Origin of the sequence: Acidisarcina sp. (assembly GCA_035539175.1) — a bacterium.
Taxonomy (GTDB): domain Bacteria; phylum Acidobacteriota; class Terriglobia; order Terriglobales; family Acidobacteriaceae; genus JANXZS01.
In genome coordinates this window covers 57,672-173,014 of record DATLIY010000006.1, presented here as the reverse complement: position 1 = coordinate 173,014, position 115,343 = coordinate 57,672, and the positions used below count along the sequence as shown (strand labels likewise).

Sequence of the window (115,343 nt, the reverse complement as noted above, 5' to 3'; positions counted from 1 at the left end):
CATGCGATTGCGATGGTCGGTCCTGATAATTCCGGTGACTGGAACTGGTTGGACGAGACAGCACGGGACGCCGCTTCCTATGTAGGTGGATGGGAGATGCATTGGTATGCCACGGATGACGAAGTTACGCGTGGCAGCGTTTTCAATCTGCTCCTCAACAAACGGCAGACGCTCCTCAAGATCGACCCCAATGCGGGATCCAAGCCGCTCTTCCTCGGTGAGTCTGGTCTGATCACGGGTCGAATCAACGGCGATCAGCAGCCACGCGTGCGGACATATCTATATGGAGTTCTGATGGCGGACTATGCCGCCCAGGTAGCACAGGCTGGATGGATGGGAGCATCCGCATGGGATCTGGATGATGCTATGCATACGGTCAAAGATCATCCCGCCGTCCCGGACAGCCTGACGCTGAAGACCTGGGGATTCTGGAATACCAAAGCCAGTGCGATGGGTACACCGGAAGACGACCGCGTGCGGCCATGGTTTCGGTCGTGGGCTTTGCTTGCACATTTGTTCCCGCCAGAAGCTCAGATTCTGCAGGTCAGCGATCCAACGGATACCGCCGGAATAAGAGCCGTGGCAGCCAGGAGCGTGAGCGACGCAAAAACGACATGGAGCATCATGCTGGTAAATGATCACGCTCTCGAGGCCAGCACCATTCTTGAGCTTCCCACAATGCCGCGCTCTCCCCGCTGGAGACTCTACAAATATGTTCCCGACAATCAGAAGACAAACTACGAAAACCTGGAAGACTCCGAAGCGCTGAATGCCCGCTCCGGCCAGATCGCGTTGCGTCTTCCTCCGCACAGCGTTGAATTTCTCACGACCGAGGATCACGTCCACTAGGTACGGATGCGCTTATTCCGTCGTGTTCGTAAATGGCAAACGATTTCATCAGAAAGGTAGATTGCATGTACGGAAACAATGAAGGCCGTAACTCCGCAGGATACTCGTGCGTCAAGTTTCTCTTCGTAACAGCGTGTGTACTTATGTCGATGCTGTTTCTTTGCTCGCGCAGCTATGCTGCGTTGCAACTTCCCAAAAGTCTATCGGACCATATCCTCTTCCAGCAGGAAGAGCCGATTGTGGTCTGGGGCAAAGCATCTCCCGGCTCTACCATAACCGCCGAAATTTCTTATGAAGACTCCGGAGCGACGGTAAACAAAGGCAGTGCCGTCGCAGACGCAGATGGAAAATGGGCAATTTCTCTTAGACCTCTCAAGGCGTCTTTTAAGAAATATTCCATCAAAATCAGCGGCGATGGAACGCCCTTGCTCATTCATGACGTGTTAGTGGGAGAGCTCTGGTTTTCTAGCGGGCAGTCCAATATGGAACTGCGCTTGCGCTATATTGTGGGCGGCCAAGATTTGATGGCTTCTGCTACGCGGGATAGCATCCGCATTTTCTATCAGGACACTGTGGATGAGGCATGGCGAAATGGCGTTCCTCAATCTCCGGTGGACGACACTGTGAATGGCAGGTGGGTTCCGGCCAACAGTGGCGCAAACGTCGCCAACTGTTCCGGGATTGCTTACACCTTTGCGTTGGCTCTTTACGAAGCGCTGAATAAAAACGGCAAGGAAGTTCCCGTAGGTGTGATGAACAGTGCCCTTGGCTCGACGGGAGTGGAGAGTTGGATGAGCCGGGCCGCGGCTGAAAGTGATCCGTTAATCAAAGCCAAACTCCCAGTGGACTGGAATGTGGGCCACTGGGGGCCCTATCACCAGCCGTGGGACCAGGCTACTGCATTGTTCAATGTAAAAGTTGCTCCACTTACGCGCCATGCAGTGCGCGGTTTCCTCTGGGGGCAGGGCGAGAACAATGCCGCGTGGGGCGAGGTTGGGGCGGAGTTCTACAAGAAGGCTTTGACAGCTTTGATTGCTGACTGGCGTCATCAGTGGGGAGGGCAACCGCGTGCGTTTATTCTGACCCAACTGGGCGCTTATGATGATGGCGGAAAGATCCCGCTGAACAACCTGGAATCGTGGGCTTATATGCGTGAGGCCCAGTTCGAGGTTGCGCAAACCGTTCCGCAGACCGCGGCGATTCCTGTTCACGATCTGCCATTGACCTGGAATGTCGGCGATTTCGGTTACAAATCACCAATCCATCCGCTCGACAAGAAGCCGGTCGGCGAGCGCATGGCTTTGGCAGCGCGCGGCATTGCCTATAAAGAGCCCATTGAATACAAGGGACCAATTTTTGACCGAATGGAGATCCACGGTGGAAAGGCAGTTCTCCATTTCCAGCATGCACAAGGGTTGAAGGTCGAAGGCGATGGCCGATTGTCAGGGTTCGCCATCTGCGGCACAGACCGGCGCTTTGTGGAAGCAGAGGCACGCATTGTCAATAACAGTGTTGAGGTGAGCAATCCGCAGGTGAAATCTCCTGTGGCCGTCACTTATGCCTTCACTGACATGAATCATTGCGCCAATCTATCCAATGATGCCAATCTGGCCGCCTATCCCTTCCGTACGGACAAAGTGCAATCGGCTTTCCTTAAAGGCTGTACAGCCGCGGAAGCGGAGGCAGCAATAGAACGCCAATCCCAAAGTGAGAATGCCAAAGGGATGGGCAGCAAATAGTAAGACTTTGACATGTAACTTCGAATAAATAGGAGAGCAGCCTCGAACGGGCTGACGCTGGATGTTTATGAAAATGCTGTGGCCGAAAAGGCCACAGCATTCACAAGGAAAATGGGAGAAGAGATGCCTGTAAAGGAAAGACTGACGCGGCGGGAATTTGTCCAAATGGGCGGTGCTGCCGCTCTTGTTCTCGCGGCTCCTTCGGGGGCAGACGCGCTAATGAGCAAAGAGACTAGCAACGCAGAAGGACGCCAGTCGCCCAATGCACGGAGCGTTTGGGACCTGGGTACGTTGAAATGGCAAGTATGCGGCTTTGCCCCTTTTCTGTGGGGTGTAGACAAGTGCACGGATATCCATCAGGCCCCGGATGCTGAAGTTGGTCCGATCGACGCCCCGGTACCCGGATCCGTACAGAAGGCGCTGCTCAATGCCGGAATCATTCCGGACTGGAACGTCGGTCTGAACGCTCGCGAGGTGGAGTGGGTTGAGAATCGCGATTGGATCTATCAGACACAGCTTCCAGATGAGTGGCTTCGGGAAGGAACCAGGTTGCGGCTACGCTGCGGCGGGCTCGACTATGCAGGCAGTATCTTACTAAACGGGGCATCGGTTCTCGATTTCGAAGGCAGCTTCACGCCGTACGAGGTTGATCTAAAGCCTCATCTAAAGCCATCGGGCAATCTGCTGCAAATCTGGTTTCAGCAATCGCCCCGCTGGCTCGGTCAGTTCGGACACACATCGCGGATGAAAGAAGAAAAGCCGCGCTTCAACTACTCCTGGGACTGGACAAGTCGCCTCGTGCAGATCGGAATCTGGGATTCAGTCACTCTTGAAGTCGTGCGGGAAGCGGAAATTGGCAAGATTCGATGCATCCCGCGACTTTCACTCGATTCAATAACTGGCAACCTTCAATTCTCTGCTACCACGACGGGTGGCAAGCTTCTTGAAGTGGCCCTCAAGGATGGCAACCGGGTACTCCGCAAGCAAACAGTTGCTGTTGGCGAGGGAGCTGCCGAGCTCTCATGGGATCACTTGCCTGTGGAACTCTGGTGGCCCAATGGACTCGGCAAGCAGACTCTCTACGATCTCCACATCCGTCTTCTCGACGAGCAGAATCAGTTGATAGATTCCAGAATGCTGCGAGTTGGCTTCCGGCATATCGAGTGGAAACGCACCCGGGGTGCAGCGGAAAACGCCCATCCCTATCTTTGCGTCGTGAATGGCAAGGAGTTGTTCCTCTTCGGAGTGAACTGGACGCCGATTCTTCCCAACTTTGCCGACGTGCAACGCGAGGACTACACCAAAAGAATCGCAGTGTATCGAGATATCGGCGTGAATGTGCTGCGCGTATGGGGGGGCGGATTTCCTGAACGCCAATGGCTCTTTGATCTGTGCGACGAAAATGGCTTTCTTGTCTGGCAGGAATTTCCTCTCTCCAGCTCCGGCCTGGACAACTACCCGCCTGCGGATGAAACCTCCATCCGGAGACTCTCAGAGGTGGCGGAGTCGTATATTCAGCGCCTGCAGCACCACACATCGCTGGCTCTGTGGTGCGGCGGCAACGAGCTGCAGGATGACCTTGCGGGTCACGTCAGCAGCGATCCAACGCTTACCATCGAGCACCATCCTCTGATCGAACGGCTCAGAGAAATCGTCCAGCAGCACGATCCTGGCCGCTACTTCGTCCCCACCAGTCCCTTTGGCCCCATCGGCAGCTTCACTCGACAGACGTGCGGCGAGAATAAGCACGAAGATGTCCATGGTCCCTGGACCTTTGATGGCCCTGTCGACGGAGCCTGGCGCGATCTGTGGCAGCACGATGACGCCATGTTCCATTCCGAAATGGGTGCACCTTCGGCCAGCCCTGCGGCCATGATTCGCCGCTTCCGGGGGAACCTGCCGGCGGTGCCCGGAACGCACAGCAATCCGCTCTGGAACCGCCAGCCATGGTGGATCGAGTGGCCGAAATTCGCGTTGGAGAAAGGGAGAGAGCCAGCGTCTCTTGAAGAATTCGTGACTTGGAGCCAGAAGCGGCAGGCCGATGCGCTCACGCTCGCCGTCTCCGCCATGAAGTCGCGTTTCCCTGCATGCGGCGGAGTGATTCTCTGGATGGGGCACGACTGTTTCCCCTGCACTGCCAACACGTCCATTGTTGACTTTGACGGGGAGCCAAAACCTGCTGCTATGGCCCTCAAAAATGTGATTCGAAAAGCATGAAACGGATTGTAGAATCCCGCTTTCTGGGTGCAGCACGGCCGCTGGTTCGTGCTGCCCTGGATCGCTGACGGTTTACGCTCAGCACTGGGGCCCGCCACGGGACTCAGTGCATTGATATAGGTCCGCAAACTGTTCAGGCAGCTTGCGGACCTTGCTGACAAAAACGGCAGGAGCTACCGAATAACCAGCCTCTCCTCGCTGTCCTCGATTCCCTCCCCTGCATCGTTTTTGCCCTTGAAGGCAGTGACCCTAATTCCTGCTGGCCTTCACGCGTGCAGCGTTACAGAGAATGACCGCCGCGTCTTCGATCGTCAACTGCTGACGTCCGCGGTCAGGCGTGGAATTCACGAGCATCGGCTTTTCCGTCCCCGAATCCCACTTCTTCTTTCTCATTAACCGCGTTACCGATTGCAGAAATTCACCTGGCGTCAGCGGATCGTCGGGGCAAAAATTCTTGTTCTTCTGCACGCACGGCACAATGGCCCCTTCATTATGTAAGGCGGTCACGGCATTGAAATCGGCTGAATAAAGAGGAACGTCAGGATAGATCTGCTTCACCGTGTTCGGCGCCATATCGAACTTGTGCGTAATGTCAGCCACCGATAGGCTATGAGAATTGTTGCTCAGGAATGCTTTCGCCAGGATCCGTGCCCCGATTGATCGCGTGACAGTTTTGTGCGGGTCGAAGTCGATGTTCTCCTCGTCCCCTATCCATCCATTGACGAGGGCAAACTCGACAGCCTGCCACACCTTGGAGCCGATCGTGAGGCTCAGATGCTGACGCGAGAGAATCACTCCAGACGCAAGCAAAGTAAGCTGCACTTGCTGCGGATCCACATACCTGGGCTGCTTGTGTTCGGATATCGCCAGCGCCGCCAGCGCACCCGCCGCCTGACCTGTCAGCATCGTAATCGGCTGGAGCCGGGTGGCTCCGTTGGCCAGGCGCGATTGCGATATGTTCTTTTCCGCAGCGAGAAGTCCGTCGACTTTCTCTGGAATGAGGGAACGCAGAGGCACCTGAAATGGTCCGAAGCGAAACCCCGGTGGCAAATCTGTAATGTGTTCGAGGTCCTGTTCGAAGAATTCCGGCTTGGAGTTACAGCTATGGAGATCGTCGGCGTAATCACCAACAGCAATTGCATCCGTGAAACCCTTCACCGACATCGACCAATTGCGCTCGCGGCGAATATCGCCACCGGTGAGCGTGTATTCCCCTACAATCCGAATGCTCTCGCGCACATAGGGAATCTGGGGAAGATTTTCTTCGACGGCTTTGTATTCTGCCGGAATGTCAGGGCACGAATTCATCTTGTTATAAGACGTGTCAAAGCCTTCGTCATTGGCCACTGACCATTGCGTTTCGCCCATTTCATGCTGGAAGTAGTAAATATTGGCCAGTGTCTTCCGCTTCGCCTCGCAGAGAATCCGCTGTCGCTTGGTGCGGTCGAAGAGGTCGGTGGTCACGTCGAGATCGTTGAACCAGTTCATCGCGCTGCGCGTGATTTTGCCAATCTCGGCACCGTTATAATTCGCGGGATTGGCAGTATCGGGTAATCCCCGGTAGCCAACGTACTCAGCAAAGCTAACCGGAAGCTTCCGATCTGCCGGGTTCCCGTCGATGCGCATGGAGGTTTCAAAGTTCGGTTTCCACTTTTCATACCCTGACGGCGGATCCTGCAACACAAACCCCTTGGGCATGCCCTGCGGGTACTTTTTGATCTCAGCGACCCAGGTGATTGCCTGGATGCAACTGGGCTCACCGTCTGCATTCACGGAATGGCCCATACGGTAGCGCGCCGGCGTCAGGGGGATTACGTCGCCATACTCCGTCGCGTCGATGAGAATCGAAGACGACCATTGCTGATTCTGCGACGTAACAACACCGGTGACAACGTCGTCCTTCGCCAGAACGCGGGTAACGCGATCCTGAAGGTAAAGATCGATATGCCCGCGCGATCCCTGAGCGCCCTTCGCATTCACCTCGTCGATCATGTCCATCAGAATTTCACGTGCGGCGATTGGCGTGACGCAATGCTGCAGATTGGCACTCCAGTAGCATGTGCTGATCGATTTTCCCCGGCTCGAGTAGTAGGCAGAGGCGCGCTTCAGGAACTCCGCGTAGATACCGGATGGCGGCGTACCGTTCGGCCCGACGCCTTCATCCATCGTCCCCACACCTGCAGCCAGTTGGCCTCCAATCCAGTCGCTCTCTTCCAGCAGGGCAACCCGGGCTCCCATTCTGGCAGCCTGAATGGCAGCCGACACACCCCCCGTGCCCGCACCTGCAACAACCACGTCGTAATGCTTATCGAGGGCGGGCTGTGCAAAGAAAGCAGTTGGGAAGGAGACAAGAAACACTATTCCGAAGCTGAGCGTAAGAAGAATTCGTTTCACTTGATTCCCTTGTCTTTTGCTGCGCTCGTCGAGAGAAATCTAACGTTTCGTTATCCTGAATTTCCTTGCCGGGATCGCAGATTAAAAAGACCTCCACATTAGAAAAGGCTTTCTGGAAGCTGGGAAGTATTTTTCCGTTGATCCGGAAGTACTTAACGTTAATGCTCCCCGCTATTTTCCGCGCGTTCGGCAGAGAGCTGACGCGCCGGGAGCTGAAGCAGAGTTCGATAGCCTGAGATGAGGACCGGCCTCCTGGGTACTTCTTCATAACCCAGGACGATTCTCAGGACCACTGAGGTTAGAACTTATTGGGGAAATTGCGTAAAACATGAAAATAAGGCGCTCCTGATCTTTTCGATAGGCGCCATTTACGGACTGATCGCTAGAAGTTATTTGATGGAGAATGCTCCCCGAATCGCCCTGGGTGCTGAGGTCCGCGGCAAACATCAGTACGGATCCAACAGCCCGACTCCATTTGTGAATTTCACGGAAATGCCCTTTTCCGGAGCATCGATTTTTTAGGCTGGCAGTAAAGATTTTACGGTTAAGAGAAAGATATCAACGGATCCAATGGTGCGTCGCATAGTGTACGGACACGATCTGGTTGTCCAGGATATCGACACGCAGAAGCACCTGCACGCTGGAGGCACCTGCAGGACGGTCCTTTCTTAATCGACCATCCAACTCCGACAGGCTGGCAGCCTCAGTGAGATACTGGGCCGCACCTGCTGTGCCCAGCGTAGCGGTCCCGCCCACTTCCATGATCCTGTGGTCGCTCTCCGTTCCGGGCAAGATCGAGATCAATGCATAATCCGTTGATGGACCGGATGAGCCCTCAATCGAATAATAGAATGACTGCTCTCCGGCACGAGGCGCATGGTTCACAATCCGAATGCGGTCATCACCGATATCCTCGGCCTCGAAATCTCGCTTGCGGTCGAGCGAGCTGTGCAGATCGCGGAAACGCAGGGAGGATATAAAGACAACGTTTTGCGAGTGCAGATCGCTGAAACGGACCTCCTTCGAGGGAAGGATCGGCAAATCGAGCGAGGATGCGGCAAAGGCATGCTCCAGCCGCGCTGCCGCAATGGCGTCTCCAATGCCCGTGTAAACGCTATACGGGAGAGGCGATTGCCCAAAAAGCGCAGCAATCTTCTGCATCTCCTTATTAGTAGAGATTGCCCCTGCATCGTTTACGCTGGGCATACGCACCACCACCGGACCAATCGAGGCCGTGGTGGCTACTCCGATGACCGCGACGGCATGAGGATCTCCCTCTAAGAACATTGACCAGAAAAGGCTCTTGCGAATGTCTCCGCCAGAAAGTGCCGACTGGCTGGAGCCGCGGTGCAATCCCAGCCAGAAGGAAGGAAGTGCCACGACTAGTGCCACTGCAAGAAGCCACGGCCACGAAAAGGTCTGCTTCGACCGCTGTGTTGGGTTCTTGGCAGGGAGCTCAAGGATTGGTTGCACTTCCACTGGAACATCGGAGAGCGGTACCGTCACGCTGGCGGAACTGTAGTCCTCCTTGCGGGACGCCTGATTGAACTCCGCCCAATAGTGGCCCTTCGGAATATTGATGACAATGTCATCCTGAGTGCCTGCGGTCGTGTAATAGGCTGCCAGGCGGCGGCGCAACTGCCCAACGCTGACGCGAACCACAGCGTCGGTTCGAGGATCGAAGTCGGCGCCTCGATTGAAAACCTCAACTCCGACCGAATACTCCTTCAGTTCCAGCCCCCGCCCTTCGAGCGTCTCTGAAACTAAATGCAAAAGCAGCCTTTGCTGCAAGGGAGCTGTTCGAAACTCTTCGCTTTCCGTAATTCTGGCGCATTGGTCGAGAACTTCCCCCGCACTCAGGCCGACTTCCGGGACAATGACTTTACCCGATAATCGTTTTTCGACACCTGGGGGTGTTTTCGGATTTTCGACATCATGCATGGGAGATGTTGATTTTAGCAGATCAACCTGACTCCCGGCCTCGATATCGCGAATCCCTGCGCGCCGAAGGTTGCTGCTCCCACCGTGGACCACGTATTCGAGGGTCGGCCGCCGTTGCGTTCGCCCCATGAGTTGTTTTTCTTGCCGGCGATGGCGACTTTACTTTCAATCATCGGACTTTTCCCAAGCGTCAACAGCCCCCATTTGTATTTCCAGTCACGGCGCGATACGGATGGAGTCGGCTACAAGATCAAAACCGGTTGCCGAAGCATTTTTGCCGCTTACGACGAGGTCTATAGTTGTGTTGCCAGCAGGTATATTTCCAGTGTAGACCGTGTAAGTCTGATAGCCCTTAGTGGCGCTATAGGTATCGTAGGTTGAACCTGCCTGGACGGAATTGAGCTTAACGTTGAAAGTACCGTGCGCCGGACCAGTCTGCATGTCGACCGTAAGCTTATAGCTGCCGCTCGAAGGAACGTAGACGTCGAAGGTAAGAGCGGAACCCGCATTCGCACCGGAAAGCCATAGGCCTCGCCCTCCGGAGAGAGAGGGGTCTGTTGTTTCCGCGGCGGCTCCACCGATGACGGCGGTGAAATGGTTCTCCGCTTCGTAAACGTAGCGGTAGTTGCCGATATCCTTCCCCATGATGTTCTGCAAATAATCCCAGGTCTGGGTCATGTCGGGCTGCTGGCCGTCGGAGCCGCCTCCGGGCGGGCGTATCAGCCAGAAGCCGGCGTTACTCGATGCACTGCCTACGTTGTTGTAGAGCTCCCAATAAATGGCCCAGCGGGCACCCCAGCGCAGAGCATTTTCCACCTGCCGGGCATTTGCAACGCGCGCCTGCTGCGAAGAGGTCTCCGTCCAGTTATTGCCGGAGTAGAACATTTGCTCGTGCGTAGCGAACTCACCTACGTAGATATTCTGCGACCCGTACTGCGCAGAGTCGTGGCGCTTGCTCTTGAGATAGTCCAGCATGCCGAAGAGTGCATATTCATTACCGGGAACGGACGGCGGGTAGCAGGAGCAGGAGTACAGATCCATCGACAGAGACGGGATGACCAGATCGACGGTGCTGGGGTAAGTCCAGCTGGAGTTGTAGCCGGGAACCTGGTTTATCTCCGCTGCAGCGGCAACCGTGACATTCGTATAAGACGTGGCTTTGCGGGCGTCAGAAACACCTTGTTGCCGGAGTTGAAGCCAGAGGATCATGTTGCGCACGGCGACGCAGAAGGCCGAGGTATCGGTGGCCGGGCATGTTTGCGACGCGGACGGGGTGGGGCTGAAGTCGCGGGTGTTTTGAGGAGCGAGCGCGTTATCGCTCTCCCAGTTCTGCAGCACGAATGTCTTGCCGGAATTGTTGTAATGGGTCAGCAGGGCTTGCGTCAGAGCGTAGAACTGATCGTGAACACACTTCTGCAACGTCGTATCCGTGGCAAACGAGGCCGACTTCCAGAGCGTTTCTCCCCATGTGCCAATGTTGGTTTTCTGGCAGAACTCGAAGGACTCGAGAATATAGGTATTGAAGTTTGGATCGTTGAAGGCGCGCGTATAGGGAGGCGAGTTGGCCAGGTCGGAGAGCGAGTTGATCGTGCCCCAATCCGTTGTATTCGGATAGGAGGTAGCATAGCTGCTTGATAACCAGAGCTTCATCACGTGAGTGCCGAGGCCGGCGCCGAACTCGCTGGAATTGGAGGCCATGCGATTCCGCCCTTCATCGAGGAGCGACTCGCTTTTGTTGTACTGGTAAAGCGCGGACACATTGGTCACGCCGATCTGGTCGGCGATGGTCGTTTGCGTTGTCGGGGACGTGGGCGACAATGGCGCCGGTGCCTGAATCGCTGCATAGCCTCCGCAACCTGCAAGTAGCACGTTGGCCGTCAGGACCGCCAACGCCAGAAAAGTTCGAGGGTCCATGCTCTGCCGCTTCCTCTGCATTTTGATTAATTTCCTCTGTGTTTGATTTCCGCGTACAGCAGCAAAGTGCAGGCGAACCGCACGACGCACCATCCTCATTTCCTATGGCGGGAGCGTCAAGTAATTGCGGTAATTAGCCGTAAATCATCCGGGTTCGTATGGGAGCATCGATAGGCCAGCATGTCTTACCCTCGCTCGCGCCGCGATTTACTTCGCGTCTGATCGGGAATGCCAGCAGGCCGCTCCGCATCGCATCCATACTCTGCTTTGTGCGCGCGGCTGCGCGCACAAAGCAGTATTCTCCATGCAACAGACATCATCGCCAGTTAGATTCCGGCACTGCGACGGACCTCTGTGGGCAGCCGACCGCCTGGATTGGTAAGCAACGCGTGCAGATACGTTGCGCCGATGCCGAGCGAGCCATCGGGCTTGATAAGCCAGAAGCCCTCGAGCTGCGAAATATCGGTGATGGGCTTCGTCTTATTCTGCTTATCCAACGTCTCATTATCGAAGAGTTCCCACTGAAAGATGTAGGGAATCTCGCGTGCAAAAAACACCGACATCGCCGTATCCCACCACTGCGTGATCAAGGGCGGCGTCAGGCCTGGCCTGTGCTCTGGAAGGCCAACTTCGCCGATCATCAGGAATGGCTTCTTCTTGCGGCCGAGGCTCGACCAGTGCTCGATAATATCGAGTCCTTGCCAGGTTTTTACCGCGGAGCCGGGGCCACTGCCCATGCCGTCATAGCTCGACCAGGAGACGCCGTCGACCTCGACATGCGGAATAACATCGGTGATCACCCCCGGCAAGCCCCACAGCGTGTCGTATACGCGATTGACCTCCGAGACATGGAAAACACGGCACGTAGCATTCGGATACGCGGCGCGTGCGCGGTTCACGCCATTCTGCCGCGCGGTTAGCCAACGCACCATCGCGTCGGCCCGTTCCGAGACATCGACCTTGTTACCGATGCGGAAGGCGTCGCGTTGATTTCCGCGCAGCAACCAGTCGCCTTCCCAGTGCTGCAGAATGAAAACGACATTGCGCTTGTGGAAACGCTCATAGAGATATCCAGCCAGGGCTTCGAACTCGGACTCTTCCTGTTCGAAAGTGGCGCGGCGGTCGAACTCCTCCTCGCGGGCTGCGCCCACTTCAAAGCTATAGACCTCGAAAGGCATATCGAGAACATGCTGGAAGGCAGGAAGCTTCAGCACATCGAGCAGCGTGGCCTGCGGTCCAAGCGGGTATTGCCAGTGAAACTCATAACCCTTGAGGCGCTTATCGAGCCAGAGCTTGATGGAGCGCGAACCGAAGTTGAGTAGCGCCTCGGCGCCTTCGACTAGATACGGCTTGTCGGTGAAAAAGTACCTGCCACCATAATGCGTGGCACCGAGGCGGCGCTTGATATCAGATGGGATCAGCGCCCCATGAAGCGGGCTGGCTTTGGCGACAGCACGCTGGATCTCCGCCTCGGATGTAAGGAAGTCGGGATGCGGCATGGAAAGAGCGCCGCTATTCTGCGCAAACGCGCGGTATGCAGTCCAGCCAGCCATCGAGGCCATTCCGGCCTGCAGGAACTTTCTGCGATTCAACGTATTGCCTCCGTTCGTTGTGTCCTAAGGGATTGCGGTAATTCGCGGGAATCCCGCATAGGTTTCTACCAGATCAGCTTCATGGCCGCCTGAACCTGACGGGGACGATTCGCTTGATTGGAGATCGCGCCAAAGGTGGACAGGCCGAATGTCGACGCAGGCCTGTCAAACTGCACGCGGTTGAAGACATTGAAGGCCTCGCCGCGAAGTTGCAGATGCCAGGCTCTCTCGAAGTTGATGTCCTTTATGGCCGAGATATCGGAATTCAATACACCCTGAGCGCGAATATTGGGAGACAAGCGCGGCACATTGCCGAGCTGAAAGGCCAATGTGTAATTGAAGGCTCCAGGGTACAAGTAGCCAACGCCGTTGGGACTATCCGGCCCCAGACGATTGCGGATCGAACCAACGGTGAGCGGGTTTACGCCAGGTACGCGATTCGGACGCGGTCCGGAAAGCAGTGGACCACCCGCAGCGGTAACGTTGAGAGGCAGACCGCTTTGCAAGGTGGTGATCGTCGTCAGCGTCCAATCCCCGACGAGCGCATTGCCCCATCTTGCAATGTGTTTCCCCCACAGTTGTCCACGGCCGACCGGCAGGCGCGCGATAACCCCGGCTGTGAAGCGTTGAGGAGTATCGGTGGGATCGACAGCGCGCTCAATGGCCAGGTTGTAGGAGTTCTGATAGTTGGGTGAGCCTGTGTCGAGAAAACTGGTCGTGTTGTTGTTCACGTTGCCGATGCTCTTCGACCATGTGTAAGTAAGCGTTGCGGTGAAGTAATTCGTCTGGCTCCGAAGGATGGCCTGCAGGCTGTTGTAGGAGGACGATCCGCGCGAAAGATACTGCTCGGTGACGGAACTGTACTGCGGGAAAGCATTGAGCAACTGCCTTTGCGAGATCGTAGACTGCGACAGCGGACCACTGGTGATGTATGGCTGAAAGGGATTGGGGTAGAGGGAGTACAAGAGCTTGTTCACGGCGTTGGTATCGCCAGGCGCGCCGAAGTACTTGGGGTTTAGATCATTGGCGTTGAGGTGGATCGGCAGGTGCACGCCATGAGCGCCGGCATACGCAAGACCAACCACGGTGGTTCGCGTACGCTGCGACATGATGCCGAAATTCCACTGCTGGACATAGCCGGGAATCGAGTTATAAAGCACGCTCCCGATATCTGTGCCGATAGCGGCCATCGGGCCGGCTTTCGCCCCCTGAACCTGAGCGATACCCGTCGGGTAGGGGTTGCTAAGTGAGCCCGCCGCAGTCTGTCCGCCATTCAACGAGGCCAGGTATTGGGTCGTGACGGCGAAGGCAGGATTACCGCTGTCGTAGAGGCGTTGCGTGGTAGGCAGATAGAAGATGCCATAACCACCGCGAAGAACATTTTGATTGGAGAGATTGAACGCAAAACCGATTCGGGGTGCAAATTCGTTGAGCGGCATGGTCCACATACGGCGGCTGCGACCAGCGCCGCCATACTCTATCGTCCCTGTGAATGGCAGGCCCACTTCGCCCGAGAGTGGATTAGCAGCGGTGGGGTTCAGTTGCGAAAGCTTATTGTTCCGCTCGAGCGGCCCGCCCTCAAGATCGTAGCGGACGCCGAGGTTGAGCGTCAGCCTCGGGACCACGCGCCAGTCGTCCTGAATATAGAATGCGCTGTAAGGCTGCCGGTAGGCGAAGGCAGACATGACGGAGATACTGCCACCGGAAGGCAGACCGAGTAGATACGAGGCGAAGGAGTCGTATTGCGCCTGTCCAATAACCGGTTGATCCGTACCGAGCGGGCCTACAGTGAACAACGTGCCGTATCCGAAAGAGCCCGCACCGTTGGTGACGGGGAAAACGTTGTTCAGAAACAGCCGTCCATCCCATCCTGCCTGGAAGGTGTGTGGACCGCGCTGCAGAGTAATGCCCAAACCGGCAATGTGCGTGTAGTGATAGAACTGCTGCGCAGCAATCTGGCTGATTGCCCAGTAGCCGTTGACCGATTCGGTTGGAATGCCGGGCGTTTGCTGTTGCACGACGAAATTCCCGGGAAATCCGAAATCAACCGCTGATTGATTAAGCCCCCCGCCATGCATCTGGTTGGCTTGCCAGGAAAAGCCGTAGTGGGCGTTGAGAAACATCGTAGGCGTAAGCACGATGGTGTTGTCCCACTCGATGACGGAGGCACGCAGGGACTGCTGCTGGGAGTTGACATCGGTGTAGCTCCCGAAAGGGCCGCCGCGCTTGTCGACGTTCGTGCTGTAGGTGCCCCGCAACAGCAAGGAGTAGCGCTGATTGATGGTGCGGTCGACACGGCCGCTATATTGCCGGTCGGAATCGAACTGGCGCGCGAAGAAGCCGTAGTTCGAGGTGGCTCGTGGCGCTTGCGGGGTCGGCAGATTGGGCTCCGGCCACAACGACATCATCGCCAGGGCAATCTTATTTTGCCTGTTGGCCGGCACGATGCAGCATTTTCCGGCGGCGTTATTCGGCAATGGCAGACGCTTGAATTGCCCCCCGACGGTGAAAGTATTGTCGGGGTCGTAAACGATGCCTGGCCCTTCGGAGAGATCGCCGGATCGCATCAGCGGCGTGGGTACGGTGATCTCGCTGTAGGTACTACGGCTGGACTGCACTCCTTCAAAGCCAAAGAAGAAAAAGGTCTTTTTGCGATCCAGCACATGCGGAATCCAGAGGGGGCCGCCAAGCGTTCCGCCAAACTGGTTGTAGACGAGCGCCTGTACGCCGGCGTTGTTGTGGTTGGCGAACCATCCATTTGCGTCGAGCACAGCGTTGCGCATGTATTCGTAGATGGAACCTCTGACAGCCGCGCCTCCTGACTTGGTGATGATGTTCAGAATGCCGCCACTCGAGCGGCCGAAGTTCGCGGGAGGAACGTTAGTCTGTACCTTGAACTGCGAAACGATGTCGACATTGGGGACCAGAGCAGGCTGCCCCTGACAGCAGACAGTAACCGGAATTCCGTCGAGCAGAATCTCGTTCATGCCGGAAACGCCGCCATTTGCGCGGAAATTGTTTGATGCGGCGGCAATCGCCGCACCGCGCGTTGTCGACAGGCCGGCGCCGAACCCTCCGCCCGGAAGAACGCCGGGGACCAGGGAAGCCAGCGCGAACACGTTACGGCCATCCATCGGAAGGTTTGTAACCTCTTTACTCGAGATAACCGTGCCGAGGCCGGAAGTGCTTGTGTCTATAGCAACGTTGTCGGATTTTACTTCGACAACGAGGTTTACGGAGCCGACATTCATTTGAAAATCGAAGCGCTGTTGCTGGGCGATTTCAAGATTGAAAGTGGTCTCAATCTTGTCGAAGCCGTCCTTCTCCGCGACCAGATGGTACTGGCCAGCGGGGACGCTGGCAAAAGCGTAAATACCATGCCCATCCGTCGTGGTCGTGCGGCTCAAACCAGTATTTATATCCGTCAGCGTTAACGAAGCATTCTGGATCAGAGCGTTGGAAGTGTCGCGCAATTCCCCACTCACCGATCCGGATGCTGTCTGAGCCTTAGCCATCGGCACAAATGCCGTGAGCAGCAACACGATGCAGCAGAAGATTTCGATGCGGCGCATGATTGTTTCTTTCATTTCCGGGTTCCTTTATTGCACCGTCAGCGCAATCGTGGCGTTGTGGGTAACGCTGCCGCTCGCGGCAGAGATCGTGATGTTGTATGTTCCGGAAGCTACGTTGTGATTCTGCGGCGGTATGCTGGCGCAGCCGATCGCGCCGGTAAGCGCCGACAGCAGCAGAATCGTGCACAACCCAGCAAGACATTTTCGGCGTCTACGCGCAAACAGCACGCCAAAGAAGCCGAGTATGCCGAGCGAAACCTTGGTGCCTCCGATGCTCGCATTGATGGTGGGCGGAGCAGACGTCGTGCCGATGGTCACGAATGCTGTGACCTTCTGGCCGGCGCTAAGCGTCACACTGGTTGGATAGAAGACGCAGCTTGCGTTCTGCGGCAAGCCACTGCAACTCAACGATAGAGCGCCGGAAAACCCAGAGAGCGACGTGAGCACTATGTTGCTCTGTACCGAATGACCAGCAAGCGCGGTTGCAGATGTCGTGCTGGCTACGAGGGAAAAGTCCGGTGGGCCGCTGTAGGCGGTGACGGTGGTTGTAGGGCTGGTTGAGGGCTTGAAGGTAGCGTCGCCGCTGTACTGCGCGGTCAGGCTGTCCGTTCCCGAAGGCAGCGCTGTGGTGTTCAGCGTTGCTGTGCCGGAGCTGAGCGTTACAGTGCCCAGAAGCGTGCTGCCTGCATAGAAGCCAACCGTGCCCGTCGGCGTTCCGCCGGCTCCGCTCACCGTTGCCGTCAGCGTCACGCTCTGCCCAGGGTACGTGCTGGCGGGCGTAGCCGTCAGTGTCGTCTGCGTCGCGACTGTGGCGTTGTAGATCCCGGTTCCGCTGACCGCGATGTTCACCGCTCCGCCGTTCAGGTTCGTGGCGTTGGTGGCGACTGTCACCGTGGCGTTCTGCGTGCTGTTGTCGGAGGGCGTAAACTCCAGACTGAGCTGGCAGACCGCGCCCGGGTTGAGCGTCGCGCCGTTCGCGCAGTCCGTCCCGCCCGAGGCAACCTGCTTGAACGACGGCGGGATCGTGATGCCGGTGATGTTAAGCGGCATCATCCCGGTCGAGGTCAGCGTAACGCTCTGCGCCGTGCTCGACTGCTGGCTGATAACGCTGCCGAAGCTCATCGCCGCGGTCACCAGGTTCACCTTGCGAACCCGTTGATTTCCATAGTCCAGGATATAAAGGTTGCCGGAAGGATCGAGCACCACTCCGTGCGGCTGGTTGATCCGGGCCAGCTGGGGCGAACCGCCATCACCGCTGTAGCCCGCCGTCCCCGTTCCCGCAAACGTCGTGATCGTTCCCGCCACGTTCACATAGCGAATCCGGTTGTTGGCATAGTCGGCGATGTACAGGTCCCCGGCCGCGTCGCTCACCACGTCCTGCGGCGTGTGAAGCTCGGCCGAAGTAGCCGATCCCCCGTCCCCGCTGTAGCCCCCCGTCCCGTTCCCCGCCACCGTATACATCACGCCGCCGGGGTCGATCATCCGCACCCGCTGGTTGTTGATATCGGCGATATAAAGCTTCCCCGACCCGTCCTCCCACAGCGCCGCCGGCAGCGACAGCGTGGCGCTCAGCGCCGGGCAGCCATCGCCGATCGCGTCGGTCGCTCCCGCGCACACGCTCGACGCCCCGCCGGCGAACTTCGAGATCACCCCCGAGCTGTTCACCGTGCGGATCGTGTTGTTGCCCGAGTCCGAGATGTAGAGGGTCCCGGAGCCATCCAGATACACCCCGCGTGGCGCGTTCAGCTGTGCCGAGGTCGCCGCTCCCCCGTCCCCGGCCGCTCCCGCCGTACCCGTCCCCGCCACCGTATGCATCACGCCGCTCGCGTCGATCATCCGGATCCGGTTCAGTCCCGTATCCGCGATATATACAACCCCGCTCTGCGTTACGAAAAGACCCCGCGTCGTCGAACTGATCTGCGCCTGCACCGCAGGGCCGCCATCGCCGCAGGGCGCCGTCGACGACGAACAGGCCGTGCCCGTCCCGGCAATCGTGTGGATCGTACCGTCGGAGGCCAGAACCTCCCGCACTGCCGCGTTCCCCGTATCCAGTATGTAAAGGTTCCCCGAGCCATCCGAACGCACCTCACTCGGATAATTCAGCGTCGCTGAAGTCGCCGCTCCACCATCTCCTGTGTAGCCCGCCGATCCGTTCCCCGCATACGTCGTAATCGTCCCAGGACCAAGTACGACAGAGGCAGTCTGCCCCGTGGCTGCCCTGGTAACTGCCAGCAAAACGATGCAGCCCAACCGAAGCTTTTGCTTCGCAGTCAAAACGTTCATGGCGAGACTACTCCTTCGTTTAAAAACCGGTTAAATCTAGGGTTCCACATACACAAAGGGGAAGTCTTTTTCCGTTCCATGAGAGGTTATTAACGTTAACTCGCCAAGCCTATGCACCTGAGGTGCGGCCTCCCCCGCGTAATTCCTATGCTTCCCAGGCGCCGCCCCAAACGAGACGGGATGGAATCATTGTGGATAAATGCATCTTTAATATAGGGATGGTTATTTACCAATATCATGCAAGCGGTCCAAGCCAAGCCTGCTAACGGTGCCGGACCTGAAATCCGCGACCTGGCTCAGTTTGATTGCCGTAGAATCATTTGGCGAACAAATGATTGACCATTGCTTCAAGCCTGCGGGTATTAAGGAAATCGCCCAGGCACTCGGTATTTCGATCGGAACCGTCGATCGCGCCCTTCACAACCGCAGCGGTGTGAGTGCGAAGACGCGGGCAAACGTACTGAAGATGGCAGAGCGCCTGCAGTACCGGCCCAATCTGGCTGCCCGCAACTTGAAGCTCAACCGCAGAATTCGTCTTGCCGTTCACCTGCCCAAAGAGATTGCGTCGTTTTTCGATCCTCTGCGAGAGGGTGTGCGCACCGCGGCGGCAGCCGTCTCGGGAGTCAAGATGGATCTCGATTTCCGCGCTTATCCGTGGCTTGGCGAAGGCGATGTCGAACTGTTGGAGCAGGACCTCGAACGTGACTATGACGGCATACTGATCACCCCGGGAAGTCCTGCCATCCTGGAATCGACAATCCGACGCTTTACGGACAGAGGCACAGCCGTGGTCTGCGTTGCCAGCGACGCTCCGCGCTCCAGCCGGTTATCGGCGGTGTGCGTCGATGCCGCGGTGAGCGGGGCAATCGCCGCTGAACTTCTTGGCCGGGTGCTCCAATCGGAAAGCATGGTTGCCACCATTACCGGAGACCTGGGCACCTACGATCACGGCGAAAAATTGCGCGGTTTTGCAGGGACACTGGCGGTCGTCGCGCCGCACCTGACGCTGTTACCAGCGATCGAGACCTACGATCAACCGAAAGATGCCTATCAGGCGACAGTCGCTCTCTTAAAGCGAAAACCCAGAGCCGCAGGACTCTACATCAGTACCGCGAACAGCCTGCCTGTACTCAAAGCACTCGAAGAACACGGCCTTCTTGGACGCGTGCAGGTCGTGGCCACAGACTTGTTCCCGGAACTCGCCGCGCTTCTGGAGTCGGGTAAGATTCTGGCGACGATCTACCAGCGCCCGTTTACGCAGGGAAGAGTCGCATTCGAAACGCTTATCCGTCACCTTGTTGAAGGCGTTCGTCCCGAACCTGTGACCCAGCTTGCACCTTATATCATTCTGCGCAGCAACCTACACCTCTTTCTCCCGCGCCTTGTCGAAGGTCGAACTCATCCCGACGATAATGCGGCAATTTCAGGAGAAGGCGAAGCGGCCGCCGGGATATCTCGTCAGGAAAGCTAATCCCGCTTGGCGCCAGCTTGGAATATGGAAGTATTCTCAGCCTTCTGCACCGGATGGCGTCAACAGCCACGTTTACGTTAACGGCAATTGCCTGATCCCACAACAAAGTTCCTTCACTTACAACCGCGGGCATGCTCGTTCCGGCAAATGAACCTCAACCGCAGAACGCGCTTTTGAGCGTTTGGAAGCTATCCAATATCAAAGAAACTTGGATGACCGCGGACCGCAACTTTCGTTGAGGCCGCGACCACCCAGGCGAAGCATAACGTCTATTTGCCATATATTCACTGCCTTGTAATCGGTCATTCGCAGCGTTGGAATGAAAATTCACATGTCTTCACGACAAAAGATCATGCACCATGAGGCCGGTCTTTTTGGTGTCTCACCAAAAGAAGAGCTTTAGGTGCGATTTTTTTTGAGCAAGTTACGTGTACGAACACGGGAGGATACTGGTGAGACTATTTTCGTTTTCCCTCGGGTTGCGGGCAATCGTCATAGCGACGATGTTGTGCGCCGCGGCTTCTTTGTTTGCCCAGGTTGATGCTGGGGCGGTCAGAGGGACTGTCACGGACCCTAACGGCGCTGTCATTTCGCATGCTGAGATCACTCTCACAAATGACGGGACTGGTTTTGCAGTTTCAACCCTTTCGGGGTCCGATGGAACATATACGTTCAACCCGGTCAGAATTGGCTCATATGTGGTTAGAGCGGTGTCGCCGGGTTTCCTGCAGATGAGCGCTCACGTTGCAGTCGACGTCCAGGCGCAAGTCCGCGCGGACTTTAGGATGGTGCCAGGCGGGAAGACCGAGCACGTGGAAGTGACCGCCGTCGCTCCGCAATTACAAACACAGGATGCCTCGCTGGGAGCCGTGGCGACGCAACAGCAAATCAATGATCTTCCCTTGAACGGGCGTAATTACACATTCCTCGCACAGTTGAATGCAGGTGTCACGAGCCTAAAGCCAACCCGCGGCCTTGACGGCTCGGGTAGTTTCACAGCGAACGGGCTACCTAGTATTCACAACAACTACATCCTGGACGGAATTGACAACAATAACGATACCGTGGATTTTATGAACGGCGCGGCGTACGTGAATCTGCCTCCTCCCGATGCAATTCAAGAATTCAAGCTGCAGACGAGCAACTTCAGTGCTGAATTCGGCCGCGCAGGCGGAGCCGTAGTAAACGCGACAGTGAAGTCCGGTACAAATCAGTTCCATGGCTCCGTGTGGGAGTTCATGCGGAATGACCTGTTCGATGCCATGGGTTTAGGTCAATACTTCACCAGTCCAGCGAACAAAAAGACGACCGAACTGCGAAGGAATCAGTTCGGCGTTGCGGTGGGTGGCCCTATCCGGAAGAACAAAACATTTTTCTTCGTCGATTACGAGGGCACACGCATCGTCACCGGCGGGTCGTCCAAATCAACCGTCCCCACCAACTCTGAATCGGGTAGCGGGTACACCGACTTCAGCGATCTGTTTGCATATACTGGCGCGACATCAAAGGATTCACTCGGACGAACCTTCAATAAGGAAACGGCTCTCGATCCTGCAACCACGCGTGTAGTCACGAAGGGAAAGGCCGACCCGGTTACAGGTTTGACAGCCACCGCGAATGGCTATGTGCGTGATCCATTCGTTGGAGCGGGCGCACCCGGAATTCGCGGCGTTACAAACTTCGCCACTGCGGCGTGGTATCAGTACTTGAATCGAATCCCCGCGAACCGTCTTGATCCTGTCGCCATCAGGTTGTTGCAACTGTATCCGGCGGCGAATGCGCCAGGGTTTACCAATAATTACCAGGCCACCAAGAAGACGCCGGATAATAGCGACCATTTCGATACGCGAATAGATCACAACTTTAGTGATCGCGATCAACTGTTCGGACGTGCCAGCTACACTAACAGGCGCACGTACAATCCAACGGCTCTGCCTGCGTCCTCGCATACCTTCGGTTCGGGGAATGGAAATCGAAATGATCATTCACTCAATCTGGCTATCAGTGAGACGCATGTGCTCTCTCCTACCCTGATCAATGAAGCGCGATTTGGTTATAGCCATCTCTATACGCTCAATGACTTCGTTGATCAAAATGTCATGGGTATTCCGGCGACGTATGGAATCCAGGGCATTCCTCAGGTCAATGGGAACGGCGGGCTCCCGGCGATTGGCATTAGCGGATTGACCTCACTGGGCGCCGCCAGCTACGCAAGCCCCAACTGGCGTAAGAGTGATACATATCAGGCTACCGACAACCTCACCAAAATCTTAGGCGGCCATAGTTTCAAGGTTGGCGCTGAGTATCAGCGCTTGAGATTCCCTTGGAGCGATCCTGCCACCTCCCACGGATCATTCTCCTTTGGAGGGTACACGGGCATTCCCGGAGTCACCAACGGGATCGGCATGGCCGATTTGCTCTTAACGCCTATCAAATCCGTGGTATCTAATGGCGTGGATCTTGTGGGAGGCGCGAACGCTGTGAGCGCCTCTGGCATTCCGACTCCAGATGATCTCCGCAACGTACTGGGCGTCTATTTCCAGGATGACTGGAAAGCGACCCGGAATCTCACGCTGAATCTGGGCATACGTTGGGAGTACTTTGGCGATCTCGGGGATGCGAATGGGAACCAGGCCGGCTTGATATCGGATGCAAACGGCGCGAATGCGCAATTCGTTGTGCTAAACAGCGCCAAAAATCTGCAGCTCGCAACCTCTTTCACAGATTTGCTTGCCAAGGATGGCATCGCTCTGAAATACGTCTCGAGCATCCGTGACACTCCAAAAACAAACTTTGCTCCCCGACTCGGAGTGGCGTACCAGGTAACTCCGAAATTGGTCATTCGTGCTGGTTACGGCATCTTCTATTCAGGGTTCGAAAACGTAGGTGGACAGTTCGATCCCGCCGGCAACTATCCGTTCTCCCCGACCTTCTATTTCAATCGTCCCGATGCATCTCACCCGATCACGTTTTCTAACGGCACAATTGCCACCATCGAGAACGGCCTGAACGCAGTGAACCTCAGCCCGTCAAGCCCACAATTCGTGGCACAAGGTTTGGCCCCGACCGCATTCTCGAGTCATGGAACGTCGGGCTACACTCAGGAATGGAACGGGTCCGTTCAATTCCAGTTGACAGGTAGCCAGACTGTGACAGTCAGCTATGTAGGCAACAACAGTCATCACCTGCTGGACACTGGATACATGAACCAGCCATCCGTAATCCTGCCGCCAGGCACGCCGAATACGCTGAGCTACGATCCCTATCCGGACCTGGGTCGCAACATCGCTTATCTATTACCGAATGGGTCAGCCATCTATGAATCCGGCCAGATAAGCTTTGAACGTCGCTTTAGCAATGGCCTGAGCCTGCTTACCAACTTCACGCAGTCAGTATGCAAGACGGACGCTCACAGTGCCATCGGAATGGGCGACCAAGGGGATCGGGCTCTCGCTTACAACCTTCCGGGTTATGGCCTGCATAAGGCCTATGAATACTGCGGAAGTGATGCACCGCACATCTTCCATGCGAGTGGCATTTGGGAGCTTCCAGTAGGACGCGGCAAGCTTCTTGCAACCGGTGCATCCCGCGTGGTGGATGGGATGATCGGCGGGTGGAGTGCACAGGCGATCTTTACCGTGCAGGACGGTTTTCCGCTCACCATCGGTTGTCCCACCCCAACCACCGCGGTATATGGCTGCAACGCCAATGTTGCTCCCGGCGAGAAGATGTACTCTCACCATGGGCCGCATGGCATTACCCAATTCCTGAATCCGGCGGCTTTCTCGAATCCTCCCGTTGCCACGGCCATCGGCCAGAGCGACTACTCTCCGCTGGGTGGACCTGCAACGCAAGCGCACGGACCGGGATATACCAACCTCGACTTCTCCACGTTTAAGAGATTCCGCGCAGAACGTGCGGACCTCGAGTTCCGTGCTGAGTTTTACAACCTCCTGAACCATCCTAACTTCTCGAACAGCTTCGCAACCCTGGATTTCACGAATCCACAATTCGCACAAATCAATGGCACTCGGGGAAATGCAAGGCAAGTGCAGTTTGCTCTGAAGGCCTACTTCTAACGTAACTGTTACGGTTACATTATGGTCCGGGGACGGGAACTGCCTTTCTCCGGGCCTTTGCACAAGTGAATGAAGTGGTCATGGTCTCCCCGGCTGTCTAAAACGCCAACCCATAAAATTTTACCCATAACCAATCTGATGAGCTTTGGCGATGATGCTTTCCATCCACGCCGAGATATGAGGGAATGCAATGCAGGTTTACGGTCTCTGGCCGATAGTGATTTCTCTTTTCTTGAATGTACAAATCTTCGCGCAACAAAATATTGCGAGTAACGCAAGCCCTGCCTCATCCCGGCTGCAAGCTGATGCGCGGAAGGCCTCGGAATCTGCGAAAGATCTCGTTCTTCGTGGAACTCTGACGCATGCCGATAACCAGACATATCGCAAGGTGCCATTCACTGTGCCCTCAGGAACGGGCCGGATTACGGTGGAGTTGTCCTATACAGGCAAGGAAGATGGAGTTGTCTTGAATCTTGGAATCTGGGATACCGAGCGGTTCCGAGGCTGGGGCGGAGGGAAGAGAGGCCCGATTACTATCTCGGAGACGGATGCCACGCCATCCTATCTGTCCGGTGCAATTCCGGCTGGCACGTGGACGCTCCTGTTGGGAATTCCCTACCTTCCTGAAAATGTCACGGCGCAATATACGGCTAGAGTCCAATTCGACGAGCCACCCGCATTCAGCCCTGCTGTGCGGACCGGGGCCGGTTGGTACCGGGGCGATTTGCACATGCACGACGCCCACAGCGATGGCACATGCGAGAGCCGAAATGGCAAGAACGTTTCTTGTCCGCTCTTCAAGACGCTGGAGAGCGCCGCAGCGAGAGGACTCGACTTCGTGGCCATTACTGACCACAATACGATCTCGCAGTATAACGATCTGCGAGAGCTTGCGCCTTATTTCGACAACATGCTTCTAATGCATGGCCGCGAGATCACGACGTACCAGGGACACGCGAACGTTTACGGAACTGATCGCTTCATCGACTTTCGCATAGGCTCGCCCGAGGTGGCGAATATGAACGCTCTGCTGCGCCAGGTACGAGATGCGAAGGCAATCATTTCGATCAATCATCCCGCGCACCAGTCAGGCCACCACTGCCTGGGTTGCGGGTGGACACCGCCGGACTTTGATCCGGGCCTTATCCAGGCCGTGGAAGTGGTGAATGGCGGTAACCCAGCAGGCATCCCCTTCTGGCAACAACTGTTGAATCGCGGCTTCCACATTGCCGGAATCGGAGGAAGTGATAACCACAATCCAATTGCTTTTCCTCCGCCGGGGCCTGGCTCCATCGGTTATCCGACAACAGTAATCTATGCGCGTGAGCTCTCGGAAGATGCCATCATCGACGGAATTCGCGCTGGACACGTCTTCGTTGATCTGGAAGGAAGCCGTGACCGCCGGCTGGAAATGACCGGACACTCGGGCAGCGCGACTGCCATGATGGGCGATGCGCTCAAGGTACGCGCAGGAGAAGAGATTCCGTTTAACGTTCATATCGCTCATGCTGTTGGCGCGCGGTTGGAGATCATCCAGGACGGAGCAGTGCGCGACGACCTCGCTACAAGCATTGGTTCAGAGGATGAATCGCATACGTTCATTGTTCGTGCCGATGCGAATCATCATTGGATACGCGCAAATGTGCGTGCGGCCGACGGCAAACTGCTGCTGATCGGGAACCCCATCTACTTCGAGTTTTAGGAGCCGCGCTTTGAAGCTGATTCGTCTCATGCTCATCTCTGCATGCCTGCTGCCCCTGGCATCGCAGCAACTCTTGTCGCAAGCCGGTTCACAATTCGGACCTGGTGCTCGCGTTCTCGCGGATGCCCATAACTGCTATCCCTATAACGGCCGTTGGAACGACCGGATCGAACGCGCTCTCTCAACCGGATTCCCTATTGCGATTGAGCAGGATCTGGCGCTCTATACAGATCCGCGGACAGGTATGACGCGCGTCGTCGTGGCGCACGATCTCAAGAGCATCACAGGCGCGGAACCTACGCTTCGTGAGCATTTCTTTGAACGCATCAAGCCCGTTATGGAAGAGGCGCTTCGCCGCCCCTCCCACTCCCAGTGGCCGTTGATTACTTTGAATCTTGATTTCAAGTCGAATGATCCGGCCTTGATCGTTGCTGTACGGGAATTACTGAAAGAGTATCGGCCCTGGCTAACCACTGCGGTTCGCGGGGAAAAGATCTCCGATCAAAAGCCAGTGAATGTGGGACCACTGCTGGTGGTTACGGGAACATCCGACGTCCAGCAGCGAATCTTCTACGATGAATTACCGGTCGGGTCTGACCTACTCGTATTCGGCGCCGTGCATGTCAACGGAGCGAATCCAATGGCAGCTCCGGAAGTGTTGGTATCAGTTCCGGCCAATAACTATCGGCGTTGGTGGAACAACCCGTGGTCTGTCGTGGAGGATGGCGGACAACGCAAGGCCGGCGAATGGACTGAAACCTCCAACACTCGCCTGCGCGCACTCGTCCAGCACTCGCACCAGTTGGGATATTGGATTCGCTTCTACACCCTTGATGGGGGAAGCAAGGAGCAATTCCAACAGAACGGCTGGTTTGAAAACTATAACTTCGGATCATTACAAGCGGCGGAGATTAGATGGAAAGCGGCCAAAGAAGCGGGCGTCGATTTCATCGCTTCCGACCAGTACGAGACCTTAGCCACGCTCGTGCGAGGCCACGTGAACTCTCCAGTTCTAAAGCCAGGCAAATAACTGGCGAAGTGACTCTCGTGCCTTATTGTGGCAACTTCGCCACGTGTCGGCTGTCTGTACAGCGATCAAACGATCTTGAATTAAGGATGATCTTCTAATGAGTGAAACAAGCCGGCGGGAATTCTTGAAGGGTTCAGTTGTTTCTGGATTGGCAATGGGGGCTGCATCGATGGGAACCTCAGCCGCTGAGGAGGCTCATGCCGGCAGCGCAAAATCGAATCCGAAACAGCAACAGCCGAATATCGTGCTCATCTGCTCCGATCAGTTTCGCGCGGATTTTATCGGGGCTTATCGTGAAAATACAAGAACAAGAACGCCGAATCTGGACCGTATCGTCGAACGCGGCACGGCCTTCAAGTACGCGATTACCCCTCAGCCCCTCTGTTCACCGGCGCGGAGTTGTATGATCACTGGCCGCTACGCTACTGAAACAGGAGAGTGGCGAAATGTGGTCGGCATGGATCGCACGCTGCCGACTCTGGCCTCTGTCCTGCGCAGCCACGGCTATACGGCAAATTTTATAGGTAAGTGGCATCTGATGAAGCCGCATGGGACGGGCGACAAGAGTGTAGGGTATGTTCCACCAGAAGACCGGGGCGGTTTTCTCGATCTGTGGGAAGGATCGAATTCGTACGAAGGTACGACTCATCCCTACGAAGGCAGTGTATGGGATGGGAGCGGCGACGAAATTTCGTACAAGGATCAATACCGTATTGACTTCATCACGGAGCGCGCCGTCAGGTTCCTGCGTCAGCCTCAGCAACGGCCTTTTTTGCTCTACGTGTCGCAACTAGAGCCACACCAGCAGAACAATCTGCACCGCATGGTGGCCCCGAACGGCTATGCCGAGAACTTCAAAGATCCTTTTGTTCCTGCCGACCTGCGGCCGTTCCCTGGCGACTGGCAGACCCAATTACCGGACTATTATGGATGCGTTCAGAAGATCGACGAATCTGTGGGAACAATCATCGATACTCTGCGAGAACAGAATCTTCTGGATAGCACGATTGTTGCTTTCATAAGCGATCACGGCTGCCAATTTAAGACAAGGAACACGGAGTACAAGCGCAGCCCGCACGACAGCTCAATCAGGATTCCGTTCATATTCCAGGGCCCGGGCTTCGATTCCAGCATGGAGCTTTCCGAGGTGGTGAGCCTGCTCGATCTGACTCCGACTTTACTTTCTGCTGCCGGTGTTCCCGTGCCAGAGTCCATGAAGGGCCGAAACTTGTTGCCGCTGATTACTGACTCGTCGGCTCGTCGCGCCTGGGATAACGTCGCATACGTGCAGATTAGTGAGTCGATGCTTGCCCGGGCCATCCGAACAAAGGAGTGGTGTTACTGCGTAGTTGACCCGACCAAGACAGGATGGGATCAGTCAACCAGCACTCATTACTATGAATACCAGATGTATAACTTGTATCAGGATCCGGCGGAGTTGGTGAACCTCGCCGGACGGCAGGAATTCAAGCAGCAGGCAGCTATGTTGCGAGAGGAGCTGAAAAAGCGCCTGCTCGCAGCGGGCGAGCAGGAATGCGAGATTACGCCTGCAACGCTCTATCCATGATGGGTTCTGATTTTGATGTGAGGATTGGGTCCGCACGACGACTGCTGACCCGATCCCTTGAATCGTAACCAACCGGGAGCCCGCGCAGAGAGCGACGGCTTCCGCTCACCGCCACTCATCTCAGTTCCTCTTGCTTAAAGTCCCAGATATCTACTTTTTTCGCAGCTGCCGGTCGGCGAGAGATCGTTCGCGCCCCGCAGATGGCTCCCTCTAGATCAAGGTCGCTTGGCATACTTCGGACAAGCTATCCTTCATATCCTTCGCGCGCAACGCAGGCTAAAACCTAAATGTACTCTGTTTGTTCTTTTTCTGGACTGGGGAAGCTTCTTAAGCTCTTTAGAATGTTGGCGTCCCCGACGGGATTTGAACCCGTGTTATCGCCGTGAAAGGGCGGTGTCCTAGGCCGGGCTAGACGACGGGGACGCTGGTACAGCGCTGTTGGAGGCAGCGGCAGGCATGTAGAACCACTATCGACTGTAACAACTTGGACTTGCCATGTCAAAGCTGCTATTGAACATTCTTCTGATGCCACTGTCGTGCCTAGCCTAGTATTATACGGTGCACAAGGAAGACACTTTTTTGTTGCCGATCTATGTCATGCGGTCATCTTTTGGAATGCGGCAGCACGCGGCCGGGTAAGACCACCGGGCCACCCCAACCCGATGTCTTGTTGAGGATATGTTGAGAACGTTCGCGATTACCGCTGGAACACTTTTATTTTTCGCAGGGATCAACCTTAGCGGCTGTGCGAAGCCTGCTGCGCAGCAAGAGCCCCCCACGATGCGCGCGATGCCGGTCAAGACGCTGTCTGTCGAGATGGCTCCGGTGCCCCTGAGCGACGAATATGTCGCAACCATCAAATCGCGCCGCTCTGCCACGATCAATCCCCAGGTAGATGGCACGCTGACGCGAATCCTGGTGCACTCCGGCGACAAGGTGAAGGCCGGACAGATATTAATGGTGATCGATCCGGTGAAACAACTTTCGACGGTTGAGTCCCAACGTGCCACGGAGGCGCAGAAGCGGGCACTCTACCAATACAACCAGACCGAGGTGGAGCGGCAGAAGAAGCTGCGAGACGCGGGCATCATCAGCCAATCGGCCATGGATCAGGCCGAGCAAGCATACAAAAACTCGAAGGCGGATTATGAATCCGCTGTAGCTTCCCGCATCACGCAGGAGCGCGAGCTGAGCTATTACCGCGTTGCGGCTCCCTTTGCCGGAGTGGTCGGCGATGTTCCTGTGCATGTTGGCGATTACGTTTCACCCTCGTCCCTGCTCACCACGGTGGACGAGAATCGCGATCTTGAGGCTTATATCTACATTCCGACAGAGCGCGTGTCGCAGGTTCGCAGAGGTCTAAGCGTCGACCTTATGGACACGAGCGGCAAGCTGCTGGAGCATACGGCGATCTCTTTCCTCTCGCCGCAAGTGGATAACCAGCTGCAGGGCATCCTGGCAAAGGCGCCGGTTCACTCCAGCCTGGAGACGTTGCGCAATGCGCAGCTTGTGAAGGCACGCGTGATCTGGAGTACGAATCCAGCCCCTGTGGTCCCAGTCCTGGCGGTTACGCGGCTTGGCGGTCAGACCTTTGTCTTTGTTGCTTCAGCGCAGGACGGAAAATTCTTTGCACGCCAGCGCCCTGTCAAACTTGGCGACACGATCGGCAACACCTATGCAGTTCAGGATGGGCTAAAGAGCGGGGACAAAGTTATTGTCTCCGGCACGCAATTCCTGGTGGATGGGGCTCCCGTGCAACCGCTCGGCTGACCTTCTTCACAGGCCTCCTGAAATCGAATCCGGGCGGGATACATACCAGGGCCCCGCTTACACGAGAGGAATTGCCCCTTGTTCGTTGATTTCTTCATTCATCGGCCGATCTTTGCCACCGTCTGCGCGCTGCTGATTATCCTTGCGGGCGCGGTATGTATCCCCACGTTGCCAATCTCTCTCTATCCCCAGCTGGCTCCCCCGGAAGTTTCCGTGACCAGCAACTACATTGGCGCGAATGCACAAGTGGTGGAATCGGCAGTGACCATTCCACTGGAAGAATCGATTAACGGCGTCGAGGGAATGCGCTACATCAGTTCGACGAGCGGCAACGACGGCACCAGCTCCGTCACCGCCACTTTCCAGACTGGCTACGACCTCAACATTGCAGCGGTCGACGTACAGAATCGTGTTGCCTCAGCCCAGGGACGCCTGCCCGCCGCAGTGAACAGCACCGGCATCACGATCACCAAGTCCAACAACAATTTTGTGTTTGGCGCTGGCTTCTTCACTCGCGATCAGCGCTATTCCAACGAATTTATTTCGAATTACCTGGACGTCTACGTACGGGACACGTTGAAGCGCGTCCCCGGTGTTGGCGATGTCATGATCTTTGGAGAGCGCAAGTATGCGATGCGCATCTGGCTTGACCCCAACCGCCTGGCTGCGCGTGGGCTTACCGCCGGAGACGTGACCGCGGCATTGCAGGAGCAGAATGTTGAAGTAGCTGCCGGTCAGCTTGGCCAGCCTCCCAACAATGGCAAGCAGGATTTTCAAGTCTCAGTGCGTGTGGTGGGACGGCTTACGGACCCCTCGCAATTCGACAAGATCATTATTCGCAATACGCCCAATGGACTGATCCTGCTGAAGGATGTAGGCCACTCCGAGATTGGCGCAGAGACGTACTCCTCGGACCTCAAGTACTCCGGTCACGATGCCATGGGTATTGGCGTCCAGCAACTCTCCAATGCCAATGCGCTGGAAGTAGACCGCAAGGCAAAGGCAGTTCTTGAAGAACTGTCAAAGTCGTTCCCCCCAGGGCTTGAGTACAGGATCGCGTTCGATTCGACAACGGTTGTCGGTGACTCCATCCACGAAGTTCTGACGACGCTGGTCGAAGCCATCGTTATCGTCATCATCGTCATCTTTCTCTTCCTGCTGGATTGGCGCGCAACCATCATTCCGGCGGTCACCATCCCGGTTTCGCTTATCGGGACCTTCGCCTTCATCAAGCTTTTTGGCTTCTCCATCAACTCTCTTACGCTCTTTGGAATCACGCTGGCGACAGGGCTGGTGGTGGATGACGCCATCGTGGTGATCGAGAATGTGCAGCGCCACATCTCGGTCGACCATACGAACCCTCATGCTGCGACATCGGTTGCCATGGCCGAGGTGACTAGCGCTGTCATTGCAACCTCACTCGTCCTCATCTCCGTGTTTATCCCCGTGTCCTTCTTCCCCGGAACAACGGGCATCCTTTACCGCCAATTTTCCCTGACCATTGCTTTTGCGATCGCCATCTCCGCCTTTAATGCACTGACGCTTTCCCCTGCTCTCTCTGCCATGCTGCTCCGCGGCGAGGAGGCCAAGTTCACCCAACTGGACTTTCTCCACATCGGTTTTCTCTCACGCGCCTATCGCCGTTTTGCGGAGTTCATCGATACCGCCATCCGCGATATTTCCGCCGGCTATGGCCGTGCCATTCATGTTGTGCTCCGGCTTCGTTTCCTGATGCTGATCCTGTTCTTTGCGGGGCTCGGCGGCACCGCTTATCTATATCAGCACGTGCCAACATCCTTCGTTCCGCAGGAAGACCAGGGCTACCTAATCCTTGTGATTCAGGCTCCGCAGGGCGCTTCGCTCTCTTACACCACTCGAATTGCGGACCAGGCCACTGCCGTCCTCATGCAGAACCATGATGTCCAGGGTGCGTTTGCTGTAGGTGGATTTAGCTTCTCCGGCAGCGCGCCGAATTCAGGATTGATCTTTGCGAATCTGATGCCAAGCCAGAGCCGCCGCGGGAAGGGCCACTCCGCAGCAGACATCGTGAAGGATATCTCGCCGAAGCTGCTGCAGATTCCCGGAGCAATCGTCGTTGCCCTCGAACCACCTGCCATCCAGGGTATTGGAAGTTTTGGCGGTTTCCAGTTTGAGCTCCAGGACCTGGGGCAGAACACGCTCGGCGACCTCGACCGGGTGGTGCACCAGATTGTCGCTGCCAGCCGCCAGCGCAAGGATCTGGCAAACCTCTTCACCAGCTATACAGCGAACGATCCGCAGCTTCTGGTGACCATTGACCGCGAGAAGGCCAAAGCCATGGGTGTACCGCTTTCGCAGGTAACCACGGCTCTCAACGTGTACATGGGCTCCCAGTACGTCAACGATTTCGACTTCAATAACCGCGCCTATCGCGTCTATGTGCAGGCGGATCAGCCCTTCCGGATGACCGCCCGCAACCTGCGCGAATTTTATGTCCGCTCTGATGCGAACCAGATGATTCCCCTCGATAACCTCGTTTCCGTCACGGATACGTCGGGACCGCAGGTGATCAATCACTACAATCTCTTCCGGTCGGCGGAGATCGATGGATCAGCGGCTCCGGGTTACAGCTCCAACCAGGGATTGATCGCCATGGCCGAGCTTGCCAAGGCAAATATGATGCAGGGCATGAGCTACTCCTGGACAGCTCTGGCACTGGAAGAAATAGAATCCAGCGGTAAGACGATCATCATCTTCAGTCTGGGCCTGCTCGTCGTCTATCTGACGCTGTCAGCGCAATATGAGAGTTTTGCGCTTCCTTTCATCATTCTGCTCGCCGTCCCCATGGCTATTCTGGGCGCGCTGGGCGCGGTCGCACTTCGCGGTCTGTCCAATGATGTCTATTGCCAGATCGGATTGGTGATGCTGATCGGGTTATCGGCGAAGAACTCGATTCTCATCGTTGAATTTGCAGAGCAGTTGCTGGCAAAGGGTCGATCGATCCCCGATGCGGCGGTGGAAGCTGCCGAACTGCGACTGCGGCCAATTCTCATGACCTCGTTCGCGTTTATCCTCGGTATTCTCCCACTGGTCTTTGCAACGGGTGCGGGCGCGCTGGGACGTCATTCGGTGGGCACCACCATCGTCGGCGGCATGCTCGTATCCACAGTTCTGAATCTCTTCTTCATCCCGGTACTTTATGTCCTGCTGAAGACGCTGCTCAGCAAATTGAGCCGTCATACTTCGGCACCACAGTCTCTGGAGATGAGCACCAGTTCCGATTAGACACAGTACTTGTTTCAAACAGGCAAGGGGCCACTACGGCCCCTTGCCCGTTTTTTGTCTGTCTTCACACACGCTGTCGATCGTCTTTCGTGCTACCCACGGTTCCAAGAATGGCTTCAAGAAACCACTTCACTCTTCCTAACCGCAAAATTCCCTCGAGTTGCCTGACGTGAAGATATTGCGATCCAACTAACCTATTCGTAACCTGGGCGCATCGCACAAGAGTGACCAAAACGAATCGCTCCCCCCATTCCGCCGCGGAGTATCTTCCGCGGGATCGCAGCCTGGGCTCGCTCCAAGAAGCGGTTCAGAGTTGCCATGGCTGCGCTTTGTATTTGCGTGCCACCCAAGCTGTTTTTGGTGAAGGACTTTCGGGTGCATCCCTCTTCTTCATCGGCGAACAACCCGGCGATCACGAGGATCTGGGAGGGAGGCCATTCGTCGGCCCCGCCGGACGCCTGCTGGACCATTGCCTCCGCGAGGCTGGAATCGATCGCGACCGAGTCTACCTTACCAACGCCGTGAAGCATTTCAAGTGGACGCCACGAGGTTCGCGGCGCATCCACGAGAAGCCCCGCGGATTGGAGATGCAGGCTTGCAAACCCTGGCTGGAAGCGGAGATTGCAGCGATACGTCCCCGCTTACTCATCTGCCTGGGGGCTACCGCCGCTCAGATCTTCTTCGGGCGCGACTATCGCATCACCGAGCATCGAGGTGACGTGATGCAACTAGCGGGGCTGCCGCCGATCTTCATCACCATTCACCCTTCCGCAGTTCTTCGCATCACCGGGGACCAGGACAGGCGACGCGAGCTGGAGAGCTTCATACGAGACTTGACCAAGGTGGCGGCGCTGGTGCGGGAGAAAGCCGCCTGATAGCGGCATCCATTCTCAAACCGTGCTGACGACAGTGTGAACCTTTTCAAACTCAACCGTACCTAAGCCTTTATCACTCGCCAACTTGAGATAGGGAAGTTGATCGCTGTCCAGATTCCAGTAGGCCTTGGCAACGTAGGCATCCAGGGCCACCGGGTCGGTCCCGGCGATCAAGGTCTTCTTTACAGAGACATCTTCGAGATTGCCGCCGGTCGGTCCATTCCGCAGCAGAACACGGTATGCATCCATCATCGTCAGAGTAGGCCGCATGAATGCAGCAAGATCCGCCAGACTTTGATGGATCTGCTGATGCAGCCGGTTGCGCTGGCCACCAAGAATGCCATACCAGTTCTTCATCCCCAGCGTCGCGCCGGTCAATCCATGATGCTTGGCGATAGGCAGGTTGATGACCTTGTCGGCATTCAGAAACGGTTCGAAGACCAGCCAGTTCTGCAGCACATCGCCACCCAGGTTAACCTCACGGAAGCGAGCCGGATCGGGCAGAATGACTTCGGCGCCTTCCCGCTTTGCCGCCTCCTCGATTCCCGAGCGTTGGAAGCAGCGGCGAGGATCATTGCAACTGACGTCGGTGACAATCACTTTTTTCGCCCCGGCCTGCCAGCATTGCCGCACGACCTCGGCCACGAGCTCAGGATTGGTATTCGCTGCCTGCTCAGGGGTGCGGTCCCAGGCCACGTTGGGCTTTAGGACCACGTTCTCTCCGCGGCGAATAAACCGCGAAATTCCACCAAGATTCGCCAGCGCACGCTGAACCAGTACCGGTGGCTCACCGCCCTGCACCACTGTCAGTACAGGCCAGCGCACATCGCTCGCGACGCTATGATCGCGCATGCGGTTGGCGGCAATAGCAGAGACGGGCTTTTCGCTGTGCTCGCTCAGCCACACGGCAAGCGCGGCAGTCCCTGCTCCCGCTCCAGCTAATCTCAGGATCTGGAGCAGGGCTTCGCGACGGCTGAGAGAAGACTCCACGCCTGCCGATTCGGGCTTCGGCTTGCTCACCGGATTGTTCTGCTCAGACTCCGACATGGCCGTGCTCCTACGCTTCCATCAGCGAAATCTGCCTGGGATCATTGGTGCCAAGCTTATGCTGCGCATCCGCGGCGGTAGAAATATAAGCGGGAGGACGGCCCACATCCGCCAGCGTCTTCAACCCCTTCTCCGCACGCTTCTTCTCAATGATCTGCCAGCCGGTGTAGTCGAGAGCCACGCGGTCCTGCGCAATCAGCAGCGAGTTGTGGGGCCATGTGTATTCCGGCCGGAAGCCGGGACCACCGTTGTAGAGCCCTGTCATGGCATCCAGCACAGTCAGCCGCATCTTCTGCCGAATCGTGGAGACCATGTTCAGGTCCGCTACCGCGGGATTACATCCCCCGCCGTGCAAGGCGTTGGGCTTCTCGACAACGCCATACATATTCTTCATCGCGAGGGTAACGCCCGCACCCTCGTGATCCTTGAGCAGAGGTACGTTGATCATCACGTCGCAGTTGCGTGTCAGAATCTTGGAGAGCTTGACGGAGACGCTGCCGAAGTTCTCCGGTACCTCTTCATAACCGATGCCAGCCATATCCGTGCCAAAGCAGCGAACACGATTGGGATCGGTGGAGATGGTATAGCCGGCTCTCTCCAATTCGTGATTCGTGCGGTCCCAGATGATAATGTCGCCGGCCTTGACGCCGGCCTGCTGCAGACGCTCACAGATGGCCAGCACGAGCGGCACATGCGTGGACATGCCCTTGCCCGCGATGGTGTTGACCTTGATGCTGACCTTCTCGCCACTGTGCACAAAGCGCCTCCAGGAATCGGCGGAGTGGCCTCCGTAGGCGAGCATCGCACGATCCAGCAGCTTCAACACCCGCTGCTCGTCAGGAAGCGCGCCTTGTCCCCGAAGGTCCTGGTCCGTGGCGAGGACCACCTTGGATTTGCCGGTGTCCGGTGCGGCTTTGGCGAGCGCGATCTTGCCTTCCGCACCTAGAACTGCTGCGCCGACGGCTGCTGTCCTGAGAAAATCTCTGCGGTTTGTCATGTTGTCGCTACCCATCTCCCCACTCTCCTTTTGTGGATGGCGGCTGCCCTGCTTCCCTGTCGGCAACCGGCGTCCTCTGCCAGCATTTACAGCTTTGCCTCGATAGCATGTGCCAAAGCCATCTGCGCATCTCCGAGCTCCGGCGTGGTGGTGAACGAGACGATGCGCACCAGGTACCGTCCCTTACGGAAAATCAGGCTCTGCGCATACTGGCGCGCGCTGTCTCCTACAGAAACGCTCTTGGAATCAGCTGCTGGATCGGCATTGAAGATCTTTTCCGCACCGGCCGCCTTCGACATCGTGTAGACGTCGACAGAAGCCTCGATCGTACCCTTGAACTTGTAATCGGCATTGGAAGCATCGACTACACCCGCCTGGATATACCGCTCGGAGTCGCCGTCGATGTACTGCCACAGATCGTCCGCAGTGAAGGTTCGTGTATCCCCAACCTTCTCCCACCCGGAGACGGTATTGGTCGGGGGGAACGGGTTCACCGGCTTCCGCTTGCATCCCACACCCGCCAGGGCCACCAACGCCATCATTATGATTGCAAATTTCTGATACATCCCTCGCTGCTTCACGATTTCGCCTTTCCATTCTTTCTTGTTAACAAAATCTGGTTTGCGCTGGAGCGGCTCTCTCCTATACTGGTCACATGCACGGCGGGGTGCTCCTGCAGCGGACATGCGTATTCACACGCGCCGCAGCCCACGCAGCGCTTCGGATCCACATGCGGCTGCTTGAGCTTCTTCACGCTGCCCTGCGAGTCGATAACCTCGGCCTCCTGAACGTAAATGGCCTTGGGAGAAACCGGGCACCACTCCTCGCACACAATGCAGTCCGTAGCCATCGCCCATGGAAGGCAGCGCCCGCGGTCATAGAAAGCCGTGCCGAGTCGAATAGGATTCGACCCTCCTTCGACGCCGACAACCCAGCCCTTCTCCCTGGGAGTGATCTTCCAGATCGCACCGGTCGGACACACCTCTGAGCACAACACGCAACTCGGCTCGCAATAGCCGATCCTGGGCTGCAGCATCGGCGACCAGAGACCTTCGATACCTGCCTCGGTGAACGTGGGGTGCAGCGAGTTGTTCGGACACACCTTCATGCACTCGCCACAGCGAATGCAGCGCGAGAGAAAGTCTGTCTCATCAAGGGCGCCAGGTGGACGAATCAGGTGCTCGTCGCGCCCCTTGGCCAATCCCGGAGTAGATCGCAGCAGCGGCACGGCCAGTGCGCCTGCCGCCAGCCCCGTGATTGCCTTGCGGCGATCCAGGCTGGTTCCGGCGACTTCGTTTCCCTTGCGGAAGAACTTGAACTGCAGGCTTCCATGCGGGCACGCATCGACACAGTTCATGCACATGTGGCACTCGGCCTTGCGCCATGGCACCCCGCCAATTGGATCGTCGCCGCCTTGGCAATGCATCTCGCAGCGATTGCATTGATTGCACGTCGAAGGATCCTTATGAAGACCAAAGATCGACCAGCGTGAGGTCACTCCCAGCAAAGCGCCCAGCGGGCAGAGAGCCCGGCACCAGAAGCGGGTGATCCGCAGGTTCAACGCAAGCAGTAGTAAAAGCAGGAAACCCAGGAGCGCACCCTGCAAAAACATGGGCTGCTTGAAACTGAGCAGTGAGGTGCGCAATGTGCCATGAATCGTGCCCGCCGTGGATGCAAGCCAGTCGATGTGCGCGTGCTCCAGGGGCAGGAAGACCCCATTTGCCGCGTAATTCAACGCCGGAAGAATGGAGAGGCCCAGGGAGCGCACCAGAAGGCTGAAGGGGTCGAACCAGCCTACCAAAGCTGTACCAAAAAACGCTGCAACCAGCACCACGGCCAGGACAAAATACTTCGTCGTCTGCCATGGCTTATAGCGGTTCGACTGGACGAGATTCTTTCCCCGCTTGGTGTACCACTTGAGATTCCCTACAAAATGATTCAAGGATCCCATCGGGCAGATCCAGCCGCAGAAGAAGCGACCCAGAAACATCGTCGGAATCAGGATCACGAGGCTGACAACCAGCCCTCTATAGAGCGCATGGGTGGCAAGCGCGTTGGAGATGGCCACGAGAGGATCGAGAAGAAAAAACAGCCGCACCGGCGAGCGCAAGTGGATGTCGCTACCCGCGCCCAACGCTCCCTTCAGCTCAGTTCGAAACAGAAGGAAGAGGAAGAGCAGGAAGAACAGCGCTTGCGAGGTACGACGCAACTTGACGGTCAGCCCCCGACTCACAACAGGCCTCCGAGCAACGATTTATTTCTCCGCAACACAGGATGGCTACCGGACAGGCAGCACTCCGAAGCTTCAAACGAGGAGTGTCGATGATGATCGGCCCGGAAAGCAGCACTCGACAGTGACGGTCATCACTGAGTTCTGGTTGGAACAATTTCCATAGACGAATCCCGAGGGGAAACCGCCTTTGCGGCTCGCAGGACCGAACGAAAATCCGCCGCGAAAATCCGCCTAACGTTTGACTTAGCGATGATGGATTCGCCATAATTTAACGCTCTGAGCCTGCCCTTATCGCTCTCTCACCGCGGGGCAGACACTATGATTCGCGGCTTTCTACTCCGGGGAAGCACGTTATAGAAGCCGCCTGTCCGCATAATTGGTTCCGTATCGGGGGCGCAAGTATGAGGGCACTGCCGAGCATCAGCAAGGGGTTCCGGGGCTCATATTCTTTAGGGATCTATCCACTTTTTTTTCTGATTTGCGCTACCGGTTGCCACACCAGGAATGCGCAACCCAGTGCACTGCCTTCGCCAGCGGTCATCGTCGCCACGGTCGAGGTAAAGACTGTTCCTATCTATCGTGAGTTTCCTGGACAGACCGCGGCCAAGGACACGGTAAACGTGGAAGCGCGCGTCGCCGGTTTTTTGGAAAAAGTGTATTTCAAGGAAGGCAGCCGCGTAAGGACCGGCCAGGTTCTTTGCCAGATTGAGCAAGCCTCATACATCGCCGCGCTGGATGCCGCTCAGGCCAAACTTGCACAGGATCAGGCCAACCTCCTGAAAGCCCAGCAGGACGTAGCGCGCCTTCAGCCCCTTGTAGAGCAGCAGGCAGCGCCGGCCCAGGATTTGGACAGCTCGGTTGCGGCCCGGGCGCAATATCAGGCGGCGATCCAGGCAGACCAGGCGAATATCTATAACGCAAAGCTCAGCCTGAGTTACACCACCATTCGTTCACCCATCGATGGAATTATCGGGAAGCTTATCGTCACACCGGGAAATCTCGTGGGTCAGGGCCAGAACACCCTGCTTGCGACGATCTCTTCTTACGATCCAATTTATGTGTACTTCTCCATCCCAGAAGCGAATTACCTGGATTACCGGAGACGGCATCCGGAGCTGGAAACTGCATCGGTAGGAAAAATTCCATTGGAATTGATCCTGGCCGATAACCATCCGTTCCTGCATCCGGGCTTCATCAACTTTGCGGATAGCACGGTAGATCCCACGACGGGAACGCTTGCCTTGCGCGGACAGTTCCCGAACCGAGAGGGCGTGCTACGTGCCGGCCAATTTGCGAGAGTCAGGTTTATTGGCGAAGAGAGAGCGAATGCGGTTCTAGTTCCGAAAGAGGCGATATCGGAAACGCTAAACACAAAGGGCGTGATGGTAGTTGGCAAGGACAATAAGGTCTCCCTGAAGACAGTAACCACGGATGGCGAGTACGAACAATACGCAATCATTCATTCGGGTCTGCAGGGCGGCGAAAACATAATTGTGCAGGGTCTCCAAAAGGTGAGACCCGGAATGACGGTCAAGCCTCAAAGGTCAGCCAGCGACAACAAGGGGTAAGTCATGGCCCGATTCTTTATCCATCATCCCGTTTTCGCAATTGTTATCTCGCTGGTCATCCTCATTGCAGGCGGGGTCAGTATTATCAGCCTGCCCATCGCTCAATATCCTGAGATCACGCCACCGACCATCCAGGTCTCCGCTGTGTACACCGGAGCGAATGCGGAAACTGTAGAACAGACAGTCGCGGCTCCCATTGAGCAGCAGGTGAACGGCGTGGAGAACATGCTCTACATGCAGTCGCGAAGCTCCAGCGATGGCAGCTACAACCTCACCTGCACTTTCAAGGTCGGCACGAACAAAGACATCGCCTCCGTCGATGTGCAGAATCGTGTCAACCAGGCAAATCCTTCCCTGCCCAGCGAAGTTCTTCAATCTGGCGTCACTGTTCTGAAGAGATCCACGAGCATCGTCTTAATCATCACGCTCACCTCACCGGATGGAACCTTCGACTCAACCTTTTTAAGCAACTATGCCACCGTCTTTATTACGGATGAGCTTGGCCGGCTTCCCGGGGTCGGACAGGCCACTATGGCCATCGGCAAGCGTGATTACGCCATGAGATTCTGGGTGAAACCTGATGAGCTGGCACAGCTCGGAGTTACCTCCAGCGACATCATTCAATCCATAAACGACCAGAATGTTCAGGCAGCAGCAGGAGGTTTCGGCTTGCCCCCGGCGCCGCATGGCCAATTGTTTCAATACTCGGCCAATACAGAAGGCCGCCTCACAGATGTAAGTGAATTTGGCAACATCATCATTCGTACCCGGCCTGATGGGTCCGTACTGCGGCTAAAAGATGTTTCCCGCATTGACCTCGGGGCGCAGGATTACCAGTCATCCGCAAAATACAATGGCACGCCTTCCGCCTCGATATTGGTTTATCAACTGCCCGATGCGAATGCTCTGGATGTGGCCAAAGCTGTTGAAGCAAAAATGGCTACACTGTCGAAGGCATTCCCACCTGGGCTTCGCTACGATATCGCACTGGATACAACGCAGTTTGTCATTGCATCCATCAAGGATGTACTTCTGACTCTCTTCGAAGCGATGGGGTTAGTCGCGATTGTGGTCTTTGTTTTTATCGGCAACCTTCGCGCCACGCTGATTCCAATGCTGGCGATTCCGGTCTCCCTCGTGGGAACCTTCGCAGCTTTCGTCGCGCTGGGGTTCTCTATCAATCTGCTGACTCTCTTCGCAATGATTCTGGCGATTGGTCTTGTGGTCGACGACGCCATTGTGGTCGTCGAGGCCGTAGAGAAGCACATCGAAGAAGGACTTAGTCCGCTGGACGCAACTATAAAAGCTATGGACGAAGTCTCGGGCGCAGTCATCGGCATCGCAATCGTGTTGTGTTCTGTATTTGTTCCAGTTGCTTTTCTCGGTGGGATTACCGGGCAGCTCTACAAGCAGTTCGCACTTACGCTGGCATGTTCTGTCTCGCTCTCCGCACTGGTCGCCCTCAGCCTCACTCCTGCTTTGTGCGCGATGTTGTTGCGTCCGCGGAAAGAAGTGCACGGCCCACTCGGGGCATTTTTCCGTGTCTTCAATAATCTGTTCGCGCGTGCAACCAACGGATATGTGGACGCGAACCGCCACATCATCCGCTTCGCTCCCGTCGCCGTGCTTGTCCTCCTTGGTTTGTACGTCTTAACCGGAATGCTTGGCATGAAAGTGCCTACCGGTTTCCTGCCCTCCGAAGACCTGGGCTATTTCCTAATCAACGTCCAGCTCCCAGACGCGGCCTCGCTGGAGCGCACCCAGATGGTGATGAATCGAGCCGAGGATATTCTCCTGCACACCGCTGGCGTACGAGGTGTCACCGCGCTCACGGGCTTCGGCCTACTAAGCGGCGCCAACGGCTCCAATATGGGAACGATCTTTGTGAACCTGAAAGATTGGTCGGAACGAGATGCTGCAGGACTAACTTCGCCAGTAATCATAAGCCAGTTGAGTAAGAAGTTTGCAGCCTTTCCGGAAGCTTCCATCCTGGTCTTCAATCCACCAGCAATCAGCGGCCTGGGAGCATCAGGTGGATTCTCGTTTGAGTTACAGGACCAGAGCGGTCGCGATATTTCGTTCCTCGCGAATACTGCCGATCAATTTATTTCCGCTGCCAGTAATAGAAAGGATCTGACGAACGTATTCACCACCTTCCGACCCAATGTCCCGCAGGTGCAACTCAACGTCGATCGGGACAAGGTAAAGTCTCTTGGCATCCCTCTGAACAACGTCTTTCAAACGCTGCAAACGTATCTCGGTAGCTACTATGTCAATCAGTTCAACCTCTATGGACGAATCTGGCGCGTCTACGTGCAAGCCGAATTTCCATATCGCTCCTCACCCGATGACCTGGGCCGACTCTACGTGAGGAGTGCCGCCGGAAAGATGGTTCCTCTCAGTACGCTTGTCACATCTACATCCGTTACCGCGCCGGATACAATCATGCGCTACAACATCTATCGCGCGGCGGAGATCACTGGCGCGGGTGCATCGGGATATAGCTCCGGCCAGGCAATTGCAGCTATGGAAGAGCTCGCGAAGAGCCTGCCTGCAGGAACCGGATTTAGTTGGACCGGAACGGCATACCAGGAAAAGGAGTCTGCAGGCCAGCAGGGTCCCATCCTTCTCCTGGCTGTAGCCTTTATGTTTCTTTCTCTAGCCGCTCTTTACGAAAGCTGGGCCGTTCCGTTCTCTGTATTGCTGGGTGTTCCCATTGGCGTGCTCGGTGCGCTGCTCGCTATCTGGATACGCCACTTGGCAATGGACGTCTATGTACAAGTTGGCCTGATCATGATCATTGGCCTCGCGGCGAAGAATGCGATCCTGATTGTGGAGTTTGCGAAAGCCCAATATGAGCAAAAAGGTTTGACGCTCGTTGAGGCTGCTATCGCTGGCGCGAAGCTACGTTTTCGTCCCATCCTGATGACTTCGTTTGCCTTCATCCTAGGAGTTTTTCCCCTCGTCACCGCAAAGGGAGCAAGCGCAGGCAGCCGTCATTCGCTGGGGACCGCAGTCTGTTTTGGAATGTTCGTCGCGACCGCCGTCGGAACACTGTTCATTCCGCTGCTCTACGTGTTGGCGGAGGGATTGAAGGAGAAGATCTTCAGCACATCGAAGCGGAAGAGTGCGGCCCCGGCCAAAGCGCATTCGGGGACAGAGGCATAATCGATGAAGAAGTGCCACTATACCGTTCTACCCATCGTGACGCTGCTGACTTTTCTGCAGGGATGCACCGTTGGACCGAACTATCACCGGCGATCCATACCCATCCCGCCTGCTTACAGAGATTCGCAAGATACCCCGAGCGCACCCCAGGCGCAGTCCGTCGCAGATCTTCCCTGGTGGCAAATCTTTAAGGACCCCATATTGCAAAACCTCATCCGAACCGCACTCCAGCACAACTATGATCTCCTAACCGCAGCGGAGAGGATCAATCAGGCAAGAGCTCAGTTAGGCATAACACGTTCCAATCAGTTCCCTCAGATTCAGGGGACAGGTGATTTCAGCGGCGGCAGAATCTCGTCCCAGCAAACATCCAACATCCTTACCTTGGCGACAGATGCGAGTTATCAGTTAGACCTGTTCGGTGGCCTGCGGCGTGCAACTGAGGCCTCGCGAGCGCAGTTATTAGCCAGCCAGGAGGCACAACGCGTTGTCGTCCTTACACTGGTCAGCGATATCGCCAGCGATTACTTTCAGTTGCTCGGACTCGACCTGCAACTTCAAATTGATCGCGACACGATTACAGTTCAACGCAACTCGGTCAGGCTGACGCAACTGCGAGTAGACCGCGGCGTAGCAACCAAGGTCGACGTGTTGCAGGCGCAACAGGTACTCGATACGGCAAATGCACAGATCCCGGATATTGAAAGACAGATTGGCCAGGTTGAAGATGCCATCAGCATCCTGCTTGGAAATTATCCTGATAAGGTTCCACGAGGCCAAAAGCTCACAGAGCAGTATGTTCCTCCTGAGGTACCCGCAGGTCTGACATCGGCGCTGCTGGAACGCAGGCCCGACATTCGCGAAGCAGAACAGACGCTGATTGCAGCAAACGCCGAGATTGGAGTTGCGAAGGCCGCTTTCTTCCCGAAGATCAGCTTGACTGGTTCCGGCGGCGGGGCCCTTGGGCATTTCGCGGTTTCAGGGGTTGGGCAGAGCGCGAACAGCGGAATCTGGTCCTACGGCGGCTCCCTGGCTCAGCCGATCTTTACTGGCGGCGCGCTTATTTCAAATTTGCATCTCGCTCAATCCGCCGAGCGTCAGGCCCTCATTGGCTATGAGCAAACAATTCAAAAGGCCTTCGGCGAAGTTTCGGATGCTCTCATCGGCTATCAAAAAATCCATGAACAGCGGATTCGACAAGAAGCGTCCGTGAAGACCCTGCAGGAGGCAGTACGCATATCCGAAATGCGCTACCGCGGAGGCATTACAACTTTCCTTGAAGTTCTCGACAATCAGCGTTCGCTCTTTTCCGCTCAACTCACCCTGGCTCAAATACGAACCGGTGAATATCAGAGCCTGGTAACGCTCTATCGAGTGCTAGGAGGCGGCTGGAAACAATAAGCACGACGCCGAAGAGGGAGCTTTCGCCATTGTTATCAAGCCAGAGTGGCAATTGCAAAAGGATGTTCAATTCTGAGTGGCCTTGGCAGCGTAAGAACGAAATGCTGCAAGCCGGCTGTGCAGGACAGTGTGGCCATCTGTCACTTCGCGCCCGAAGAAATACCCCACTGCAGAAAGTGAGGCTGCGCTTTGTGGACTACACAGTCGCCATCTATCTGACAGGATGTCATCCCGTGGGTAACTCGAAGCGGAGTTGCCAACCATCAGCAGGCGTACATTGGTCAGATTTGCCTGTGCAATCTCTTTCTCTGAGTTTTGGATTGGATCACTCGGGAATCCCTTCAACGGCATCTCCATGTTGGATTGCCCTGAAGCTAACCAGACGTTCCCGAGGTATATATCAACCGTTTGCCTTGCCCCTATGCACAGGCTGGCTGCTGTCCAGAGAGTTGTGCGATACTGAGAATGCTCAAGAAACAGGTGCAAACGTGACTGCAACTCGTATTTTTGAGTCCACCGCAACAGCGAAGTAGACGTCAATTAAGTTATTGATTCTACTATAATTGCAGTGCAGAGCCGGGATGGCGGAACTGGCAGACGCAGCGGACTCAAAATCCGCCGGCCCTTGCGGCCATGGGGGTTCGACCCCCCCTCCCGGCACCAGAGAATCATTAGCATGCAAGATGGGCATCCTCGGATGCCTTTTCTATGCGCAAACCGCCAACTGTGAATAGTTGCGACTAATTGCAAATTTTGTCTAGTTGCCGGGAATACCTCTGGGATAGTTAGGGATGTCGGCTGGCCCCGGGGATTCCGCACGCGCGAAGATACTCGAATGTGCCGTCATAGAAGGATGGAGGACGCGTTCCATCTGATGAGGCGCCCGCCCGTCGGAACGAACAGATCGTCCCCTGTCGTGCGAATATCACTTGATATGCGTTCTTTAGTTATAGCTGTTGGGAGGCGTCGTTGACCGACTGCCACTTTGCGCCTTTGAAGGCCTTTGAAGGACTGTCCAAGTTCCGTTTTTTTGATGGAAGTCCATCCCAACACACGCCGACTCAATCCAATTGCACGCTTTGAAGCTGGGCGCTTACTGCAAGTATTCGATCTTTCGGGGCTCGATGTCATCGGAATCAGCCGACCCATTGGGGCCTAAAAGGGACTGGCTACTCGGCGTGGTAATGGCATCTGAGGCAGGCCGGCCAGATCTGTTTCTTTGACTGCGCCAACCTTGCCGGCTCATGAACCACTCCGCGGACGCGAGTAGTCCGATAATGGCGCAGGCTAATGTGATCATGCCCGTGATTGCGCCGAAGGCGAATTTCAATCCTGCCAAGAACAATGGTCAGCTCCTACGTAGAAGTCCACTTCGACGAGAGTTTGTTTGGGAGAAACCAACCCACAATCGCGAAAGCTCGAACGCCCTGAGCCTTCGCGACTGCGGTTGGAGATAGCAGTACAGCCGCTCTAGCGAACGGTAAGACCGATTGTGATGCTCTGAAGCACATTTCCCGCGGAATCTTTCGCGGTTACAGTGAAGGTGCTGCTGCCGGTTTGGGCAAGCGACGAGTTGTTCTTCGTCGAAGTGCCGCATGCCGTCAAGCCGATCGCTCCCGAGAGCAGAGCAACGACCACCAGGAGTTGCCAGGCTCCTATGTTCCGCCGTTTACGCGCGAGAGCAAGCCACAGTCCCAGCATGGCTCCCGGCATGTAAAAGCTTGCCGCAAGCATTGAAGAGCCATCTTGAGGATGTAGCTGTCCCACAACAGGCGAAGCACTGTTGGTGTTAATGGTGAGTGTTGTGCTGACCGGCTCGTTGTTCCCGTTGGCAGTGAGCGTCGCGGGTGAAAAGGTGCAGGTCACGTTTGCCGGCAGGTTGTTGCAGCTCATATTTACCAGCCCCTGATAGAAGTTGACTGGTGACAGCGTGATCCGGGTTTGCACAATCTGACCTTGTGTAACAGCGACGGATTGTGGCGACGCCGTGAGCGTATAACCGGATACCGGACCGCCACTAGTGATGGTCAGAACTCCAGGGACATAGTTGAAGGTGTAGTTGATCGCGGCGAGACCACTGCTGCCCTTGGCATCAAGGCTGAACGTGATGGGATACTGGCCCACCGGCGATGTGGTTGTTGCAGTCGTGACGGGCTGCGTGGTACCGGAGACCGCGGTGCCTTGCATATCGCCATTGACGAAACCCGAGAAAGTGTAGCTGAAGCTTGGGTTGGGCGTGTTGTTGAGACGCGTTGCATTATTCGCGGTGACCGTCAGTACAGCAGGCGCCACGATAAAGGTCTGCTGCACGGGCTGTGCGGGAGCGTAGTTGTTGTTGCCCACCTGCGTTGCGGTTAGGGTTACGCTGCCTGCTCCGGTGATTGTAAGAACGTTGCCGGAGAGCATGGCAAGGTTCGACGGAGAGACCGAATAGCTAACCGCGAGTCCGGAGCTGGCGGTTGCTCCCAGCGTGATGGGCGCCGCACCATACACCACGTTTGGAATCGGCGGGAAATTGATGGTCTGCGCGGTACCGTTACCCACAGTAAGGGTGCCGGGCACGAAGTTGAAGTTGTAGTTGGTAGCGGCAAGGAAACCCGCGCTGATGTTGATGGTGTAGACGCCAGCCGGAGGCATCGCTCCCGCTGCCAGAATTGCGCCGGGCGTGCCGGTGATCCCCTTGGTGTCCACGATAGAAAGCGCGGGTTGACCGGTGATGGCGGTGAGATTGTCCCCAGGGGCTAGACCGGTAATCGTGTAGTTCGAGGACGATGTAAGCGCAGGCAGCGCAACTCCCTGCGCGTAGGTGAGGCTGACTGCGGTTACCGTGAGCGTGGCCTTTGCCACTTGAATGGTTTGGCTGGCCGAGGCGGAAGAGTAGTTACCGCTGCCCGCCTGCGTCGCGGTTACGGTCACCGTGCCCGCGCCATTGACGGTTAGCACGTCGCCGCTCACCGTGGCTGGGCCGGTCACCGAATAGGTGATGGGAAGACCATCAGCCTGTCCGGTTGTGGCGTCCAGAGCGGTGGCAATCAGCGAGTAAGTGGTTGCGGCATTATAGGTGGCGGTGGCGGGCAGACCGGTGAAGCTGACAGTCTGGCGGTTTGTGCCTGTCACCGTCAACGTGCCGTTGACAAAACTGGGCTTGTAGTAGGACGGGAAGCTCAGCGTACCCTGCGCGATGACCACGGTGTAGGTACCGGCTTCGAGCGTCGCTCCCACTGGGACGGTTGCGCCGGAGGCGTTTTGCACGGTGAAGGCCGGTTGGCCGATGACCACCGATGCGGCATCGCCGGGGATCAGTCCGCTGACCGTGAAGTATGCCGAGCCGGTGAAAACCGGCAGAGCCGATCCCACCACCAGGGACGGACTCGTCGCGGTGATGGTCAGTACGGGTTGCGTGGCTAATAGGCTGACTGCAACCGGCGTCGCCTGGGCATATTGGCTGTCGCCGAACTGATAGGCAGTAACGGTGACATTGCCGGCTCCGGTGATCTTTAATGCAGCGCTTGCGGTTCCATTGTTGAGGATGATTCCCGAGCCGCTGGTCACCAGGTAATCGACATTCAATCCGGAGGTGGCGGTTGCGGTCAACGGAATCTGTTCGCCTTCATAGAAGGGTCCCGCGGGCGGGTTGAAGGTAATGGTCTGGGCAGTGGTTCCGCCAGGGCTCACGCCCGTGCCGGACAGCGCAATAACGTTCTGGCCGTTGGTGGCATTCGCCGCGTTGCTGGTGATGGTCAATGTCGCCAGTAGTGAGCCGGTTGCCGTGGGGAAGAAGGCGATGTCCAGGGCGCATGCACCGCCCGGGGTGAGCGTCATGGAGCCAGTGCAGTCGCTGCTGCCGCTGGCCTGCTGCACGTAATTCATGGGGACATTGATGTCGCTGAGGGTCAGCGGTTGAGAGCCGGAATTCGTCAGCGTGACCGTCAGCGGAGTGAACGTGCCCAGCGTCTGGCTGCCGAAGGCCATGGCAGAACTGGCGCCGCTGACTTCGCGGACAACATCGGTTCCCTTGTCAGCGATGTAGAGATTGCCTTGGGGATCGATTGCGATGGAACTGGGATTATTGAGGAAAGCCGCGGTGGCCGCGAGACCATCGCCGCAGGGCGGATTTTGAGAGGTCACATTGGACGTGGCGCATGCATTGCTCAGCGGGTCATAGGAGTTGCCCGCCAGCGCCATGTTGCCTGCAACGGTATCGATGATGCCGGTCCTGGCATCGATCCGGCGAACTGTGACCGTATTATTGTCGGCAACGTAGACATTTCCGGCTACGTCGCCAGTGATCGCGCTGACGTTGTTGAGACTGGCGCTGGTGGCCAGACCGCCGTCCCCGCAAGGCATCTGCTCCTGTGGATCGCATTGGTTGAAATAGGTCTGGTTCGGACTATTGTACATACCCGCATAGAGAGAGATGATGCCGCTCTGACCATCAATCTTGCGGATCACATGTTTGGTGTCGTGAAGATTACTATCGTTGCCATCTTCCCCGAAGTACACGTTGTTGGCCTGGTCCACGAAGATGCCCACTGGGTTGATTAAGCCTGCGGCGGTGGCCAAGCCGCCGTCCCCACAAGGCACCGCAGCGCACTGCGTAGGAGTGTTTAGATCGATGGGAGGCTGTCCGGCGATGGTGCTGATGATGCCGGTCTGTCCGTCAATCCTGCGCACCAGGGCATCCGAGCCATCCGCAATATAGATGTTGCCGCCCAGATCTGCAAACATGCCCGCAACTCTCACTGTTGCGGCGGTCGCAGGACCGTTGTCTCCACCATAACCATACGTGCCATAGGTGCCGCCGATATCGGTCACCGTACCGCTCAACGCTGAAATCTTGCGGATTTCGTAGCGGTCGACAACGTAGATGTTGTTGAGCGCGTCGACGGCCAGCGTAGAGGGACTAAGGAAAAACGCCTGAGTGACTGGTCCGCCGTCGCCGCATGGCGCCGTTGAGTAGTTAGCGCAAGGTGTTGCATTGCCGAGGAGATAGATGTTTCCCTTTTGAGGGCTGTTGATTCCAGGAATGGGACCATTGCCGGAAGCAGTGACCCACACCGAGGATCCACCGTAGACACCGCCCGCATTCGGACCAATGACGTAGGTATTGCCATAGCTATCCACAGCCAGGTTGCCCGGTCGGAATTGGGCGATGTTGGCCGCGGTTCCGTTGGCCGGTGCGCCGTTATTGGTGAAGTAGCTTCCTGTGACTAGAGAGATGACGCCTGGTGTGAATTGCAGAAGTCCCGGCGCGTTCACCTGAACCGATACTGGCTCCGAACTGTTGGCTCCAAACTGGCTGTCTCCGCTATAAACGGCACGAATCTGGTTGTTGCCCGCAGGAAGTATGGACGTTGTGTAGGTTGCCGTGCCGCCGCTCAGGGTCACCGTGCTGTTAGGCAGCGGATTGGCTCCATCCTGGAAGCTGACCGTCCCGGTGGGCACGCCCGCGCTGGAGAAGGCGGCTACATTTGCGGTAAAGGTGACGCTATGCCCGCTGTTGATCGAAGAAGCCGAACCGCTGACCGTCACCAGCGCAACCGGCGTGGCGGAAACAGTCACATTGACCGGCGCTGACGTGCTGCCGCTGAAGTTGGTCTCGCCTTGATACACCGCTGTGATCGCATGTGTTCCGGCTGCGAGGCTGGTGACCGTCAGGGTCGCCACGCCGTTATTCACGGTACCCGAACCGAGGCTCGTATTTCCGTCCATAAACATGACGGTCCCGCCTGGGCTGAGAGTATCCGCTGGTTGCGGCGATACCGTCGCAGTCAGCGTAACAGCCTGGCCGGCATTGGCGATGACGGAACCACCGGGTGATGCGATCAGCTTCGTGCTGCTGCTGGCTTGCGCTGCCACGCCGCTGAAGCTCACGATGTTTGAGCCGCCCGTAGCATTCAGAGCATTGCTGGTAACTTTGAGGGTTCCGCTCTGCGTACCCGCGCTTGTGGGCAGAAAGCTGACGCCGATCTGGCAGCTTGCTCCACTAGCCAGGCTGGTCGAGGCCGAGCAGTCGTTCGATCCGCCAGTCGTCACCTGGCTAAATGGACCCGTGAAGTCCACGTTGTTCAGTTGCAGAGACTGCGTACCGAGGTTGGAAATAGTGACGGTCTGGTTTTGGATCGGCAGCCCGATAGTGCCGGTATAAGCAATAGCCGAAGTCGCGACATTCGACTCCATAATGATATTGGCGCCAGCGTTCACCTGGTTGGCTATATAAAGATTCCCACCGGAAGTCACGGCGAGACCGTAGGCAGTCAGGTCGGGAACAGAAGTGGATGCGCAACCCGCAAGCTGCTGGTCCACAGGAGGAGCACCCGATGCAGTATTGAGCGCGACTGCGCAACTCGTGTTGCCGCCAAAGACAACCGTCAAGATGCCAGATGGATCCACACGGAAAATCTTGTCCTGGCCGACTCCGTAACCTACGGAACCATTGAAGTAGAGACTTCCATCTGCGCCAACAGCGATCGCCTGGTTGCTGCCTGCGTAGTTTCCGCTGATGAACAGCGGACTCTGCAGGGCGAGGCCTCCCAATATTGGAACCCCCTGCGTCTCGTTCCCTGCGACCGCGTAGAGGTTCCCGATGGTCAACGTGGAGGAATCAAGACCGGGCAGCTTTCCACCAAGATAAATGGCGTGAACCAGAGAACTGGATCGGTCCTGCAAATAAATATTGTCGGAGGCATCGATAGCAATCGCAATGCCTGTGCTCAGGAAGAAGGCTTCGCTCGCTGGAAAGCCGTCGCAGGCACCGGACAGAAGGATCGTACGTGTCCCTATGGTTCTTGTATGAGTGGGGTTTGGGCATGTTCCCCTACCGTTGGTCAACAGGTACTCATTGCCCTGGGTCGGTGTTGTTCCACTCGGAAAGAAGCCGGAAGGCAGGTTGCCGCCGTTATAGATGAAACGCAGGCCTCTATCGTTCGCACTGGTGAAGTAGATGTTGCCCTTGCTGTCTGCCGCAAGGTTCGCCGGATATGGAACCACCGCGCTGCCAGCAGGCCCATTCTCGCCTCTTAATGTGCCGGTCGTGTCATTGGCCGTGTTGGTCAACGCGTACATGTAACCTTGTTGAGGGCTCGAGATACCTGGCAGCCCACCGGCCCCGCCGTAGATCGCGCGAATCTGATTGTTCCAGTAGTCGGCGAAGTATACGTTGCCGTTCTTGTCCACAGCGATGCCCCATACGTTCTGGAATGAGGCCACAGTCGCCGGACAGCCATTGCCCTGCACATCGGCTCCGCCGGAGCATGGAATGCTGCTACCCGGAGGATTCGTGGTTCCCGCCACGGTATAGACATGGCCAGACTGTACCGAGATACCGGGCAGCGTGGGAATGGCGTTGTTGCTGGCCGCCACCACGCGCAGGATGTTGTCCACCTGATCCATGATGTATAGATTCCCGGCGGTGTCATAGGCGATATTGCCGGGTCCGGCCAAGACTAAATTCCCCGCGGTGCCGGTATAACCTGACGACGACAGGCTGGGACCTCCGCCACCCGGAGGTACGGGATTGCCCGCATAGATCTCGTACTGGCCGGGAGTGAACGCCAGGGTCTGTGCCGTGGCTGCTCCTGTAGCCACGAACGACAGGAGCAACAGAGCCAATAAGCAGAACAAACGATGTGCGTGTGAAGCAGTGCGATACGGCATAAAGCCCCTCTCGAAATGTTTTGGTCCCGACAAAAAGCGCGTTTGAAAACGCGGCGCACAGACGAGCCGCTATTGCTGATAGAGGAAGAAGTCCAGAGCCGCATCCGCCGTGTAATGGCTGACGGCCTGGCTGAGGTCGTTGACGGTGATGAAGATGGCGAACTTGCCGCCCGGATTGCCGATCACTGCTTCGCCAGGGAAGGTGCAAGTGGGATTTCCCTTGGCGTCCACGCCGCCAAACGGCGCTCCAATGCAGCCCCCGTACACATCGGGCACAGTGACGGTCACATTTTTGTAGAGGCCGTTGCTCTGCGAGTCCTGCTGACCAAGATCGATGGTGATGTTAGAGGGCGCGGCCTGAGTGACGTCGTCCTTGGGGAATGCGCCCCCGGTCATCACCGTCCCGGAGCCGGCCGTTTGCCCGAAGACGACCGGCATGGATCCAACTCTTCCCAGGCTGAGGTTGACCCCATCGAACTCGAAACCGAGATATTTGCCTGCGACGATGTTTGCGGTGTTCAGTGGGGTCGAGGGCTGTTCGACCCCGACCAGGCCGGTATTGCTCAAGCCTCCGGGATACGAGAGCGCGGATGCGTTTGCGATCTCGCCCTGGCCCTGGTCCATGACGAAGAAGCCGTTGGGGCTCACAGCCGTGGTGAAGGTATTGCCGTTGGTAGCCGTGCTGGGTGCGATGCTCACCGCATAGCCCAGTTGCGTATAGCCGCAGTTGCCGGTGGGCAGCGGCGGCGGGGTCAACGATGCACCGCCAAAGGTGTGCATATTGAGGTTGTTAAAGGTCCAGACCGTCCCGCTGTTGCTGGCCTGCACGCTGCCATACGCCCCATGCGGATTGGAGTCGTACAGTAGCGGCGTGCCCAGAGCGATGAACTGATAGGTGACGTTGCCCTTGAGATTGGGACAGCCGTTCGTAATCACCGACACGACCGGCGCTATGGTATTGTTTCCCGGGCGTACGAGCGCCGCTTCTCCGGGGATCTCAATCGCATACCCCGCTGCTCCGGGAGCCGCGCCGCTGGAGCTCGCCGTCAAGTTGAGAAAGCCGCTGCCGGCGACCGCTCCCACGGTAGGAATGGCAGGTGGCAAGGGCATCGGAAGGTTGCCTACGTTGAACAGCGTCTCTCCCTCATACCCTTCGTGGCCGATGTTCTGGTAGGAGAAATACTTCGTGGCGTCATCCAGCGTGACCGCCCAGGTGCCTCCGTACTGGAAGAGCAGGCCATTATGGGATCCTCCATCCATGCTCTGGGTGCCAATATAGTTATGCGACTGGCTGCCCTGCGATCCTGCCGGCGTCTGGGGAGTCAGTAAGCTACCGCTTCCCTGCCCGCCTCCGCATCCAATGACGGGAAAGAGAGCCATTGCCAGGAAATAACCGAGGATCGTCTTCTTCATCCTGTTTTTTCGTATGTTTTGTTGTTTCATCGTGGTATCTCTTCCCTGTTAAAAGGCCAGCTTCACGCCGAATTGAATGGTGCGTGGACGGTGCGCATCGACCGGATGCAGGAAGGAGCTTCCATTCAGGCACCCCGGATCCCCCTTGACTTCTCCGCCTGGATCACCGGCCGAATAACTGGTGGGACCATAGCAACTGGCGGTGTTCTGCGGCTGATTCCCGAGAGTCGGATCGTAGATGCGGAACTGCGTGTGATTGAAGACGTTGAAGGCTTCCGCACGGAAGTCCAGAGAGGTTCTTTCAAATGGCAGAGGAATGCGCCTCTGCAAAGCAGCGTCGAAGTTCCAGCGATGCGGGTTGTTTAGAACATTGCGGCCTGCGTTTCCAAAGGTGAGTCCCTGCGGAGCTGCAAATGCGCCGGGGTTGAGCAACAGGGGTCCAAAGCTGTTCCCGTTGTTGCCGCCGGCGGGAACGTGGCTGTGGGCAGAACCAACCAGATCCGGATAGGAGCCCGAGCCAACGCCGTTATCCACACCTGCGTTGTCGAGGAACGAGATGCCGTTGGCGCTGCCGCCGTTAACCACGGTAAAGGGGATGCCGGATTCGAAGAGTGTCAACCCAGAGAGCTGCCAGCCATCGAGTACACCGCGGACAATCTTCGATGTTCCGAAGTCCGCGTGCGGCGGGTTCAAACTTGCATCGCCGCTGGGATCGGTGTTGATTCCGTTCCAGAAAGATTGTGCCCACTGCCACAACTTGAGATTGGCGATGTAGCTGATGTGGAGCAGATGGCGCTGATCGAAGTTGGAGCTGGACCGATTGGAGCGCAGATCGAACGAGTTGACGAACGTCGCGTCCGAACGATCCGATGCGTCGTCTATGGAGTGGCTGTAGGTATAAGCGACGCCTAGCGTCAGGCTATCGGTGACCTTGCGCAGTGTTGCCTGAAACGCATGGTAATGCGAGTTGGCGATGTTCTCGAGCGAGTAGATCTGGCCCATGCCCGGCGCGAATTCCCGAAGCGCGTTGGGGTCAATCTGGCCGCCGGTGCCCTGTCCATAACAGGCTGCCTCCATGTTGATGAAGCCGGGATCGGAAGGTCCGATGGTTGCGCGGTTCTCGAGGTGATAGTAGTAGCCGTCGAAACCTGCAGCACTGGAACCAGATCCGCAATCCGCCTTAGTGAGGGGCTGGTGCTTTTTGAAAGGCGTAGTACCTGCCGGAATCGGAATCAACTGGTTCAATTCGCGCTCCGTGGTCAGGTGCGTTCCCTTGCTGCCCACATAGGCAAAGCTGGCCAGCATGTTCTGCGGCAACTGGCGCTCTGCGCTCATGCTCCACTGCTGCACATAGGACCACTGCGCCTTGGTGGGAATCTTTGTAACGTTGAGCGGGAACGCGCCCGATCCGGTGCTTGAACATCCCGGAGCGCTGTTGCCGATGCAGCCGATACCGAGTGGACTGAGCTGCGTCATACTCAGCACCATCGGAGCACTGCCCTCGAGCGACCCGCTATTGGCTTCGTCGGCTGTACCGTGCTCGAAGAAGATGCCGTAGCCGGCGCGGATCGAGGTCTTTCCGTTGCCGAGTGGATCCCATGCGAAGCCCACACGAGGCGCAGGGTTCCACAGGTGACCCGCCATGCACCCAGCGGGAACACCGTTCACGCCACATTGCACGATGCCGTTGATCACACGCGGATCGGGTGCCCCATTGGCTCCGTAGATCGGGACCGGAGTGCTGCTGGCATTGTCGATCAGCTGGCCGTTGTTGGCTACGTGGAGAGTCCGCGATACCGCCTGGTTGAAAGCGGTTGGAAGCCAGTTATAGGCGCTATGGTTCTTCTCGCGATACGTGCCGAAGAGACTTACACGCAAGCCCGCATTAACGGTGAGGCGAGAGGTTGCTTTCCAATCGTCTTGAAAGTAGGGCTCGACAATCTGGAACCGCTGATAGTACCTGGCCTGGGCGCTGTCCTGCTGGAAGCTCGCGGGACCGCCGTAACTGAATCGATGGAAGTTGTTCCCTTCCGGAACCGATGTTGGCTGCAGGAGAAAATCTGCAAACGCATTGCCTGTTGTGTGAGCCGACTGCTCGTTGCTATACGTCAGGATTCCCTGGACATCGCCCGTGGCCGCGCCGATCGGACCGTTGATCTGGTTGCGCTGAAAGATGAGCCACTGCGCGCCGAACGAGAAGCTGTGCTTCCCGAGCATCTTGTTCAGGTTGTCTGAAAAGCTGTAAGTCGGATTGCTGTGCTTCCAGGGCATGTAGCTGGGATCGACGCTGAAACCGTAACCGCCATACTCCGCATTGTTACCGCCGATTACGATAGCGGGAAGCTTGCCCCCGAAGCCGTTGTTAAAAATGGAGCCCATTCCGCAAGCCTGGCCCGGAGTTCCATAGGCGCATGGCGCGGCGTCGAGCGTTGCCGGCCGCCGCAGCGAGACGAAGGGCGCTGGCACATCCGCAAGGGTGATAGACGAATTCGTATAGCTGGTGACAAATTCATTCAGAAGCGTGGGACTAAAGGTGTGGGTCACACGCGCCACCAGGCTGCGCCCCGGACCGTAGAACCGGTTCTGAATGGTTGGGAAGCTATTGGTAATGTTGCTGAACTGGGGAACAGGCGTAGTTGTGTCCCATTCATCGTGGATGTAACGGAAGCTGGCCTGCGTCTTATCGCTGAGCGTGTGGTCGATGCGGAAAAGCTCTTCACGATAGTAGGTCGGCAGAGAGATATCGGCCAGATAGCAGGATCCGGTGGGACTGGAGCCGCCATTGCATCCGGTATAAGAATTGGGAGCGGGAATAACGCCCGTATTGAGAATGGCAAGCGAAGCCGGAGACAACGGCTCCAGGTTACCCAGGTTGTTGTTGATGATACCCAGGCCGCTGGGACAGTCGGGATAGCCGGGACCGGGAAAGTCATTCGTCCCGCCTGGTGGCAAATAGGGACATACATCGCTAAAATCGCCCGCCCTTTCCGCCAGCGATGGCACGGCTTGCCGGTAGGCCGTGGGACTCTTCTCCAGGCGCGCTTCTTCCGAGAAGAAGAAGTACGTCTTGTTGCGTCCATCGTAGAGATGTGGAGCGAGGACCGGACCGCCGATGGTTCCGCCGAAGTCATTGCGCCGGTACAGAGGCGCGCCGTTCGTGACGTCGAAGTACCCCTTAGCATTCAGGTTTTCGTTGCGAATGAACTCGTACGCATTGCCGTGAAACTCGTTGGTACCCGACTTGGTTGTCACCAGCGTGGTTGCATTGCCGGTGCTGGGATACTGCGCCCCATAGTTCGAGGTCAGAACCTTGATTTCCTGAATGGCATCCACGCTGGGATACACCAACAGCGTGCTGTGATCCTTGTTGATTCCGGTGTTGAGGGTTTCTGAACCGTCGACCTGAAAGCTGTTGTACTCCGTACGTCCACCGTTGACGGAGTACGCGACGCTTCCCAGCACGCCGACCTTCGCCTCATCCTGTTGCGTCTGATTGCTAACTCCAGGCACAAGGCTGATCAACTGAGTGAAGTTGCGCCCGTTCAGTTGAAGCCCCGCCACTTCTTTGCTGGTTACCGTGCCACTGACTTCCGCATTTGCGGTATCTACCTGCACGACCGAGGATGCTCCACCGTCAACGGTAACGGAGTCCTGCGCAGCGCCCACGCTTAACTGCACGTTATAGATGAGTGCTTCTCCAACGCGGAGGAATAAGTTGCTGCTTGCAGACTGGCTGAATCCGTCTGCGCGAACGATGACCTGATATTTTCCAGCAGTAAGGTAAGGAACGGCATAAGCACCGCTGTTGTCCGTCTTGGTGGACACCCTCACCAGGGTTTCCTGATTGACCACCTGTACTTCGGCATTGGCAATCGCGGCGTTTTGCGGATCTGTGACCTGGCCTGTAAATCGTGCCGTCTGCGCATGCGCCATGACGCCAAGAAAGACACAGACACACGTCAAGTGTTTCAAAAACCTTAGAGACATGATTCGTCACTTCCTATCGATGTTGGTCGGGTTGAGTGGATCTTCCTGCGTCAAGACTGGCGTGGGATGAGGATGAATTCACATCCATTCGTTGGACGACAATATTGATCTTTGCCGCCGAATCGGCCAACTCCTCCAGAAGAGGCTGTGCGGATTCTTTTGAGCCGCCATCTTGCCGGCTTAGCAACTTGCACAACGCAAGGTTCCGATTAGCAACTGCTTCAAGGTCACCGTCCGGAGGGGACGGAGTTCCTGACGCTGCATGGCTTAGACCCATGGCTGCAAGGAGGCTCTCCTGCCTGCTGATCGCGGCGTGCAGCTTGCCCCTGTGCAGTTCGACAAGCTGCTTGTGTAACATCTGAGCCGCAGGCGTCATCGGCCTTCCATCGCTGAAATCGTGCAGCAGCTTCATGATGGCAAGGCTGCTCTGCTTGATCGAAATTGCGCTATCGAGCAGGTCTGCAGAACTCTGACGCGCATACTCGCGACTCTTTCCGTGCTCCACCAGGTAATTTTCGAACGGTGATGCTTGTGCCGCGTCGGAGACCGACGCAATACTCGCGATCGAGTCCCCCTCTTCCGGCCGACTCTGAATCTCGTTAAAGGTAAAAATGAGCGGAGTCACATGCGGAATCAGAAACAGCCGCGCTTCAATTTCACGCTTCCGATCTTCGGTGGCCACAATGCCCTTGACCTGAATTCCGGTAGGCGTCCGCACCATGGTTACCCTCTCACCCGTGTCGGCGCCAAGCTGATTCAACGCAAGTCGCACGCCCAGATCCGCCTCGTCTAATTCATCCTCGCTCAATGGAATGAGAGGATGCGAAAGCACGCCGGGGCCTCGATGGGGATTGACAAGCGGTGCAACGCTCGGTTCAAACCAGTCGCCATCCAGCGCTCCCCAGGGCATCACATCGTAATTCAGCTCAGCAATTTCGATGTTGCCAACGCCGCGCATGTCGATGCTGCGCCGCACTGGATGGAAGTCGCTCTCGCGAACAGTCAGCGTCTCCTGCATGATCGGCCCACTGTCACTTGCGAAACTGGTGAGTGTAAGGAGATTCTCGCTGCGCGTCACTGTGTCACGGACGGAACGCTGGCGATCATGCCAGGCCTGAAAGCTGCTGGCGGAGAGCGGCGCGTCCCAACTCACTCCCGCGGATTCAAGGCGCATTTTGAGTTGCTGGTCGATGTTGTCCAATTCGTGTTGCCGAGGTTTCCGCTTGCCTGCCGGATCGCGGTAGATCGTTCGCTCAACGCTCCGGTTCGGTGTGCTTATCCGGATTCTTTGATAAATGACCCCGGGCTTGCTCGTACTCGCAGCGGAAGCATCCCATGCTTCTGCGCGTGTGAGAAGTTCTTTCGCCGAGACGTTGGGACCACTGCGCATCCAGAATACGAAGCAGAGAATCGAGGCAAATCCAAGCACCATTGCGCTTGCAAATAAAGGGCTCATCTTTGGAGGGGAAATTCGGGGGAACCAGGAGCGGACCCAATGGCGCAGAGATGCGTATCCGTCCGCGGCTGGCCTGGAAGGAGTAGCGTTCATGGAACTCGCTGACAGGGTGACGGGAATCGCCATTTCGCCCGGCTCCTCCAAAGCACCATCCAGGCTCACGAGCGGATCGCGATAAATTACCTGAATCGTCGGGGTCTCCATGGCAAAAGAAATGAGCAACTCTATCGTCCGGTCATCGCTCAATTGAATCTCGCGGAGCTGATCGAGTTCCTGGCTCAGGTCTGGCGTACGCACCATCAGGAATGCGATGCAAATATTTTGTTCGCTCAGAATCTCAATGTAAGTGGGCTTTTCATGTCGGCCCAATTCCACCTGCAATTCGCTCAGTGGCGCGGTCACCCGTTGAGAGGCTCGAATATCCCCGTCCACTACGACAAGCAAACGCTGCGGACGGTGCTGCATGGCCTCCAGAACACGCCTCTCCATTCGCCGGCGGATCTGAGCAACATTCTCTTTCGGGCGTTTACCCCAACCACGAATAAGAGTCGGCATGCCGCTGCCACCGGAGTCTCCGTCTGGCCCTTGCGGCGTGTCGCGGCCGATGGTCTCATCCAGAAATCGTTCGGCAAGCAATGGGAGTCCCAGGATCGCATTGGCCTTGTCCAGACAGTTGCGGCAACTGACTAGGTGCGCCAGTTCCTCGGTCGTGAATCCAGGGCCCGGGTTGGCATACTGCCGCTGCAAGAAGCCACGCGCGAAACACTGTCCCGAGCACCCATCAAACACCTGTGCGCGGAGTGCCAGGAACAGAGCCTGCGGATCCCCCTTGGAATCGCGCGCTCCCACTCTCCGTTCCCGATCGCGCTCTGTCCTTCGAGGGCCGGTATTCGCAGCGAGGTCCAGCCGCACTTCTTGTCGCGCCAGGCGTACGGCCTTATCGACCGCCGTCCGGCTCATCTGTGCGACTTTCATCACTTCTCCCGGGAAATACCCAAGAAAGAAACGGAGGAGCAGAATGCTTGCAGAGCGAGATGTGATCTTTCGATCGCAGAGATAGTCACAAACATGTTCCAGTTCGGCGCGGACAAACGGTAGCTTGCTGTGGTCCACCGCTCGCAGTCCTCGCGCCAGAGATTCATGATCCACGATCGCGAGGTCGTCGATTGCGCTGGTCCGCGCCCGCCGCAAGTTTTCATAGTGCAGATTGCGAAGCACGAAGAACAGATAACTGTCGATGTTTTCAATGGTCTCAGGCGCAGCATCGATGCGCGCAACACGCAGGTACAGTTCCTGTACGAGGTCCTCGGCCTCCGAACGGTCGTGGGTGAGCTGCAGGGCCCACTGCAAGAGACGGGGATAGTATGCGAGGACAATATCCTCGAACCTTGCGCGCTGCTCCTGCTTGGGTTGAAAACTGAATATCTGCATCTCTACACACAAGGAGTGTCTAGAAAGACCCAATCTCCCGAAGTCAGCCCCTCAATTTGCAAACTGTTAACAATTCGCGAACCAATGGATAACACCCGATGTTCAATGCCATCGCGCACCTTGTTCCGGAGCGTTTGTTGTTTCTTTGCGAAGGATAGAGAAGGCGAGTTCATACTGTGTTAAGCGACCGGGCAGATCAATCGGCTACGTTGGCGTCCCGCACGGAGTCAACCCTGGCGAGGTCTTCGGCCTGACTTTGCCCCTCGATCAAGTGGCGGACGGCTGTTGCGCAATGGACGAACGTCGCGCAATCAAGGTTCTGTTGCGCCCTGAATGAGCAGTACTATAAGTTCGGCAGCAGGTTTTAGAGGAGGACCCAAAATGACCACTTGGTCGGAAGATGACCTACATAAGATCGCTGAGACCGACGATCTGCACATCTCACCGTTCCGTGAGGACGGGGTGACGTACGGAACACCCACTTGGATTTGGTCTGTCGCGGTCGACGGGGACCTTTATGTGCGCGGCTACAACGGGAAGAATTCTCGCTGGTATCAGGCGGCTGTTCGGCAGAAGGCGGGGCGGATCACTGCCGCCGGCATGACGAAGGAGGTCGCCTTCGAGCTCGCGGACGAAGCAATCAACGACCAGATCGACGATGCCTATCGTGCGAAGTACAAAGGAAGCCCATACCTAAAGCCGATGATCGCCACACGAGCCCGCACCGCCACCGTCAAGATCATGCCGCGCTAGCAAAATGGGCGCGCTCTCGCAGGAATCAAGCGGCATTCGTGCTTTGCACGCAAGATTCCCGCTACAAGCAGCTATTGCCGATCCACTACAACGATCATGAATGTACCGGGCTTTGCTTTTGGGCGCCCTGTGGTGGCTGGTTCGAACTCCGCTGTCGGCAGAAATAAGCGGTGATGGGTTTCATCCAGGCCAAGCGTGCGGGCGCCATCGGGTGTCTTCACAGACTGCTCGACTGCAAACATGCCTGTCTTTTCTCCCACAACGGAGAGCGATCCATCGCGGCAGCTGGCGAAGGCCTGGCCATCATCGAACGCAGTGGCATCCACGCCCGCACCGATAGGCAACGAAGCCTCTACCTTGCCATTCTCCGCATTCATCACCACAAGCTTTTGCGGGTTACGGCACCCGATAAACAACCGGTGCGTGGCGCGATCCATGGCCATACCTACCGGTTTTCCTCCAGGAGCTACGGGCCAGCGATCAACGACCTTCCGCGTCTTCAGATCGACCACTGCGACCACATCTTTGTCTTCCAGATTGATGTATGCCTTACCTGCGCCATCGGTTGCGAGAAATTCCGGCGCGCCGCCAAGTTGAATAGGCTCGTCGATCTTGCCGTTCTTCGGATCGATCTCGGGCTTGAAGGTTATAAGAGCATTGCTGTCGCCTGCCACAGCAAGCACTTCATCCGTCCCAGCATCGTAAATGATGCCGTCCGCATCCGGGAGTGCAGCCAGGCGACCAAGCACCGCATACGTCTTCAGATCAAAGACAAGAATGGCACCCTTTCCACCACCGTCGGTAATGAACCCGCGATTGAGCTTCGGAACGATCGCAACACCATGCGCAATCTTCTGTCCTGGAACATCACCCAGCGTTTTCCCGGTTTGAGAGTCGAGGATCATAGTGTGGGTGGTCCGCGTGACAAAAAGGCGATGCTGAATGGCATCCACCGTTACATAATCCCATCCGCCTTCGCCGCCGATATGCAGCGTTTTTTCAACCTTCCACTGTGACTGGGCAGACGCGGGAAGAAGAGCCGCAGCCAGAAGCAGAGCAGTTGATGACACTTTCAAAAATTGAGATTTTCGCATGTGGTTTCTCCCTGATGATGCGTTCTGTTGCCATGGAAAGACGAGCGGAGTAATCCGCACCACTGAACCATATCACTCGGAACCTTAAGAGCCGATGAATCGTCGACTTCAAGCTGCAACAGGCTGATAGGGATATAAGCCAATCGGCGCCAATTGGGGGAGGCGAAATAAAACAGCCGGCCACATATTTGCATGTGGCCGGCTGCGTATTGTTGATGGAGATTGCCGTTTAGAATTGAAGCTTCGCCATAATCTGCAGGTACCTGGGAGGAGTTCCGGTGACGCTGGTGACTCTCCCAAAGTTCGAGTCTGTCGGACTCGTGCTCGGCCCGGAAAAGGTTGTGTGATTGAACAGGTTTAACACATCGAAGCGGAACATCAGATTTGCCTTCTCCGTAACCGGGAAGGTGCGCTGCAAGTCTCCGTTCCATATGTTTGTGCTGTCTGCACGTACCCCGTCTACGTTGAGCGGGAAGGCTCGCGCCTGAAACGAAGCTGGAGCTTTCGATGCAGAGCGCTCAAAGTTTGCGGTGTTGAACCACTTCTGAATGCTTTGCGGGCCTTTACGAATGTCCCCGAGGTTGCCGTAATAGAAAGCGTTCGGGAAGCTCAACATAGGACCAGGCTGATACTCATACGTCCCGGCCATCTGGAATCCACCAAAGACCTTGCTTCGCCATCCGCTGTTCCAGAACTTCCTGTCCTTGCCCCACGGTAGCTCAATGACACTGGTTCCGGTCCAGCGCTGCGGCCGCGTCTGTGTATTCTCACGCCAGCTCGGCGTTGCGTCGAACGAGTTGAAGAAGTAATCCTTCGCCTCGCCCCACATCCTGGTGTAAGCCACGTCCAGGTTGAATCCGCGCGAGAAGCGCTTTGAAACGCGCGCCTCGATCGAATTCGTTTTCACCCTGCCGAGCGGCGAGTAGGAGTTAGAGAGACCGGGGATCTGCGGGTATTTCGTAAGCAAGCGATACTTTGGAATGGTCTTGCTTTTGAAGAAGGAGTTGCTGCTCATATCCTGATAGACCACTGGATTGCTTGTCTTCAGATCGGCAAAGTTATTGATGTTGAATGGATTCGTGACGTTCTTAGTAAGGTTGCTGGCATTGGCCGAATTCCGTACATTGCCGGTCGCCCAGTACTGCTGAGGCAACGGTTCCATATCCTGGTTAACATATACATCGCTCGAGTAAGAGCCGACATAGGCTACCTCAGCCAGAATGTCGTTCCCGAACTGGCGTTCAAGACCGCCGCGCCAGCGTTGTTGCCGCGCACGGTTAAGGTCATACGGGATATAGGAGTAGCCGCGTCCATCCGTTACTGCCGCGCCGAGTGCATTCCCAACGGGAACATCGAATCGACTGCCATCCGTGCGCACAGGAAAGGGATCGGTGAGCGGCGATATACCGTTCTTCGGATCGCCTGAGGCCCAGGTCTGGCCAAAGTCGGTGCTGAATGTTGTGGTTGTTGTACGGCTATAGCCGAACTGATTAGGGAGACCATAGCTGAAGTCACGCACGGTCAGGGTGTCGTAGTACACACCATAGCCTCCGCGCACGACCGTCCTTGAGTCGATGGAGTATGCGGCTGCAAAGCGAGGAAGGAACATCAGCTCGTTCTTCCACAAAGCCCGCGGAGCGCCATTGAGACCGGCATACGTTGTGCCTCCGGTCACCTGGAACTGCGCTGCGGGGAGCTCCGGGATCGGGTTTGCTGCATAGGCAGTCTGCGCGTCCGCGGCGATCGGCACGCTTAGTTTGGGATCAAAGGTTCCAAGCGCCTGATTGTGGCGCACGGTTGCTCCGGTCTCATATTCCATGCGTAGGCCGATGTTCACCGACAACTTCGGAGACACTTTCCATCCGTCTTCGACGTACCAGCCATATTGTGCATTGCGCAGCGCAACGCTGGGAGAGGTAGCAATGGAAGACGAGGTCGGCAGCCCCATCAGGAATGCCGCCCAACTATGGCCCAGAGAGCCGGCCGGCACGTTGCCGTCGTCGTCCCTGCTGGTGAACGAGTTATCAAAATTGAAGTTGCCGGAGGTGTTGATCCCGGAGTTGAATCCATAATTCGTCTTGGCTAGCTGGTACTGATCAAAGCCGAAACGGATCGTGTGCATCCCCAAAGTACGCCAACCATCGACCTTTCCGATGATGTTGTCGTACCGGGCAGGCTTACCCATCCAGTTCCAACTGAGCGAGTCATAACCTGCGAACCTCATCAGCGGCGCAGTGTAATTACCGCCAGCATATTGATCGATGTAAGACGGCAGTCCTACCTTCGATGGCTCGACCTTGCGCTGTGCTTGATCGAGCACACCGTCGGTGAAACGCTGGAAGCCGGTGGAAATATCGAAGAGCCAGCTACTGCTCGGCGTCCAGACCCAGTCCATGCCTGAGCTAATGCCAAGCCGGTTCCCGACAAGTCCTCCGTAACCTGGGGCTGTCTCATAGAGCCAGTCCTGGTTGGCTTCGTTATTTGACCAGTACTGCGTGCGTACGAAGAAACGATTTTTGCTGGAGAGCTGATAGTCCACTCTGCCCGACATGCTCTTATAGTCGAACTTCCACGGCATTCTGCTGGCGAGGTAATTGTTTGTGGGAGCCAGAGCTGTGTTGGTAGGAGCGTTGTTCGGGTTTGGCATCAGCCTGGTGTAGTAGTTATAGACCGGATTGATCATGCGGCTCTTGGGAATGATGTTCCCAGGAAAGGGATCGCGGATGACGTGGCCCGGACGCGTTGGATCGGGACGCGTTGTAAGCGGATCGTAGAGCTGATATAGGACAGGGTCCACCTGCAGCAGATCGGAGAAGTCGCCGTCGCGCTCCTTGAGTGTCGGGACTGTGCGGTTCCAATACACCGTATTGGCCGACACGCGATCGTTTAGCCCGCTGTAGCTGAAGAAGAAGAACATCTTGTCTTTGCCGTTATAGAGACCGGGAATTCTGACCGGTCCGCCGATGGTGCCCGTGTAGTTGTTGGAGTGTCCAGCTGGATTGAGCTTCTTGTTCCTCAGACTGTCGGCCAGGGATGTGTTGCCTTGCGCTTCGGCGGCCGCAATGGAGACCCGGTTCTGTGCCTTTACAAAAAAGTTGGCCGCGTTCCACTCGTTCCTCCAGTGCTGCTCGCTGAGCGAACCATGGAAGTCGTTGGTGCCGGACTTGGTGCTGACCGAAAAGCTGGCTCCACTAGTGTGTCCCACAGAAGTATCGAAGTTCGATGTTTCGACTTTGAACTCGGATACAGCATCGGATGGCGGCTGAGAAGAGACGCGGCGAATATTGCCGTTGTTGGGAACTCCATCGATCGAGAAGGAGTTGCCGCCGACATTGCCGCCGGTCGAATAGGACGTTCCTATATATCCAAAGGCGGGATTGCTGTATCCATCCGCTCCACCGTTGCTCTGAATTCCTGGCGCAACCTTGGCCAGCAGAGTCACGTTGTTGTTAAGGACTGGAAGACTGTGCAGGCTCCGGCTGTCGATGAGGTATCCGCTGGAGAGCGGGTCAGTCTCGATGAGCGTGGAACTGGCGGTCACGGTCACGGTCTCCGCCGTATCGCCCACCTTAAGAGTTACATTCACCTCCTGATGCGTAGCGATCGGAAGGCTGATGCCCGCTTGTGTCTCTGTCCTGAAACCTTTAGCCTCAACAATGACGCTGTAGTTACCGGCCATGAGCAGCGGAGCCTCGTAGTAGCCGGAGGCATTGGCTGTGAGCTTGGTGGTGAAGTTAGTATCGTTGTCAACGACGGTAACCTGCGCGGACGGAACAACTGCGCCCGAAGAGTCGAGGACGCGGCCGAAGATCATGCTTCGGGTCTCCTGCGCGGACGATGCCGGGATAAGCGCTGCCGCCAGAACCAGCATTGCGAAGATTGCGAAGATGCGATGCAAAGATGGAATTCTCACCTCTACTGCCTCCTGAGTATCGTGAAACGGGAATTCATGACGGGTCGTTAACTCTTGCCAGGCTTCGAGAAGACGCCAGGCATGCGAGTTTGTGGTGTGCTGTCCGCCAAAAAAAGAGAGAACAAGACCGCACCGCGTACCTCTCCCTGGATTTATGTTGGCCTGCGGTGAGGCCTTCAAATGCGCAAAAGCGAAGCAAGACGTAACCTTTAATAAGATAAAATATATTATCGATAACGTTGAGCGAAAGTTTATTCATCGCCTTGCAACGCTGTCAAGAAAAATATCGAACCCTATATTTAGCTGGTGTTGCCGAAGCCTCCGACAGATGCTAAGACGCTGCTGAACACAGCGTACGACGCATAGACTGTCGCAAGTATAGTTAGGCAAACATTGGAGATACGCAACGATTCGCAACCTGCAGGATGCTGCCATCCCCGCGGCTTCCGGCTTCCCAGATTTTGGGATGGTTCAGACGATGGTTCGAAGCGCTGTAACTTTTCCTGCTCCTGGAAATCGTTCGTGATGAATGCTCGCAACTGCTGCGGACGAGAAAGCCAACCGCAGGCACCATCAGCGGGTATTGAGTTCATTTCAACGCCAGGAGTATTTCGATGACCATGAATAGCCTTCTACGCCGCACCACGCTTGCTGCTGCCCTATTCGCAGCTTTTGCCGCCGCGGCCTTCGCGCAAGAGACACGTGTGAGCGTCCCCAGCAACAAGTCCTACGAGCAAACTGTCGAGACCTTCAAGATGGCCGTTAGCAAAGGGGGCATGATGGTGATGAGCACCGTGGATCAGGGCAACATGCTCAAGATGACCGGCCTCAGTATGAAGGGGACCTTGTTTCTCGTAGGCAACCCCAATGTCGGCAAGCAGGTGTTTGAAAAGGATCCTGCCGCCGGCCTCTACCTTCCCCTCCGCGTATACATCTACCAGAGCACTGCCGGCAAAACTTTCCTTAGTTATGACAAACCATCGGTGATGCTGAAGCAGTTCGACAATGGAACCATCGATCAGACCGCAACCATGCTCGATCAAAAGCTCGATATGCTGACCCACATGGTCGCCCAGTAGGACAACTGCAAAGTGGCAAGGAAGGAGGACTGCGAACCCTCCTTCCAGGAGTGCTCCATGATACGAACACTGTCCATCCTTATATTGCTTGCGGCGGCCTCAGTGTCGCCGCTCATCTTTCCGATTGCAGAGTCTGGCAGAAGCTCGATGGATATTCTGGCGAAGTTCGCGCTTTTGCCGGCATCTCTACTTCTGCTGCTCACCATCGGCCTGCTGTACCGTGTTGATCGCTCGCTCGCAAGAATCAGCGCATTGGGCCTGGCAGCCGGAGCGGTGGCCACGATTGCGCTGGAGGCCGTCCGACTGCCAGGCTTTTGGCTTGGTTTTATGCCCGGTAACCTTCCCCGATTGATGGGCGTGCTATTGCTCGACCAGTTCGCCTCCGGGCCTTCTATGAAGTCAGATGTTGCTGGGTGGCTCTATCATTTTTGGAACGGCGCCAGCTTTGGGCTGATTTATGTGCTTGCCTTTGGAACCTGCCGCCGCTGGCTCGGAGCGGCTTTTGGCGTGCTCCTCGGCTTCGGCTTCCTGTTGAGTCCCGTCGTAGCGTCACTGGGTGTAGGCTTTCTTGGTCTGGAGTTTTCCAAGGGATTCCCCGTGACCGTCACCCTTGCACATGCGGCTTTTGGCCTTGCGTTAGGCTGGCTTGCCATGGCCTGGCTCGGCTTCATTGATAGCCCCCTTGCCGGAGTATTCCAGGCGTGTCTTCCAATCCGCTCCGTCGTGCATCGGTCGCTCGATTGAATCTGTAACGTAATCGATTCTGGCGAATCGTCCTCATAGGGTGAGTTTCTTGATAGCGATGACGCAAGAGCGGAAGGCGAAAGAAGCGGCAACCGCCGCGTTGATCCCGCGAATCCTGGCGGGAGAGAAGGACCTCTTCCACGATCTGATTCGCCCGTACGAACGAGGCTTTTTCCTCCAGGCATATTCGATCGTTCGCAATCATGACGATGCTGAAGAATCCGTACAACAGGCAATGATGAAGATATTTTGCAACCTCGCACAGCTAATGGAACGCGATAAATTCAAGCAGTGGGCCATGCGGGTCATCGCAAACGAGGCAAGAATGTGCCGGCGAAAAAGGCGTCAGTACCTTTACGAGTCCATCGATCAGGTTGCGACGGAAACATCGGATGAAAAGCCCTTTTCCCCAAAGCAATTTGCGGACTGGCGCGACCTGCCAAGCGATGAGGTCGAAAAGAAAGAAGTGCGAGAGGCAATCGGCAGGGCGCTTGCGGAGCTACCCGATATCTACCGCGAGGTCTTTGTTCTTCGCGATATGCAGCACCTCGATGTCGCCGAAACTGTAGAAGTGCTGGGAATTGGCGAATCCGCCGTCAAGACTCGGTTACATCGTGCTCGCCTCATGCTGCGCGAGTCTCTCTCCCCAATTTTTGCGAAGCCTGGAATCTCGGTTTGGGAACGCTGGAAAGGATTGAACCCATGGTTAGCTGCAAAACGATAATCGCGCATCTCTCCGAATACCTGGATGGAAACGCTTCGGACGAGATGCGACAAAAGATTGAAAGGCACCTGCGCGGTTGCCGCCGCTGCAGCGCGGTCTATGACAGCACGCGGAAGATGCTGGTGATTACAGGCGATGAGCGAGTCTTCGAGCTTCCAGAGGGATACGGAGAGCGGCTCCACGGCTTTTTGAAAACGATGCTCTCAAATTCCGAAGCACAATAGATTCGATGGCCCAATCGACCATCCAGGAAATGAATCGGCATGCGCTACAACTACAGAGGCCTATCAACCTTCTCGGGAAGATCGGGCAGAATGATTCGCGGCCCATTTGCGTTTTGGCGCTAGCGTCGAGGAGAATGATAGGGTGCATCTCACTGACAAAGGATCGTTGATTGCGGGCGCCTTAGCCGCCATAGGTGCATCCGTGTGCTGTGTTGGACCGCTTGTGCTGCTCGCCTTGGGAATCGGCGGTACATGGGTTGGGAGCCTGACAGTGATGCAGCCGTTCCGGCCAATCTTCATTGCTCTGACGCTTGTCTTTCTCGGACTGGCCGGCTACAAACTCTACCTGGCTCCGCAAGTGTGCGCGCCTGAGATGCCATGCGCCAATCCCAGCACACTTCGACGGCAACGTATCATTTTCTGGGTTGTTACGGCCTTATTGGTCGGTCTATTGGCCGCACCATGGTTCGCACCACTCTTCTATTGAAGGGAGATTCTATGCGCAAACTACTGATTGCCGCACTTGCTATGTTTTCTCAAATAGCAATGGCGGCTACACCTAAAACGGTTACCCTGGACGTCAAGAACATGACGTGTGAGGTTTGTCCCATTACGGTTAAGAAGTCGATCGAGAAGATCCCCGGTGTAAGCGCTGTGAAGGTGGATTTTGGCACAAAGACAGCTACCGTAACCTACGATCCGGACAAGACCAAGCCCGAGGCACTGACTCGCGCAACCACAAACGCAGGCTATCCCTCCACGGTAAGGAGGTAATATCGCGATGAACGGGATTGTTCTGGAATCTGTGCTTACTTGCCCACATTGCGGCATCGCTAAGCGAGAAACGATGCCCACCGACGCCTGCCAGTTCTACTATGAGTGTGATAATTGCAAGACGGTGCTACGTCCCAATCCGGGAGATTGCTGTGTCTTCTGCTCCTTTGGCTCGGTAAAATGTCCCCCAATGCAGCAGCAGAGTTGAGGCCGCCAATCGTCAACTGCGCGCATATCTGCCTCTTGCAAGCTCAGTGCTAAGAATTTAGAAATTAAGGCCAGTGAGAATAGAGAAAGCGCCATGGCCTGGTCTCCAAAGGTCATGGCGCTTTCTTCCTCTTGCCCTTGATGTGCCGGCCTTATGCAGCCAAGCCGGCACATACATGGTTAGCAACCCGAGATTCGTGCACTTAGTCTGGCTGCTGATCGTGGCAGGACTCGCCTGCCGCATCGCTCTTATCGTCGCTTCCGGTATTCTCCTGGCTGTTGGTCTTCTTACGAACGACGATTGAATCGGAGAGGACGGTGTCCGCTGACGAGTTAGCGACGTATATTTTGTAGGCGCCGTCAGCAATCACCCAGTTCTGCGTCAGACTCTCCCAATACCCAAGCGGATGGCTCGTCGCATTGGGATCGATGCAGACCTGCACCTCCTTTATTTCGCCTGGATCAAGGGTTACTTTTTTGAAAGCGACAAGACGCTTTGGTGGTTCGGCAGCGGACGTAGGCATGCCGAGATAAACCTGCGGCACCACGGCGCCTCTGACGTTACCAATATTGCGGACAGAAAATTCCATTTTGATTGGCTTGGTTCCGTCCGTTACCTTTCGGCTCACAGCGAGATCAGAGATTCTGAAGTCCGTATACGAAAGGCCATAGCCAAAGGGAAACAGTGGCGTAATTCCCTGCGATTCATACCAGCGATAGCCGTTATTTAGTCCCTCGGAGTAGGTGATCGTTGGGACACCACCCACGAGGATTCCAGGAAACTGCTCCGGTGTACTTGTGGGCACATCACTCGCATTCATCGGATAGGTGATAGGCAATCTACCCGAGGGATTTGTAATTCCGAATAGAAGATCGGCGACGACATTGCCATCCTCCTGTCCCGGATACCATGCCTCGAGTATAGCTGGAACCTGATTGACCCAAGGCATAAGCACAGCATCGCCGTCCTTCAATACAAGAACTGTATGCTCTGGATTGGCTGTGGCAACAGAAGCAATCAGCGCATCCTGGTTATCGGGAAGCGAGAGGCTCGGCCTATCCTTACCTTCCGATGTCACAACACCCGCCATGACAATCGCTATGTCGGAGGATGCGGCCAACGAAGCCGCGGCAGCATTATTGCTACCATCGGGGGCGGCAATCAGCATCGTTACCGTTGCGGTCGAACCGAGTTGAGTCAACACATTTTGGAGACCCTGAAGTGGCGTCACGGTGTACAACGGGAGCACCCGAGAACTTCCACCGCCCCCATTGACCACGGCACTGGTGTAAGTGGACTGCCCGATTAACGCGATCTTGCGAAGATTCTTTGTACTTAACGGAAGCAGTCGGTTGGCGTTCTTGAGCAGGACGACACTGTCTTCTGCAATCTTTCGTGCGATCAGGCCATCCCCAGCAGCGTCGATCGGAGTCAGCGTAATGGGCCGGTCAAACTGACCCATCCGGAACATCTGGGCATATCGCCGGTTGAGTGCTGTATCGATATTCGCAATGGTGATGGCATTTGCGGCAAGCGCGGCATTGATGTTGCTGCTGGTGTAGTAATTTCCAGATGGCATTTCAAGGTCCATCCCAGCCAGCATCGACGGCGCCGTACTGTGAGCCGCGAAGAAGTCCGACTGCACATAGCCCTTGAAACCCCACTGATTGCGCAGCACATCGTTCATCAGTGGCGCACTCTCGCAGTTGTAGGTCCCATTAACCAGGGGATACGCGCACATGATTGAGGCAACATCGCCATCCTTGACCGACATTTCGAAGGGCAATAAGTTGATCTCATGTAGAACCCGGTCAGAGATGATCTCGTTGGAGGTGAACCGATTGGTTTCCTGATCGTTAGCAACGTAGTGCTTCGACATGCCTATAATTCCATGCTTCTGCATCGCACGGATGTACGGGATGGCCAGCGTTCCGGCGAGTATCGGATCTTCACCAAGATATTCAAAGTTGCGTCCACCCTGCTGCACGCGCGACATGTCCATCCCAGGACCTTCCACCTCGTGCACTCCTACATTGATAGCCTCTCGTCCGACCAGGTCGCCATATGCCCGCGCCTGAGCTACATCGAACGAGGCTGCAAGCCCCAGCGAGGAGACAACACCTGTCGCTGCCGCCTGTGGGTTGCAATCACCCATCCCTATTCCCACCGGGCCATTGCTGATTCGGAATGTAGGAATCTGCAGACTTGGAATCCCCGGTATATGACGAAACCCAATGCCGCACGAAGGAACTTCTGGAATTGGCCCCGGTGCTCCATGAAGCTGTTCTATTTTTTGATCAAGCGTCATCGCACCAACAAGCAGCGAGGCCCGTTGATCAGGGGAGAGTGCCGTATTCATCCACGGCGGGGTTTGGGCTTGAGCGATAGCCTGACTGAATAGAAAAACCACACTCAGGAAGAGTGGTAGGACGAGACTGCGAGACATCCTTGCATAATGCATTATGAGCCTCTAAAGATCGAATTTTTCAACACTTGCCTGAATCAATCGTTCTAACAACGAACTACTCAAGGCTGCAGTCCTTCAGCGGATAGGCGGACCACCAACAAGCTGGCGGATCCGCCCATCCCGATTACCGATGAGAAATTCGGTTTCCTTGAAACAAGAGCTTCGTCAAAACGTGATCTTTGCCGATGCCTGCAAGGAACGCCCTCCGCCAACCCCATTCACACTTCCCTGGCCGCTGCCCAGTGTGCTGGTAACCTGGCCAAAGTTTGCCGATGTGATGATGCTGCTGGTGCTGCTATTCGGGTTCGCGAATTGCGGAGTATTGCTCAACTGGAAAGCGTCAATTCGAGTTTCAAGAGCCATTTCGCGGAAGATAGTAAAGCTCTTGAAGAGAGAAAAATTATCCTGAATATAACCAGGCCCCCTGAACTGATTTCTACCCGTGTTACCCAGGCCTACATTCTGTTCTGTGCAAGGTAAGGAAGAGCATCCCCTTGGCTGCGTAAATACAGTTGGATCGAACCAATGCGTGCTGGCGCCAATTCCATGCGTCACCTTGAAGGGACGAGCCAGGCTTGCTGTCTGCGCCGTTCCGGGCGTGTTCAAAGAGCCTGGGTTTGCATAGACCGTGAATGGGAGACCAGACACCACCGAGATGATCCCTGAGAGTTTCCAGCCCCCGAGAGCTACCGCCCCCAGTCCTGAGCTGAAGTGGCTATGCCCATTGCCGAATGGCAAAGCATAGGTAAAGCTCTGTTCATAGTTGAGTGTCCGGTCGAAATCCGTAGGAGCATAATTTCTACGCCGGTTAATGAAGAACAACAGAGCACCATCATCGTTTCCACTGGAATTAGTGGCATAGTTAAGCCCCTTAGCCCATGTGAACGACGTCGTGACCGAAAGCCCATTTGTAAACCTGCGGTTCAATTGAGTCTGCAGTGACTGATAGTTCGAAGAGGTCCCGAGAAAGTACAGATTCGTTGCTGCGGTACGATGTTTCCCCGCGGGACATCCAATGCAGTTGTATTCAGGATCGGATGCTGCTCCACCACCGTAGGTACTCGGAAGATTAATATTCTGACCAGCAGGTTGATGCACCCCATGATTGGCAACATAGGCGACCTGGAGCGAGAAGCTCGCAGGAAGCGCCTGCTGCACAGCCACATTCCATGCCTCAACATATGGATTCCTATAGTCGAGAGGGATCACGCTATATGCCTGCGAGATCAGCGTCGGGGTGGTTGCCGGAATGATTCCATTATCCGGAATGGTGACTGGAACCGGTGCGGGGAATCCCGCCTGGAATGTAGCTGGCTGTCCATTGCTGAGCAAAGCCGGGCCATAACTATTCAATGGCTGGTAGCTGTTATTGGCGCGGATCGGGTAGTTGTAGGCATAGAGGTTATCCGGATAAGCCGTGAAGCTGATCCCGAAGCCTCCACGCAAGACCGTATTATCCGTAGCGCGATAAGCAAAGCCGGTCCTGGGCGCAAAGTACTTGTATTGCGTCTTCATGCCAAGGTTCGATGGATTACCACCCTTGCCTGCGATGACAAGATTGTTCGTTGTTGGATCGTAGTTTGAGAAGCCACCTGCAATCTTCGGGGAGGCTGGTGGGTAGAATTCCCAGCGAAGGCCAAGGTCTACGGTCAGCTTAGGCGACATCTGCCATTTATCGCTGAAGTAGGTGAAGAACCACCATTGTCTATAGGCCGGGAAGAAGGTATTGAGATCGCGTCCCACCTGGCTTGGGAGATCAAGAAGAAAACTGGCGATGTCGTTGGCGACGTTGGTTGTTGCACCAATCGTCGAAGTTTGATTCTCGCCAAAGGTAAAAGCTCCCCGCGGGCTGAAGGTCTGGTCTTGCAGCAGATCGTCCCGAACGCGCCGAAGATCTACGCCAAACTTTAAAGTATGGTTGCGAATCACCTCAGTCCAGTTGTTAACCAGATCGATGTTGGCCTCAGCGCGGATCCACGGCATGGAAGCGCTATAACCGATAAGAGGATAGGATTGGCCACTTTGACCGAAGTTTCCGACGGTAACGGCAACCTGACCGCTAGTGAAAGGCTGTCCGCCGATGTTTACCCCGGGGATGCCGATCTTGGTTGCATCGTTCGTGCCGTAATCGCTTGGCTGCGCGCTGTTGTGGAGATGTGCGACGCCGAACCTGACCTCAGTGAAGAGGGTATTGGAGAAAATATGGTTGTAGTTCAGGCCCGTACTATATGCGTTTTGATTGCCGGTTCCCTGAAATCCTGCACCCTGCGGACCACCTAGAAACGCGCCAAAGGCAGGCGCCTGGAAGGTAAGAACGCGCTGAAAACTATAACGTCCACCGAGGTGATTTTTCTCGTTGATCGAGTAATCGAGCTTGCCATCCACACTGTCCGTGGTCTTGGTGAAAGGAAGCTTCGTAGCAAAGTTGTTCGTTGGGTTGGCAAGATTCGATGTGTTTTGATTTGGCCGCGCAACCTTCCCCAAAGCTTGAAGGATCGTTAAGGAGACGGGATTCACCCTGGAGATCGGGATGAGATTACCTGCAAATTTGCTTCGTCCGGATCCGTCGGAGTTGCCGGTGTTGGGGTCATATACCTGTCCCGCACCGGTTGCGGTATTCAGCGGCGCACTCAGGTCAATAAAGCCTGAGCCATTGTCTGTGTAGAACTGGGGCGGAGGAATCGTGAAGGTATTCGAGATAACTTCGCGGTCCGTTGTGCGGAGGTAATCGGCAAAAAAGAAGAACTTGTCTTTTAGTATCGGGCCGCCGATGCTGCCACCGAAGTAGTTATAGGCAAGATGCCCCAGGGGGCCACCGAAATAGGTGCGTGCATTCGTCGCGCTATTCTGTATGAACTCAAATGCAGAACCGTGGAACGCATTTGTCCCGGACTTTAGGGTAACGTTTGTGACGGCACCGGTGGCACGTCCCATCTCCGCCTCAAAGTTGTTGGTGGAAACGTCTACATTCTGGATTGCTTCTGCTGGAGGAATAATGATCTGTAGCAGGCCGGTGCGCTCATCATCATCGATACCTTCAATCTGATATAGATTGCCGATTCGGGGTAAACCGTTCACCTGAGTCTGCAGAGCACTTTGCGCATTAAAGAATTGAGAGTGCTGGAAGGTCGCAGGCGAAGTCCCGGGAACAAGATTCAGTAGCGATTGGAAATTCCGATTGCCGCTAATAGGTAAGTTGGTGACTTCGCGCGACTCAATTTTTGTACTGATGTCGGCGCGGTCCGTCTGAAGGAGTGGCGGAGCCGTTGTCACGAGAACGGTTTCGGAAACACTTCCCGGAGCCAGAGCAAGATCTACGCGGATCGAGGAGTTGATCATAACCTCGATCTTCTGATGAGTCACCTTCTTAAAACCTGCGGCCTCGGCAGTGACGTCATATGTACCAGGGGAGAGATCAGGAAAGGTATAGTTTCCGCTCTCATTGGATAAAGATTGATGCAAAGCTCCAGTCTTTTCTTCGGTAGCAGTAATCTTTGCGCTTGGTACGAACGCACCAGTCGTGTCTGTGACCGTCCCCAAAAGCGTTCCGCTTACCGCCTGGCCGAAGAGTGGCGCAGCCCAGTTGACAAAGAAAATTGCCAGGAACCAGATGAATATCTTGTGCTTAATCAAAGTGCCCTCCTTAAAGGTTTACAAATGAGCGCAATAGTTTTTGTGTCGATGGTTTGAACGATCCGGGGAGAAGGCTGCCTCTTGCCGGGTTAGTATTGGGAGATCACCAATCAGCCGCCGGACAATTGCCTCCCCCATGTCCGTTGAAGACTGCGACCCTCTGGAGCGTCCTCCAGCCCTTAAGAAATTGGCCTGAGAAATGAAACTAAGGTTCGAGAACGAGTCCCGCATAGAATTGGAGGGGACCATATTGAGCATTTTTGAAGGAGGGAAGTTACTTACGGTATGTGCGCTGAGTATGATGCCTGTGCTGGCTGCAGCCGCTTTAGTATGTTGGGCTTAAACTGACGTAATACAAATCTGGAAGGCACGTATCATACGGTCGTCAAACCACAAACTACCGGGGACTGCCCCTTTGACATTCGTCGGCGCGAAGCTGTACCTTTTGGTTCTATTTATGGACAGTGCAGGTACACGTGACAATGTCGACTGAGCCCAGCACAACCAACTGGATCCCTAGTAGCTCGAATGACCGGGCGATGGTCGCCGAGCAACTCGAGCGGATTCTGCTAAGTCCGCTGTTCAAACACAGCAAACGGTACTCACCATTTCTCCGCTATGTGGTCGAGAAGAGTCTTGCCGGACAAAGAGACTTTCTGAAGGAACGTACGATAGGTGTCGAGGTTTTTGGGCGCGATCCCCTGTACGACACCAACAACGATCCCATCGTTCGCGTTACCTCAGGGGAAGTCCGAAGGCGAATCGCACAGTATTACCACGAGAACGGGCACGAGCAGGAACTGCGGATCGAACTCTCTCCAGGCTCCTATGTGCCAGAATTCTTTCCCGTCGCTACACCGCGACAAGCGGAAGAGTTGGCGGTAATTGACGGTGAGATCGAGTTACCTTCGATCCGCCAGCCACGGATAAAGAAGAAGATCGTTATTCCATTGGCGGGGCTTTTATCCATCCTTGTTCTGCTTGCCTTAGCTGCTGAATGGCGAGCACAAAGTCACGCCGCGCTCGACAAATGGTGGCAGCCGGCATTTCATTCTCCTTCACCGGTGCTTCTCGCAGTGGGCATCATAGGCAACCCCGTTCCAGCACAACCGCCTTCGTCCCCGGAACTTCAGAGCGCAGGCGAAGATACCCGACGATCGGACCGTGTCGGGCTCGTGGATGCGATTGCGTTGGAAAGATTTGCTTCTCTCCTCTCAATGCATGGGCAATCTTACCGGACGCTTTCTTCCGCAACCACCACCTATAACGATCTGCGCGGTGGCCCTGTGGTGCTCGTCGCCGGCCTCAATAATCCTTGGACACTGCACATTACCGATCCATTGCGGTTCCATTTTGCAGTTGTTCCTGAGGCAAAGCTTGCCATGATTGCGGATCGACAACATCCGGAGAATACGGGATGGCATATAGACTTTTCACTCCCTCACTCGCAGATCAAGCAGGATTACGCCATCGTCGCGCGACTGCATGATGCTACTTCGGAGAAGCCCATCTTTATAGCAGCGGGTATTGGAGGCAGTGGCACTTCGGCAGCAGCCGAATTTCTGACGGCTGAATCGTCGCTCCGGGAACTAGTTTCGAAGCTTCCCGCCCATTGGGAAGATCGGAATGTAGAGGCAGTTATCCAAACGAAGGTCATCGGTGGCGAAGCAGGCCCCCCGCAGCTCGTCTCAGTTCATGTGTGGTAGCTCCTCATCCCTGAGATCAGGATTTGACCTCTCCCATTACAAGCGGCTCTTACCCCACGACGGCCGTCGTTATAGTGCCGCCTTGCAGTTGAGCATTGTCCCGCATCGCATACGAGGCAATCGATCTTATCGAGAGGGCGACGGATGTGTGACATTAAAAGAGGGAGTTCCGCTGATCCTCTGCGTCCGAGAATCTTCGCTGAGTATCACTAAGAACAAGCTCGCAGTACTGAAGCAGGTGCCATCATCTTCCCAATAGCGCTAGCATTTTTATAGCGGCGAATAACCTCGTCGAAGAATTCGCAAACCGGGTGCTCAGCATCATTGCTTAAACAACCAAGTGCGAATGGGTGGCGCGAGCACGGAAGCCCGCATGACCAGCTCCCCACAAAAATAACGAATCGTAAACTAGCTGCGTCGAGCATCATGGAAGCATACGGATTCGGCGCAAGGGATACGGAGTTTGTATATGGCATACAGGGATTTACGCGAATTTCTCAGCGTCCTGGAAAAGAATGGGCAATTGCTCAGGATCACAGATCCTGTTCTACCCGAGCCTGACCTCGGCTCTGCCGCGTGTGCTGGAACGAAACTGGGCGACCAATCGCCCGCGCTGTTTTTCGAGAACATCAAGGGCTATAAGACGGCGAAGGTTGCGATGAACGTGCACGCGTCCTGGCCCAATCATGCACTCGCAATCGGTATGCCCAAGGACACGCCTCTCAAGGAACAGTTCTTTGAGTTCGTGAGGAGATACCAGACCTATCCAGGAACGATCGAGAAGCGTACCGACGCGCCATGGAAGGAAGTTGTCGTCGATAAGGACATCAACCTGTACGACCTGATGCCTCTTCTCCGCATTAATAGCGGCGATGGCGGTTTTTATATCGACAAGGCAACGGTCGTGTCGCGCGATCTCGACGACTGGGACAACGTAGACACGCAGAATTGCGGAATGTACCGGCTCGAAGTAAAGGGGCGCAATCGGATTGGCATTCAGCCTGTTCCGGAACATGACATCGCGATTCACCTTGCGCGAGCAGAAGAGCAAGGCAAGGATCTGCCAGTTGCGATCTGCCTCGGCAACGATCCGCTGATGAGCATTGTCTCCGGCATGCCGATCCTGTACAACCAGTCGGAATACAAGATGGCGAGCGCTTTGCAAGGTGCTCCATATCCGGTTACCACAACCGAGTTGAAGGGCCTCGATGCGCCCTGGGGATCCGAGTTCGTCCTCGAAGGAAAGATTCTTTCCAGGGTAAGAGAGGCCGAAGGACCATTCGGCGAGTTTACCGGTCACTATTCCGGAGGGCGCCGCATGCCCGTGATCGAGATCGAGCGAGTCTCGCACCGCAAGAACCCGATCTTCGAACACCTCTACCTGGGCATGCCCTGGACAGAGATCGACTACCTGCTTGGCATTAATACTGGAGCTCCGCTCTACGTGCAACTCAAGGAGACCTTCCCGGAGGTTGTCTCCGTCAATGCTCTTTATACGCATGGGCTAGTGGTGATCGTCTCCACCAAGCGGCGCTTTGGAGGATTCGCCAAGTCGGTCGGCCTGCGCGTATTGTCCACTCCACACGGGATGGGCTATGCCAAGGTCGTCATCGTTGTGGATGAGACGGTCGATCCCTACAATCTCCCGCAGGTGATGTGGGCAATTTCAACCAAATTCAATCCGCAGTTTGATCTCGTTGTCCTTCCAGGCATGCCCGTGCTTTCGTTAGATCCAGGATCGGATCCAGAGGGGATGACCTACAAGATGGTGATCGATGCGACGACTCCCCTTCCGCCTGAGACTCACGGTCATTACAGCCAGGAGCTTCGCGATCCATCCGGCACCCAGGAATGGATGAAGAAGATAACCGACATGATTGCTCAAAAGGGAGGTTCACGATGACCGCTGAGAAATATCCCATGTGCCCACGTTGCGAAACAGACAAGACCGAAGTGCTGACGAAATCTCCTGATCCGGGAGTGTGGGTTGTCTATCGATGCCCCGTTTGTTTCTTCGCCTGGCGATCCACGGAGCCGGACTTCATTACGGATGCTAAAAAATACAACCCCAACTTCAAATTTGCTCCGGAAGATATGGATACATTCCAGATCGTGCCAACGGTGCCGGAACTGATTAAGAAGTAGTTCGGATAAGCCCGCGGCGGGATGCGGGTGCTGGATGCGAGTGTTGAAGGATGGGTGGACTGCAGTACCATAATAAGGTCATCTATCCTTATTCGCTGGTGGCCAGCGTCGACTCAGAACATCTGAGTTGACGCGCCACTCGGCTAATTCAGAACATTCGATAGAAAGCTGCGGGGATGGTTTCTTTGAGTCTGGGGTCCACTAATGCGCAGAATTGTCTTTAAACTCTGCGCTGAGAATAGAGAGGCTTGCCTTGCTGCGCGCGATGGGGGCGCAGGTCAGAGAGGTCAGCGCGGCTGATGCACGAATTCCTCCAACTACTCAGCCGAAACCGCAATTACCGCTTTATGTGGATGGGCCAGATTGTCAGCGAGATTGGCGACAATTTCAACAATATCGCCGTCTTCTCATTGGCCATGGCGCTCACTCATTCCGGCCTGGTCGTCACCGGAGTCCTGTTAGCCCGTGCAGTTCCCGCCATCACGATGGGCCCGCTCGCAGGTGTGCTGCTGGACCGGTTCGACCGCAAGCGAATCATGATTGCCAGCGATCTGATGCGGGCACTGGTCGCACTCGGCTTTATTTTTGCTCTCACGTCGCACCGCATCTGGGTGCTGTATCTCTTCAGCGCTCTGCTCATGGTCGCGTCGCCCTTCTTCACGGCGGGTCGTTCGGCAATCCTGCCGACAATCGCCAACCCGGAAGAGATCCACACCGCCAACTCGCTGACTCAGACTACGCAGTGGATGACGCTCACAATCGGAACCTTTCTGGGCGCCACCGTCGTCGCCATCGGATACAAGTGGGCTTTCGTTTTCAATGCCGGCTCGTTTGTCTTTTCCGCCTGGTGCATCTGGCACCTGTGCGCACCGGATGCATCCGGTTTTCGTGCGAAGAACAAGGTGCTGGCTGAAGAAGAGGTGATCCGCCCCTGGCACGAATACCGCGAGGGCCTTCGTTACATGCGCTCCGTGCCACTTGTGCTGGCCATCGCATTGCTCGCTGTTGGTTGGGCCACCGGCGGCGGCGCGGCGCAGATTCTCTTCACGCTCTTTGGCGAGGTAGTCTTCAATCGCGGAGCTTCAGGCATTGGGATCATCTGGGGCTGTGCCGGCCTGGGCCTGCTGGCCGGAGGAGCACTGGCGAACTGGCTCGGCAGGCGGCTTTCCTTCAACGCCTACAAGCTCACCGTCTTTATCGACTATGTCGTTCACGGAGGCGCGTATGTTCTCTTTAGCCGTGCGCAACGATTCGATATGGCCCTGCTCTTCATCTTCGTTTCGCGCAGTGGCATAGCCGTGAACTCTGTTCTGAATTATTCGTATCTCCTGCGCACCGTCGCCGACCGATATCGTGGACGCGTCTTCGCTACCATCGAGACGCTGACCTGGACCATGATGATGATATCGATGATGGGAGCCGGAATCGCTTCCACACGCTACAGCCCGCGGTCGATCGGCATAGTTGCGGGATTGCTCAGTTCCACCACCGCAATCTTTTGGGGCTGGGCAAACTGGACCGGACGCCTTCCTCTTCCCACTATGGAAGCGTCAAAGGATCCAATGGCGAAGGCGCCTCCAGACCCTGCCATTTAAGCGATGCATTCGCTGGAAATGGTTGCATGCGAGGAACAAATGCCGAACCACTTAGCGAGAAATACCGCAGGATTCGTGTCAGGAGTTGGCATTGCTCTTGCGTTAAACGTCTGCGGAATCGGCCTCCTGCTGCTCTCGCAGCATCTCTTTCCCGCTCTGGGGAAGGGACAAGTGCCCTGGCCTGCCTGGTTTCTGGTCTTTGCCGTGCCGGAAGCAACTTCCCTGCTCGCTACCGTGGCTCTGTGGCAGAAGAAAAGACCATTCGCGCTTGGCATCCTGCTGTGGGCGATCGCGATGGGGACACACTTCACGATGCATGTCGCAAGTCATTGGAGCGGCAGATAACCAGGCCAGCATATACCCACGCAACTCCTCAAACACAAAAGTGCGGCTTCCTAAAATACAAAAGGCGGGGCCTCCAATGAAGGATAGCCGCGCCTGAGATTCCAGTTAATTGTAGTGGTTGTAAAACTAGTGTGCTGTCCGTCCCGCAACGCTGAGTTCGCCATCTCCCGCCACATCCGGAATGAGCACGTGGAGCGCGTGCAGACTAGCATCATAGGTTGTCTTCAGCGACGTTGCAGTGTTCCCGAATCTGGCATCCGCCTGCGCCGAGGGCCAGTCGTAGATCACCACTTCGATACTCTTCCACCAGGGCGCATACCCTCCCTGTCGGCTACCGAAGCTGACGCGCAGATTATTTCCGTCGCTCCTGCAGGTAAAGGCCTGACGCAGGAAATCGCCATGCTGGTAACGCAGCGTGTGCCCGTCGTCCAGGTAGAGAGAGCCGCTGCACTGCGGCCCAGGATACACGCGAAGCTCCAGCGGCCCAACCGGGGTCTCGTCGGTGCTCTGCACCAGGGGCTGAAGCGGAAGGATGCTGCCCTCTCGTACATAGACGGGCAGAGTCTCCAAAACGGGGTGAATCGTCGGAGGCGGAACAGACTTTTCGCTCTTCCCTGCTGCCTCCTCGGTCACCTCTTCGGCGAAGGATGGCCCCGGCGCAGGAGCGGACTTCTTTGCCCCTGTCCAAAAGTCGTACCACTGACCCTTTGGCAACGAAACCGTGTAGTCATCGAGCGTCTCCGCAAACGGCGGTGGAGCAACCAGCAGGCTGGGTCCAAGCAGAAACTCCGTGTCCAGTGCGTCGAATGAAGGAGCATGCGGAGCAAAGACCTCCGGGAACTCAAGGAACACAGGGCGCACCAGGGGCAGGCCGGTACGCGAGGCTTCGTCTGCCAGGGTATAGATATACGGCAGCAGCCGATAGCGCGTCTCAATGTAGCGGCGGCGGATGTCCTCGTGCTTTGGTCCGTGGACCCACACTTCCTGCGGCAAAGAGCCAAGCGTCGTGTGATCGCGGTACAGCGGATTGAAGGCACCCACTTCAATCCAGCGAGTCAGCAGGTTCGGTTCCGGCGAGCCGTTGAATCCGCCAATGTCATCGCCCACAAAGGAGATGCCGCTGATGCCAAGATTCATTATCATCTGCGTGGCAAGGCGAAGATGGTTCCATGTAGCGGAGTTGTCTCCCGTCCAGGTGAAGCCATAGCGTTGACCACCGGCGAAGGTAGCCCGCGTGAGAACAAAGGGACGCTCCTCTGGGCGCAACTTGAGAAGACCCTCATAGGTCGCGCGGGCGTTCTCCAGTCCCACAATGTTGTGAATCTCCGCGTGAGTGGCGGTGCGCGTAGCGAAGCCCGGCTCCTGAATCCGATGCACGGTATTCAGAGGCATGGTCTTGCCTGGGCCGTCGAAGACAGAGGGCTCGTTCATGTCGTTCCAGAATCCTGCAACGCCATCCTGAACGAATTGTTTGTAGAGGCCACCCCACCATTCGCGCGTCTGTGCGCGAGTGAAGTCAGGAAAGACCGCTGGCCCCGGCCACACCACGCCAACGAACTCCGTTCCATCGGGATTCTTTACAAAATGATCGCCCGCATGGCCCGTGTCATAGGGCGCATATCCCTGGTTTACTGCGTGCGCGATATGCAGATCGGTAATCGTCACCAGGTGAAAGTGTTGCTTTTGGAGATCGGAAACCAGCCCCGGAAAGTTCGGAAAGCGCCCTGGATCCACCGTGAAGGGGCGATTCTTGTACTGATAGTCGATATCGAGGTACACCACATCGGATGGAATCTTGTCCGCACGCAGACGGTCGGCAACACTGCGCAGCTCGGACTCGGGGCTATAGCTATAGCGGGACTGCTGGAAGCCCAGCGACCATAGTGGAGGTAGCGGTGGTTTCCCGGTCAGGTACGCATAGCCCTCGACAACCTGCTTGGGTGCTGGTCCGTAGAGCAGGTAGTAGTCGAGCGGGCCGCCCTCCGCGCCGAAGGCATACGCGTCCCGCGCCTGTTTGCCAAAGTCAATCCAGGTACGCCACGTATTGTCGAGAAAGATGCCATAGCTGCGTCCACCGCTGATGCCGAGAAAGAAAGGAATGCTCTTGTAAAGAGGATCGGTAGACTCCTGCGGGCCAACGTCAGTGTTCCAGAGTGTAAAGGCCTGCGCCCTGCGATCGAAGGATCCGGACTTATCGCCCAGGCCGAAGAAGTGCTCATCGGCAGGCATCTCCTTATAGACCGAGAAGCCGCCCAGGTTGAACTCAGTGGGGCGCCCAACCGCATCGGCGGAGATGATGTTGCCGGCAAGATCACGAATGACCAGACGCAGCGGCTTGCGTTCCACCCGAACATCCAGAGATGCGGTACGGAAGCCAACAGAGGCAGCATCTTCAGTGGGCTGCACCTCAATGGACTTGCCACGCACATCGGGGAGAACTGCCCACGAGGCGTCTTCCGGCAGCGCTGCGCCAGGAGCTACGCGCACGCGAAGAATGTCGTCGCGGAGAGCTGTGATGCGGATCTGTGCCGCGCCCGCCTGAATCTGTATGCCATCTCGTAGTGGTTGGGTGCTGGTGACTGCTTCGATCTCAACCCGCGGCTGGGGAGAGACAGACGCCGCGGTCTGAGCGGCTGCAAAGCTGAATATACCTGGCAAAACCAGGCACGATACAAGGAATCTGTGGCAAACGGACAGCATCATCTGAACTCACCAAACATCAATTTTCTGTTGCCCATCATGATAACAGCGCAGGCCGGAAGCCCAGCGCAAACAGTCAACCTTGCAGACGCAGATAGAATGGCTTCGTATCGGAAATAGAGATCTTCCTGCCCAGGCAAGAAGGATCATGTAGGCTTATTTGCATTGGAGGAGATACATGCAGCGGAGGGAATTTTTGAGCGCGGCCATCGGTGCTGCTGTCATGCAAACCAGCTCTTTTACTAGAGCCGCCGTCGTCGAACACCTCACAGATTCAAAGTCGACTTCGTCGGAGAATGAAGCCGGCCAGGAGCAGTCTGCTGCAGCACTCGCGGCGTTGAAGCCAATGGCAGTCGGCCTGCTCATCCAGCCCTCGCAAGGACCGGAAGCCACCATCTCACGAGTCAAGGATCTTGGGTTCTCCAACTGCTTTTTCTCCATCGACGGATATCTGGGGAAATATACCCCGTCTCTTGCGCGTCAGCTAAGCGGGTTGCTGGATAAGAATGGCGTGACCGCGACCTGTGCGGAAGTCGTGCAGCCCGGCCCGCTGGTATGGGATTTTCTCGAAGGCCCCTCCACCATCGGACTTGTCCCTCGCGCGACGCGGCAAGCGAGGATCGACGCACTGAAGCAGACCTCGGACTTCGCCAAGCTGATCGGCATCCCGCAAGTTCAGACGCATTGCGGCTTCATTCCAGAAAATCCCAAAGATCCGTTCTATGAGGAGACTGTTCTTGCCATCCGGCAAGTGGCACAGCACTGCGCCGGCAACGGACAGAATTTTTTAATGGAGACAGGACAGGAGACGCCGACCACTCTCCTGCGTGCAATCAAGGATGTCAACGTCCCAACGCTCGGCGTCGGTCTCGACACCGCCAACCTCATCCTCTATGGCAAGGCCAACCCTGTCGATGCCGTCGAGATCATCGGCAGGCACGTGAAGAGCGTGCACGCAAAGGATGGAATGTGGCCAACCGATCCGATGAAGCTCGGCGAGGAAGTGCTCATCGGCAAGGGCCGCGTCGATTTCCTGCGCGTCTTCACCCGGCTGCATGAACTTGGCTATCGCGGCGCCATCACCATTGAGCGGGAAACCTCCGGTCCGCAGCAGATCGAAGATGTAAAGCAGGAGAAGATATATCTCGAACAAATTATTGCGCAGGCTCAATCGGCTACGTATCGCGCATAAGGAGCAACCTTGGATAGAAGACAGTTCCTCAGTACCGCCGCGGCCGCGTCGGGACTTTTGATTCTCAAGCCGAAGACGGCCTTTGGATACGAAGCCAACTCCGCCGTACGCCTTGGGCTGCTGGGATGCGGCTCACGCGGAACGGCGGTGGCTACCTCGTTTGCCAACAATACGAGCGCACGCATCGTCGCGCTCGCGGACATCTTTCCCGATCAGCTCGACAAGGGCAAAGCGTATTTTGACAAACTGAATTCCTCCCTTGGCTACGCGGGCCCCGATCCATCCTTGATGTTCCGTGGCTACAAGGCTTATGAAGAGCTGGCAGCATCGAAGGGCATCGATGCGGTACAGATCTCTACGCCACCCTGGTTTCACGTCCAGCACCTGGAAGCAGTTGTCGCTGCTGGAAAACACGCCTACTGCGAGAAGCCGGTCGGCGTCGACATCGCGCAGAGCAGCCATGCGCTGGAGATCGGCAAGCGCGCCGAGGGCCGCGTGAGCGTCGATGTCGGCTTCCAACTGCGCAGCGCACCGCCTTATGTCGAGCTGGTACGGCGCATTCACGACGGTGCGCTCGGCAAGATCGTATCGATTGACGCACACTACAATGCACCCGCCTCAAAGTATCCGGACAGGCCCGGCGTCTCAGCCGATGAGCTTCGCCTGCGAAACTGGTTGTGGGATAGGCAACTCTCCGGCGACATCCTTGTCGAGCAGAACATCCACGTCATCGATATCTGCAACTGGATGCTTCAGGGCCACCCAATCAAGGCATTCGCAAGCGGAGGAAGAAACGTCCTCACCCATTTTGGCGATACGTGGGACAACTACCAGGTAGTCTTCACCTATCCAGACAATGTGCGTGTGAATTTTTCCAGCACACAATTCGGCTCGACAAACTGGTTCGATGTCTCCGAGCGCGTCTTTGGATCACTGGGCCTTTCCGAGTCTCCCTACTCCGGCCCGGTGAGAATCGTTGGCCAGAATGCATGGACATGGACCGGCGATGCTCCTCCCAAGGAGGGCAGCGAGCCCGCCGGGTTCGCCGCGAATGGCGCATTCTCAGACAACCTTGCGCACGCCGACCAGGAAAAAGATCGCGGCTTCATCCAAAGCATCGTCTCAGGCCACTTCCACAATCAGATTGCAACCGGAGTGGAGAGCGCCCACAGCGCCATGCTGGGACGTATGGCTGGGCGGCTGGGCCGTGAAGTCACATGGGAGGAATTCCTGGCTCATGACGAGGTATACCAGGTAAAGATCGAAATGACGCAGTTTCGATAAGCGTCATTTCGCAAGCTACATCCGAATGCCTGGTGCGGTCCTTCAGCAGGAGGATTCGCATCGGGCATTCGTTCGAGAGCCACAATTCAGAGATACCGCAAAGCCACTATCCCGCGGCAGGTGCCGGCGGAATCGTCTCTTTGCAACCCGATTGGATCGAGCGGTTCGCATAGGTCGCAGCGATCGCCGCTCGATATCCCACGTGCACATCCGCAATCGGTGCCTTCTTCTCCCGCACGCACTCGATGAAAGACTGGCAGGCAAGCTGCGTTGGATCGTCTCCGTTCGCCGAGCCGAGCGGGGTGCCCTTTCCACGGTAGGGCATCTCGCCCCCTGCGCGGAACGAAGCGCCTGTGGTCACGCCATGCTGCATCACCTCTGACTGTGGACTGACGGGGTGAACGGGCCGCGGCTCGTAATAGAACGTTGCATCCTGCAGCGTAAGTTGCAGGCTGCCGTTGGTTCCGTAGATCCAGATTTGCTCACCCACCAGGCTATTACTCGTCATCGACGTGAAGGTAAGCCGCCGGCCTTCGGAGTAGCCGAAGACAACCTGGACGTTGTCGTCCACTTCCCTGCCATCGTGATACACGGCTATGCTGCCTGTACCCATCACGTCCGTGGGTTGCTCGCCAAACACCCAGTTGGCCAGGTCGATGTGATGTGAACCCAGCTCTGTCAGCAGTCCTCCCGAGTACTCCTTGTAAAGACGCCAATTGATCAGCCGCTCATCCTTTGGATCCGCCACCGGTCGCCGCCAATCGTTATTCCGATTCCAGTACGCAACTACCTGGGTCACGCGGCCAATCTGCAAATCCCGCGCACGGCTTACCGCATCCTGAAACCATGCCGCATAACGGTACTGATGGCCTACCTGGAAGATCTTCCCGCTTTGTTGCACCGTCTGCAGGATCGATTGCGAATCCTCTGCGGTGAATCCCATCGACTTCTCGCCATAGACGGCCCGCCCGCTATTGAGAGCGGCCTTTACGTGCTCCGCGTGAAGATACAGCGGCGTCGCCACAACGATGGCGTCCAGATCCTTGCGTTCGAGCAACTGGCGATAATCTTTGTATCGAGGAACAGCGCTCCCCACCAGTTGATCGACCTCCGCGAATCGCGGCTCGTAGATATCGCAAGCCGCGGTAATACCCACCCCCGGAGTACGTAACAGCTTCCGCATCAATTCCTGTCCGCGGCTTCCCGGACCGATCACTCCCACTGAAACCGTGTCACTTGGAGCAAGACTCTTCTCCAGGCTTTGTGCGAATACGGGTGTCATGCCAGAGGCCATTACAGAGGCCGACGCTCCGCGAAGAAAACTTCTGCGATTCATGGTGCTTCCTTTCTGGGTATCTTCGCTGCCGTGTGGTGGCAGACGTCACCGTCCAAAGAATCATTCCAACGAATAGAGGTGCAGTGTTCCACATGTGTATGGCCCGACAACAAAAGTGCCGAGGCTTGCGGCATGTCGTTCAGCAAGCGCTCGCTGGCTTCCGGCCCAAGTACGAACAGGGAGGAGGACAGAGCATCGCTCGCCGTCGCCGATGGATGAATGGCCGTCGTCTGCACCATGTTCTCTATCGGCCTTAGCGTGTGCGGATCCATGATGTGGCAGTACCTGTGCCCTTCCAGCACGAAAAACTTCTCGCTGCACGCAGAGGTTGACAATGAAGTATCCCGCAACAGAACTGTCGAGATCGGCCGCTGCTTGTCTTCCGGGTTGGGAACCTGTACCTTCCAGCCACGCTCGCCCGGAGGTGCGCCAATGGCATAGATGGTGCTTCCCCCTGCGGAGATCAACGCTGCGCTAACGTGTTGCGCCCGCAGCAAATCCACCATCCGGTCCACAACATAGCCCTTGCCGATGCCGCCGGGATCGAGTTCAACGCCATTGACATTAAAGCGCACACTCCGCTGCTGCGGATTCAGGATCACCTTCTGCCATCCAACCTGTCTTCCTGTCTCGGCCAGCTCAGCTTCACTGGGAACATGGCCGCTCGCTCGAAAGAATCCCCAGGCCTTCATCAGCCTTCCCACAGTGATGTCGAATGCGCCCCCGGTGCGCGCACTCCAGTCCAGTGATGTAGCCAGAAAGCTGAAGGTCTCGCGGTCCGTCACCACCGGTCCCTGTGCGGCTTCGCGATTGATGCGCGAGAGCTCGCTCGATGGACGATAGTTACTCAGCAGCTCGTCCACCCGGTCCACTTCATCAAACGCTGCCTCGGCCAAAGTGCGCGCCGCTTGCTCGGAGGGCGCATAGAGATAGATCGAAAAGATGGTCCCCATCGCGGGATGTGTCTCCAGAAAGACCTGTTGTGCAGGCGCTGGAGGCTTCAGTTCACTCGCGCTGGCAGCACATGCTGTCACAACCAGGGCCGCGAACAGGCACGGAAACACGCGTCGGATATTCTGGCGATCTTTCATCTGTAGAGGAAAACTCTGCCAGCCAGACTATCAGGACATCATGGAAGTAGTCATAACTTATGCTGGTGGGAGGGCTCAGGCCTACATGGAGGGGAGGCGCACGGAGGGTTCTCCCCGCATGGGCACCCACAGGGCAGGGCTATATATACCTTGCGAATGCCGTGTTTTGCGAGTGCGGAAACCTACTTCACCATCGCTGTTTCTGCCGCCGGTTCTGTCGCCGATTCTGTACGCCGCACGCGGAACTCATCCCCAATATCCGCCATAGCCTTGGCATCCAGAAACTCAGCAGCCAGCGGAAACACGGCCTTCTCTTCGGCCTCGATGTGTTCGGCGTAGATGAGTTCGAGCGTGCGGCAATCGGATGTGAGCAGGTCCTGCTGCAGAGGCGTTAAAAACCCTTCCGCAATCCAAAGCCCAAAGAGGCGGTCCACCTCGTTGTGAAGACCACTGGTCAGATGGTGCTGACTCTCCAGGCGCGCAATCTTCTCCAGGCTGTGAGGCCCGGCAAAAGCCCGCAAGCGCGGAAAGAGCGAATCTTCCTCATCGGCGTTATGCCGCGGCCCAGACTTCTGAAAGTAGCGCCTCGATACCTCAACGGCGGACGCCTCTTCCGGGGTCAGCCTGCGTCCGGCAGCCGTGGAGGCTACGCGCGAAAGAATACCTAAAAACTTCTCGATCCTTCGATGGCAATCTTTGAGCAAACCAATGGGATCGTCAAAACCGCTATCCAGCTTTGCTCCAATCTGTACCGCCATTCTTTTACCCCTCTCTTCTGCCTTGCGTCCACGATAGATTGCCACGATCGGCCCGGCTACGACTTTGGTCACTCCTCGCTAGCCGCGGAAGGGAAGCGGATTCCCCGATCCGACCCGTGCCGCTCAGAACCCGAGGCTGGGAGTCTAGAAGCAGAGATGCAGCCATGGCAAGAAAATGTTTCTGCGAAATTCACGAGACAAAAGGCTTTTTAGCAGACAAAGCATGCGGTTGCTCCATCAATGCGTTACCACTCCTGCGGTCGCCTGTCGGCTCGAAGCCTCTGGAGGAAACAGCGCAGTCTCGCCCTCGGCGAGTATGCGGATGGAATCGCGCAGCCCTGCGCGGGCAGCGGCCTCCCGCAGCCTCCGTGGAGGCTCGTCCATGGGCTCACGCGACAGACGAAACGTTCCATAGTGCATCGGGATCATCCAGCGCGAGCCGAGGTCGATGAAGCCCTGCAGCGCGTCTTCGGGGCTGGTGTGAACGGTGCGAAAACTTTCCGGGTGATACGCGCCGATAGGCAGCAAAGCAATCTTCGGAGCAAGACGCCGGCCAATCTCCGCAAATCCGTGAAAGTATGCGGTATCTCCCGAGTGATACAGCGAATGCGCTTCATTGCGGAGCACATATCCGCCAAAGCCCCGGTCAGTATCGCGAAAGAAGCGTGCTCCCCAGTGCTTCGATGGGGTGCGCGTAATCTCCAGCCCGGCAAGCGTCTTTGTCTGCCAAAGCTCCATCGTCTCCACCCGCGCAAAGCCCAGATCGTTCACCAGGTCATCCACACCCACCGGAACAACCGCGACCGGCGCATGCCCGTGACGCTCACGCTCATTCCTCAGAACCATCCGCAGGGAGCTCCGGTTCAGGTGATCCATATGTGCATGCGTCAGCAGCACCAGATCGATGCGCGGCAGATCCCGAACCAGGACGCCAGGGTGTCGCAACCGGCGCAGAAGCACCAGGCGCGAGGTAAACACAGGATCGATCAGCAGGTTATGGCCACCGATATGCAGCAGGAAGGAGGAATGCCCGATGAAAGTCACACCCAGATCGTCAGGACTTGCCGGCAGGATAGGCTTGCGGGGAACTCCGCTGATGGGGTGAAAGGCGGATTCACGAGCGAGCCTGCCGAACTGGCCCAACTTGTTCAACACAGCGGCGGTGCCTGCAGGAAGCTTCATAGGCTTCTACGATAGATGCGCCGGGCAGCGCCGGAGAATCAACACAAATCTGCAGGCGACTGCTGCAACGCCATTAGTGATGGAGAACTGTCGCCGCAGGAGCCGTTGGCAACGAGCCAGTCGGTACGGGTGGGGCGTCGAGGTATTGCACGATCAACGAGATGCGCCGATTCGAGGGATCAAGTGGATTGCTGGGCACCCGCAGTCGCTGATCCGCGTAGCCACGCACCTGGGCTACCTGGTCCCGCCGGATACCCATCTCCTGCATACTGCGACGCGCCGAATTCGCACGGTCTACGGAGAGCTCCCAGTTACCGTAAGTGTTTCCCGGTGCGTATGCCTGGGAGTCGGTGTGGCCCTCGATGGATAGCTTGTTGGGCAGCGTCTTCAACTCGCCCGAAACAAGGGCGAGAATCTCCCGCCCATTCGTGCTCAGTTCACTGCTTCCGCTCTCGAAGAAGGTTCCGTCCTTGGATTCAAGCAATTCGATCCGCAGCCCCTCGGGCGTGACGGTAATTTCGATCTGGTCCGAAAGTTTTCTTAACTCCACCTTCTCCCGAATCGACTTCTGCAACTGCTCCTTCAATTGGCTGATGTTGTCCTTCGTAATGGCCACATTGTCTGAGGCGCCTGTGCGGTCTGTCCCCGTCTGGCTGGATCTGCCGAGGGGATCGTTAAAGTATCCCGCCACCGCCTTGCGGACATGCTCGCTGGTATTCATCAGCCATAGCACGATGAACAACGCCATCAGCGCCGTCACAAAATCGGCATACGCCACCTTCCACGCGCCGCCATGAGGGCTGTCATGCAGGGCTCTCCTGCGAATAAGGTAAATGGGCCGCTGTTTTTCCATGTCAAGCGTGTACCGCTTCCTCGGTTTTCACGGGAGCGGCAGCTTGGCTCTTGCAAGCGGTCTCCATCTCGGCAAACGAGGGCCTTACGTGCGACGGAATAGCACGCCGCGCGATTTCCACTGCGAGAATCGGAGGCAGCCCCTTGATGAACGAGAGCATCAGCACTCGAAAGACGTGGAGGAAGGCGCGCTCTTCTTCTGCGGATTTTGCCATGTTCGAACTCAATGGCCCCACCAGCCCATAGCACAACAGGATGCCAAGAAATGTGCCAACCAAGGCTGACGCCACCTTGTGGCCAATCAACTCGGGAGGGCCACCAAGCGCCCCCATGGTGATCACTACCCCAAGCACCGCTGCGACAATCCCCAAACCTGGCAAGGCATCCGCAACCGTGGACAAGGCATTGACCGGCTGGGTCGCACCGTGATGGCGGACATCCATGTCAAGCTCCATCATCTGGTCCATATCGAAGGGCTCCACGCCGCCAGTGATGGCCATTCGCATCGTGTCGCACACAAAATCGCGGATATACCGCTCCTTGAGGAAGAGCGGATATTGCTGAAACAGCTTGCTCTCCTCCGGAGTCTCGATATCGCCCTCTACCGCCTGCAGCCCTTCCCGGCGAATCTTGTTCAGAAATTCGTACATCATCTTCAGCGTGTCGAGATAGCGTGTCTTGCTGAATGGCGACGCACCGAAGACGTTCTTCAGACCTCCCGCGATGCTCTTCAGAATGTGCATCGGATTTGCGGCCAGCAGCGTTCCCACGGCCGCACCACCAATAATCAGCAACTCCGCCGGTTGCAGGAGCACGGCGATCTGGCCCTTCTCCATGAGAAAGCCGCCGAGAACCGCACCGAAGACAACGAGAAGCCCAACGATTGCGAACATTTAGCCCGAATTCCTTCCACTGTCCCTGCTGTCCACGATGATAGCCTTATCTCCTCCCTCGGAGATGCTGCGATCAATGGCAGCCGTCACTCGGGCCAGGACCGACTGTGGACAATCGCCCGCACCGGCCATCGTGCCACCCACAGAAATTGTGATAGGGATTCGATCGCCCCACCAGTGGAACTCCACCGACTTGGCCAGAGTGCGCAAAAAGTCGGCATCCATCTCCAGCACCCGCTCGTTAGCGTCACGGGCAATCACCAGAAACCCGCTGTCGCCAGCGCGGCCAAAAACATCGGAAGTATGCAACGTGCAGACCAGCGTCTGGGTAACCACCCGCATTAGCGCCTCGGTGGCATCATGGCCATGCGTCAACCGCAACCGGGGGAGCTGATCCACCTCAATCTGAAGCACGCCAAAAGGCTGTGGGTCATAAGCCAGCATCTGCAGGCTCCGCTCCAGCCACAACTCCACTTCCTCACGCGATCGTGGCCTTGCCTGCAACGCGGGCATCCCGTCGGACGATTCCCCAACCTCTGCCTGCAATTCCAGAAAGGATTCCACCGCACCGACGACTTCACCTTTGCTACCGCGCAGCACGCGTGTCCTGCTGCGCACCGGCACGGTATGCCCTAGTTTGTGTCGCAGATATACATGGGTGGAGCGGCCCTCGCCGTCCTCCATCGTCATCTTTAACGGACACGCGGCGGAATGCGCCTCCTGCGGCACGGCCGCATTGCAGTGGAGACACAGGTCGTCACAGCATTGGCGGTCCAGAACCTCGGCACTGGAGTAGCCGGTGATCTTCTCCGCGCCGCGGCTCCAATAACCAATCCGCAACTTGCGGTCCACTACCTGCACTCCCAGCTCGAGGCTGTCAATAACCGCACGGCAGATGGCTGCATCCTCGAGCTGTAGCATACGAGTCCTCCTCTCTCCCTATCGGCAAGGGAGTGGAGAACTTCATGCTGCTGACGCGAAGCAGGCAGGGGCTCCTGAGACAGTTACGAAACTGTTTGACTCTGGGAAAGCCATCGCTGACTATTTCGAAGCCGAACTATTAGGAGTTGCGAATGCTCACAACGCGCCGCACCCTGCTTCGCCGTTCTCTTCTTGCGGCGCCACTTCTTTCTGCGGATCTATTCGTTCCGCTGTGTACCGCGGCTCAGGTATGGGGTTGTTTTAGCCGCGGGTATAGCCGCTATGGTAGCCGCGGAGATAGCCATCCCGGTAATAGGAGCGATAGGTATCCCGGTCCCCGCCCAGCTCGCGAAAATATCCAGGAGCATCCTCATAGCGATCACCGTGAGTCGGACGATAGCTGTGGCCTTCGTAGCGGTCCCGCTGGCCATCTCTCGCGCCATCGGCAAAGCCATTGCGCTCTGCCGTGTCCACCAGTGGCTGGCGATAGTCCATCCCCGGAGGTGGTGGTGGAGGCGGAGGCGCGGACATCATGTACTGCTGGTGATCGACGCAGCCAAGCAGCCCTCCGCTGGCAAACAGAACAAGCGCACCTGCAAGGATTCTTTTCATCTCTCTGCCCCCTCTTCCGGCCCGAACCGCCTATGCAGATAAACAGCATCGCGCGGCAAAGGTTGCAGAAGTCTTTTCCGGAGAAACGGGGTTAGAGCAACCTCCCAACAGGGCCTCCCATGCCTCAGGAATCAGCTTCCCGCCCCCTGAGCGACGCAAGGCGTTTTGAGGAGACGATCCGCAGCTGGTGACGCTTATCCGCCTTCTCAAGCAATGGCTTCGAGGCCGTGCTTGGCAGCAAGGGTGAGCAGCTTTGCCGCCGGCCCTCGCGGCTGTTTTTCGCCACGCTCCCATTTGCTGACCACGCCAGTAGTCACATTCAAGTGCGCGGCAAAGACTGCCTGACTCACGGCCGCTTTCGTGCGAATGCGACGAATAGCTGCCGGCGACAATTCCAGCACCGGAGTCAGGCACGCCTGGTCAAATTCCCTCATGGTCTTCGAGCCGAGCATGCCGATCTTGTGCAGATCCGCCATGCTCTCGTGTATCGCAGCAAGGGCTTCGCTCTTATACGCTTTTGCCATGTTTTTCTCCTCTCCCAAGGTTTGTTTTTGCAATTTCTGAAAGGGACTTTTCCCGCACAATAGCCACCATCTCTTCTTCGCTGTAACCAAGGTAGACACGGGCTGCCTTGCGGAACGCCCGCAGCTCGTCGGCTTTGATGCTGGCCTGATCTTTCTTCTCAAAGCCAAACATCAGCACAACTCGCTGGCCCACTTTCATCGCAACCATGGCGCGAGCTCCACCGCTGGTTCCCTCTCCCTGTCGTGCCAGCCGGAATTTGAAGACCCCGCCGCCCAAATCAGCGTCGTAATCCTCATTCACCGCCTGCCCACAGCTCAGCGTCGCTGATACCAAATCGCCGCGCAAAACGCATGAATGGTTTGGAGGCGAAGACCCGAAGCGTGCTCGAGGGAACGGACATCAGAAATAATTATAGCTCTTAGAACCATAGATCATCGCCGCGCTTTCCCTTTTTCTCTGCCTAGACCGTTCCAGAACGGTCTGGACGATCTACCTCAGGTGCTTGTGGGGTGGTTTTTTGTGAGTCGAAGGTCGCAACAGCCGGACCGACCCAGGTATCGCTCCAACGGGCAGAGCGCCTTAGCTGGTAATCGGCAGGGAAACAAGGAACTCCGTGCCTTCAGCGCCGGAGTTGAATCGGATCTCGCCCCCATATTGTCCGACCACGATCCGATGAGCGATGTCCAGACCCAGCCCGGTTCCTTCACCCTCCGGCTTGGTCGTGAAGAAGGGTTCAAAGATCTGCGACCAGTTCTCTCGCGGAATTCCGCTGCCCTGATCTGCAATCCCCACCAGCATCCGGTCACCCTCATTCCATGTGCGGATGGTTACCACGCCTTTCAGTGGCGAAGCGTCGATCGCGTTGTCGAGCAGGTTGGTCCAGGCCTGGCTCAAGCCTGCTCCCCTGGTCGTCAGCCTGGCCGTGGTTGCGCGGAACTCCTTCTCCACGCGCAGGTCTTTCAGGTGGAACTTGTGGGCAAGAATCGTCAGCGCACTCTGGATGTTGTCATGCACATCGACTTCGTGAACCGTAGCCTCATCCTGCCGGGAGAACTTCTTCACCGCCGCAACCAACGCGGAGATACGTGTAATGCTCTCCTCGATCGTGCCCAGCAGTTGAACGCTCGAAACCAGCGAATCCAGCCAGTTCAGCGCATCGGAAAACTTCGCCGGGTCAAAGGCAGCGCGGGCGCACTCCAACTGGGGCGCATCCAGACCGCTGGCGCTGAGTGTGGGTGCGATCTTCCACGCATTCTCGACACCTGCGGCTTCCAGCCACTGCAGCAGAGCATCTTCCGCATCCGCCTCCTCCAGTGAGCTGACGGCCTTCGGCTTGGCGGCGCTGAGAGCCTGGTCCTGAAGCTGGCGCACGCATTCCAGTTGTTCGTGAGTCGGCGTCTCCTCGCAAAAGCGCAGGCCGAGCTTCTGCAGTTGCGTGAGATTCTCCCGCATCTGCGACGCTGCCCGCTTCGCCGCTGCACCGGGGTTGTTCAGCTCGTGCATCAGTCCCGCCGCAAGCGTTCCCAGCGAGATCAGCTTCTCGCGATGCACCGCCTGCGCCTGGTATGCCTGCAAGCGCTCCGCCATGGTGCCGAGAACTGCGCGGCGAGCTGTCGGGCAATGGAACATCAGCTTCCAGAAACGGTCTTCATCCAGCCGGATAAGGGTACTGGGCTTGAGCACAGTGCAGATGTAACTGCTGCTCCCCCCCATCAAAAGCAAAACTTCGCCGAAGGCATCCCCCGCCCCGAAGACATTGGACATGACGCGGGTACCATCCGGCAGGAACTTCTCCGCCTGAACCTCACCCGCCATCACAATCCAGTACGCCGGAACAGCATCTCCCCTGCGAATAAGTTGCACTCCAGGATCGGCCTCTACAAGCTCTAATTCATCCAGACACGCGAGATCCTGCGGCTGCTCCCTGGCAAAGATCGGGATACGTAACAGATCCTGATACATATCCTGGACGTTCTTCTTTGTGATGCGTATTGAGGGGCCGCTTCCTGTCATTTGAATTAGAACCTCGCGAGGTACTGATGAATAAACTGCACGCAGATCGATCCCTCTCCCACAGCGGAAGCAACCCTCTTCACCGAGCCGTGACGGGCATCGCCCGCGGCAAATACGCCGGGTGTACTGGTCTCCAGCAGGTAAGGCTCGCGATCCTCTTTCCAGAAACCGGGCATCCTGCCGTCCACCTTCAGATCGCCTCCGCAGAGGATGAAGCCGTGCGCATCCCGCAACACCTGCGGAGGAAGCCACTCCGTCTTGGGCGCAGCGCCGATAAAGATGAAGAGTCCCGACGCAGGCCGTGTCACCTCGCCCGTAGGGGTGCTGATCCGCAGACTCACCAGCCGCTCCTCGCCGATCGCCTCGACCACATGGGAATTCACCTCCACCTCGATATTCGATGTGGCACGAACCTGATCGATCAAATATTTCGACATGCTCTTTTCGAGCGAATCGCCACGCACCAGCATCGTTACCTGCTTCGCGTATTTGGAGAAGTACATCGCCGCCTGCCCCGCGGAGTTGGCGCCGCCTACGATAAATACCAGCTCATCCCGGCAGGAGCGCGCTTCCTCCATCGCGGCGCCATAGTAGACGCCGCGTCCGGTCAGCCTTTCGACCCCGCTCACATCCAGCCGGCGATACTCCACTCCGATCGCAAGCAGCACCGCATGGCTCGAAACTTCGCGCCCATCGCCCAGCTTGACGTAGTGATACTGGTTTTCCGTGCGGATGCATGTAGCGCGCTGGTTCAGGAACTCCGCGCCAAGGCGGGCGGCCTGGGCATAAGCTCTCCGCGCCAGGTCTGCTCCGCTCACCCCCCGGGGAAAGCCTAGGTAATTCTCAATCATGGAGCTGGATCCGGCCTGCCCGCCGGGAGCCTCCGTCTCAATCACCAGGGTACGCAGCCCTTCCGAGCTGCCATAGACAGCCGCCGCAAGCCCGGCAGGCCCGGCCCCCACCACCAGCAGATCGTAGAACTCCTTCTTGGCCTGGGTCGGCAAGCCAACCTTGGCCGCCAGCTCCGTCTGTGTCGGCTGCACCAGCGAGCTTCCATCTTCAAACAGCACCGCCGGAAGTTTGCGGTCATCGAGCTTGTACAGCGCCAGCAGCGAGCGCGCCTCTTCGTTATCCTCCGGGTTCAGCCAGATGTAAGGAATCTGGTTGCGGGAAAGAAAATCGCGAACCTGATACGCCCCCAGCGACCAGCGCGGACCGATGACGCGGATTCCTTGAAAAGCCGGCTTGTAGTCCTGATTCCAATCCGCCAGCAGGTCATCGAGGACGGGATACAGCTTCTGCTCCGGAGGATCCCAGGGTTTGGTCAGGTAGTAGTCGATGCGAGCCGTGTTGATCGCCCGGATCGCCGCCTCCGTGTCGGCATAAGCCGTCAGCAGAACCCGCTTGGCTTCCGGATAAATAGCGATGGCCTTCTCCAGAAACTCCACTCCCGACATGCCCGGCATACGCTGGTCCGAGAGGATGAGAGCCACCACTTCGCCACGCTGCTTCAACTGCTCGCAGGTATCCAGCGCAGCCTGCCCCGACGCGGCGCGTAGAACACGGTAGGTCGCGCCATACTGGCGGCGCAGATCCTGAACCACTGCTTCCAGGACGCTGATATCGTCATCGACGGCGAGAAGAACCGGTTTTCCCATGCCACTCCAGTGTAGGTCCGAAACACTCTTCGCAGGCTTCGGCAAGGTCTATCCTACGATCTTTGCGAGATCGCGAAAACCCGCCAGAATACACCGCAGAAAGCGAAATACCGGCACTGCGATGTCCTATATCGCAACACTTGGTTACATTTTGCTGGAGACTGCCGATATACCCCTCATCGGGAAATGGGCCGGCATCGAACTCTTGCCTGCAACCTGGCATTTCATCCCCTTGGGAGTTTCACCCGCCGTATTTCACCCATGGATGGAATGACTGGGTTGTAACTCCGAGAGACTTTCGCCAGTTTTGGCGTAACATCGATGGCGACCCGTGACTCAGGCGTGAGGGACGGCAATGCATTCAATCATTCTAGGCGACTCGCAAGCAATCTTCCGTACAGGTGCAGCCAGGGTTCTGTCGATGGAACCGGACTTCCGCATCGTAGCCCAATGCTCCGATACGGACCATCTGAACCACGCGATCGAGTCCGCTGAAGCGGCGATCATCCTGCTGGCTACTTCGATGAAGGCGGATTTCCTATCCGTTCTGGAGCATGCGAGGCAGATGCATGCCCGCATGGTCGTGATCGCCGAGAGCCACGAACTGGCCGAGGACTACGCCGCCCTGGGCGCCGATGGAGTCGTCTATCGGAACATCACCGGCACCGGGCTGATCGAGTGTCTGCGCCGGGTCATCGACGGAAAACTATGGGTACAAACGACCGCTGAGACGCTGGAGTCTGCCGAGGACGACCTGGTCGGCGAGAGGGTTCGTGACCGGCTGACTCCGAAGGAGCTCAAAATCGTCGCGTTGATTGTCCAGGGCTGCAAGAACAAGGAAATCGCCATGCGCCTGGGAACCACCGAGCAGGTCATCAAGAACTATCTGCGCAGCATCTACGATAAGAGTGGCGTCGCCGACCGGCTCGAACTTGCGCTATTTACCATCCACCATCGGGTACTGGCAGAAGCCGCAGCCAAGGCAGTAAATTCCATGCAACTGCTCAGCGTTTAAGTCTGCGTGGTGAGGTCTATAGCAGCGGCAGGGAGTTCAGGATTCGTTGCCGCCGGAGCCGAGGCGGTCCCGCAGCAGCGCGTCGAGGATCTGCAGGAGTTCGTCGGGATCGACAGGCTTTTCCAGATAAATATCTGCAAATGGCTCATAGCCGCGAAGCGCCTCGGCCACATAGCCGGAGACCACCACGACAGGCACGCCCGCGCCACCCTTTGCTGCCTCCAGCAGCGAACGGCCGTCCTGCGTCCCGATCTTCCAGTCGGTGACGATCGCATCGAAGGTCTCGCGATTCAACCGAAGGATGGCATCTTCCGAGGAGTGACTCAGCACGACTTCATGGCCTGCCCTCTCCAGAATCGCCAGCTTCAGCGAGCGGGCCAACGGCTCATCATCCACGCAAAGGATTCTTGCCACTACGCTACTCCCCTGATTGATGCTCTTGGAACGGACAACTCGACGAATACACCGACCCGTGCAATCTGCAAGGAAGTCTTACCAGGTATTTCGCAGTCTCCGGAAATGCAGCACCAGATCCTACGGCAGCTTTTCAGAAACTGATTTCGCCTGTGTGAAGAGATACAGGTAATCCGGCCCACCTGCCTTGGAGTCCGTCCCGGACATGTTGAATCCTCCAAAGGGATGCGCTCCGACCATCGCGCCGGTGCACTTCCGGTTGAAGTAGAGGTTCCCTACATGGAACTCTTTCCGCGCCCGCTCCATTCGCTCGTGCGAGACCGAGTAGAGAGAACCGGTAAGACCATACTCTGTGTTATTGGCAATCTCGAGCGCATCATCAAAATTTCGCGCCCGAAGGATCGCCAGCACCGGACCGAAGATCTCTTCCTGCGAGATCCTTGACTTCGGCGCCACATCGGCAAAGACAGTCGGCTCGAGGTAATAACCTTGTTCCTTCGTCGCTACCGTATTTCCGCCAGCAACCAGCCGCGACTCAGCCTTCCCTGCTTCAATATATTTCAGTATCGAGTCAAGCGCGGCCTTATTGATTACCGGCCCAACACTGGCGTTCGTAGCCGGATCGCCGACCTTGAGCGCCTTGACGCGCTCGCGGACTCGCTCTACGAAAACATCATAAATATCGTCTTCCACAATGGCGCGGGAGCATGCCGAGCACTTTTGCCCGCTGAACCCGAATGCCGAGGCCACAACTCCCTCAACCGCGGAGTCCAGGTCCGCGTCCGCGCAGACAATGATCGAGTCCTTGCCGCCCATCTCGAGAATCGTCCGCTTGATCCAGATCTGTCCTGGTTTGGTCTGCGCTGCGCGGCTGTTGATCTCCAACCCCACGCTCTTCGATCCTGTGAACGCAATAAAGCGCGTCTGCGGATGCTCAACAATGGCATTGCCAAAGCTTGAGCCCGAGCCGGGACAGAAGTTGACTACACCAGGAGGCAGCCCCGCCTCCTCCAGCACATCCATAAAGCGGGCCGCAATCGTCGGCGAGTCGCTCGAAGGCTTGAGCACAACCGTATTGCCACAGACAATGGAGGCCGCAGTCATCCCCGCCATAATGGCGAAGGGAAAATTCCATGGCGAAATGACCGCACCCACTCCCAGCGGAATATAGTGCAGCTCATTCACCTCGCCGGGGTATTGGATCGGGGTCTTCGCGTGGGAGAGGCGTAGAGCTTCGCGGGCATAGAACTCCAGGAAGTCGATGGCCTCGCCTGCATCGGCATCTGCCTCGGCCCAGTTCTTACCCACCTCATAGGTGAGCCAGGCGCAAAACTCGAATTTGCGTTCGCGAAGAATCTCCGCGGCCCGCAGCAGCAGAGAGGCACGTTCTTCTGCTGCGACGTACTTCCATGTTTCGAATGCCTTCAACGCAGCCTGCATGGCCATCTCGACATGCTCGGCTCCAGCCTTCTGGTGGATACCGACGACCTGCGCCGGACGCGCCGGATTCAGCGACTGAATCTTTTCCGCCGTGTGCAGCCGTTCGCCGCCAATGATGAGCTGGTACTCATGGCCCAGCAATTCCGCGACATGCTCCAGCGCATGCTCCATGGCATGGATGGATTCATTGTCGTGAAAATTGGTGAACGGCTCGTTGCGGAACTCGCCCTTAGGCGAACGAGGAAGAATCATGGTGCTGGGTTGCGTAGTAGCCATAACCCACGTAGTGTAGCCCAGATAAGGCCCGATGTGTGCATCTACAATTGCGAAGCTCTGAAAGCTGCCGCCAACCATGCACCGCAAGACCCATGATTTTCGATACTTACGGAGCCTGTCTCCGTGGAAAACTACCCCTTTGTCTCCCCGGTCTCAGGACCCCGCAGTAATCTTTTCCGTCTGCTGCGACATCTTTGCCGTGCGCTCCAGTTTGTCCCATGCAAAGGGCCGGCCATCGATGGCACGCTTCAAAGTCTTGAAGAGCACCACCGAAAATAGCTGACGGTAAGCAAAGCGCTGCAGCCAGATGTGGAAGAGTAGCCATCCGTCTCCCTTGCTCGCCGGATGCCGCCGCTCCAGTGAAAACGCCAGGCTTGAGGTGATGAAATCAATCACCAGGAAGGTCAGGAAGTAGAGCACCAGCTTCTGAAAGCTCGCCGCACTCGCCGCTGCCGGATGGAAGTAGTGATCCACGACGAAGTGTATGCAGCCAGCCACAAACATCAGGTCGATGAAGGGTGACACCAGCGGCAGCAGCATCTGGAAGATGAGGATGTTGGGCAGCGCAAACAGCCCCATCGCACGATGCCGCAGGAAGGCGCGCCGGTGCTTGAAGATCGCCTGCAGTGTTCCGAACGACCAGCGAAAGCGCTGCCGCATCAGCCCATTGGCGCTAACCGGAGCCTCGGTAAAGGCCAGCGCCTGATCTTCGTAAATCACCTTGTATCCCTGCTCCAGCAGGTTCATCGTCAGGTCGGCATCCTCGGCAACCGTGTTGACCGGATAGCAGCCTCCCTGGAGAACCGCCGCGGTACGCCATGCCCCAATGGCTCCGGGAACCACGGTCACTACGTCGAACAGATCGAGCGCCCGCCGTTCGAAGTTCTGGCTGGTGATGTACTCCAGCGCCTGCCAGCGGGTCCACAGATTGACGCGGTTGCCCACCTTGGCGTTTCCCGCAACCGCCCCCACCTCGGGATCGATGAAATGCGGCATCAGCTTGGAGATGGCATCCTGCGCGATCACCGTGTCGGCATCGATGCCTACATAGAACTCCTCCTGCAGTGTGTTGAGCGCGAAATTGAGCGCCTCCGCCTTCCCGGCATTCTGCTTGAGCAGCACCGTGACCTTGCCCTCTGCAATCTCCTTTGCATAGGCCTCGCGCGCCGTATCGTAAGTGCGATCTTTGGATCCGTCGTCGATCACGATCACACGCAGGTTGGGATAATCGGAGTTGAGCACCGAACGGATCGTACGCACGATTACCTTCTCCTCGTTGTAGGCGGGAATCAAGACCGCTACGCGAGGATGAAAGTGCGACGTATCGGGGTACCTGCGGGTGCGGAAGCGATCGATCAATGCAAAAATTCCTACCAGCACCAGCCTTGCGCTCATCAATACATCGCCGACAAAGAAGACCCAGACGACAAAGTGACTGAAGAACGCAAAAAAGAAGAACGCCACGGAATCGACCCGCGCCTGCCACTTCTCTGATTGCGACAGGGGTGGCATCACCTGCGCCGTCGTCTTGCCCATCAGGTTGGAGACGGGAACAATTTCATATCCCTTGGCGCGCAGTGCGTCGATCAGGACGGGCAGGGCGGCAATGGTGGACGACCGGTCGCCCCCTCCATCGTGCATCAGGATGATGCTGCCGCGAAACTGCGGCTTCGTCTGCATCAGGGCGAGCTGGTTCAGGACGCTGGTGGTAATCTCTTCCGGCGTCTTACGCGGATGTTCATCCCAGTCGCTGGTATCGATCTTGTCGCCGACGATGGTGTAGCCGTAGCTCTGAATGCGATCGGCGGGTTCGGCCTGATCGTCCGTATCGGGCTCCTGATCGATCGAATACGGCGGCCGGAAGTAGAGTGGCTGCACGCCCAGCTTGCTGGCAAAGAGCCGCTCTGTGAGGTTTAGCTCCAGGTAAAGCTGACGCTGTGAAATTTCGCTGATGTCCGGATGGGTGAAGGTGTGGTTGCCGATCTCATGGCCTTCCCGAACGATACGCTTGATCAGGCCAACGTTCTCCTCTGCCTGCGCCCCAATCATCATGAAGGCGCCCTTGACGTTCTCGCGTTTCAGGATGTCGAGAATCTTCGGAGTCCACTTGGGGTCGGGTCCGTCATCGAAAGTGATGGCAACCTTCTTCGACTGGTAACCGTATTGCTGCACCGTGTAGGAGTGAGGATAGACGTCCATGTGCTCATCAACGATCAGGCGGCGATCCTGATGATCGTTGGTGACGGTGCTGTCGGGAGTCTCCATTTCAATTGTGCGCGTGCCAGGGGAAGGCCTGCGGACAATGCGGATGATGTCTCCGTCGCCCTCGGTATCCACGCCATGCCCCGGCGGTACTACGGTCAGCGCTTTTATGGAACTTATGCTGCTGGGTTTATCCCATACCGCCCACAGGGAACGATCTTCTGAACCCAGCCGCCAGAGTGCGAATGTCTGCAGCCCCAGATCACGCGCAGCCCGCAGCTCATTCAGGGTCGTCACGCCATCCAGAAACCAGACCTGGTGGCGCACCTTGCTGTCCTCATCGTCATAGGCGAAATGCGCGTTGAGGTTATTGTCTTCGAGCGTAATGTCGGCATCGGCGTCCGCGGCGAGCTGCCATGCATCCTGCACGTTCAGCACATCCACATTCAGCACCTTCGGCTTCGTCTTCTTGTCCTTCGGTATGGACATGGACCAGTCGTAGCCATAGTTGCCCAGCGCGCAGATAATCCGCTGCTTGGGCACCAGCTTCAATACACGCTGCAGATTGGCGGTAAACCACTCCTGTCCCGCAACCGGCCCTGGCTCGCTTTCCATCTCGTGCTCGTCGTAATTCATCAGCAGGATGGCATCGCTGTTCGCCGCAAGAAACTTCAGCTCGTCGTCGGAGGCTCCCACGCCCGTGTTCACGTAGAGACGCAGGTTCTTCGCGTGCAGTTGGCTGTACAGGTCGCCGATAAACGCCTGGTACCCATCTTCGGCATCGTCGGGAACCTCTTCAAGGTCCAGCGAAATTCCGCGATACGCAGGGAAGGCGGACAGGAACTTCATGGTGTCGTCGAGCAGAGACTGCCGCCTGCCGGCATCCTTCAGGATGTCTCCGATGGCTCCATCGAAGTTCTGCTTGGCGATGTTGTAGTTGCTCATCAGCGGGAAGATTTCCGTGTCTTCCTTCGCTTCGGCGATGACTCGCTTGACGTTCCCCTGCTGGTCTACGTCGTGCACTCCGCGCGAGTCCACAATGTTGTAGGGGCGATTATCGAGAGTCACTCCCTGCAGCTTTCCCGAGGGCAGCGAAACGAAGAGCCACTCCGGAAACAACAGATCAATCTGATGAACATGCTCCTTCAGGGAAGCATAGCTGGCAGGGTCGTCCTGCACATAGTAAGCAGCCCGCAAGCCTTCGCCGGTATTCAGCGGAATCTCCGAGGGCTTGCGGTTCGTCCGGCGGCGCGATGGCCGCGCTCCCCTGTTCTTCAGCTGGACCGTCTCCCGCAGAGCTTTATAGTTTCGCTTCTGCTGGGGAAGCAGCAACTCCGGCAACGCCTGGCGGCGCACCACGCTGAGGAAGAATGCGCCCAGCACCAGCGTCGAAACTACCGCGGTGATATCCAGGATGCGACGAAGGCGCTTCCAGCGTTTGCGCTCGGGATCGTAAAAAATTTGCCGGTTCATCTTGTCAGAAGATACAGGAATCTGGTGCAACTACGTTGAAACTCAATATTACTTGTCGTGCCCTGTTCTCCGCCCTGATGCTCAAACGCGGCCAGCCGGGCCGATCCACTCTAGTATGATTCATTTCCATGCACGCCGCGACATCCCGCAAGGTCACATTCCTCCTACTGGCACTCCTTGCAGGTGCTGCTCTCCGCCTCTGGTTTATCCACGCCTTCCCAGAGATTGACGGCGACCCCCTCGTCTACGGGGACATGGCGAAAAACCTGCTGCAGCATGGCATCTATGGCCGCACAATGGCGGAGGGCATCCAGCCGACACTGATTCGCCTGCCCGGCTATCCGCTCTTTCTCGCGGCCTGCTTCCGTGTCTTCGGAATGGAGCACTACCACGCCGTTCTCTATGTGCAGGCAGCCGTCGACCTGCTCAGTTGCCTGCTCATCGCGGCCTTTGTCCGCCGCATCAGCGGCGAGCGACAGGCATGGATCGCGCTCTACCTCGCCGCGCTCTGCCCCTTTACCGCCAACTACACCGCAAGCGCCATGCCGGAGACGCTTTCGATCTTCTGCGTTGCCTTGGCACTCTATGCCCTGGCTCTTCTGCGGCCAGTCCTCCTGCAACCCGCCACAACATTGCAGCCCTACGCGCCGGACTCGCGCCAGAGAACGGCTCTGGCAATCGGGCTGCCGGCCTTCGCCTTCTCCTTTGCTGCGTTGCTCCGGCCCGACGGAGCCTTGCTGGCGATTGCCTTCTGGCCAGCCATCCTTCTCCACGGAGCCCGCCGCGGATGGACCACAGTTGAGTTCCGCCGTTCGCTACGCGATGCACTCCTCTGCGGCTCTCTCGCCGTCCTGCCTTTCGTGCCGTGGACGCTGCGCAACTGGCACACCTTCCACCTCTTCCAACCACTCGCGCCGCGCTACGCCACTGACCCCGGAGAACCGGTCAATCCCGGCTTCCAGCGCTGGATGAAAACATGGTGTATCGATTTCTCGTCCACCTACGAAATCTACTGGAATGTTGAAAACGATCGCATGGATATTCACGCCCTGCCATCGCGAGCCTTCGACTCCTCGCAGCAGTTCGCCACCACCCAGTCGCTCTTCGACGAATACAACCGCCGCCTCTCCCTCACGCCGGAGCTGGATGCCCGCTTCCAGGCCCTTGCCGATGAGCGCGTGCGTACGCATCCCTTGCGCTACTACGTCGTGCTTCCATTGGGGAGAGTGTCGAATATGTGGCTGCGCCCACGGGTTGAGATGCTGCCCATCGAACTGCGCTGGTGGCAGTACTGGCTCCATCACAATGAGTCGTACTTCGCCTTCGCCTATGGCGCGCTGAACCTGGGCTATCTCATCGCCGCGCTGGCCGGCCTGTTACGCCGGCCTCCATTTGCCACCGCGATGGTGGCTTATATGCTGCTGCGTTCCCTGCTGCTGGCTACCATTGAAGCGCCGGAGACACGTTACACACTGGAGTGTTATCCGATGATCCTTGCGCTGGCGGCCATAGCCTTCTCGCGGTACGCGCGAGGTACCTCTACTTCCGCACCGTCTGCGTGCCTGACGCAGGCTTGATGGTGAAGACATCGGCGCTGATCGCCGTGTTGTAGCGGATGTTGCTGTAGCTGGCCAGGCGATAATCGCCGGAAGGCTCAAAAAACTGCTGCCGCAGCGAAATCGCGCGCTCCGGATCCACCCAGATCGTGACATGGGTAAAGGTTTGTTTTACGTTTGCCTGCCGCGGGACCAGATCGAGCTTCGCCGTCTTGACTCCGTCGATCACCTCGTTGCCCTTGTAGCTGACGATCCAGTTCTTTTCGAGATCTGTTCCGCTACCGCCAAAGCCCAGGGTCAAAAAGCTCTCATACTGCGAGCGGTTCGCTCCCGCGGAGAAGATCGTCATCTGCTTGATGGCTGGCTCGTAAAACTCCAGGCTGCCATTGCGATACAGCAACTGCTTCAGTTGCGGTTTGCCATTGAACTCGCGAATACGGGAGCCCATCACCATCTCGCTCCCCTGGCGTTGAAAGGCGACGGAGCCCTTCTGCACATCCTTATCCTGCACCACTACCTGGTACTGATCCCATTCAAAATCAGCCTGCGCGCTCTTGAAAGCCTTCGCAGCAGTATCCATCTGGCGCAGAACGCCGTTCAATTCACCGCCATTTTGAGCGAGCCCCGCAACCGGCGCTATCGCCAGCGCGGCCAGGGCCACCATCACAAAACTCCGCACTCTTGCATTCTTCATTTTCAATCCTGCGTCTTCTTCCTGGAACAACATGGTGCGCCTAGCGGTGAGCCCAGACCTTATAGCCGGTCGTATGACCGCTCTCGTCCTTCACGACCTCGTAGCGATCGATCACAACTTCGCCGGAGATTGGCTGAATGGCGCCCTTCAACGCCGCTGTCTCATCCTCTCCGGAGAATTGTTTGACCCGCTCCTCGCTAAGCCGGTAGAAAAGGCCATTCGCGCCCTCGGTCTTCACCAGCACTTCGGTGGAATGCAGTTCGCGATCCATCGGCTGATCGTGAAAGTTGATGACCCGCGGCGACAGAAAAATGATTGCCAGGATCAGCGTCACCATCACGTCGTAGTGAAAGCTGCCGCGTGGGTACGTCCAGTAAAAATAGCTCTTCAGAATACGAAACATCGTTTGCGTCTCCGCGTTGCTGCCAACTCCGTCATTTCAGGGGGCCGCAGACTCTATAGAACCCGTTTCTCGATCTTTGTCGCTCCACCCATGTAGGGCACCAGCACATCCGGAATGCGTACCGAGCCATCCTCCTGCTGGTAATTCTCAAGGATCGCCAGCCAGGTACGGCCCACCGCCAGCCCGCTGCCGTTTAAGGTATGCAGGTACTCCGTCTTGCTCTTACCCGCCGGGCGATAACGAATGTTTGCGCGCCGTGCCTGGAATGCCTCAAAGTTCGAGCACGAAGAGATCTCCCGATAGAGATTCTGCCCCGGCAGCCAGACTTCAAGGTCATAGGTCTTGGCGGACGAAAAGCCCATATCCGCCGTGCACAGCAGCATCCTGCGGTAGGGCAGGCCCAGCGACTCCAGGATCGCCTCGGCATTGGCCGTCAGCTTCTCATGCTCCGCGTCGGAATCCTCCGGCCGCGTGAACTTCACCAGCTCCACCTTTTGGAACTGATGCTGGCGGATGATTCCCCGTACATCCTTGCCGTAGGAACCAGCCTCGGAGCGGAAACAGGGCGTGTACGCCGTCAGCGATACCGGCAACTGAGCCTCTTCCAGCACCTCATCCCGATACAGGTTGGTTACCGGAACCTCGGCAGTCGGAATCAGCCAGAAATCGCCGTTCTCACACTTGAACAGATCCTCTGCGAACTTGGGCAACTGCCCCGTGCCATACATGGACGCGCTGTTCACCATATAGGGCGGCAGCACCTCCGTATATCCGTGCTGCGCCGTGTGCAGGTCGAGCATGTAACTTGCCAGCGCCCGTTCCAGCCGCGCCCCCTGCGCCCAATACACGGCAAAGCGCGCCCCGGAGAGCTTGGCGGCCCGCTCCAGGTCCAGAATGCCAAGCGCCTCCCCCAGCTCCCAGTGAGGCTTGGGTGTGAAGTCGAACCGTGGCTTCTCTCCCCATGTCTTCACCTGGACGTTGTCCTGTTCGGACTGGCCGACTGGCACGCTGGCCTGGGGAATATTGGGAATCCGCTGCAGAATCGCCCGCAATTTCTCGTCAATCGCGTCCGCGGCCACCTGATCCGCCTCGATCGACTCCTTGAGGCCCCTCACCCGCTCCATCAGGGCGGTGGCGTCCTGCCCGGCTTTCTTCAGGCTGCCGACCTGCCCGGACAACTCATTCCGCAGACTTTTCAGCGATTCCAGTTGAGTAATCGTGTCCCGGCGCTCTTCGTCCAGACGCCGAAAATCGCCCAGCAGCTCTGCCGGGTTCTGCCCCCGCTCGCGCAGCTTGTCTTCCACCAGCGCCAGATTGGCTCTCACAAATCCAAGATCAAGCATAAGTCTCTAGCTTACTACTTCCCGTTCCCCCGCCAGCATCTTCATGAATCCTTGCTGCTTGCCGGAACTAAAAGTCTTGCAAACAATATCGCTGGAGGAGTAGATAGACCATAGACCTCCCACGATGAATCCAGACGGACCCGTGTTTTCCGGGATCGCCCTTTCTATGCAGGAGGATCTGCGCCCGGGTCTTGCAATGGTGGGTTTCGCCGCATGTTTGCGCACGAATTCAGCCATTTAGTTTTCTTAGTTTTTCGTTACCTGAAGTGGCCGAAAGAGCCGCAATATGATCTCTCTGAAGAAGTATCTGGACCAGGATTCCGACAAGTTAATCGCTTCCACGGTATCCGCCTATCGCTCCGCTCTGCATGCCATGGGAACATGGTCGGTTGCCAGCTACCCCTCCACCGGCGAAAAGCTGCAACAAGCCTTGCTTGGGGTCGAATCCAACCTGGGGGAGCAGCAGCTCACGCCAGAGGTCGTCGCCAGCGCCGAACGCGAGACAAACCACCAATTGGAGGCATGGGGGCACCATACCGCCCGGTGGATGAAGGAATCCGCCAAAAGAGTCAAAGGCCTCCTGCTTGAGCTGGCCAATACAGCGGAAGCCGTTGGCGAGCGAGACCAACGCTGTGCCGCGAAGTTGTCTGAGGTTTCGCACACGCTGGAAGCCATCGCGCAGATGGACGATCTCACCCGCATGCAGGATTCGATACTGGCCAGCGCAACCCAGTTGAGGGGCTACGTTCGCGAGATGGTCGAAGGGAACGCCAGGACCATCGAGCGCTTCCAGTCGCTACTTTCCGGCTATCAGACGCAGTTGCAGGAGACCGAAGAGCGCACGCTGCGGGATAGCCTGACCGATCTCTTCAACCGCCGCGGGATTGAGAAGATCCTGGATCGCCGGGTAACGCAACCAACGCCTTTCTCGCTCGTCGTCATCGATCTCGATAACTTCAAGAACGTGAATGATATGTATGGGCATCTGGCGGGCGATCAGATGCTGCAGCAGTTCGCGGAAGAGTTGCGCAACTCCTGCCGGTCCACCGACATCCTGGGACGATGGGGTGGGGATGAATTCATTCTGATTCTCGATTGCGATCTGCAGGAAGCCAGAACCCTGCTGCGGCGGATGGATCGCTGGGTCTTTGGCGATTACCAGATCCATATCGGAGCCAAGCAGCATACAGTCTCCGTCGGCGCCTCGTTTGGCGTAGCGGAGTGGAAGCCAGGGGAGCCGGTTCACCATTTGCTGGAGCGAGCCGACGCGGCGATGTATGCGGAGAAGCACCGTGACCGGACCGATGCGAACCCGGTTCCATAGCCAGTGCCGTTAGCCTGAACTCATGGCCCAGACTCGCACCGCACCAGAGCCGCCGACCGTGCGTGGGTATGCGTGCATCTGCATCCATTTCTTCATTGCTTGATAACATATCGAGGGAGTCCGCTCCTGCGATACTGGGAAGTATCTATGCTCAAGATCCGCCGTTCCCTGATACTGTTGCTTGCCTGCGTCACTATGCTTGGGGCCGCTCTACAGGCCCGGGCCGGTGCCTATGATGGACGTCCCAAGCTGGTCGTGATTCTGGTCATCGATCAGTTTCGCGGAGACTACTTGGAGCGGTATCGCGCCGACTTCAAAGGGCACGGCTTCCGCCTCTTCCTCGATCGCGGAGCCTACTTTCCCGACTGCTACTACGACTACGCAAACCTGCAGACAGCGCCCGGCCACTCCACCCTGGGCACCGGGGCCTATACCGATGGTCACGGTATTGGCACCAACGAGTGGTGGGATCTCAGCCGCAACAAGGAGCGTCCAGTCAGTTCCGTAGAAGATGAGCGCTACCGGCTGGTAGGTCTGCCCGATTCCAGCATTCCCGCCAACGCCCCCGGGGCACCTCCCAATGCTCTCAGCTATGGCATTGGATCCTCGCCGCGGAATCTGCGCGCATCCACCATAGGAGACGAACTGCGCCTGGCCACCCAGGGCCAGTCTCATGTCTTTGGAATCTCTCTCAAGGACCGCGCCTCCATTCTGCCCGCAGGCGCAACCGCCAACGCCGCCTATTGGATCGATCCTGCCTCCGGATACTTCGTCACCTCCACCTTCTATCGTTCTCAACTGCCGGAGTGGGCCACGGCATTCAACACCGGCGGCCGCTCCGAACAAGCGATGAAGGACGCGAATGCCACCGGAACAACCATGTTCTACGACCTGGTGGGTCGCACACCGGCAGCCAATGCGTACGAACTGGACTTTGCGCGCGCTCTTATCAAGGGAGAACAGCTAGCCCAGGGGCCGACTCCGGATCTGCTCACCATCTCTCTTTCGGCCAACGACATCCTTGGCCACCAGATGGGTCCGGATTCCACCTATGAAAAGCAGATGGTCGATCACCTGGATTCGGATCTGGACAGCTTCTTCACCTGGCTGGACAAGAATATCGACGGCGGGCTTGCCAACGTCTGGATCGCTCTATCCGCCGATCACGGCGTGGCCCCCATTCCATCCGACGCCGCCAGACTGGGACTGAATGCCGCGACCCTGGACGTCGACCGTTTCACCGCCGCCTTGAACGAGGCGATGAACCAGAAGTTCTCTCCCGGGGAGAAGGTCAACTACCTGTTGCCGCACCAGAATCTGCCATATATCGCTCTGAACAATCCTGCCTTTGACCGGGCCGGCATCAACGAGGCCGAGGCCGAGCATGCGGTGCAGAATGCCATTCAGCCGGCTGTAGTCGAAGCCAGCAAGCCCCGCGAAGACGCGGACACACCGGCACAGCCCAATCCCGGCGACCCCGGATTTAAGCCATCCGAAACCCGCCTGCCGCCGCAGCCCGTGGTGGTCCGCACCTATACCCGCGAGCAGCTCGCAGCCGGGCAGTTTCCGCCAACAGAGTTCGGCTCCATCCTGGGCCACAGCTATACGACCAATGGTGGATGGTACGTGATGGTTATCCCTGCCGCCTACCAGATGGAGAACCAGAACAGCAGCCAGACAACGCACTTCAGCCCCTGGTCGTACGACCGCCATGTACCGCTGGCGTTCTTTGGGGCTCCGTTTACCCCCGGTACCTACCATGGGCGCGTCGCCCCGGTCGATCTGGCCGCCACCCTGGCCTCATTGCTGGGTGTCAACCAGCCCTCCGCCTCTGTCGGACGCATCCTGACTCAGGCGATTCACCCGCTGCCGCCGCTTCCCCCGGCTCGCTCCGCGCGCCACCGTAGCACGAGAGCGCTCCATAAACCAGTAACCTCCCCGGAGAATCAGAAGGCCCAGTGAAGCCAGATATGCGTGTTCAGCTCGCGGGTATAACCCTCACGAGCCCCGTCGTAGCCGCCAGCGGAACCTTCGGCTATGGAATCGAATTCGAAGACATTGTCGACCTGGACCGCCTCGGCGGCCTGGTAACCAAGGGTCTCTCCCGCGAGCCGATGGCCGGCAATCAGGCACCGCGCATTGTGCAGACCGCCTCCGGCATGATGAACGCCATCGGCCTGCAGAACATCGGCGTCGAGGCATTTCTCGAGAAGAAGCTGCCCCTGCTGCGCCGTTATCCCACCTGCGCCGTCTTTGTGAATGTCTTCGGCTATACCGTGGCGGATTACATCCAGGTCATCGACCGCCTCAACCAGGTGGACGGCATCGCAGCCTACGAACTGAACGTCTCCTGCCCCAACGTACACGAGGGCGGAATGGTCTTCGGAAGCGACCCGCGCCTGCTCGATGACCTGGTAACCCGGGCGAAGAACCGGGCCAACCGCCCCCTCATCGTGAAGCTCTCCCCCAATGTCACCTCCATTGCGGAGATGGCCCGCTGCGCCGCCAACTCGGGCGCCGATGCCCTGTCGCTCGTCAACACCTTTCTGTCGCTCGCTATCGATCCGGAAACACGCCGCCCGCGCATCGCCAACGTCACTGCAGGACTCTCCGGACCGGCGATCAAACCCATCGCGCTCCGAATGGTCTACGAAGCTTCCCGGGCCGTATCGATCCCCATCCTCGGCATGGGCGGCATTACCACTCCCGAGGACGCCGTCGAATTTCTCCTTGCCGGAGCCACCGCGGTTCAGGTGGGCACGGCAAGTTACGCGGATCCCAGGGCCGTCGAGCGCATCAGCCATGGACTGGAGCACTGGTGCCGCAGTCATAACGTCAAGGTAGTCTCGGAGCTCACCGGCGGTCTGCTGCTGGACTAGAAATGGTCGTTCCCGACAAATCGATGTGGCTTTCCAGACTCAAATTGACCAAATAACGGACAAAAATTAGAAAACTCACAGAAAAATAGGCCGTAGCCCTCAAAATTCCCCGCCCTCAGCCGAAATACCCAGCAAGGGGGCAAACTACATGCGAGTGGAACGAACGTCCGGCATCTCGAGCGCTCTGCCGCTGCGAAATCCCGATGCAATCCGCGAGCGGGAGCACCCGTTTCCCTCGCGCCAGGAAGAGACCGCGCACTCGGCTAGCCGGGTACTGGAAGAGATAGCGGCTCAGTTTGATATGCGCGATATGAGCACAGACGAGGCTCTGCACCTGGCAAACCGGCTGATGCAAGAGGAATTGCTCACCGCCACAGGCTATATTTGCCTGACCGGCGTACCAATGAGGCTGGTTCCGGGAGAGGGCTGCCACGCGCTGCGGAGCGGACGCTCCGGCAACCAGCGCTACAACTACATCGATGAGTTTGAGCGCTACGTGGCCTTTGAGCTCACAGAGCAGAATTCCGCCGCAGCCGAACAACTGCAGACGGTGTTGGACCTTCTCTGCTCCCTCGATACTCTGCGGCAAAATGGACCGGTGGATCTCTCCGTCTGAAGCGCAGGGATATCCGCCTGAAGCACAAATGCCCCCGGAAGATTCCGGAGGCATTTTGCGTTTCCTGCGTGGATTCGGCCCGTTCCGCGGATTCTGTCGGTTACGCGACGTTCCGGGGGTGGCGGTCTTGCATTTCCTCCGGCACGCGGCCGTGGAGTTGGTTTAATGCCATGCCTCGCAGATACATCGGAGCGGGAGTAGCAATCGCGACCAGCACCCAGAGCAATAGCGAAACCAGCAGCCCCAGAACAGCGGCGGCCTGCAAGGTCAGCGCGTAATAGTTATCGCGCACCTGGAGGTGCACCAGCGCCCAGTGCTGCAGCGGCTCCACGCGATGAATGTACGCGAGAGCCAGCAGAAACACCGCAATGGACACCGTGCTGAATCCGATGAGGGTGACATCAATCGTTCTGTGGAGTCGTTGACGAGAACGGCACTGGCTGCACTCCGCCAGATGCTGCTCGTAGTCCGTACGCATCTCCGGGCTGATGCCGGAAATGTCATATCTCCAACTTGAAAGTATGTCTCCTACGACTGGATCTGTGCATGTTTTTGTTGACATTGAATTTTTCTACACTCGTTTTCTGATTGCGTAAAAATACCGGCCAGGACTCAACTCACAAAACTCAGGATTTCTGCCGGACTCTTTATTTTAACGCGTCGGCTTACAA

74 protein-coding genes and 2 tRNA genes (2 of these 76 cut by a window edge) are annotated in these 115,343 nt (G+C 56.9%); 35 read left to right on the top strand and 41 right to left on the bottom strand.

Annotated elements, in window-relative coordinates; translation table 11 throughout:
• From VM554_02460 to VM554_02450, 3 genes are all read left to right on the top strand, one after another.
• Window positions 1-849, top strand: the 3' portion of a protein-coding gene (locus VM554_02460; protein HVJ07221.1) for a hypothetical protein. 417 nt of this gene lie to the left of the window's left edge; the window shows 849 of its 1,266 coding nt (coding positions 418-1,266); the start codon falls outside the window, past its left edge; its stop codon occupies window positions 847-849.
• Window positions 850-881: 32 nt separating this feature from the next.
• Entirely contained in the window at window positions 882-2,588 is a 1,707-nt protein-coding gene (locus VM554_02455; protein ID HVJ07220.1) for a sialate O-acetylesterase, read from the top strand.
• Window positions 2,589-2,807: 219 nt separating this feature from the next.
• A complete protein-coding gene (locus VM554_02450) occupies window positions 2,808-4,805 on the top strand; it encodes a glycoside hydrolase family 2 TIM barrel-domain containing protein (protein HVJ07219.1) in 1,998 nt (665 codons plus the stop codon).
• Window positions 4,806-5,054: 249 nt separating this feature from the next.
• Here the strand turns inward: VM554_02450 and VM554_02445 are convergent, their stop codons facing one another.
• The 7 genes from VM554_02445 to VM554_02415 all read right to left on the bottom strand — a co-directional run bounded on the left by VM554_02445 (window position 5,055) and on the right by VM554_02415 (window position 18,501).
• On the bottom strand, window positions 5,055-7,199 hold the full coding sequence (locus tag VM554_02445; GenBank protein HVJ07218.1) for an FAD-dependent oxidoreductase: 2,145 nt from the start codon (window positions 7,197-7,199) through the stop codon (window positions 5,055-5,057).
• 558 nt (window positions 7,200-7,757) lie between these two features.
• Window positions 7,758-8,972, bottom strand: a complete 1,215-nt coding sequence (locus VM554_02440; protein ID HVJ07217.1) for a hypothetical protein — start codon at window positions 8,970-8,972, stop codon at window positions 7,758-7,760.
• A 182-nt stretch (window positions 8,973-9,154) separates the two neighbouring features.
• On the bottom strand, window positions 9,155-9,313 hold the full coding sequence (locus VM554_02435; GenBank protein ID HVJ07216.1) for a hypothetical protein: 159 nt from the start codon (window positions 9,311-9,313) through the stop codon (window positions 9,155-9,157).
• 43 nt (window positions 9,314-9,356) lie between these two features.
• The gene (locus tag VM554_02430; protein HVJ07215.1) at window positions 9,357-11,054 is read right to left on the bottom strand and encodes a hypothetical protein; all 1,698 of its coding nucleotides are present in this window, start codon (window positions 11,052-11,054) and stop codon (window positions 9,357-9,359) included.
• Between the two features lie 326 nt (window positions 11,055-11,380).
• Window positions 11,381-12,646: a hypothetical protein gene (locus VM554_02425; protein ID HVJ07214.1), complete on the bottom strand. Its 1,266-nt coding sequence runs from the start codon at window positions 12,644-12,646 to the stop codon at window positions 11,381-11,383.
• Window positions 12,647-12,711: 65 nt separating this feature from the next.
• Entirely contained in the window at window positions 12,712-16,233 is a 3,522-nt protein-coding gene (locus tag VM554_02420) for a TonB-dependent receptor (GenBank protein ID HVJ07213.1), read from the bottom strand.
• Between the two features lie 12 nt (window positions 16,234-16,245).
• A complete protein-coding gene (locus VM554_02415) occupies window positions 16,246-18,501 on the bottom strand; it encodes an Ig-like domain repeat protein (protein ID HVJ07212.1) in 2,256 nt (751 codons plus the stop codon).
• A 331-nt stretch (window positions 18,502-18,832) separates the two neighbouring features.
• On the opposite strand from VM554_02415, the gene VM554_02410 reads away from it, so the two are divergent.
• The 5 genes from VM554_02410 to VM554_02390 all read left to right on the top strand — a co-directional run bounded on the left by VM554_02410 (window position 18,833) and on the right by VM554_02390 (window position 28,350).
• On the top strand, window positions 18,833-19,972 hold the full coding sequence (locus VM554_02410) for a LacI family DNA-binding transcriptional regulator (GenBank protein ID HVJ07211.1): 1,140 nt from the start codon (window positions 18,833-18,835) through the stop codon (window positions 19,970-19,972).
• Window positions 19,973-20,475: 503 nt separating this feature from the next.
• Window positions 20,476-24,051: a TonB-dependent receptor gene (locus tag VM554_02405; GenBank protein HVJ07210.1), complete on the top strand. Its 3,576-nt coding sequence runs from the start codon at window positions 20,476-20,478 to the stop codon at window positions 24,049-24,051.
• A gap of 400 nt (window positions 24,052-24,451) precedes the next feature.
• Window positions 24,452-25,753 (top strand): CehA/McbA family metallohydrolase, encoded by a 1,302-nt coding sequence (locus tag VM554_02400; GenBank protein HVJ07209.1) that lies wholly within the window; start codon window positions 24,452-24,454, stop codon window positions 25,751-25,753.
• 10 nt (window positions 25,754-25,763) lie between these two features.
• Complete coding sequence (locus VM554_02395) at window positions 25,764-26,783, top strand: hypothetical protein (protein ID HVJ07208.1); 1,020 nt, start codon at window positions 25,764-25,766, stop codon at window positions 26,781-26,783.
• 97 nt (window positions 26,784-26,880) lie between these two features.
• Complete coding sequence (locus VM554_02390; protein ID HVJ07207.1) at window positions 26,881-28,350, top strand: sulfatase-like hydrolase/transferase; 1,470 nt, start codon at window positions 26,881-26,883, stop codon at window positions 28,348-28,350.
• 345 nt (window positions 28,351-28,695) lie between these two features.
• Here the strand turns inward: VM554_02390 and VM554_02385 are convergent.
• Window positions 28,696-28,773 (bottom strand) — tRNA-Glu (locus tag VM554_02385).
• Window positions 28,774-29,028: 255 nt separating this feature from the next.
• On the opposite strand from VM554_02385, the gene VM554_02380 reads away from it, so the two are divergent.
• The 3 genes from VM554_02380 to VM554_02370 all read left to right on the top strand — a co-directional run bounded on the left by VM554_02380 (window position 29,029) and on the right by VM554_02370 (window position 34,259).
• A complete protein-coding gene (locus VM554_02380; protein HVJ07206.1) occupies window positions 29,029-30,120 on the top strand; it encodes an efflux RND transporter periplasmic adaptor subunit in 1,092 nt (363 codons plus the stop codon).
• Between the two features lie 78 nt (window positions 30,121-30,198).
• A complete protein-coding gene (locus VM554_02375; GenBank protein ID HVJ07205.1) occupies window positions 30,199-33,384 on the top strand; it encodes a multidrug efflux RND transporter permease subunit in 3,186 nt (1,061 codons plus the stop codon).
• Between the two features lie 224 nt (window positions 33,385-33,608).
• Window positions 33,609-34,259 carry a UdgX family uracil-DNA binding protein gene (locus VM554_02370; protein HVJ07204.1) on the top strand — a complete coding sequence of 217 codons (651 nt, stop codon included), beginning with the start codon at window positions 33,609-33,611 and terminating at the stop codon, window positions 34,257-34,259.
• A gap of 15 nt (window positions 34,260-34,274) precedes the next feature.
• Here VM554_02370 and VM554_02365 read toward each other — a convergent pair whose 3' ends face one another.
• From VM554_02365 to VM554_02350, 4 genes are all read right to left on the bottom strand, one after another.
• Window positions 34,275-35,306, bottom strand: a complete 1,032-nt coding sequence (locus VM554_02365) for a DUF362 domain-containing protein (GenBank protein ID HVJ07203.1) — start codon at window positions 35,304-35,306, stop codon at window positions 34,275-34,277.
• A gap of 10 nt (window positions 35,307-35,316) precedes the next feature.
• Complete coding sequence (locus tag VM554_02360; protein HVJ07202.1) at window positions 35,317-36,318, bottom strand: DUF362 domain-containing protein; 1,002 nt, start codon at window positions 36,316-36,318, stop codon at window positions 35,317-35,319.
• 71 nt (window positions 36,319-36,389) lie between these two features.
• Window positions 36,390-36,884, bottom strand: coding sequence for a DUF6599 family protein (locus VM554_02355; GenBank protein HVJ07201.1), 495 nt, complete (start codon window positions 36,882-36,884; stop codon window positions 36,390-36,392).
• Entirely contained in the window at window positions 36,881-38,536 is a 1,656-nt protein-coding gene (locus tag VM554_02350) for a 4Fe-4S binding protein (protein HVJ07200.1), read from the bottom strand. The genes VM554_02355 and VM554_02350 overlap by 4 nt, the downstream gene beginning before the upstream one ends.
• A gap of 401 nt (window positions 38,537-38,937) precedes the next feature.
• On the opposite strand from VM554_02350, the gene VM554_02345 reads away from it, so the two are divergent.
• From VM554_02345 to VM554_02330, 4 genes are all read left to right on the top strand, one after another.
• Window positions 38,938-40,104, top strand: coding sequence for an efflux RND transporter periplasmic adaptor subunit (locus VM554_02345; protein ID HVJ07199.1), 1,167 nt, complete (start codon window positions 38,938-38,940; stop codon window positions 40,102-40,104).
• A gap of 3 nt (window positions 40,105-40,107) precedes the next feature.
• A complete protein-coding gene (locus VM554_02340) occupies window positions 40,108-43,272 on the top strand; it encodes a multidrug efflux RND transporter permease subunit (protein ID HVJ07198.1) in 3,165 nt (1,054 codons plus the stop codon).
• A gap of 3 nt (window positions 43,273-43,275) precedes the next feature.
• Window positions 43,276-44,673 carry an efflux transporter outer membrane subunit gene (locus tag VM554_02335; protein HVJ07197.1) on the top strand — a complete coding sequence of 466 codons (1,398 nt, stop codon included), beginning with the start codon at window positions 43,276-43,278 and terminating at the stop codon, window positions 44,671-44,673.
• Between the two features lie 575 nt (window positions 44,674-45,248).
• Window positions 45,249-45,336: transfer RNA gene (locus VM554_02330), tRNA-Leu, on the top strand.
• 807 nt (window positions 45,337-46,143) lie between these two features.
• Here the strand turns inward: VM554_02330 and VM554_02325 are convergent.
• The 4 genes from VM554_02325 to VM554_02310 form a co-directional block, all read right to left on the bottom strand.
• A complete protein-coding gene (locus tag VM554_02325) occupies window positions 46,144-52,329 on the bottom strand; it encodes an Ig-like domain repeat protein (protein HVJ07196.1) in 6,186 nt (2,061 codons plus the stop codon).
• A gap of 69 nt (window positions 52,330-52,398) precedes the next feature.
• Window positions 52,399-53,742 (bottom strand): hypothetical protein, encoded by a 1,344-nt coding sequence (locus tag VM554_02320; GenBank protein ID HVJ07195.1) that lies wholly within the window; start codon window positions 53,740-53,742, stop codon window positions 52,399-52,401.
• Window positions 53,743-53,790: 48 nt separating this feature from the next.
• Entirely contained in the window at window positions 53,791-57,729 is a 3,939-nt protein-coding gene (locus VM554_02315) for a carboxypeptidase-like regulatory domain-containing protein (GenBank protein ID HVJ07194.1), read from the bottom strand.
• Between the two features lie 13 nt (window positions 57,730-57,742).
• Window positions 57,743-60,616 (bottom strand): RNA polymerase sigma factor, encoded by a 2,874-nt coding sequence (locus tag VM554_02310; GenBank protein HVJ07193.1) that lies wholly within the window; start codon window positions 60,614-60,616, stop codon window positions 57,743-57,745.
• Window positions 60,617-60,997: 381 nt separating this feature from the next.
• Here VM554_02310 and VM554_02305 point away from each other — a divergent pair, with 381 nt between their 5' ends.
• The gene (locus tag VM554_02305; GenBank protein HVJ07192.1) at window positions 60,998-61,369 is read left to right on the top strand and encodes a DUF2255 family protein; all 372 of its coding nucleotides are present in this window, start codon (window positions 60,998-61,000) and stop codon (window positions 61,367-61,369) included.
• A gap of 71 nt (window positions 61,370-61,440) precedes the next feature.
• Here the strand turns inward: VM554_02305 and VM554_02300 are convergent, their stop codons facing one another.
• Both VM554_02300 and VM554_02295 read right to left on the bottom strand, forming a co-directional pair.
• A complete protein-coding gene (locus VM554_02300) occupies window positions 61,441-62,463 on the bottom strand; it encodes a hypothetical protein (protein HVJ07191.1) in 1,023 nt (340 codons plus the stop codon).
• Window positions 62,464-62,692: 229 nt separating this feature from the next.
• Window positions 62,693-66,376, bottom strand: coding sequence for a carboxypeptidase-like regulatory domain-containing protein (locus VM554_02295; protein ID HVJ07190.1), 3,684 nt, complete (start codon window positions 66,374-66,376; stop codon window positions 62,693-62,695).
• A 620-nt stretch (window positions 66,377-66,996) separates the two neighbouring features.
• Here VM554_02295 and VM554_02290 point away from each other — a divergent pair.
• The 6 genes from VM554_02290 to VM554_02265 all read left to right on the top strand — a co-directional run bounded on the left by VM554_02290 (window position 66,997) and on the right by VM554_02265 (window position 70,129).
• Window positions 66,997-67,455 (top strand): DUF302 domain-containing protein, encoded by a 459-nt coding sequence (locus VM554_02290; GenBank protein HVJ07189.1) that lies wholly within the window; start codon window positions 66,997-66,999, stop codon window positions 67,453-67,455.
• Between the two features lie 57 nt (window positions 67,456-67,512).
• Complete coding sequence (locus tag VM554_02285; GenBank protein HVJ07188.1) at window positions 67,513-68,199, top strand: hypothetical protein; 687 nt, start codon at window positions 67,513-67,515, stop codon at window positions 68,197-68,199.
• Window positions 68,200-68,257: 58 nt separating this feature from the next.
• A complete protein-coding gene (locus VM554_02280; GenBank protein HVJ07187.1) occupies window positions 68,258-68,923 on the top strand; it encodes a sigma-70 family RNA polymerase sigma factor in 666 nt (221 codons plus the stop codon).
• Window positions 68,902-69,147, top strand: coding sequence for a zf-HC2 domain-containing protein (locus tag VM554_02275; GenBank protein ID HVJ07186.1), 246 nt, complete (start codon window positions 68,902-68,904; stop codon window positions 69,145-69,147). The genes VM554_02280 and VM554_02275 overlap by 22 nt, the downstream gene beginning before the upstream one ends.
• A gap of 498 nt (window positions 69,148-69,645) precedes the next feature.
• Window positions 69,646-69,921: a mercury resistance system periplasmic binding protein MerP gene (gene merP, locus VM554_02270; protein HVJ07185.1), complete on the top strand. Its 276-nt coding sequence runs from the start codon at window positions 69,646-69,648 to the stop codon at window positions 69,919-69,921.
• Between the two features lie 7 nt (window positions 69,922-69,928).
• A complete protein-coding gene (locus VM554_02265) occupies window positions 69,929-70,129 on the top strand; it encodes a GDCCVxC domain-containing (seleno)protein (GenBank protein HVJ07184.1) in 201 nt (66 codons plus the stop codon).
• A 202-nt stretch (window positions 70,130-70,331) separates the two neighbouring features.
• Here the strand turns inward: VM554_02265 and VM554_02260 are convergent, their stop codons facing one another.
• Both VM554_02260 and VM554_02255 read right to left on the bottom strand, forming a co-directional pair.
• Window positions 70,332-72,284 (bottom strand): glycoside hydrolase family 3 C-terminal domain-containing protein, encoded by a 1,953-nt coding sequence (locus VM554_02260; GenBank protein ID HVJ07183.1) that lies wholly within the window; start codon window positions 72,282-72,284, stop codon window positions 70,332-70,334.
• A gap of 477 nt (window positions 72,285-72,761) precedes the next feature.
• A complete protein-coding gene (locus VM554_02255) occupies window positions 72,762-76,229 on the bottom strand; it encodes a carboxypeptidase regulatory-like domain-containing protein (protein ID HVJ07182.1) in 3,468 nt (1,155 codons plus the stop codon).
• 482 nt (window positions 76,230-76,711) lie between these two features.
• Here VM554_02255 and VM554_02250 point away from each other — a divergent pair, with 482 nt between their 5' ends.
• From VM554_02250 to VM554_02230, 5 genes are all read left to right on the top strand, one after another.
• Window positions 76,712-77,935, top strand: a complete 1,224-nt coding sequence (locus VM554_02250) for a hypothetical protein (GenBank protein HVJ07181.1) — start codon at window positions 76,712-76,714, stop codon at window positions 77,933-77,935.
• Between the two features lie 469 nt (window positions 77,936-78,404).
• Window positions 78,405-79,838 carry a non-oxidative hydroxyarylic acid decarboxylases subunit C gene (locus VM554_02245; protein ID HVJ07180.1) on the top strand — a complete coding sequence of 478 codons (1,434 nt, stop codon included), beginning with the start codon at window positions 78,405-78,407 and terminating at the stop codon, window positions 79,836-79,838.
• Window positions 79,835-80,080: a non-oxidative hydroxyarylic acid decarboxylases subunit D gene (locus tag VM554_02240; protein ID HVJ07179.1), complete on the top strand. Its 246-nt coding sequence runs from the start codon at window positions 79,835-79,837 to the stop codon at window positions 80,078-80,080. The genes VM554_02245 and VM554_02240 overlap by 4 nt, the downstream gene beginning before the upstream one ends.
• Window positions 80,081-80,379: 299 nt before the next feature.
• Window positions 80,380-81,675, top strand: a complete 1,296-nt coding sequence (locus tag VM554_02235; protein HVJ07178.1) for an MFS transporter — start codon at window positions 80,380-80,382, stop codon at window positions 81,673-81,675.
• Between the two features lie 39 nt (window positions 81,676-81,714).
• The gene (locus VM554_02230) at window positions 81,715-82,020 is read left to right on the top strand and encodes a hypothetical protein (protein HVJ07177.1); all 306 of its coding nucleotides are present in this window, start codon (window positions 81,715-81,717) and stop codon (window positions 82,018-82,020) included.
• A 126-nt stretch (window positions 82,021-82,146) separates the two neighbouring features.
• Here VM554_02230 and VM554_02225 read toward each other — a convergent pair whose 3' ends face one another.
• A complete protein-coding gene (locus VM554_02225; GenBank protein HVJ07176.1) occupies window positions 82,147-84,678 on the bottom strand; it encodes a TIM-barrel domain-containing protein in 2,532 nt (843 codons plus the stop codon).
• A gap of 220 nt (window positions 84,679-84,898) precedes the next feature.
• Here VM554_02225 and VM554_02220 point away from each other — a divergent pair, with 220 nt between their 5' ends.
• On the top strand, window positions 84,899-85,912 hold the full coding sequence (locus VM554_02220; GenBank protein ID HVJ07175.1) for a sugar phosphate isomerase/epimerase family protein: 1,014 nt from the start codon (window positions 84,899-84,901) through the stop codon (window positions 85,910-85,912).
• A 9-nt stretch (window positions 85,913-85,921) separates the two neighbouring features.
• Window positions 85,922-87,196 carry a Gfo/Idh/MocA family oxidoreductase gene (locus tag VM554_02215; GenBank protein HVJ07174.1) on the top strand — a complete coding sequence of 425 codons (1,275 nt, stop codon included), beginning with the start codon at window positions 85,922-85,924 and terminating at the stop codon, window positions 87,194-87,196.
• 106 nt (window positions 87,197-87,302) lie between these two features.
• Here VM554_02215 and VM554_02210 read toward each other — a convergent pair whose 3' ends face one another.
• The 12 genes from VM554_02210 to VM554_02155 form a co-directional block, all read right to left on the bottom strand.
• Window positions 87,303-88,532, bottom strand: a complete 1,230-nt coding sequence (locus VM554_02210; protein ID HVJ07173.1) for a Gfo/Idh/MocA family oxidoreductase — start codon at window positions 88,530-88,532, stop codon at window positions 87,303-87,305.
• Window positions 88,529-89,623 (bottom strand): FAD:protein FMN transferase, encoded by a 1,095-nt coding sequence (locus VM554_02205; GenBank protein HVJ07172.1) that lies wholly within the window; start codon window positions 89,621-89,623, stop codon window positions 88,529-88,531. Before VM554_02205 ends, VM554_02210 begins: the two co-directional genes overlap by 4 nt.
• 182 nt (window positions 89,624-89,805) lie before the next feature.
• The gene (locus tag VM554_02200) at window positions 89,806-90,453 is read right to left on the bottom strand and encodes a hemerythrin domain-containing protein (GenBank protein HVJ07171.1); all 648 of its coding nucleotides are present in this window, start codon (window positions 90,451-90,453) and stop codon (window positions 89,806-89,808) included.
• 165 nt (window positions 90,454-90,618) lie between these two features.
• The gene (locus VM554_02195; GenBank protein HVJ07170.1) at window positions 90,619-91,563 is read right to left on the bottom strand and encodes an MBL fold metallo-hydrolase; all 945 of its coding nucleotides are present in this window, start codon (window positions 91,561-91,563) and stop codon (window positions 90,619-90,621) included.
• A 73-nt stretch (window positions 91,564-91,636) separates the two neighbouring features.
• Window positions 91,637-92,416 carry a flagellar motor protein MotB gene (locus VM554_02190; protein HVJ07169.1) on the bottom strand — a complete coding sequence of 260 codons (780 nt, stop codon included), beginning with the start codon at window positions 92,414-92,416 and terminating at the stop codon, window positions 91,637-91,639.
• Between the two features lies 1 nt (window position 92,417).
• Window positions 92,418-93,308 carry a flagellar motor stator protein MotA gene (motA, locus tag VM554_02185; GenBank protein ID HVJ07168.1) on the bottom strand — a complete coding sequence of 297 codons (891 nt, stop codon included), beginning with the start codon at window positions 93,306-93,308 and terminating at the stop codon, window positions 92,418-92,420.
• Complete coding sequence (locus tag VM554_02180; protein HVJ07167.1) at window positions 93,309-94,229, bottom strand: GGDEF domain-containing protein; 921 nt, start codon at window positions 94,227-94,229, stop codon at window positions 93,309-93,311.
• A 261-nt stretch (window positions 94,230-94,490) separates the two neighbouring features.
• Window positions 94,491-94,841, bottom strand: a complete 351-nt coding sequence (locus VM554_02175; GenBank protein HVJ07166.1) for a hypothetical protein — start codon at window positions 94,839-94,841, stop codon at window positions 94,491-94,493.
• Between the two features lie 206 nt (window positions 94,842-95,047).
• Window positions 95,048-95,365 carry a DNA-binding transcriptional regulator gene (locus VM554_02170; GenBank protein ID HVJ07165.1) on the bottom strand — a complete coding sequence of 106 codons (318 nt, stop codon included), beginning with the start codon at window positions 95,363-95,365 and terminating at the stop codon, window positions 95,048-95,050.
• Window positions 95,349-95,666, bottom strand: coding sequence for a type II toxin-antitoxin system RelE/ParE family toxin (locus VM554_02165; GenBank protein HVJ07164.1), 318 nt, complete (start codon window positions 95,664-95,666; stop codon window positions 95,349-95,351). The genes VM554_02170 and VM554_02165 overlap by 17 nt, the downstream gene beginning before the upstream one ends.
• 279 nt (window positions 95,667-95,945) lie before the next feature.
• Window positions 95,946-97,379, bottom strand: coding sequence for an ATP-binding protein (locus VM554_02160; protein ID HVJ07163.1), 1,434 nt, complete (start codon window positions 97,377-97,379; stop codon window positions 95,946-95,948).
• A gap of 5 nt (window positions 97,380-97,384) precedes the next feature.
• Complete coding sequence (locus VM554_02155; GenBank protein ID HVJ07162.1) at window positions 97,385-99,037, bottom strand: FAD-dependent oxidoreductase; 1,653 nt, start codon at window positions 99,035-99,037, stop codon at window positions 97,385-97,387.
• Window positions 99,038-99,392: 355 nt separating this feature from the next.
• Here VM554_02155 and VM554_02150 point away from each other — a divergent pair, with 355 nt between their 5' ends.
• Window positions 99,393-100,052: a response regulator transcription factor gene (locus VM554_02150; GenBank protein HVJ07161.1), complete on the top strand. Its 660-nt coding sequence runs from the start codon at window positions 99,393-99,395 to the stop codon at window positions 100,050-100,052.
• A gap of 36 nt (window positions 100,053-100,088) precedes the next feature.
• On the opposite strand, the gene VM554_02145 is transcribed toward VM554_02150, so the two are convergent.
• From VM554_02145 to VM554_02135, 3 genes are all read right to left on the bottom strand, one after another.
• Window positions 100,089-100,466: a response regulator gene (locus tag VM554_02145; GenBank protein ID HVJ07160.1), complete on the bottom strand. Its 378-nt coding sequence runs from the start codon at window positions 100,464-100,466 to the stop codon at window positions 100,089-100,091.
• 120 nt (window positions 100,467-100,586) lie between these two features.
• On the bottom strand, window positions 100,587-102,182 hold the full coding sequence (pruA, locus tag VM554_02140) for an L-glutamate gamma-semialdehyde dehydrogenase (protein HVJ07159.1): 1,596 nt from the start codon (window positions 102,180-102,182) through the stop codon (window positions 100,587-100,589).
• A gap of 153 nt (window positions 102,183-102,335) precedes the next feature.
• Entirely contained in the window at window positions 102,336-105,857 is a 3,522-nt protein-coding gene (locus tag VM554_02135; GenBank protein ID HVJ07158.1) for a glycosyltransferase, read from the bottom strand.
• 128 nt (window positions 105,858-105,985) lie between these two features.
• On the opposite strand from VM554_02135, the gene VM554_02130 reads away from it, so the two are divergent.
• On the top strand, window positions 105,986-107,434 hold the full coding sequence (locus VM554_02130; protein ID HVJ07157.1) for a glycosyltransferase family 39 protein: 1,449 nt from the start codon (window positions 105,986-105,988) through the stop codon (window positions 107,432-107,434).
• Here the strand turns inward: VM554_02130 and VM554_02125 are convergent.
• The 3 genes from VM554_02125 to serS are packed head-to-tail and all read right to left on the bottom strand — an operon-like array spanning window position 107,397 to window position 109,853.
• The gene (locus VM554_02125) at window positions 107,397-108,107 is read right to left on the bottom strand and encodes a hypothetical protein (protein HVJ07156.1); all 711 of its coding nucleotides are present in this window, start codon (window positions 108,105-108,107) and stop codon (window positions 107,397-107,399) included. The two genes, VM554_02130 and VM554_02125, sit on opposite strands and share 38 nt — an antisense overlap.
• Window positions 108,108-108,147: 40 nt before the next feature.
• Window positions 108,148-108,510 (bottom strand): hypothetical protein, encoded by a 363-nt coding sequence (locus VM554_02120; GenBank protein ID HVJ07155.1) that lies wholly within the window; start codon window positions 108,508-108,510, stop codon window positions 108,148-108,150.
• Window positions 108,511-108,563: 53 nt separating this feature from the next.
• On the bottom strand, window positions 108,564-109,853 hold the full coding sequence (gene serS / locus VM554_02115; GenBank protein HVJ07154.1) for a serine--tRNA ligase: 1,290 nt from the start codon (window positions 109,851-109,853) through the stop codon (window positions 108,564-108,566).
• A gap of 286 nt (window positions 109,854-110,139) precedes the next feature.
• Here serS and VM554_02110 point away from each other — a divergent pair, with 286 nt between their 5' ends.
• The 4 genes from VM554_02110 (at window position 110,140) to VM554_02095 (ending at window position 114,672) form a co-directional block, all read left to right on the top strand.
• The gene (locus tag VM554_02110; GenBank protein HVJ07153.1) at window positions 110,140-111,177 is read left to right on the top strand and encodes a GGDEF domain-containing protein; all 1,038 of its coding nucleotides are present in this window, start codon (window positions 110,140-110,142) and stop codon (window positions 111,175-111,177) included.
• 147 nt (window positions 111,178-111,324) lie between these two features.
• Window positions 111,325-113,139, top strand: a complete 1,815-nt coding sequence (locus VM554_02105) for an alkaline phosphatase family protein (GenBank protein ID HVJ07152.1) — start codon at window positions 111,325-111,327, stop codon at window positions 113,137-113,139.
• Window positions 113,140-113,147: 8 nt separating this feature from the next.
• The gene (locus VM554_02100; GenBank protein ID HVJ07151.1) at window positions 113,148-114,056 is read left to right on the top strand and encodes a dihydroorotate dehydrogenase; all 909 of its coding nucleotides are present in this window, start codon (window positions 113,148-113,150) and stop codon (window positions 114,054-114,056) included.
• A 148-nt stretch (window positions 114,057-114,204) separates the two neighbouring features.
• Complete coding sequence (locus tag VM554_02095; protein ID HVJ07150.1) at window positions 114,205-114,672, top strand: hypothetical protein; 468 nt, start codon at window positions 114,205-114,207, stop codon at window positions 114,670-114,672.
• A 100-nt stretch (window positions 114,673-114,772) separates the two neighbouring features.
• On the opposite strand, the gene VM554_02090 is transcribed toward VM554_02095, so the two are convergent.
• Entirely contained in the window at window positions 114,773-115,234 is a 462-nt protein-coding gene (locus tag VM554_02090) for a hypothetical protein (protein ID HVJ07149.1), read from the bottom strand.
• Between the two features lie 103 nt (window positions 115,235-115,337).
• On the bottom strand, window positions 115,338-115,343 hold the 3' portion of the coding sequence (locus VM554_02085; GenBank protein HVJ07148.1) for an MBL fold metallo-hydrolase. The gene runs 930 nt beyond the window's last position; the window shows 6 of its 936 coding nt (coding positions 931-936); its start codon lies beyond the right edge, outside the window — the gene reads right to left on this strand; the stop codon is at window positions 115,338-115,340.

Excerpts from the sequence above, each read along its gene's own strand:
- VM554_02455 (HVJ07220.1), top strand. The coding sequence starts at position 882 with ATGGCAAACGATTTCATCAGAAAGGTAGATTGCATGTACGGAAACAAT.
- VM554_02450 (HVJ07219.1), top strand. The coding sequence starts at position 2,808 with ATGAGCAAAGAGACTAGCAACGCAGAAGGACGCCAGTCGCCCAATGCA.
- VM554_02435 (HVJ07216.1), bottom strand. The coding sequence starts at position 9,313 with ATGATTGAAAGTAAAGTCGCCATCGCCGGCAAGAAAAACAACTCATGG.
- VM554_02430 (HVJ07215.1), bottom strand. The coding sequence starts at position 11,054 with ATGGACCCTCGAACTTTTCTGGCGTTGGCGGTCCTGACGGCCAACGTG.
- VM554_02420 (HVJ07213.1), bottom strand. The coding sequence starts at position 16,233 with ATGAAAGAAACAATCATGCGCCGCATCGAAATCTTCTGCTGCATCGTG.
- VM554_02415 (HVJ07212.1), bottom strand. The coding sequence starts at position 18,501 with ATGAACGTTTTGACTGCGAAGCAAAAGCTTCGGTTGGGCTGCATCGTT.
- VM554_02410 (HVJ07211.1), top strand. The coding sequence starts at position 18,833 with ATGATTGACCATTGCTTCAAGCCTGCGGGTATTAAGGAAATCGCCCAG.
- VM554_02405 (HVJ07210.1), top strand. The coding sequence starts at position 20,476 with ATGTTGTGCGCCGCGGCTTCTTTGTTTGCCCAGGTTGATGCTGGGGCG.
- VM554_02390 (HVJ07207.1), top strand. The coding sequence starts at position 26,881 with ATGAGTGAAACAAGCCGGCGGGAATTCTTGAAGGGTTCAGTTGTTTCT.
- VM554_02380 (HVJ07206.1), top strand. The coding sequence starts at position 29,029 with ATGTTGAGAACGTTCGCGATTACCGCTGGAACACTTTTATTTTTCGCA.
- VM554_02365 (HVJ07203.1), bottom strand. The coding sequence starts at position 35,306 with ATGTCGGAGTCTGAGCAGAACAATCCGGTGAGCAAGCCGAAGCCCGAA.
- VM554_02360 (HVJ07202.1), bottom strand. The coding sequence starts at position 36,318 with ATGGGTAGCGACAACATGACAAACCGCAGAGATTTTCTCAGGACAGCA.
- VM554_02345 (HVJ07199.1), top strand. The coding sequence starts at position 38,938 with ATGAGGGCACTGCCGAGCATCAGCAAGGGGTTCCGGGGCTCATATTCT.
- VM554_02340 (HVJ07198.1), top strand. The coding sequence starts at position 40,108 with ATGGCCCGATTCTTTATCCATCATCCCGTTTTCGCAATTGTTATCTCG.
- VM554_02335 (HVJ07197.1), top strand. The coding sequence starts at position 43,276 with ATGAAGAAGTGCCACTATACCGTTCTACCCATCGTGACGCTGCTGACT.
- VM554_02325 (HVJ07196.1), bottom strand. The coding sequence starts at position 52,329 with ATGCCGTATCGCACTGCTTCACACGCACATCGTTTGTTCTGCTTATTG.
- VM554_02320 (HVJ07195.1), bottom strand. The coding sequence starts at position 53,742 with ATGAAGAAGACGATCCTCGGTTATTTCCTGGCAATGGCTCTCTTTCCC.
- VM554_02315 (HVJ07194.1), bottom strand. The coding sequence starts at position 57,729 with ATGTCTCTAAGGTTTTTGAAACACTTGACGTGTGTCTGTGTCTTTCTT.
- VM554_02310 (HVJ07193.1), bottom strand. The coding sequence starts at position 60,616 with ATGCAGATATTCAGTTTTCAACCCAAGCAGGAGCAGCGCGCAAGGTTC.
- VM554_02305 (HVJ07192.1), top strand. The coding sequence starts at position 60,998 with ATGACCACTTGGTCGGAAGATGACCTACATAAGATCGCTGAGACCGAC.
- VM554_02300 (HVJ07191.1), bottom strand. The coding sequence starts at position 62,463 with ATGCGAAAATCTCAATTTTTGAAAGTGTCATCAACTGCTCTGCTTCTG.
- VM554_02290 (HVJ07189.1), top strand. The coding sequence starts at position 66,997 with ATGAATAGCCTTCTACGCCGCACCACGCTTGCTGCTGCCCTATTCGCA.
- VM554_02285 (HVJ07188.1), top strand. The coding sequence starts at position 67,513 with ATGATACGAACACTGTCCATCCTTATATTGCTTGCGGCGGCCTCAGTG.
- VM554_02280 (HVJ07187.1), top strand. The coding sequence starts at position 68,258 with ATGACGCAAGAGCGGAAGGCGAAAGAAGCGGCAACCGCCGCGTTGATC.
- VM554_02275 (HVJ07186.1), top strand. The coding sequence starts at position 68,902 with ATGGTTAGCTGCAAAACGATAATCGCGCATCTCTCCGAATACCTGGAT.
- merP (HVJ07185.1), top strand. The coding sequence starts at position 69,646 with ATGCGCAAACTACTGATTGCCGCACTTGCTATGTTTTCTCAAATAGCA.
- VM554_02265 (HVJ07184.1), top strand. The coding sequence starts at position 69,929 with ATGAACGGGATTGTTCTGGAATCTGTGCTTACTTGCCCACATTGCGGC.
- VM554_02260 (HVJ07183.1), bottom strand. The coding sequence starts at position 72,284 with ATGGGTGATTGCAACCCACAGGCGGCAGCGACAGGTGTTGTCTCCTCG.
- VM554_02250 (HVJ07181.1), top strand. The coding sequence starts at position 76,712 with ATGTCGACTGAGCCCAGCACAACCAACTGGATCCCTAGTAGCTCGAAT.
- VM554_02245 (HVJ07180.1), top strand. The coding sequence starts at position 78,405 with ATGGCATACAGGGATTTACGCGAATTTCTCAGCGTCCTGGAAAAGAAT.
- VM554_02240 (HVJ07179.1), top strand. The coding sequence starts at position 79,835 with ATGACCGCTGAGAAATATCCCATGTGCCCACGTTGCGAAACAGACAAG.
- VM554_02235 (HVJ07178.1), top strand. The coding sequence starts at position 80,380 with ATGCACGAATTCCTCCAACTACTCAGCCGAAACCGCAATTACCGCTTT.
- VM554_02230 (HVJ07177.1), top strand. The coding sequence starts at position 81,715 with ATGCCGAACCACTTAGCGAGAAATACCGCAGGATTCGTGTCAGGAGTT.
- VM554_02220 (HVJ07175.1), top strand. The coding sequence starts at position 84,899 with ATGCAGCGGAGGGAATTTTTGAGCGCGGCCATCGGTGCTGCTGTCATG.
- VM554_02210 (HVJ07173.1), bottom strand. The coding sequence starts at position 88,532 with ATGAATCGCAGAAGTTTTCTTCGCGGAGCGTCGGCCTCTGTAATGGCC.
- VM554_02205 (HVJ07172.1), bottom strand. The coding sequence starts at position 89,623 with ATGAAAGATCGCCAGAATATCCGACGCGTGTTTCCGTGCCTGTTCGCG.
- VM554_02195 (HVJ07170.1), bottom strand. The coding sequence starts at position 91,563 with ATGAAGCTTCCTGCAGGCACCGCCGCTGTGTTGAACAAGTTGGGCCAG.
- VM554_02190 (HVJ07169.1), bottom strand. The coding sequence starts at position 92,416 with ATGGAAAAACAGCGGCCCATTTACCTTATTCGCAGGAGAGCCCTGCAT.
- motA (HVJ07168.1), bottom strand. The coding sequence starts at position 93,308 with ATGTTCGCAATCGTTGGGCTTCTCGTTGTCTTCGGTGCGGTTCTCGGC.
- VM554_02180 (HVJ07167.1), bottom strand. The coding sequence starts at position 94,229 with ATGCTACAGCTCGAGGATGCAGCCATCTGCCGTGCGGTTATTGACAGC.
- VM554_02175 (HVJ07166.1), bottom strand. The coding sequence starts at position 94,841 with ATGAAAAGAATCCTTGCAGGTGCGCTTGTTCTGTTTGCCAGCGGAGGG.
- VM554_02170 (HVJ07165.1), bottom strand. The coding sequence starts at position 95,365 with ATGGCAAAAGCGTATAAGAGCGAAGCCCTTGCTGCGATACACGAGAGC.
- VM554_02160 (HVJ07163.1), bottom strand. The coding sequence starts at position 97,379 with ATGACAGGAAGCGGCCCCTCAATACGCATCACAAAGAAGAACGTCCAG.
- VM554_02155 (HVJ07162.1), bottom strand. The coding sequence starts at position 99,037 with ATGGGAAAACCGGTTCTTCTCGCCGTCGATGACGATATCAGCGTCCTG.
- VM554_02150 (HVJ07161.1), top strand. The coding sequence starts at position 99,393 with ATGCATTCAATCATTCTAGGCGACTCGCAAGCAATCTTCCGTACAGGT.
- pruA (HVJ07159.1), bottom strand. The coding sequence starts at position 102,182 with ATGGCTACTACGCAACCCAGCACCATGATTCTTCCTCGTTCGCCTAAG.
- VM554_02135 (HVJ07158.1), bottom strand. The coding sequence starts at position 105,857 with ATGAACCGGCAAATTTTTTACGATCCCGAGCGCAAACGCTGGAAGCGC.
- VM554_02130 (HVJ07157.1), top strand. The coding sequence starts at position 105,986 with ATGCACGCCGCGACATCCCGCAAGGTCACATTCCTCCTACTGGCACTC.
- VM554_02125 (HVJ07156.1), bottom strand. The coding sequence starts at position 108,107 with ATGAAGAATGCAAGAGTGCGGAGTTTTGTGATGGTGGCCCTGGCCGCG.
- VM554_02120 (HVJ07155.1), bottom strand. The coding sequence starts at position 108,510 with ATGTTTCGTATTCTGAAGAGCTATTTTTACTGGACGTACCCACGCGGC.
- serS (HVJ07154.1), bottom strand. The coding sequence starts at position 109,853 with ATGCTTGATCTTGGATTTGTGAGAGCCAATCTGGCGCTGGTGGAAGAC.
- VM554_02110 (HVJ07153.1), top strand. The coding sequence starts at position 110,140 with ATGATCTCTCTGAAGAAGTATCTGGACCAGGATTCCGACAAGTTAATC.
- VM554_02105 (HVJ07152.1), top strand. The coding sequence starts at position 111,325 with ATGCTCAAGATCCGCCGTTCCCTGATACTGTTGCTTGCCTGCGTCACT.
- VM554_02100 (HVJ07151.1), top strand. The coding sequence starts at position 113,148 with ATGCGTGTTCAGCTCGCGGGTATAACCCTCACGAGCCCCGTCGTAGCC.
- VM554_02095 (HVJ07150.1), top strand. The coding sequence starts at position 114,205 with ATGCGAGTGGAACGAACGTCCGGCATCTCGAGCGCTCTGCCGCTGCGA.
- VM554_02090 (HVJ07149.1), bottom strand. The coding sequence starts at position 115,234 with ATGTCAACAAAAACATGCACAGATCCAGTCGTAGGAGACATACTTTCA.